106 protein-coding genes and 2 pseudogenes (1 of these 108 running past the window's edge) are annotated in these 111,989 nt (G+C 71.3%); 44 read left to right on the top strand and 64 right to left on the bottom strand.

The window, feature by feature from the left end; all coding sequences use genetic code 11:
* From AB0K05_RS38070 to AB0K05_RS38060, 3 genes are all read right to left on the bottom strand, one after another.
* On the bottom strand, positions 1–8 hold the start of the coding sequence (locus tag AB0K05_RS38070) for a VOC family protein (RefSeq protein ID WP_364235881.1). 418 nt of this gene lie to the left of the window's left edge; 8 of the gene's 426 nt are visible here — the first part of the coding sequence; its start codon is at positions 6–8; its stop codon lies off the left edge, out of view.
* 623 nt (positions 9–631) lie between these two features.
* A complete protein-coding gene (locus AB0K05_RS38065) occupies positions 632–1,015 on the bottom strand; it encodes a GntR family transcriptional regulator (RefSeq protein ID WP_271280422.1) in 384 nt (127 codons plus the stop codon).
* Positions 1,012–1,905 (bottom strand): hypothetical protein, encoded by an 894-nt coding sequence (locus AB0K05_RS38060; protein ID WP_271280421.1) that lies wholly within the window; start codon positions 1,903–1,905, stop codon positions 1,012–1,014. The genes AB0K05_RS38065 and AB0K05_RS38060 overlap by 4 nt, the downstream gene beginning before the upstream one ends.
* 245 nt (positions 1,906–2,150) lie before the next feature.
* Between AB0K05_RS38060 and AB0K05_RS38055 the strand changes: the two genes are divergently transcribed.
* On the top strand, positions 2,151–3,158 hold the full coding sequence (locus AB0K05_RS38055) for an RNA polymerase subunit sigma-70 (protein WP_271280420.1): 1,008 nt from the start codon (positions 2,151–2,153) through the stop codon (positions 3,156–3,158).
* 58 nt (positions 3,159–3,216) lie between these two features.
* Here AB0K05_RS38055 and AB0K05_RS38050 read toward each other — a convergent pair whose 3' ends face one another.
* From AB0K05_RS38050 to AB0K05_RS37990, 13 genes and pseudogenes are all read right to left on the bottom strand, one after another.
* The gene (locus AB0K05_RS38050; RefSeq protein WP_345483282.1) at positions 3,217–3,780 is read right to left on the bottom strand and encodes a dihydrofolate reductase family protein; all 564 of its coding nucleotides are present in this window, start codon (positions 3,778–3,780) and stop codon (positions 3,217–3,219) included.
* 737 nt (positions 3,781–4,517) lie between these two features.
* Positions 4,518–5,000 carry a nuclear transport factor 2 family protein gene (locus AB0K05_RS38045; RefSeq protein ID WP_271280392.1) on the bottom strand — a complete coding sequence of 161 codons (483 nt, stop codon included), beginning with the start codon at positions 4,998–5,000 and terminating at the stop codon, positions 4,518–4,520.
* Positions 5,001–5,373: 373 nt separating this feature from the next.
* Complete coding sequence (locus tag AB0K05_RS38040; RefSeq protein ID WP_271280393.1) at positions 5,374–5,739, bottom strand: DoxX family protein; 366 nt, start codon at positions 5,737–5,739, stop codon at positions 5,374–5,376.
* 79 nt (positions 5,740–5,818) lie between these two features.
* Entirely contained in the window at positions 5,819–6,973 is a 1,155-nt protein-coding gene (locus AB0K05_RS38035; protein ID WP_271280394.1) for a sigma-70 family RNA polymerase sigma factor, read from the bottom strand.
* A 2-nt stretch (positions 6,974–6,975) separates the two neighbouring features.
* Positions 6,976–7,314, bottom strand: a complete 339-nt coding sequence (locus AB0K05_RS38030) for a YciI family protein (RefSeq protein ID WP_271280395.1) — start codon at positions 7,312–7,314, stop codon at positions 6,976–6,978.
* A gap of 247 nt (positions 7,315–7,561) precedes the next feature.
* A complete protein-coding gene (locus AB0K05_RS38025; protein WP_271280396.1) occupies positions 7,562–8,734 on the bottom strand; it encodes an MFS transporter in 1,173 nt (390 codons plus the stop codon).
* Positions 8,735–9,555: 821 nt separating this feature from the next.
* The gene (locus tag AB0K05_RS38020; RefSeq protein WP_271278750.1) at positions 9,556–9,870 is read right to left on the bottom strand and encodes a GNAT family N-acetyltransferase; all 315 of its coding nucleotides are present in this window, start codon (positions 9,868–9,870) and stop codon (positions 9,556–9,558) included.
* Positions 9,871–10,079: 209 nt separating this feature from the next.
* Positions 10,080–10,254, bottom strand: a pseudogene (locus tag AB0K05_RS38015) (helix-turn-helix transcriptional regulator); the annotation flags it as partial.
* 97 nt (positions 10,255–10,351) lie between these two features.
* Positions 10,352–11,932 carry a long-chain fatty acid--CoA ligase gene (locus tag AB0K05_RS38010; RefSeq protein WP_364235875.1) on the bottom strand — a complete coding sequence of 527 codons (1,581 nt, stop codon included), beginning with the start codon at positions 11,930–11,932 and terminating at the stop codon, positions 10,352–10,354.
* A 12-nt stretch (positions 11,933–11,944) separates the two neighbouring features.
* Positions 11,945–13,285: an MFS transporter gene (locus tag AB0K05_RS38005; protein WP_148031708.1), complete on the bottom strand. Its 1,341-nt coding sequence runs from the start codon at positions 13,283–13,285 to the stop codon at positions 11,945–11,947.
* 156 nt (positions 13,286–13,441) lie between these two features.
* Positions 13,442–13,900: a MaoC family dehydratase gene (locus tag AB0K05_RS38000; RefSeq protein ID WP_271278748.1), complete on the bottom strand. Its 459-nt coding sequence runs from the start codon at positions 13,898–13,900 to the stop codon at positions 13,442–13,444.
* A complete protein-coding gene (locus AB0K05_RS37995; protein ID WP_333485736.1) occupies positions 13,897–14,790 on the bottom strand; it encodes an amidohydrolase family protein in 894 nt (297 codons plus the stop codon). The genes AB0K05_RS38000 and AB0K05_RS37995 overlap by 4 nt, the downstream gene beginning before the upstream one ends.
* A gap of 1 nt (position 14,791) precedes the next feature.
* On the bottom strand, positions 14,792–15,718 hold the full coding sequence (locus AB0K05_RS37990) for an SDR family oxidoreductase (protein WP_271278747.1): 927 nt from the start codon (positions 15,716–15,718) through the stop codon (positions 14,792–14,794).
* 104 nt (positions 15,719–15,822) lie between these two features.
* On the opposite strand from AB0K05_RS37990, the gene AB0K05_RS37985 reads away from it, so the two are divergent.
* Positions 15,823–16,656 (top strand): PaaX family transcriptional regulator C-terminal domain-containing protein, encoded by an 834-nt coding sequence (locus AB0K05_RS37985; protein ID WP_364235870.1) that lies wholly within the window; start codon positions 15,823–15,825, stop codon positions 16,654–16,656.
* Positions 16,657–16,678: 22 nt separating this feature from the next.
* On the opposite strand, the gene AB0K05_RS37980 is transcribed toward AB0K05_RS37985, so the two are convergent.
* The gene (locus tag AB0K05_RS37980) at positions 16,679–17,224 is read right to left on the bottom strand and encodes a YciI family protein (RefSeq protein WP_364235867.1); all 546 of its coding nucleotides are present in this window, start codon (positions 17,222–17,224) and stop codon (positions 16,679–16,681) included.
* Between the two features lie 170 nt (positions 17,225–17,394).
* Here AB0K05_RS37980 and AB0K05_RS37975 point away from each other — a divergent pair, with 170 nt between their 5' ends.
* The 3 genes from AB0K05_RS37975 to AB0K05_RS37965 are packed head-to-tail and all read left to right on the top strand — an operon-like array spanning position 17,395 to position 18,554.
* The gene (locus AB0K05_RS37975; protein WP_364235864.1) at positions 17,395–17,829 is read left to right on the top strand and encodes an SRPBCC domain-containing protein; all 435 of its coding nucleotides are present in this window, start codon (positions 17,395–17,397) and stop codon (positions 17,827–17,829) included.
* Entirely contained in the window at positions 17,816–18,184 is a 369-nt protein-coding gene (locus AB0K05_RS37970; protein ID WP_364235861.1) for a metalloregulator ArsR/SmtB family transcription factor, read from the top strand. Before AB0K05_RS37975 ends, AB0K05_RS37970 begins: the two co-directional genes overlap by 14 nt.
* Positions 18,171–18,554 (top strand): VOC family protein, encoded by a 384-nt coding sequence (locus tag AB0K05_RS37965; RefSeq protein ID WP_148031714.1) that lies wholly within the window; start codon positions 18,171–18,173, stop codon positions 18,552–18,554. Before AB0K05_RS37970 ends, AB0K05_RS37965 begins: the two co-directional genes overlap by 14 nt.
* 16 nt (positions 18,555–18,570) lie before the next feature.
* Here AB0K05_RS37965 and AB0K05_RS37960 read toward each other — a convergent pair whose 3' ends face one another.
* The 3 genes from AB0K05_RS37960 to AB0K05_RS37950 all read right to left on the bottom strand — a co-directional run bounded on the left by AB0K05_RS37960 (position 18,571) and on the right by AB0K05_RS37950 (position 21,826).
* Positions 18,571–19,137: a TetR family transcriptional regulator gene (locus AB0K05_RS37960; protein WP_148031715.1), complete on the bottom strand. Its 567-nt coding sequence runs from the start codon at positions 19,135–19,137 to the stop codon at positions 18,571–18,573.
* Positions 19,138–19,179: 42 nt separating this feature from the next.
* Complete coding sequence (locus AB0K05_RS37955; protein WP_364235857.1) at positions 19,180–20,706, bottom strand: MFS transporter; 1,527 nt, start codon at positions 20,704–20,706, stop codon at positions 19,180–19,182.
* 106 nt (positions 20,707–20,812) lie between these two features.
* Entirely contained in the window at positions 20,813–21,826 is a 1,014-nt protein-coding gene (locus AB0K05_RS37950; protein ID WP_271278739.1) for a hypothetical protein, read from the bottom strand.
* On the opposite strand from AB0K05_RS37950, the gene AB0K05_RS37945 reads away from it, so the two are divergent.
* On the top strand, positions 21,789–22,325 hold the full coding sequence (locus AB0K05_RS37945; RefSeq protein ID WP_271278738.1) for a TetR/AcrR family transcriptional regulator: 537 nt from the start codon (positions 21,789–21,791) through the stop codon (positions 22,323–22,325). The two genes, AB0K05_RS37950 and AB0K05_RS37945, sit on opposite strands and share 38 nt — an antisense overlap.
* A 12-nt stretch (positions 22,326–22,337) precedes the next feature.
* Here the strand turns inward: AB0K05_RS37945 and AB0K05_RS37940 are convergent, their stop codons facing one another.
* Entirely contained in the window at positions 22,338–23,234 is an 897-nt protein-coding gene (locus AB0K05_RS37940) for an aminoglycoside phosphotransferase family protein (protein ID WP_271278737.1), read from the bottom strand.
* 178 nt (positions 23,235–23,412) lie between these two features.
* Between AB0K05_RS37940 and AB0K05_RS37935 the strand changes: the two genes are divergently transcribed.
* On the top strand, positions 23,413–24,486 hold the full coding sequence (locus AB0K05_RS37935) for a cyclase family protein (protein ID WP_364235853.1): 1,074 nt from the start codon (positions 23,413–23,415) through the stop codon (positions 24,484–24,486).
* Here AB0K05_RS37935 and AB0K05_RS37930 read toward each other — a convergent pair.
* The 3 genes and pseudogenes from AB0K05_RS37930 to AB0K05_RS37920 all read right to left on the bottom strand — a co-directional run.
* Positions 24,417–25,541 (bottom strand): annotated as a pseudogene (locus AB0K05_RS37930) (FAD-dependent oxidoreductase); the annotation flags it as partial. The gene AB0K05_RS37935 and the pseudogene AB0K05_RS37930 overlap by 70 nt on opposite strands.
* A gap of 1 nt (position 25,542) precedes the next feature.
* A complete protein-coding gene (locus AB0K05_RS37925) occupies positions 25,543–26,097 on the bottom strand; it encodes a TetR/AcrR family transcriptional regulator (RefSeq protein WP_271278735.1) in 555 nt (184 codons plus the stop codon).
* A gap of 104 nt (positions 26,098–26,201) precedes the next feature.
* Positions 26,202–27,644, bottom strand: a complete 1,443-nt coding sequence (locus AB0K05_RS37920; RefSeq protein ID WP_271278734.1) for an FAD/NAD(P)-binding protein — start codon at positions 27,642–27,644, stop codon at positions 26,202–26,204.
* 185 nt (positions 27,645–27,829) lie between these two features.
* Between AB0K05_RS37920 and AB0K05_RS37915 the strand changes: the two genes are divergently transcribed.
* Positions 27,830–28,909 carry a helix-turn-helix transcriptional regulator gene (locus tag AB0K05_RS37915; RefSeq protein ID WP_364235849.1) on the top strand — a complete coding sequence of 360 codons (1,080 nt, stop codon included), beginning with the start codon at positions 27,830–27,832 and terminating at the stop codon, positions 28,907–28,909.
* Positions 28,910–28,981: 72 nt separating this feature from the next.
* Here AB0K05_RS37915 and AB0K05_RS37910 read toward each other — a convergent pair whose 3' ends face one another.
* Both AB0K05_RS37910 and AB0K05_RS37905 read right to left on the bottom strand, forming a co-directional pair.
* Positions 28,982–29,632, bottom strand: a complete 651-nt coding sequence (locus AB0K05_RS37910; protein ID WP_271278732.1) for an NAD(P)-binding domain-containing protein — start codon at positions 29,630–29,632, stop codon at positions 28,982–28,984.
* A gap of 45 nt (positions 29,633–29,677) precedes the next feature.
* The gene (locus AB0K05_RS37905; RefSeq protein WP_364235845.1) at positions 29,678–30,427 is read right to left on the bottom strand and encodes an SDR family oxidoreductase; all 750 of its coding nucleotides are present in this window, start codon (positions 30,425–30,427) and stop codon (positions 29,678–29,680) included.
* Positions 30,428–30,521: 94 nt separating this feature from the next.
* On the opposite strand from AB0K05_RS37905, the gene AB0K05_RS37900 reads away from it, so the two are divergent.
* The gene (locus AB0K05_RS37900; RefSeq protein ID WP_271278730.1) at positions 30,522–31,130 is read left to right on the top strand and encodes a TetR/AcrR family transcriptional regulator; all 609 of its coding nucleotides are present in this window, start codon (positions 30,522–30,524) and stop codon (positions 31,128–31,130) included.
* 227 nt (positions 31,131–31,357) lie between these two features.
* On the opposite strand, the gene AB0K05_RS37895 is transcribed toward AB0K05_RS37900, so the two are convergent.
* The 8 genes from AB0K05_RS37895 to AB0K05_RS37860 form a co-directional block, all read right to left on the bottom strand.
* On the bottom strand, positions 31,358–31,870 hold the full coding sequence (locus AB0K05_RS37895) for an N-acetyltransferase (RefSeq protein WP_364235842.1): 513 nt from the start codon (positions 31,868–31,870) through the stop codon (positions 31,358–31,360).
* A gap of 124 nt (positions 31,871–31,994) precedes the next feature.
* Positions 31,995–32,759, bottom strand: a complete 765-nt coding sequence (locus AB0K05_RS37890; protein WP_271278728.1) for an IclR family transcriptional regulator — start codon at positions 32,757–32,759, stop codon at positions 31,995–31,997.
* Positions 32,760–32,771: 12 nt separating this feature from the next.
* Entirely contained in the window at positions 32,772–33,461 is a 690-nt protein-coding gene (locus tag AB0K05_RS37885) for an ABC transporter ATP-binding protein (RefSeq protein ID WP_364235838.1), read from the bottom strand.
* Positions 33,454–34,248, bottom strand: coding sequence for an ATP-binding cassette domain-containing protein (locus AB0K05_RS37880; protein ID WP_271278751.1), 795 nt, complete (start codon positions 34,246–34,248; stop codon positions 33,454–33,456). The genes AB0K05_RS37885 and AB0K05_RS37880 overlap by 8 nt, the downstream gene beginning before the upstream one ends.
* Positions 34,248–35,252 (bottom strand): branched-chain amino acid ABC transporter permease, encoded by a 1,005-nt coding sequence (locus AB0K05_RS37875; protein WP_271278726.1) that lies wholly within the window; start codon positions 35,250–35,252, stop codon positions 34,248–34,250. Before AB0K05_RS37875 ends, AB0K05_RS37880 begins: the two co-directional genes overlap by 1 nt.
* Positions 35,245–36,117: a branched-chain amino acid ABC transporter permease gene (locus tag AB0K05_RS37870; protein WP_345483160.1), complete on the bottom strand. Its 873-nt coding sequence runs from the start codon at positions 36,115–36,117 to the stop codon at positions 35,245–35,247. Before AB0K05_RS37870 ends, AB0K05_RS37875 begins: the two co-directional genes overlap by 8 nt.
* Positions 36,118–36,189: 72 nt before the next feature.
* Positions 36,190–37,434 carry an ABC transporter substrate-binding protein gene (locus AB0K05_RS37865; RefSeq protein ID WP_364235835.1) on the bottom strand — a complete coding sequence of 415 codons (1,245 nt, stop codon included), beginning with the start codon at positions 37,432–37,434 and terminating at the stop codon, positions 36,190–36,192.
* A gap of 65 nt (positions 37,435–37,499) precedes the next feature.
* Positions 37,500–39,029, bottom strand: coding sequence for an amidase family protein (locus tag AB0K05_RS37860; RefSeq protein ID WP_345483158.1), 1,530 nt, complete (start codon positions 39,027–39,029; stop codon positions 37,500–37,502).
* Between the two features lie 319 nt (positions 39,030–39,348).
* On the opposite strand from AB0K05_RS37860, the gene AB0K05_RS37855 reads away from it, so the two are divergent.
* Genes AB0K05_RS37855 through AB0K05_RS37830 form a run of 6 tightly spaced genes read left to right on the top strand, consistent with a single transcriptional unit; the run spans position 39,349 to position 48,531 of the window.
* Positions 39,349–40,533: a CoA transferase gene (locus AB0K05_RS37855; RefSeq protein ID WP_271279851.1), complete on the top strand. Its 1,185-nt coding sequence runs from the start codon at positions 39,349–39,351 to the stop codon at positions 40,531–40,533.
* Entirely contained in the window at positions 40,530–41,540 is a 1,011-nt protein-coding gene (locus AB0K05_RS37850; RefSeq protein WP_271279852.1) for a D-glycerate dehydrogenase, read from the top strand. Before AB0K05_RS37855 ends, AB0K05_RS37850 begins: the two co-directional genes overlap by 4 nt.
* Positions 41,537–43,669 carry a hydantoinase/oxoprolinase family protein gene (locus AB0K05_RS37845; protein WP_364235830.1) on the top strand — a complete coding sequence of 711 codons (2,133 nt, stop codon included), beginning with the start codon at positions 41,537–41,539 and terminating at the stop codon, positions 43,667–43,669. The genes AB0K05_RS37850 and AB0K05_RS37845 overlap by 4 nt, the downstream gene beginning before the upstream one ends.
* Positions 43,666–45,261: a hydantoinase B/oxoprolinase family protein gene (locus AB0K05_RS37840; RefSeq protein ID WP_364235827.1), complete on the top strand. Its 1,596-nt coding sequence runs from the start codon at positions 43,666–43,668 to the stop codon at positions 45,259–45,261. Before AB0K05_RS37845 ends, AB0K05_RS37840 begins: the two co-directional genes overlap by 4 nt.
* Positions 45,251–46,138 (top strand): CoA ester lyase, encoded by an 888-nt coding sequence (locus tag AB0K05_RS37835; protein WP_364235824.1) that lies wholly within the window; start codon positions 45,251–45,253, stop codon positions 46,136–46,138. The genes AB0K05_RS37840 and AB0K05_RS37835 overlap by 11 nt, the downstream gene beginning before the upstream one ends.
* A gap of 47 nt (positions 46,139–46,185) precedes the next feature.
* Complete coding sequence (locus tag AB0K05_RS37830; protein ID WP_271279856.1) at positions 46,186–48,531, top strand: pyruvate dehydrogenase; 2,346 nt, start codon at positions 46,186–46,188, stop codon at positions 48,529–48,531.
* 38 nt (positions 48,532–48,569) lie between these two features.
* On the opposite strand, the gene AB0K05_RS37825 is transcribed toward AB0K05_RS37830, so the two are convergent.
* Together AB0K05_RS37825 and AB0K05_RS37820 are read right to left on the bottom strand one after the other, a co-directional pair.
* Positions 48,570–49,520, bottom strand: coding sequence for an alpha/beta hydrolase (locus AB0K05_RS37825; protein ID WP_364235820.1), 951 nt, complete (start codon positions 49,518–49,520; stop codon positions 48,570–48,572).
* A 190-nt stretch (positions 49,521–49,710) separates the two neighbouring features.
* The gene (locus tag AB0K05_RS37820; RefSeq protein WP_271276761.1) at positions 49,711–50,208 is read right to left on the bottom strand and encodes an SDR family NAD(P)-dependent oxidoreductase; all 498 of its coding nucleotides are present in this window, start codon (positions 50,206–50,208) and stop codon (positions 49,711–49,713) included.
* A gap of 96 nt (positions 50,209–50,304) precedes the next feature.
* On the opposite strand from AB0K05_RS37820, the gene AB0K05_RS37815 reads away from it, so the two are divergent.
* Positions 50,305–50,994: a TetR family transcriptional regulator gene (locus AB0K05_RS37815; RefSeq protein ID WP_364235818.1), complete on the top strand. Its 690-nt coding sequence runs from the start codon at positions 50,305–50,307 to the stop codon at positions 50,992–50,994.
* Positions 50,995–51,151: 157 nt separating this feature from the next.
* On the top strand, positions 51,152–51,751 hold the full coding sequence (locus AB0K05_RS37810) for a hypothetical protein (RefSeq protein WP_271276759.1): 600 nt from the start codon (positions 51,152–51,154) through the stop codon (positions 51,749–51,751).
* 124 nt (positions 51,752–51,875) lie between these two features.
* On the opposite strand, the gene AB0K05_RS37805 is transcribed toward AB0K05_RS37810, so the two are convergent.
* On the bottom strand, positions 51,876–52,415 hold the full coding sequence (locus AB0K05_RS37805) for a DUF305 domain-containing protein (protein WP_187281169.1): 540 nt from the start codon (positions 52,413–52,415) through the stop codon (positions 51,876–51,878).
* Between the two features lie 239 nt (positions 52,416–52,654).
* Positions 52,655–53,485, bottom strand: coding sequence for a class I SAM-dependent methyltransferase (locus AB0K05_RS37800; protein ID WP_364235815.1), 831 nt, complete (start codon positions 53,483–53,485; stop codon positions 52,655–52,657).
* Between the two features lie 107 nt (positions 53,486–53,592).
* Between AB0K05_RS37800 and AB0K05_RS37795 the strand changes: the two genes are divergently transcribed.
* Positions 53,593–54,072 carry a MarR family transcriptional regulator gene (locus AB0K05_RS37795; RefSeq protein WP_364235812.1) on the top strand — a complete coding sequence of 160 codons (480 nt, stop codon included), beginning with the start codon at positions 53,593–53,595 and terminating at the stop codon, positions 54,070–54,072.
* Positions 54,073–54,084: 12 nt separating this feature from the next.
* Here AB0K05_RS37795 and AB0K05_RS37790 read toward each other — a convergent pair whose 3' ends face one another.
* Complete coding sequence (locus tag AB0K05_RS37790) at positions 54,085–57,162, bottom strand: amino acid adenylation domain-containing protein (protein WP_364235809.1); 3,078 nt, start codon at positions 57,160–57,162, stop codon at positions 54,085–54,087.
* Entirely contained in the window at positions 57,153–63,395 is a 6,243-nt protein-coding gene (locus tag AB0K05_RS37785) for an amino acid adenylation domain-containing protein (protein WP_364235806.1), read from the bottom strand. The genes AB0K05_RS37790 and AB0K05_RS37785 overlap by 10 nt, the downstream gene beginning before the upstream one ends.
* A 408-nt stretch (positions 63,396–63,803) precedes the next feature.
* On the opposite strand from AB0K05_RS37785, the gene AB0K05_RS37780 reads away from it, so the two are divergent.
* The gene (locus AB0K05_RS37780; protein WP_364235803.1) at positions 63,804–64,712 is read left to right on the top strand and encodes a hypothetical protein; all 909 of its coding nucleotides are present in this window, start codon (positions 63,804–63,806) and stop codon (positions 64,710–64,712) included.
* A gap of 22 nt (positions 64,713–64,734) precedes the next feature.
* Here AB0K05_RS37780 and AB0K05_RS37775 read toward each other — a convergent pair whose 3' ends face one another.
* Positions 64,735–65,700: an S-4TM family putative pore-forming effector gene (locus AB0K05_RS37775; protein ID WP_364235801.1), complete on the bottom strand. Its 966-nt coding sequence runs from the start codon at positions 65,698–65,700 to the stop codon at positions 64,735–64,737.
* Between the two features lie 151 nt (positions 65,701–65,851).
* Positions 65,852–66,409, bottom strand: coding sequence for a TetR/AcrR family transcriptional regulator (locus AB0K05_RS37770; protein ID WP_222708951.1), 558 nt, complete (start codon positions 66,407–66,409; stop codon positions 65,852–65,854).
* A gap of 72 nt (positions 66,410–66,481) precedes the next feature.
* Here AB0K05_RS37770 and AB0K05_RS37765 point away from each other — a divergent pair, with 72 nt between their 5' ends.
* From AB0K05_RS37765 to AB0K05_RS37740, 6 genes are all read left to right on the top strand, one after another.
* The gene (locus tag AB0K05_RS37765) at positions 66,482–67,459 is read left to right on the top strand and encodes an alpha/beta hydrolase (protein WP_271276752.1); all 978 of its coding nucleotides are present in this window, start codon (positions 66,482–66,484) and stop codon (positions 67,457–67,459) included.
* Positions 67,456–67,758, top strand: a complete 303-nt coding sequence (locus tag AB0K05_RS37760) for a hypothetical protein (protein WP_271276751.1) — start codon at positions 67,456–67,458, stop codon at positions 67,756–67,758. Before AB0K05_RS37765 ends, AB0K05_RS37760 begins: the two co-directional genes overlap by 4 nt.
* A 101-nt stretch (positions 67,759–67,859) precedes the next feature.
* Positions 67,860–68,627, top strand: coding sequence for an ABC transporter ATP-binding protein (locus tag AB0K05_RS37755; protein WP_364235798.1), 768 nt, complete (start codon positions 67,860–67,862; stop codon positions 68,625–68,627).
* Entirely contained in the window at positions 68,612–70,432 is a 1,821-nt protein-coding gene (locus AB0K05_RS37750) for a hypothetical protein (protein ID WP_364235796.1), read from the top strand. Before AB0K05_RS37755 ends, AB0K05_RS37750 begins: the two co-directional genes overlap by 16 nt.
* Positions 70,433–70,468: 36 nt before the next feature.
* The gene (locus tag AB0K05_RS37745) at positions 70,469–71,677 is read left to right on the top strand and encodes a sensor histidine kinase (protein WP_364235794.1); all 1,209 of its coding nucleotides are present in this window, start codon (positions 70,469–70,471) and stop codon (positions 71,675–71,677) included.
* A complete protein-coding gene (locus tag AB0K05_RS37740; protein WP_148031737.1) occupies positions 71,674–72,294 on the top strand; it encodes a response regulator transcription factor in 621 nt (206 codons plus the stop codon). Before AB0K05_RS37745 ends, AB0K05_RS37740 begins: the two co-directional genes overlap by 4 nt.
* 8 nt (positions 72,295–72,302) lie before the next feature.
* On the opposite strand, the gene AB0K05_RS37735 is transcribed toward AB0K05_RS37740, so the two are convergent.
* The 4 genes from AB0K05_RS37735 to AB0K05_RS37720 form a co-directional block, all read right to left on the bottom strand.
* Complete coding sequence (locus AB0K05_RS37735; protein ID WP_364235791.1) at positions 72,303–73,013, bottom strand: GntR family transcriptional regulator; 711 nt, start codon at positions 73,011–73,013, stop codon at positions 72,303–72,305.
* 109 nt (positions 73,014–73,122) lie between these two features.
* Positions 73,123–74,817, bottom strand: a complete 1,695-nt coding sequence (locus AB0K05_RS37730) for a dihydroxy-acid dehydratase (protein ID WP_148031739.1) — start codon at positions 74,815–74,817, stop codon at positions 73,123–73,125.
* Between the two features lie 48 nt (positions 74,818–74,865).
* On the bottom strand, positions 74,866–75,840 hold the full coding sequence (locus AB0K05_RS37725; RefSeq protein ID WP_271276747.1) for a cyclase family protein: 975 nt from the start codon (positions 75,838–75,840) through the stop codon (positions 74,866–74,868).
* A 29-nt stretch (positions 75,841–75,869) separates the two neighbouring features.
* Positions 75,870–76,733, bottom strand: coding sequence for a carbon-nitrogen hydrolase family protein (locus AB0K05_RS37720; RefSeq protein ID WP_271276746.1), 864 nt, complete (start codon positions 76,731–76,733; stop codon positions 75,870–75,872).
* A gap of 143 nt (positions 76,734–76,876) precedes the next feature.
* Here AB0K05_RS37720 and AB0K05_RS37715 point away from each other — a divergent pair, with 143 nt between their 5' ends.
* The 5 genes from AB0K05_RS37715 to AB0K05_RS37695 all read left to right on the top strand — a co-directional run bounded on the left by AB0K05_RS37715 (position 76,877) and on the right by AB0K05_RS37695 (position 83,810).
* Positions 76,877–77,632, top strand: coding sequence for an SDR family oxidoreductase (locus tag AB0K05_RS37715; RefSeq protein WP_271276745.1), 756 nt, complete (start codon positions 76,877–76,879; stop codon positions 77,630–77,632).
* Between the two features lie 45 nt (positions 77,633–77,677).
* Positions 77,678–78,724 (top strand): ABC transporter permease, encoded by a 1,047-nt coding sequence (locus AB0K05_RS37710; protein WP_148031743.1) that lies wholly within the window; start codon positions 77,678–77,680, stop codon positions 78,722–78,724.
* A gap of 45 nt (positions 78,725–78,769) precedes the next feature.
* Positions 78,770–79,939: a substrate-binding domain-containing protein gene (locus AB0K05_RS37705; protein WP_271276744.1), complete on the top strand. Its 1,170-nt coding sequence runs from the start codon at positions 78,770–78,772 to the stop codon at positions 79,937–79,939.
* A gap of 69 nt (positions 79,940–80,008) precedes the next feature.
* The gene (locus AB0K05_RS37700; protein WP_271276743.1) at positions 80,009–82,501 is read left to right on the top strand and encodes an ATP-binding cassette domain-containing protein; all 2,493 of its coding nucleotides are present in this window, start codon (positions 80,009–80,011) and stop codon (positions 82,499–82,501) included.
* 79 nt (positions 82,502–82,580) lie between these two features.
* Positions 82,581–83,810, top strand: coding sequence for an aminotransferase class III-fold pyridoxal phosphate-dependent enzyme (locus tag AB0K05_RS37695; protein ID WP_271276742.1), 1,230 nt, complete (start codon positions 82,581–82,583; stop codon positions 83,808–83,810).
* 21 nt (positions 83,811–83,831) lie between these two features.
* On the opposite strand, the gene AB0K05_RS37690 is transcribed toward AB0K05_RS37695, so the two are convergent.
* The gene (locus AB0K05_RS37690) at positions 83,832–84,233 is read right to left on the bottom strand and encodes a DUF4267 domain-containing protein (RefSeq protein ID WP_148031747.1); all 402 of its coding nucleotides are present in this window, start codon (positions 84,231–84,233) and stop codon (positions 83,832–83,834) included.
* A 100-nt stretch (positions 84,234–84,333) separates the two neighbouring features.
* Between AB0K05_RS37690 and AB0K05_RS37685 the strand changes: the two genes are divergently transcribed.
* The 3 genes from AB0K05_RS37685 (at position 84,334) to AB0K05_RS37675 (ending at position 89,202) form a co-directional block, all read left to right on the top strand.
* Positions 84,334–87,726, top strand: a complete 3,393-nt coding sequence (locus AB0K05_RS37685; protein WP_271276741.1) for a BTAD domain-containing putative transcriptional regulator — start codon at positions 84,334–84,336, stop codon at positions 87,724–87,726.
* An 85-nt stretch (positions 87,727–87,811) separates the two neighbouring features.
* Positions 87,812–88,684: an aldo/keto reductase family oxidoreductase gene (locus tag AB0K05_RS37680; protein ID WP_271276740.1), complete on the top strand. Its 873-nt coding sequence runs from the start codon at positions 87,812–87,814 to the stop codon at positions 88,682–88,684.
* Between the two features lie 203 nt (positions 88,685–88,887).
* On the top strand, positions 88,888–89,202 hold the full coding sequence (locus AB0K05_RS37675; protein ID WP_271276739.1) for a transcriptional regulator: 315 nt from the start codon (positions 88,888–88,890) through the stop codon (positions 89,200–89,202).
* A 9-nt stretch (positions 89,203–89,211) separates the two neighbouring features.
* On the opposite strand, the gene AB0K05_RS37670 is transcribed toward AB0K05_RS37675, so the two are convergent.
* From AB0K05_RS37670 to AB0K05_RS37650, 5 genes are all read right to left on the bottom strand, one after another.
* A complete protein-coding gene (locus tag AB0K05_RS37670; protein WP_271276738.1) occupies positions 89,212–89,967 on the bottom strand; it encodes a GntR family transcriptional regulator in 756 nt (251 codons plus the stop codon).
* The gene (gene trpA / locus AB0K05_RS37665; protein WP_271276737.1) at positions 89,964–90,776 is read right to left on the bottom strand and encodes a tryptophan synthase subunit alpha; all 813 of its coding nucleotides are present in this window, start codon (positions 90,774–90,776) and stop codon (positions 89,964–89,966) included. The genes AB0K05_RS37670 and trpA overlap by 4 nt, the downstream gene beginning before the upstream one ends.
* Positions 90,773–91,978: a tryptophan synthase subunit beta gene (gene trpB, locus AB0K05_RS37660; protein WP_261808573.1), complete on the bottom strand. Its 1,206-nt coding sequence runs from the start codon at positions 91,976–91,978 to the stop codon at positions 90,773–90,775. Before trpB ends, trpA begins: the two co-directional genes overlap by 4 nt.
* A 102-nt stretch (positions 91,979–92,080) precedes the next feature.
* Positions 92,081–92,257 carry a hypothetical protein gene (locus AB0K05_RS37655; RefSeq protein WP_364235780.1) on the bottom strand — a complete coding sequence of 59 codons (177 nt, stop codon included), beginning with the start codon at positions 92,255–92,257 and terminating at the stop codon, positions 92,081–92,083.
* Positions 92,258–92,463: 206 nt separating this feature from the next.
* Positions 92,464–92,832: a DoxX family protein gene (locus AB0K05_RS37650; protein ID WP_271276735.1), complete on the bottom strand. Its 369-nt coding sequence runs from the start codon at positions 92,830–92,832 to the stop codon at positions 92,464–92,466.
* A 117-nt stretch (positions 92,833–92,949) separates the two neighbouring features.
* Between AB0K05_RS37650 and AB0K05_RS37645 the strand changes: the two genes are divergently transcribed.
* On the top strand, positions 92,950–93,918 hold the full coding sequence (locus AB0K05_RS37645; RefSeq protein ID WP_364235942.1) for a sigma-70 family RNA polymerase sigma factor: 969 nt from the start codon (positions 92,950–92,952) through the stop codon (positions 93,916–93,918).
* A gap of 124 nt (positions 93,919–94,042) precedes the next feature.
* Here the strand turns inward: AB0K05_RS37645 and AB0K05_RS37640 are convergent, their stop codons facing one another.
* The 3 genes from AB0K05_RS37640 to AB0K05_RS37630 are packed head-to-tail and all read right to left on the bottom strand — an operon-like array spanning position 94,043 to position 96,343.
* On the bottom strand, positions 94,043–94,477 hold the full coding sequence (locus tag AB0K05_RS37640) for a DUF6640 family protein (protein ID WP_364235777.1): 435 nt from the start codon (positions 94,475–94,477) through the stop codon (positions 94,043–94,045).
* On the bottom strand, positions 94,477–95,580 hold the full coding sequence (locus tag AB0K05_RS37635; RefSeq protein ID WP_364235775.1) for an FAD-dependent monooxygenase: 1,104 nt from the start codon (positions 95,578–95,580) through the stop codon (positions 94,477–94,479). Before AB0K05_RS37635 ends, AB0K05_RS37640 begins: the two co-directional genes overlap by 1 nt.
* A gap of 19 nt (positions 95,581–95,599) precedes the next feature.
* Entirely contained in the window at positions 95,600–96,343 is a 744-nt protein-coding gene (locus tag AB0K05_RS37630) for a siderophore-interacting protein (RefSeq protein WP_364235772.1), read from the bottom strand.
* A gap of 202 nt (positions 96,344–96,545) precedes the next feature.
* On the opposite strand from AB0K05_RS37630, the gene AB0K05_RS37625 reads away from it, so the two are divergent.
* On the top strand, positions 96,546–97,262 hold the full coding sequence (locus AB0K05_RS37625) for a TetR/AcrR family transcriptional regulator (protein WP_364235769.1): 717 nt from the start codon (positions 96,546–96,548) through the stop codon (positions 97,260–97,262).
* Between the two features lie 262 nt (positions 97,263–97,524).
* Here AB0K05_RS37625 and AB0K05_RS37620 read toward each other — a convergent pair whose 3' ends face one another.
* Complete coding sequence (locus AB0K05_RS37620) at positions 97,525–98,991, bottom strand: SulP family inorganic anion transporter (protein WP_271276729.1); 1,467 nt, start codon at positions 98,989–98,991, stop codon at positions 97,525–97,527.
* A 393-nt stretch (positions 98,992–99,384) separates the two neighbouring features.
* Between AB0K05_RS37620 and AB0K05_RS37615 the strand changes: the two genes are divergently transcribed.
* Positions 99,385–99,789 carry a MerR family transcriptional regulator gene (locus AB0K05_RS37615; RefSeq protein WP_271276728.1) on the top strand — a complete coding sequence of 135 codons (405 nt, stop codon included), beginning with the start codon at positions 99,385–99,387 and terminating at the stop codon, positions 99,787–99,789.
* Positions 99,790–99,857: 68 nt separating this feature from the next.
* Positions 99,858–100,526, top strand: a complete 669-nt coding sequence (locus AB0K05_RS37610) for a hypothetical protein (RefSeq protein ID WP_271276727.1) — start codon at positions 99,858–99,860, stop codon at positions 100,524–100,526.
* A 2-nt stretch (positions 100,527–100,528) separates the two neighbouring features.
* Here the strand turns inward: AB0K05_RS37610 and AB0K05_RS37605 are convergent, their stop codons facing one another.
* The 4 genes from AB0K05_RS37605 to AB0K05_RS37590 form a co-directional block, all read right to left on the bottom strand.
* Positions 100,529–101,731 (bottom strand): sigma-70 family RNA polymerase sigma factor, encoded by a 1,203-nt coding sequence (locus tag AB0K05_RS37605; protein ID WP_271276726.1) that lies wholly within the window; start codon positions 101,729–101,731, stop codon positions 100,529–100,531.
* Entirely contained in the window at positions 101,728–102,066 is a 339-nt protein-coding gene (locus AB0K05_RS37600) for a YciI family protein (RefSeq protein WP_187281172.1), read from the bottom strand. The genes AB0K05_RS37605 and AB0K05_RS37600 overlap by 4 nt, the downstream gene beginning before the upstream one ends.
* A gap of 12 nt (positions 102,067–102,078) precedes the next feature.
* A complete protein-coding gene (locus AB0K05_RS37595) occupies positions 102,079–102,477 on the bottom strand; it encodes a VOC family protein (RefSeq protein ID WP_271276725.1) in 399 nt (132 codons plus the stop codon).
* Positions 102,478–102,655: 178 nt separating this feature from the next.
* On the bottom strand, positions 102,656–103,144 hold the full coding sequence (locus AB0K05_RS37590) for a DinB family protein (RefSeq protein WP_271276724.1): 489 nt from the start codon (positions 103,142–103,144) through the stop codon (positions 102,656–102,658).
* A 96-nt stretch (positions 103,145–103,240) separates the two neighbouring features.
* On the opposite strand from AB0K05_RS37590, the gene AB0K05_RS37585 reads away from it, so the two are divergent.
* Entirely contained in the window at positions 103,241–103,819 is a 579-nt protein-coding gene (locus tag AB0K05_RS37585; RefSeq protein WP_271276723.1) for an XRE family transcriptional regulator, read from the top strand.
* 39 nt (positions 103,820–103,858) lie between these two features.
* Positions 103,859–104,515 carry an alpha/beta hydrolase gene (locus AB0K05_RS37580; RefSeq protein ID WP_364235763.1) on the top strand — a complete coding sequence of 219 codons (657 nt, stop codon included), beginning with the start codon at positions 103,859–103,861 and terminating at the stop codon, positions 104,513–104,515.
* Positions 104,516–104,530: 15 nt separating this feature from the next.
* Here AB0K05_RS37580 and AB0K05_RS37575 read toward each other — a convergent pair whose 3' ends face one another.
* Both AB0K05_RS37575 and AB0K05_RS37570 read right to left on the bottom strand, forming a co-directional pair.
* The gene (locus tag AB0K05_RS37575; RefSeq protein ID WP_271276721.1) at positions 104,531–105,676 is read right to left on the bottom strand and encodes a DUF6596 domain-containing protein; all 1,146 of its coding nucleotides are present in this window, start codon (positions 105,674–105,676) and stop codon (positions 104,531–104,533) included.
* Positions 105,677–105,682: 6 nt separating this feature from the next.
* On the bottom strand, positions 105,683–106,090 hold the full coding sequence (locus AB0K05_RS37570; RefSeq protein ID WP_271276720.1) for a YciI family protein: 408 nt from the start codon (positions 106,088–106,090) through the stop codon (positions 105,683–105,685).
* A gap of 175 nt (positions 106,091–106,265) precedes the next feature.
* On the opposite strand from AB0K05_RS37570, the gene AB0K05_RS37565 reads away from it, so the two are divergent.
* Both AB0K05_RS37565 and AB0K05_RS37560 read left to right on the top strand, forming a co-directional pair.
* Entirely contained in the window at positions 106,266–107,474 is a 1,209-nt protein-coding gene (locus AB0K05_RS37565; protein WP_271276719.1) for a sensor histidine kinase, read from the top strand.
* The gene (locus AB0K05_RS37560; RefSeq protein ID WP_271276718.1) at positions 107,456–108,133 is read left to right on the top strand and encodes a response regulator transcription factor; all 678 of its coding nucleotides are present in this window, start codon (positions 107,456–107,458) and stop codon (positions 108,131–108,133) included. Before AB0K05_RS37565 ends, AB0K05_RS37560 begins: the two co-directional genes overlap by 19 nt.
* Positions 108,134–108,145: 12 nt before the next feature.
* Here AB0K05_RS37560 and AB0K05_RS37555 read toward each other — a convergent pair whose 3' ends face one another.
* Positions 108,146–108,601, bottom strand: a complete 456-nt coding sequence (locus AB0K05_RS37555; protein ID WP_271276717.1) for a MarR family transcriptional regulator — start codon at positions 108,599–108,601, stop codon at positions 108,146–108,148.
* Between the two features lie 30 nt (positions 108,602–108,631).
* Between AB0K05_RS37555 and AB0K05_RS37550 the strand changes: the two genes are divergently transcribed.
* Positions 108,632–109,711, top strand: a complete 1,080-nt coding sequence (locus AB0K05_RS37550) for a bifunctional NAD(P)H-dependent oxidoreductase/GNAT family N-acetyltransferase (RefSeq protein WP_271276716.1) — start codon at positions 108,632–108,634, stop codon at positions 109,709–109,711.
* A gap of 16 nt (positions 109,712–109,727) precedes the next feature.
* On the opposite strand, the gene AB0K05_RS37545 is transcribed toward AB0K05_RS37550, so the two are convergent.
* Positions 109,728–110,321, bottom strand: a complete 594-nt coding sequence (locus tag AB0K05_RS37545; protein WP_271276715.1) for a dihydrofolate reductase family protein — start codon at positions 110,319–110,321, stop codon at positions 109,728–109,730.
* 149 nt (positions 110,322–110,470) lie between these two features.
* On the opposite strand from AB0K05_RS37545, the gene AB0K05_RS37540 reads away from it, so the two are divergent.
* Together AB0K05_RS37540 and AB0K05_RS37535 are read left to right on the top strand one after the other, a co-directional pair.
* Positions 110,471–110,854, top strand: a complete 384-nt coding sequence (locus AB0K05_RS37540) for a DoxX family protein (RefSeq protein WP_219547490.1) — start codon at positions 110,471–110,473, stop codon at positions 110,852–110,854.
* 19 nt (positions 110,855–110,873) lie between these two features.
* Positions 110,874–111,785, top strand: coding sequence for an RNA polymerase sigma-70 factor (locus tag AB0K05_RS37535; RefSeq protein WP_219547492.1), 912 nt, complete (start codon positions 110,874–110,876; stop codon positions 111,783–111,785).
* The last annotated feature ends 204 nt before the right edge of the window (positions 111,786–111,989 follow it).

Here is a 111,989-nt window from a genome sequence, read left to right as displayed (position 1 = left end):
TGCCTCACTGATGCTCCCACGGACCAATCCTCCCATGGGTTGCCATACGTCCCGCGATCACCCACTCAGAAGGTCGGAGGGACCCTGCGAGGGCCGGGTCTGATCAAGAGCGACTGTCCTTGATCGCGCTTGCGACGCCTCCCTTCAGGGCGCCGGGATTGGATCACCACGGCGTCTGGCGGGACGTGCTGATGGTCGAGCGCCGCAACGCCGTGACCGGAATCTGAGCCGCCGCCGCTCAGGCCCGCCGGCCGGGAACATCGGCGGCCGCCCCCACGTCCCTGCGTTCCCGCCCTCCCCCTATCCTCATGATTTTGATGCATGTCAATATAGAGAAGCATCGATATGGAGGGCGTGTGGAACCGCTGGAGCTTTTGGAGTGCAGCCCGCCGCTGACCCGCGAGCCGCTGAACGCCGCACAGGCGGCCGGGGTGGCGCGGGTGTTCAAAGCGCTGGGGGATCCGGTGCGGCTGCGCATCCTGTCGATCGTGGCCAGCCGCGCCGACGGCGAGGTGTGCGTGTGGGACATCCTCTCCCAAGCCGCACTGCAGGTGTCGGCCTTCGACATCGCCTTCTACCTTGGGAATGCCCGGCGACCACAACGTGGAGACAAGCCCGAATCAATGATCCTTCAGCGGCCCGTGACCGCATCCAGGGCCAACCTGGCCTGCTGCAACGCGCGGGCGGCGTCCACGCCAAGCTGCCGCGCCTGGACGGCGAACACCTGCGCCGCCTCCGCCAGGCGCTGCTCAGCGTCCACGCCGAGGGCGGAACCGGCAGTTTCGCGGACGTAGGTCCCGTGCCGCCCCCGGGTCTCGATGACGCCGTCACGCTCGAGCTCGCGGAAGGCTCGCGCGACCGTCGCCGTGGCCAGTCCCAGGTCCCGGGCGAGCTGCCGGATGCTAGGCAGGCGGGTCAGCGGCGGCAGCACGCCGGTGGCGGCCATAGTGGCGATCTGCGCCCGCAACTGCTCGTACGGAGGAAGCGGTGAGGCGGGGTCGAGATGGAGGATCATGTCGCCGTCCGGTCGGCTGTGTTGGAGGCCGCCTCGCCTGACGTGTGGCGCCTGACCGGCCACACGCGCGGATGCCCGACGCGCTGCCAGCTCAGAGGGGCGCCCACGAACACGCACGCCACCCCGGCCCACGGCAGGATGATCCGCAGGGCCTGGCCCTCGATGCCGCCCCCGATGGAGAAGAGCTCGTATCCGAGGAACAGGAACATCATGCCGAGACCGGCACCGGCCATCCGGTGGATCGCCGTGGAGCGCAGGGCATCGTCGAGCCTCATCTGTGACTCGGATCCCACGGGCTGGCGCCGGTGCACGATGAACCAGAGCGATGCCTCCATCAACACCAGCACGACCGCCGCCGTCACCGCCGGTACGGGTCCGAACCCGAACCCGGCGCGGAGATGGCCGGCGAGGAACCAGTGCCCGATCACGCCCACGGCGATGGTGGCCAGGCCCACGACACGGATGAGGACCAGCGCCGGGCGCCCGATGTAGTCGGCCACCCGCCTGGGCACGAGGGCGGCCGCCTTCTGGGTACGTGGACGGGTCCAGGTCACCTCGGCCAGGACCGCCCCGAGCAGGTACCCCACCAGCCAGGACGGCGAGCCCAGCAGGTCGAACGGGAAGGGCGGGGACGGCTGGGTGTAGACCAGCGCCCAGACGATGCTCGTCGTACCTCCCAAGAACAGGGGGATGACGAACCCGACAGTGCGCAGACACCGGCTGCGGTCGAGGTAACGGCTCGCCTGGTCCCAGTCGAGGCCGGTGGCGGGCAGGCCATGGCCGGCGGCCCACTCGACCACTTGGGCGCGGCGGTGGGGGCGGAAGGCCCGGTACAGCAGCAGCGCCACGATGGCCAGGAAGATCGCGATCCACAGACTCCAGCCGACCATGGCCACCCCAGATGTACTAATGATGCAGCACATTAGCACGCAACCCGGAAACCCAGGGTTGTCTGAACGGTGACTTCGGTGTTGCGTTGCAGACCCGGAGAATCGGCACCCGCCGTTCACACGGTCGGCGAAGATGAACCCGTGTCCTGGATCCAGGCCGGTGTAAGCGGCTTCACCGATCAGAAATCCCCCGCCACGTCGTCAGTTCTGTAAGCCCTCTCGTACCGGTGGAAGGATTGACGACCATGACCGACGCCACACTGCTAGGCGCCGACGAGGCCACATTCATCGCGGCGGCCCGCTCAGGCGACACGGCGCGGTTCGCACTCATCACGGAGCGCCACCGGCGTGAGTTGCAGGTGCACTGCTACCGGATGCTCGCGAACTACGAGGACGCCCAGGACATGACGCAGGAGACGTTCCTGCGAGCATGGAACAAGCGGGAGTCGTTCAAGGGCCACGCGGCCCTGCGGACCTGGCTGTACCGGATCGCGACGAACGCCTGCCTCGACTTCCTGGAGAAGCGCAACGACCGCACACCCGTACCGTCCGAGCTGCCGGACCCCGGCTCCGAGATGCTGTACCTGCAGCCGTACCCCGACCAGATGCTCCCCGAGGACCCACAGGAATCGGTGGTGGCGCGGGAGACGATCGAGCTGGCGTTCATCGTCGCCGTCCAGCACCTGCCGCCGCGGCAACGGGCGGTGTTCATCCTGCGCGACGTCCTCGGCTGGCCGGCGTCGAAAGCCGCCGACGCCCTCGAACTGACCGTCGCATCGGTGACCAGCGCACTGCAGCGGGCCCGTGTGACGATGCGCGAGCAACTGCCCGACCGCCGCCTCGACTGGCGAAGCCCCGCCACCCACGAGCTGTCGGATGACGAGCGCGGCGTGGTGAAGTCATATATGGACGCCCATGAACGCAACGACCTCGACAAACTGATGGCCCTGCTGCGCGACGACCTGCGCTTCACGATGCTGCCCGATCCGGGCACCCTGGTCGTCACAGCCAAGGACGCGGTGGACGGCTGGGTCTCCAGTGGACTCTTCCAGCGCGGCTACGACGACTGGCGCTGCACCGCCACCACGGTCAACCGCATGCCCGCCGCCGCACTGTACCTCCGCACCCCCGACGACCCGGAATACCGGCTGTTCAACATCGCGGTCCTGCACATCGTCGACGGGAAGATAGCCGAGCTCACCGGATTCGACGCCACCGACAAACCATGGCTGGACCTGCCCCCGACACTGTGATCAGACGAGTCCAGCGCACGGGCCGCCCCGCCGACGTTGCCGGCGGGGCGGCCCGTGCTCATCGCCTCGTCTCGTATCGGGTCAACACCAGGCCGCCGGAAAACGTCCGCGTCTCCACCAGGTTCAGGTTCACCCAACTGTCCAGGGCCGTGAAGAAAGGCGTGCCACCGCCCAGCAAGACCGGTGCGGTGACCAGCACATACTCGTCGATCAGCCCGGCCCGCATGGCCGCTGCGGCAAGTGTGGCGCCAACGATGTCCATCGGGCCGCCGTCCTCGGACTTGAGCCGGGTGATCTCGGTGACCGCGTCGCCGGTGACCAGACGGGTGTTCCAGTCGACCTTGTCGATCGTCGACGAGAACACCACCTTGGGCATGTCCCGCCAGCGGCGGGCGTACTCGATGTGCGCCGGTGTGGCGCCGGGCTGCTGGTCGGCGGTCGGCCAGTGGGAGCTCATCGCCTCCCACAGTTTGCGCCCGTACAGCGCCAGGCCGGTCGCCCCCACCCGGTCGGACCACCACTGGAACAGCTCGTCGCTCGGCACGCTCCAGCCGAGGTCCTCACCGGGCGCGGCGACGTAGCCGTCCAGGCTCAGGTTCATGCCGTAGGTCAGTTTCCGCATCATGTCAGCCTTCCGTGAGTCGATCTCACACGTACAGACGGGCACGACGCGGAAACCTAATCGGTGCGCGATCCGCGTCCGCAGGTAGCCCTGGCGTTCCGAACTCAGCACGGCGCACTCGGGCGCTACCGGCCAGATCTCGATTCCACCCTCACAAACGCCCGGTCACACAGCTGCAGCGCCGGCCCCTGTCACCGCGCTGGAGATTGCCAAGCAATTCCCGGCGGTGCCCGATGCCGCGAACCGCCGTATCGCCGGAAAACCGGGTCGGCGCGATGAGGAGCGAGCACCACTACTGTTGCCCGGCCCGGTAACAGTGGCGTTCTCATTGATCCGCGGCGAGCTCGCCATCTGGTGCGGTTTTGTTGTTGTGGTTGTCAGGTATGAGGGCAGGATTTTCACCAACCCAGGCCCTTTACAATGTAGATTCCAAAGCTAGCTCCGCCCCACAACCACATCGATGATCACGTGCTGTTGTCCTCGACGCCCAGTGCACGATCCGCGTAAGCCAGCACCTTGCATCACTCCCCTGTCCCCCGTCGTGCAGCAGCGATGACGGTCCCACTCCCCCACCCTGCACACGCCTGGCGTTGCGGCCCAACTTCGGCCGCCGCACCAGGCGCAGGCGGACGACCTCCCCGACCGCACCCACACCTGCGGCCGACCCCAGCGCGCTGCTCCCTGCAGATCCGCCCAGCACATACGGCGTTCGGATGGTCGCGCGGTTATCGGGCTTCTTACGCAGAGGAGGCGTTCACGGCCTCTGGGTCGGCGGAGTCCCAGGTCACGTGAGGCGAGCCCGTCAGCGCAGTTGTGTCGAGGTATTTAGGTTCGAGGACGCGCTCGGTGAACTTCCAGCCATCCGGGGTGCGCTGGTAACGGTCGTGGAACAGGCCGTACATGACGACCGACCTGCCGTCGCGCTGGCGACCGATCTCGAAGACGGATTCCCGGCCGGTCGCGGTGTCGCCATCGAGTTGTATCGTGCCCGGGTGCACGGTCTGCACCCAGAACTCCCACGCATCCTGCAGCCGTTCGATACCGGCGCGGATCTCCTTCCGCCCGGTGAACTCGACGTCGGCGGGAGGGATCCGCCACACGGCGTCCCTGGTGAACAGCGACGCGAAACGGTCGTAGTCGCCGTTCATCGCCGCGTCGACGTGTTCGCCCCGCAGCGCCTCGATCTCGACGCGGTCGGCGACAGTCTGCAGATCTTTCATCGGTTTCCTCTCTCCTGCGAACGTGATGGATGACGACATCGGGCTCTTGCCGGAGGGTGCGTCCGCACCAGCAGCGCTTCACTGAACGTCTAGGTCTGAGGGCTGTATCTGAAAACTTCTTGCCGCGGTGGCGGGTACGGATCATTGACGAATGAGTCCGGCGCCTCGGGACGGCCGGCCAACGTGATAGGGCTCACACTGCACTGGCGAATTGACGCGATTGACGCGACGGCGTGCCCTCTTTGCCACACCTGACCAACACCCACTCCGCGGCAGCTCCGCTCCGCAACCCTGATGAGCCAGATGGGGACGTTCTCCAACCCGTCCAAACTCGAGGCGTCGCGGACGAACTGATCTCGGTTGGGGCCGGAACTCAGTAGTAGGCCACGTTCACGACCAAGGCGGCCGCCACCAGTGCGAAGAACACGGACCAGGCGCCGAAGTGGTGGTCACGAGCCCGCAGATGAACGCAGAACGCGCCGAGGAAGTACAACACGAGGCCGGCGGCGGCGAGCAGGCCCAGCACCGGAACGGCGAACCCGGCCAGCAGTCCCAGCGAACCCGCCGCCAGCATCAAGCCCAGCGGGAGCGTCCAGGAACGCGGCACGCGAAGCTGGTCCGCCTGCTTCTTGGGGTAGTCATGGCCGATGAGGTTGGCGATGGCGGCCAGGCCGACGACGGCCGAGGCGAGAGAGGTGATCACGAGGTAGACGGCGAACACGCTGATCCCCTTGTCCATGTGAGTGACAGGCCGGTCGCGCACCACGCGGACGAGATGAGCTGCCGAGACCCACCCGACCTCGGAGGGACCGGCAGGCTCAGAGCTGTTCGAGGCGCCGGGTCAGAAACCGCCGCTCGGGGGTCGAGTCGGCCAGCTCAAGGGCGCGCCGGTAGGCCGTCCGGGCCTCGGCATCACGGCCCAGACGCCGCAGCAGCTCCCCGCGCGTCGAGTGGAAATACAGGTAGCCGTCCAGGTCGAGGCCATCGACGGCACGCAACGCCGCGGCGGGATCGCCTGCCTGGGCGACCGCCACGGCACGGTTGAGCTCGACCACCGCCGAGCCGGTCAGGTCGGCCAGCCGCCGGTACAGCTCGGCGACCTGCGGCCAGTCGATCCGCTCACGCGCCTGGAGCGAGGCGATGGCGGCCTGCACGACGTACGGGCCGCGCCCGCCCAGCGCCATCGCCCGATCCAGCGCCGCCCGGCCCGCCGCGATCTGTGGCAGGTCCCACAACGACCGATCCTGATCGTCGAGCAGTACGAGATCGTCACCGGAGAACCGGGCCCGCCGCCGCGCGTGGTGGATCATCATCAGCGCCAGCAGCCCGTGTGCCTCTGGCTCTCGCGGCATCAGCCCGGCCAGCACCTGCCCCAGCCGGATGGCCTCGGCGCCGAAATCGACCCGGCCGCTGTAGCCCTCGTTGTAGATCAGGTAGATGACCGCCAGCACCGCGTCGAGCCGTTCGGGCAGCAGATGCGCGCCCGGGACCGCGAACGGGATCCCGGTTGCCTTGATCTTGGCCTTCGCGCGGGTCAGGCGCCGCTTCATGGTCTCCTCCGAGACCACGAACGCTCGGGCGATCTCCGCGGTCTGGAGGCCGCCGAGCGCACGCAGCGTGAGCGCCACCTGCCCCTCCAGCGGCAGCGCCGGATGACAGCAGGTGAAGATCAGCTCAAGCCGCTCGTCCTTGATCAGCGTGTCGTCGAATTCGTCCATGATGGCCTCCGGCGCCGCCAGCAGGATCTTCTGGGCCAGGGTGCGCTCCCGGCGGATCCGGTCGATCGCCCGGTTCCTGGCCGTCGTCACCAGCCACGCGCCCGGAGCGGCCGGCACGCCTGAAGCCGGCCAGCGCTCCGCCGCGATGGCGAAGGCCTCCTGCGCCGCCTCCTCAGCCCGGTCGAAGTCACCGAGGAACCCGACCAGCGAGGCCAGCACCCGGCCCCACTGCTCGCGGAACACCTCCTCCAGCACGCTCAGAGCCGCACCACCGGCCTGACCTCCACGGTGCCGCCGAACCGCAGGGCCGGGACGCGCGCCGCCCATTCGAGCGCTTCGTCCAGGTCGGCGGCCTCTATCAGGCAGAAGCCACCCAGCACCTCTTTGGTGTCGGCGAACGGGCCGTCGGTCATCAGCGTCCGGCCGCCGGACAGCCGCACGCAGGTCGCCGTCTCCGCGGGCTGCAACTGCGCGGCACTGACGTAGCGGTCGTCGTCGGCCATCGCGAAATACTCCGCGTACGCCGCCTCACGCTCCTCATCCGACGACGTCTCCAGGTAGCCGGGCTCGGCATAGATCAGCAGGGCGTACTGCATCGCGACCTCCAAGGCAGTGGGCTCTCATCAGTACGACGAACGAGCGGCCGCGCAGGGGACACCACCCGTTTGTTGCCAAGGTAGCGATTTTCCGCCCGCCCCCTGACTCCGTGCGGCACCTTTCAGGCGTGCGCGGGGGCCGGCCGCGCGGGACCGGGGTGGGCGAGATCCATCTCCTTCATCAACGCCACCTCGCGCTGCCGCGGCACGAACAACCCGGAGATCACCGGCATCTTGAGCATCGTGATCAGGTGGACGGGGGCGAGGCCTTGACGGCCCTGTTCCAGGCCAGCAGTACCGGCACTCCCGCGATCAGTCCAGCGGCGCCGGCTATCGCCAGGCCGTACTCCGGTCCGGCCGCTTCGACGAGAAGGCCGCCGAGCAGGATGCCCAGCCCCTGGGCGGCGACCATGCCGGAGGAGGCCAGGCCGACCGCCTGTCCCCTGCTCTCCGGCGGAGCGATCCTCACGTACTCCGCGTTGGCCGCCACGTGGTAGCCGGTGAGCACCCCGCACCCCGTCCACAGGAGCAGCAAGGGCACGTAGCCGGGGTCCGCCGCGCTGGCCACCAGCGGCACGCCGGCCAGCACCGCCATGGGGGCCATCAGCGCCATCCGCCGCGATTCGGTGAGGAATCTGGACAGCACGAACACGCCGATGACGTTGCCCGCGGGCAGGGCGGCCATGAGGAGCCCCGCTTGCGTGGTGCCCAGGCCCAACGAGGCGGCGTACGGCACCGCGATCGCCTCGGGGATGACGTGGAAGCCCGACAACATGGCCAGGCCGAGCAGGCTGCGCAACGCGCGATGCCCGGCCACCAGCCGCAGCCCGCCGAGGAGGGAGACCGGCTGCTTTCCCGCGGCCGCCGGGCGCCGGCGCCCTGTGGCCAGGGTGAGTGACGCGGCGGCGGCGAACGTGGCCGCGTTGATCAGGATGGCCGTTTCCGCGCCGACCAGCGCCACCACGATGCCGCCGCCGGCGAAGCCGAGCAGCGTCACGACCTGGTCGCTGAGCTGGTGGACCGCCACTCCGGTCTGGTAGAGCTCGCGGGGCACCACTTCGGGCGTCAGCGAGACGCGTGCCGCCCTGCTCGGCGAGTCGAGCAGTTGGGAGGCGAAGACCAGGGCGCACAACGCGGGCAGCGGGAGGCCGGGCAGTGCGATGAATCCGATGAGGACGGTCCTGATCGCATCGCAGGCGATCACGACCTCGCGCCGCGGGTAGCGGTCGGCCAGCCAGCCCAGCGCGGGCCCTCCGATCAGCGCGGGCACGAACGTCATCGCGTAGACGAGCGTGGTGACGGCGGCCGAGCCGCTGCGCTCGTAGGTGAGGACGGCCAGCGCGACGCGCGCCAGCTGGCTGCCCGCTCGCGACAGTAACCCGCCCAGCCATAAACCGCGAAACTCGCCTATCGCGAGCACTTTGGCGTACGACGATTCCGTCCGGTCCTCCTCGGCTGTCCTCGACGAACCAGCACTGCGGCAGGTCCTGCCATGTTTCCGGCAACCCGCGCGGGCAGGCGCCGGCTCACCGCGGTGGGTGGTGACCCGCCTGTTTCGTCGCAGACATCACCACCCCACCGCGGGATCACCTCGTCAGGTCCAGACGGGGTCGCGTCGCATCGGCCGCACCTCCTTTCAGGACAGGACGCCGTCCGCCGGTTACGGAAGGCACAGATCCCGGCTCGTACGTCCGCGCGCGTTGGAGCGGTCACCCAAGTACCGGACGCCCATGCCTGCCGAGGGCGGTCACCCGGCGTAGGGGTCGAACCGGCCCCAGGCGACGAGCGCGGCGAGCGCGAAGAGGATGACGGTGACCAGCAGCCCGGACGGCTCCTTGCGGCGGATGTGCCCTGGGTGCCTCACCATCGGCTGTCGATCTGGAGACCGACGTCGATGCCGCGCGGAAGGCCGGACAAGTTGTCGCTCACATCCAGGCGACGAATAGGCGGCCTCCCGGGGGACACCTCGGACCCCAGAGAATTCAGAGCTGTTCGAGCCAGTGGGTCAGGAACCGCCGCCGCGGGGGGCGGGGAAGTAGAGGTAGCCGTCCACCCGCGGGCCTGCGACGACGCGATCGCGGCCTGGACGGCACCGTCGCCCGTGCGGCCGCGGCGGACGAACTCCCGGTCGTACTCACGACGAGACGGGGGTTGACGCCGGCACGATCGAGGAGCTTCGCTGCCGGCCGTCGAATCCCGGCGGCACGGTCACCGGGTCGAGGGTCAGGTCGGTCATGCCACCTAGTCGCCGGCCCTGGACGGTGCCGAGTTGTAGAGCAGGTCGCGGTACTCGGGGTGATTGCGCAGCCAACTGAGGATGAAGGGGCAGATCACCAGCGCTTTCAGTCCTCGTTCGCGGATGTCGTCGAGCGCGGCGCGAGCCAGGGCGCCGCCGATTCCTCGACCCTCGAAGGTCGGGTCGACCTCGGTGTGAGCCAGGACGATCATCTCGCTGGTCTCCTGGTAGTCGATGAATCCGGCGACCGTCGTCTCGCCGACGGAGGCTTCGTAGCGCCGCCGGTCCGGATTCCTGGTCACGTTGACGTCGATGGACATTGTTCGTTGAGCCTCCTGTTTCGGTGCTGTGACAGGTCGTCATCTCGGGTCCACCGTGGGTTGCCCGGGGCCAGACGAATCAGATCGGTAGCGCTCCCCGCTCGCCACGTGGAAGGTCGGATTCGCGCAGCCGACGCTACTTCGCGTCAGGGAGAAGTGCCTAACCCGGTCGACCCAACCCGGTGCCTGACCGTGGTCTGCCTGTCTGGTCAGGGAAGCGGCAGTTCTCTGAGCTGCCGGCGGGAGGTGATGTCCAGCTTCCGGAAGATGTCGCGGAGGTGGGCTTCAACCGTGCGTGGGCTGAGGAACAGTTGGCGCAACGACCTCCCGGGAGGTCGCTGCGGTGGCCACCAGCCGTGCGATGTGCGGCTCGTGGGCGGTCAGGGAGTCGGTCGGCTGGGCGGTCCGTTTGCGGGGATGCTCACCGGTGGCGCGCAACTCGCGGGCGGCGCGCTGCCCTCGGGCGGATAGCCGCCTCTGATCATCTGTGCTCCTGACGGTCGGGGGACGCGGAGGACGGCGATCGGGGCGGTGCCGCGCCGGGCGGCAGGAGCCGTGTTCGAAGCTCGGGTTTGAGGATCTTGCCTGAGCCGGTTCTCGGCAGTGTGTCCACGATGTCGAAATAGACGGGGATCTTGTACTTTGCGAGCCGGGAACGGAGGAAGTTCGCCAGCTCTGCCGCGGTGAGGGCGACGCCGTCACGGGGGACGACGAAGGCCCGGCCGACCTCGCCCCATTTCTCGTCGGGCACCCCCACCACGGCGGCCTCCGCCACGGCGGGATGCCCGAAGAGCACACCCTCCACCTCGGCCGGATAGACATTCTCCCCGCCGGAGATGTACATGTCCTTCAGCCGGTCGACGATGTGAAGGTGCCCCTCGTCGTCGAGGGTGGCGATGTCCCCGGAGCGGAACCAGCCTCCTTCGGTCAGCGCGGCGGCGGTCGCCTCCGGGTTCCGCCAGTAGCCGGGGGTGACGTTGGGCCCCTGGATGTGCACTTCGCCCGCCTCGCCGGCCTCGGCCTCACTGCCGTCGGGCCGGACCACGCGTATGTTGGCGAAGAACACCGGCACGCCGGCCGACCCCACCTTGCGCACGCTTTCACCCGCCTCAAGGAAGGTGGCGCCCGGCGAGGTCTCCGTCAGTCCGTAGCCCTGACAGAAGACCAAGCCCCGCTGCTGGTACGTGCGGATCAACGCGACCGGGATCGCCGCTCCCCCTGACATCAGGGTCCGCAGCGAGGACAGGTCGGCGTCGGCCCACCGCGGCGACCGCGCGAGGGCTGCGAACATCGCGGTGACCCCGAACATCCAGGTGACGCGGTGCTTCTCGATGAGGTCGTAGCAGGAGTCCACGTCCCAGAACGGCATGATCAGCGAGGTGCCGCCCTTGAGGAAGGTCGGCAGCAACGTCTGGTTCAGCGCCGCGACGTGGAAGAGCGGCGCACTGATCAGCGTCACCTCGGTGCTCGCCACGTCGACCCCGACCATGATGTTGAAGCAGTTCCACACCAGGTTGGCGTGACTGAGCATCGCCCCCTTGGGACGCCCGGTCGTGCCCGAGGTGTAGAGGATGAGAGCGATGTCGTCGAGCGCGACCGGGGTGTCGATCGGCGTGGCATCGCCTCCCGACAGAAAGGCCTCGTACTCCCGCTCCCCCGGTGCCGGCGACTCCAGCGCCACGGCCGTGCGCAGTCCCGGGAGTCCCGGAAGATCGCGTACGACCGTGGCGCACTCCGGCGCGTAGACGAGGACGGAGGCGCCGGAGTCCTCCACCATGTAGGCGATCTCCGATGCGGTCAGCCGGAAGTTCAGCGGGACGAAGATCCCTCCGAGCAGGTGCGTGGCGAACATGGTCTCGGCGAAGGCGACGTGGTTGGGGCCGAGGTAGGCGACCCGGTCCCCGGTCCGAACCCCGGCGCCGCGCAGACTCGATGCGAGCCTTGTCGTCCGCTCGTGCACCCAGGCGTAGGTGACCGCCCGGCCGTCGAAGACGATGGCGGTGCGGTTCGGGCTCATCCGCGCCCGGCGGGCCGGCCAGCCGCCCAGTCCGGCGTTACGCATCGGCGACTCCTGTCAGGTGGAGGACGGTTCGGCCGGGTCGGTCGCGCGCGCCGCCGGGGCGACGGCGGTCAGGTCGCGGCGGCTGGTCTCGCCCAGGGCCAGGAGGCAGACCACCGTCAGCAGGCAGGAGGCGGCGATGATCACCGAGATCATCATCGTCCCTCCCCCGCCGGTGGACGCGTCGAGCTGGGCGAACAGCAGCGGGGCCAGGCCGGCGCCGAGCCCGGCGAGCTGGTAGCCCATCGAGGCTCCGGTGTAGCGGCTCCTGGTGGCGAAGACTTCGGTGTACAGCGCCGCGAGCGGGCCGTACATCATCGGGTGGATGACCGCCTGGCCCAGCACGAGCGCGACGGTGAGGACGGCGACGCTGCCGGCGTCCACCATCGGGAAGAGGACGAAGCCGAACACGGCCATGAGGAGTGCGCCGGCCAGCACGACCGGACGGCGTCCCACCCTGTCCGACAGCGCCGACCACCCGATGATGCTCAGGACGGCCAGCGCCGAGGAGAGCGTGAGACCGTTCAGCACGTCCGGCCGGGGGAAGCCGGCCCGCACGCCGTAGGCGATGAGATAGGTGGTCAGCGTGCCCTGCGCCACGAAGGCGGACAGACCGACGCCCACACCGAGCAGGAGAGTCCTCGGGTGATGGCGGAGCACGTCCAGCAGCGGCGCTCGGGAGCCATGGTCCGCGGCGGCCTTGAACACCGGGGTCTCCTCGACCCTCAGCCGGACGAACAGGCCGACCGCCAGCAGGACGACGCTGATCAGGAACGGCACCCGCCAGCCCCAGCTGAGGAACTCCTCCTCGCCCAGGACGGCGGCCGTGCCGCCGAGCGCCGCGGTGGACAGCACCATGCCGAAGGGGGCTCCGGCGTTGGTGAAGCTCGCCCACAGTCCGCGACGGCTGGTCGCGTGCTCGGCGGACATCAGCACGGCTCCGCCCCATTCACCGCCGACCGCGACGCCCTGCAGGATCCGGAGTACGACGAGTGCGATGGGCGCGAGGACGCCGATCTGCGCGTAGGTGGGGAGCAGGCCGATGAGGAAGCTGGCGACGCCCATCAGGGTCATGCTCAGCACCAGCATGCGCTTGCGGCCCAGCCGGTCGCCGAAGTGGCCGAAGATCGCTCCGCCGAGCGGCCTGGCCAGGTAGCCCGTGGCGAAGGTGCCGAAGCTGGCGACCGTCGCCGTGAGCGGGTCGAGAGAGGAGAAGAAGACCTTGCTGAAGACCACGGCCGAGGCGGTGGCGTACAGCAAGAAGTCGTAGTACTCGATGACGCTGCCCAGGAAGCTTGAGGCGACCGCGCGTCGGAGTTGGATCCGGTTGGGGGATGTGACTGGCAGGTTCGGCATGACCGAGCTCCTCGTCCGGGAGCGAGCTAAGACTCTCGCTTGCTTGTCCGGAGGTTAGGCAGATCCATAACGGACGTCAATACTTTGCCCAATATGGGCGGGGGGTGGGGTGCGCCGCGCTCGCCGCGCCGGGCGCGGGCCGTACGTTTCGCCCGGTCAGGCGTAGTGACGGTAGATCACGCGCGCGACGCAGGCGGGCTTGGCGGAGCCGTCGATCTCTACGGTGAAGTCGAGGAGCATCTGGACGCCGTCACCGGGGACGTCGTCCACCGACGCCACGGCGGCGGCGAGGCGGATCTTGGCGCCGACCTTGACGGGACTGGGGAAGCGGGCCTTCTCCAGTCCGTAGTTGACGCTCATCGTCACGCCCCGGATGTCGAGCAACTCGGTGAAAAGCGGGATGACCAGGGACAGGGTCAGATAGCCGTGGGCGATCGGACCGCCGAACGGCCCCTCCTTCGCCCGCTCGGGATCGACGTGGATCCACTGGTGGTCGTCGGTGGCGTCGGCGAAGGTGTTCACCCGCTCCTGGGTGATCTCCAGCCATTCGCTGCGGCCGAGGTCCGCCCCGGCGAGCGCCTTGATCTCGCCGAGTCCGTGCACCGTCGTGGTCATGACCGTGTCGTCCCTTCCTGCGCACCCAGCCCGAGCAGGCGCGCGGCATTGTCCTTGAGGATGCGGGAGCGGACCTCCGGCTTGATCTCGAGCTTGCCGAAGTCGGCGAGCCAGCGGTCCGGGGTGATCACCGGATAGTCGGATCCGAAGAGCACCTTGTCCTTCAGCAGCGTGTTCGCGTACCGGACGAGCTGCGGCGGGAAGTACTTGGGCGACCATCCGGACAGGTCGATGTAGACCTGGGGCTTGTGCGTGGCGACGGCCAGCGCCTCGTCCTGCCAGGGGAACGACGGATGGGCCAGCACGATCTTCAGGTCGGGGAAGTCCACGGCGACGTCGTCCACCAGCATGGGGTTGGAGTACTTCAACCGGATCCCGCCCCCGCCCGGCACGCCCGCGCCGATACCCGTCTGGCCCGTGTGGAACAGGGCGATCGCGCCGGACTCCTGGATCACCTCGTAGAGGGGATAGGCCATGCGGTCGTCGGGCGCGAAGCCCTGGATGCTGGGGTGAAACTTGAAGCCGCGCACGCCGTGCTCCTCGACGAGCCGGCGGGCCTCGCGGACGCCCGCCCGGCCCTTCCACGGATCGACACTGGCGAACGGGATCAGCACATCGGCATGCTCGGCACAGCTCTCGGCGACCTCCTCGTTCGAGATGCGAGGGTGGCCGGTGGCGTGCTCCGCGTCGACGGTGAACACCACCGCGGCCATCTTGCGCTCTCGGTAGTAGGCGGCCATCTCGGGGATGGTCGGCCTGGGGTGCTCCTTGAAGTACTTCTCCGAGGCGCCGAACAGCTCCGCGCTCAGCGAGACGTGCCCGCCGGCGGAGACCTCGGCGTGCGTGTGCACGTCGATCGCGACCAGTTCGCCGACGTTCATCCGCGGCATCTCAGCTCTCCGCCGTCTTCTGTTCGGGGACCTTGGGCGCGGGCACGCCGTACGTCTCGGGATCGGCGCCGACGCCCGTCCGCCATGAGGCGGCGATCGCGTCGGCCGTCCAGCCACCGTCGGCGTAGGCCACCGCCTTCTCGCCGGGGTGGGACCAGAGCGCCAGCCGGTCGCCGCCGATGCCGATGGCCTGGCCCGTCACCTCCGCGGAGGCGTCGGACGCGAGGAAGACGACGAGCGGGGCGACGTCCCCGACCGTGCCCAGGCCCTCGCCCCTGCGCAGCCATTCCGGGAACGGCCGCCCGGTCCGCTCCGACTCCTCGATGACCGGGGCGAAGGCCGGGATCGTCTTGGTCATCTCCGTCGCCGCGACCGGGACGATCGCGTTCACCGTGATGTTCGCCCTGGCCAGCTCCATCGCCCAGGTCCGGGCCATGGCGACGATGCCCGCCTTGGCGGCGGCGTAGTTGGTCTGGCCGAAGTTCCCGCGCTGACCGGCGGGCGACGAGACGAGGATCAGCCGTCCGCCCGTCCCCTGCTCGCGCATCCGCACCGCCGCCGCCCGGGCGCAGGTGAACGTGCCCCGCAGGTGCACGTCGATCACCGCGTCGAAGTCCTCGTCGGACATCTTCCACAGGACCCGGTCCCGCAGAATGCCCGCGTTCGTGACCATCACGTCCAGCCGGCCGAACTCCTTGACGGCCGTGGCGACCAGCCGCTCGGCGGCCTCGGCGGAGCCGACCGGGGCGACGACGGCCGCGGCCCTGCCCCCCGCCGCGATGATCCCACCGGCGACTCCGGCCGCCGAGTCGCCGTCCAGGTCGTTCACGATGACCGCCGCCCCGGCCGCCGCCAGCGCCTCGGCGTAGGCCCGCCCGAGGCCACGACCCGCGCCCGTGACGACGGCCACCTTGCCCGACAGATCCATGCACCTCACCTTTCGCAGGGAAGCCTGACATCGCCGAATCTATGGCACTTATGTGACTGCCGTCAAAGATTTGCCTGACGTTGAGAACCGTCTACCCTTTGGCTGTGACCTTCGGTGGCGAAGACGACCTGACAGCGCAGTTCCGGCGCCCGCAGTCCCTGATGTTCAGCTTTCTCGGCATCTACGTGCTGGACCGCGGCGTGGCCGTCTACTCCGGCAGCGTCATAGACGTGTTCGCCCGCCTCAACGTCTCCGAGGAGGCCGTACGGTCGACGCTCGCGCGCATGGTCAAGCGCAACCTGCTGATCAGGCACCGACGGGGACGAAAGGTGTATTTCGGGCTCGCCCCGCACGCCGCGGACGTGCTGAAGGATGGGCGCAGACGGGTGTGGGAGACCGGCGCGGTGAACCGCGACTGGGACGGCACCTGGACGGTCGTCGGGTTCTCGCTGCCGGACAGCCGGCGCAGCACCCGGAACGACCTGCGTTCTCAGCTGATCTGGAACGGCTTCGGCCTGCTGCAGAACGGGCTGTGGATAGCGCCGGGCGAGAAGGACGTCACGGACATCATCGCCTCGCTTGAGCTGGGCGACCACGTCACCGTGCTGACCGCCCGCGCCTTCAAGCCGACCGAGGCCGCCGACCTCGTCAGGAAGGCCTTCGACATCGAGCGGATCGCCGGACGCTACCGGGCGTTTCTCGCCCAGTGGGACGTCCCTCGGCCGCTCCCCGGCGCGCCGGACGACCTCGCCCGCCAGTTGCTGCTGCACACCGACTGGCTGCAACTCGTCCGCCAGGATCCCCACCTGCCGGCCGAGCACCTGCCCTCGGACTGGCCGGCCATCCGGGCCGAACAGCTCTTCCAGGTGCTCGCGCGGGAGTACGAAAGACGCGCTGCCGAGCAGGCCGCCGCCATCCTGGACGAGCTTGCCGTGTGACGGCAGGCGCCACCGCCGTTGATCATCGTCGTCCGCCGAACTCCCAGTGGTGGACCTCGACATCGGCATAGCGGTCCGGGGTCAGGACGGTGCGGGCCGTGTCCCTATCCCCCGCCCGGATCAAGGCTGCCGTGCCCAGCCAGGTGGCGCCGTCGTCGGACAGCAGTGACCCGTAGGCGATCAGGTCGTCCTGCCGGTCGGGCGGTGGAAGGAGGTCGGCGGCCTGGCCCGTGCCGAGGCCGAGAACGAGATAGCGGCTGCCGCCTTCGCGGCCACCGGGGAAGTCCCACATGGTGCGGCCCAGGACGTTGCGCCAGCGGCGCAGCAGCACGTCACGGTACACGCCGGCCTGGTAGTTGGGCTCGTCGAAGGCGAACGCCCGCGCGGCGGCGGGGTCCGGCAGGTCGACGATGTGCACGCTGCCGGTGGCCGTGTCGCCGTCGAGGGTGGGGCCGCGGGCGATCAGCCGCGCGTCGAAGCGGTCCATGTAGGACCAGTGCTCCTCGGTGAGCTTCTCGCGCAGCGCCGCGGAGCCGGGCCGGTCACGGTGGTAACAGAAGAATTCCATGTCGAGCCTGTTTATCACGGGTTGCGGCAGAACCCGGTGCCGATTTCGCGGACCGTCCGGGCCGCCGTGGCCGAGCAGGTCCTGACAGCGCTCGATGGCGGCTTGTGGGTGACGATCGCAACCTGTAGGTTGCCATTGATGGCAACCTACAGGTTGCGAAAGAGGGTGACATGGGTTCGGACGCGATCGAACGGGTGGTGGTGCTGCGGCACCCCGTCGAGCGGGTGTGGGCCGCGCTGACCACCGCGGAAGGGCTCTCGCGGTGGTTCGGCTCGGTGGCGGAGATAGATCTGCGGCCCGGTGGGCGCGCGTTCTTCCGCTGGGACGACCTCGGCGACCAATCCGTCGCCACCATCGTGGTGGTCGACCCACCACGCCGTTTCGCGTTCAGGTGGGCGATCGAGGGTCTGCCGGAGGACGACGCACCCCGGACGCTTGTGGACTTCACCCTGGAACCGATACCGGACGGCACCCGGCTGCGCCTGGTGGAGAGCGGGTTCGCCCAGGCCGCCGCCGACGTGGCCCGCTCCGCCCACCAGGCCAACAGTCAGGGATGGGACGCCGAGCTCGCCGACCTGGAGACCTACCTCGATGCGGCAGCCTGATCCAGAACGGCAGGCCGTCGCGGTGTTCGCGGCGCTCACCGATCCGACGCGGCGCGCACTGCTGGAGGAGCTCGCCCGCGCCGGGCCCGCCACCGTCACCGACCTGGCACGACGGCTGCCGATCAGCCGCCAGGCGATCGCCAAGCACCTCGGCCAGCTCGCCGAAGCGGGCCTGATCAGCCCAGGAGAACCGGCCGGCCGTCGCCATCCCTACCGGCTGGAATCAGCCCCCGTTCGCACGGCGCAGATTTGGCTGGCCATGCTCGCCAACCGGTGGGACGACCGGCTGACCGCGCTGGAGCTCGCACTGGACGCCACCGACACGAAGGAGTCGAGCGACAATGAACAAGCCTGAATTCACCGCCGGCCTGAACATCGCCATGAAGATCCCCAAGGCCCAGTACGAAGCCACCGTGGCCTTCTACCGCGACACCCTGGGCTTCGAGGTCAAAGAGGATGATGTCTCGTACGCTCCGACCGTCTCGAGAACTCATTCGGTACGGTTCGGACCCAATACGCTGTGGCTCGACTGCGTGGACAACTACAGTCGGCCCGACCTGTGGCTGCAGCTGCACACCGATGACCTGGACGCGGCAGCGGCCAGACTGGCCGGCAGTGGCATCCACCCGTGTGACGAGGTCGAGCCCCTGGAGGGCCTCGACTCCAGAACCCACTGGATCAAGAACCCGGCCGGTGTCGTGCACCTGCTCGCGGAGTCCCGCTGATCCCGCGGCCGTACGGTCACCGGACGGCTCGTCGCAGGACGGCCTGGATGTGATCAGGGTCGGCGGGGGCGTTGTCGAGGAGGATCGCGGTGCACAGTCCGTCGGAAGCCGCGACGAGGGCGGCGATGGCCGCAGGGTCGTCGGTCAGCGTGGTGGCGAGCTCGGCGATGTTCTCCCGCCAGCGTCGTGCCACGGGGCGTAGTGCGGGGCGGCGGGCGGCCAGGGTCGCCAGCTCGCGTTCGGCCAGGGCGCGTTCACGTCCGGGACCGCCGGACTCGGCGATGAGGTGGGCCAGGCCGGTGAGTTTGTCGCCGGGGCTGTCGATGATGTCGCGGATGCGGGCGGTGTAGGCGTCGGCGACACTCGTGAGAGCGGCGACGAGCAGATCGTCGAGGGTCGCGAAGTAGTAGGTGCTCAGGGACGTCGTGGTGCCGGCCTGCTTGGCGACCGTGCGGTGGGTGACGCCTGCCGCGCCGTCGCGCGTGACCACGGCGAGGGTGGCCTCGATGATCTCCGCGCGTCGTCTCTCGCCACGCGCGCGGCGGCCGTCGATGTGCTCGCTGTCGTCGGTGGTGTCGCCCATGCCGCTCCTCGGTCCGACCCAAAAGGATAGTCGGACCATCGTTCAAACGTCGGTGTCGCGGCTCCGCGCCTCCCCGAGTGTGGGCACGTGACGCAGCATCCCGAGGCACAGCACCGCGGCAACGGCGATGGCGATCCCCGCGACCAGGGAAGCGACGTTGAGTCCGCTGGTGAAGGCCTGCTGGGCCGCCTCGACGGTCCCGGGCGGAAGGCTGTCGCTGATCGCCAGGATCGCGTTCAGGCTGTCGGTGAGGGCGCCGGAGGTCTCGGACGTCAGATCTCCGGGCACCGTCACCCGAGTGCGGTAGACGGCGGTGGTGAGACTGCCGAGCAGGGCGACGCCGACGGCGATGCCGAGCTCCTGGACCGTCTCGGAGATCGACGCCGCCGACCCGGATCGCGCCGCCGGCACCGCGCCCACCACCATGTCGGTGCCCAGGGCGGCGAGGGCGCCCAGCCCGAGATAGACGAACGTGAAGCCGGCCGCCACGGGGACCTCGTCGTCGAGTCCCGCAGTGGCGAGCAGCGCGTAGCCGGCGAGGGACGCCCCGAGTGCGGCGCCCATGACCGAGCCGGGGCGGAAACGCCGGGCGACCAGAGGAGCGCCGATGGCGGCGGCGAACATCGCCAGCGCCGGTGGTCCCATCCAGAGCCCCGCGTCGAAGGGCGTGAGCCCTTGGACGAGCTGGAGGTACTGCGTGACCAGGTACATCGAACCCCCGACTCCGACCAGGCCGATGAGCAGCACGCTCAAGGCCACGGTGAAGGCCCGGTCGCCGAACAGCGACACGTCCAGCAGCGGGTCGGGGAGGCGACGTTGACGGCGTACGAACACGATCCCGGCCAGAACGCCCGCCAGGGCGTAGACGAGGGTCGGGCCGCCGGGGCCGTCGGAGGCGATGCGCTTGACGGCGTAGACGACCGGAAGGATCGCCGCCAGGGACAGACCCACGCTGATCAGGTCCAGCCGGCCGGTGGACGGGGCCGCGTACTCCGGAAGCAGTGCGCGTGCCCCGGCCAGGACGGCGAGGGCGATGGGCACCGCCGTCAGGAACGGCGCTCCCCACCAGAAGGAGTCCACCATGGCTCCGCCCACGATCGGCCCGGCGGCCATCCCGAGCGCGAACATCGTGGCCCAGACCCCGATGGCGACCGCGCGCTGACGCGCGTCGGGGAACATGTTCGAGATCAGCGACAGCGTGGAGGGCATGAGCGTCGCCCCGGCCACCCCCAGCAGGGCTCGCGCGAGGATCAACAGCTCGGCCGTGGGGGCGAACGCGGCGAACACCGAGGCCGCCGCGAAGGCGACCACCCCGATCTCCAGCAACCTGCGCCGCCCGATCCGGTCGCCCAGCGTGCCCATGGTCACGAGGAACCCGGCGACGAGGAACCCGTACGCGTCCATGATCCACAGCAGTTGGGCAGCCGACGGGGACAGGTCGGCCGCCATGCTCGGCGCCACCAGGTACAGGACGGTCACGTCCAGTCCCAGCAGCACCGTCGGCATGGCCAGCAGGCCCAGGCCCGCCCACTGGCGCGCCCCCGCCCGCGTGAACTGTTGGCGCGTCATCACGTCCTTTTCGCTCTCATCATGTTTGAACGATAGTACAAATAGTACGATCGTTCAAGGTGATGGGATCGGGCGTGAAGCCGGCCGCGATTCTCGATCGCCGGAGTCAGCGATCGCCGGTGAAGGTGGCGCCGATCTCCGCCATCCGCCCGGCCGCGTAGCCGGGGTCGATCAACGCCTCGGGGGTATGGAGGCCGGGCGGCACGGGGGCGCCGCGCAGGCCGAGCAGTCGCTCGACGCCGAGGGCGACACCGAGCGCCGTCAGCGGGCGCTGCCCCTCCGGGTGGAAGAGGTAGCGGCTCGTCCTGAGTGGCGCGCCCGCGCGGTCCACGCCTTCGAGGTCGATCCTGACCTCCGCGGACGGGGGCCCGCCGCGCCGTCTGCCCGCCGATTCGCCGATCGCGAACGCGAAGCGGACGTTGGGCGCGCCCGTCGCGAGGGCGAGGCTCGGCACGTCGAGGATGGGGACGATCCGGCCGGGCAGCACGGCGCCGTCGACGCCGGTGACCTCCACCTCCGCATCGGGGCCGCCGACCCAGTGGAAGACGCCGTCGCGGCGGACCTGCCCCGCCGAGGTGGCGGCCAGCAGGCGTTCCATGTCCGCCACGGCCGCGGGCCCGCCGCTGTCCTGTTCGTCCAGCACGCCGCCGACCTCGATGGTGTCGAGCCGGTCGAACTCCCCGGCGAGGCCGAGCACCGCGAGGACGACGAGTCCCGCGTACCAGTGGCCGGCCAGCAGGACCGGCGTCGCGCCGGCTCGCAGGCCGGCGGCGACCACCTCGGGTCCGATGTCGACCAGGCCGCTGGAGATGCTGACGTACGGCAGGCCGCGGTCCTGTGCGAAACGCAGTCCGTTCAGGTGGCTGTCCCACACCGTTGCCACGACCGCCGAGTAGCCGTCGGTCCCCTGGAGGCCGAGGTCGCCCCGCCGCAGATCGATGGTCGCGGCTGTCGCGCCGCCGAGTTCGTCGGCGACCCGCCGGGCGCGGCCGAGATCGCGGCCCGCGATCGTCAGCGGCAGCTCCGGGTACCACCGGCGCAGGAGGGTCGCGGTCCCCGCCCCCGCCTGGCCGGATCCGCCCATGATCAGTACGGAGTGCTCCACTACCGACAGCCTCACGCTGGTCAGCCTGGCGGAGGCCGCCGGAGTGAGCAGGCCAGTCGTCTACGACCACTTCGGCACCCGTCCCGGCCTGCTGATCGCGCTCTACCGGCGGCTCGACGAGCGGCACCGGGCCGCCGCGGAGGCGGCCCTGCGTGACGCCCCGGCCGTCCCCCGCGAGATCGCCCGCGTCCTGAGCGCCGCCTACTTCGCCTGCGCCACCGACATGCCGGAGTGGACCGCCATCTCGGCCGCCCTCAAGGGGAACCAGGAGATGGAGGCGATCGAGCGCGAGCTGCTCGACGGCTACACGGACCTGATGGCCCGCGCCCTGCGGCCGTACACCGAGCTCACGCAGGAAGCCCTCCGGCTCCGCTGCGTCGGCGTGCTGGGCGCGGCCGAGGCTATCGCCGCGGAGCTGAACCGGGGGCGTGCCACCGCCGCCGCGGCCATCGCGGCGCTGACGGACCTGACCGTCGACGGCATCGCCGCCGGTTCCCTTGGTGATCAGAATTGAGAACCGGGACGATTAAGAGCCCTTCAGAACGCGATCAAGTGCTGCCCGGCCCGCAGGTCCCCAGTTCGGCTTGCCGCCGGGAAGGCCCCGGTCTCCGTTCTGGCCCATGAGCATCAGGAAGAGGCTCTTCATGGCGGCCAGCCCGCGGGCGCGCCGGATCGTCGCCTCGTCCGCATGCCCGTACGTGTCGAAGAACCGTGCGGCGGTGCCCGTGGGGAGCAGCAACCACGCGGCGGCGAGGTCCCACGCGGGATCGCCGGCGAACAAGGCACCGAAATCGATGACGCCTGAGAGCGTCCCGTCCGTGACGACGACATTCGCGGGATGGAGGTCGCCGTGCACCCACACCGGCGGGCCCTCCCACTCGGGAGCCGCGACGGCGTCGTCCCAGACGGCCCGGACGGCGCGGACATCGCCGACGGCGTCGACGGCCTGCAAGAACTGCTCGAAGCCGCCCGTGCACCCCTTGGGGTGAGCGCCGAGGTCCGAACTGGCCGGGGCCTCGGCGGGCGCCTCCACGTGCAGCGCCCTGAGGAAGCCCGCCAGCGTGTCGGCCGCGTGGGCGCCGCGGCTGATCGAGCCGTGGTCCAGCGGCTCGCCGGGAACCCACGTCATCACGGTCCAGTGCTTGGGGAAGCGCTCGGACGGTTCGCCGGACCGCACCGGGGTCGGCACCGGAAGCGGCAGGCGCGGGGCCAGCACAGGGAGCCACCGCCGCTCCTTGAGCTGGAGCTCCGGGGTGGGGTCCATGCGCTGCATGCGCACGGCCAGCTCGTCCCCGAGGCGCCACATCTGGTTGCCCCAGCCGCCCGCCACCTCGCGGACCGCCAGCCCCGCAAGGTCCGGATGTTGCTCCTGCAGCAGGTCGCGTACCAGGTCTGCGGTGATCTCGATCTCGGTGTCGGTCATGCGAAGTCACGGTAGTGAGGCGTGGGGCGGAGCGGCTCTCCACCCCGGCCTGAAGGCCGGAGCACTGCGGCCGACCCAGGTAGCACACCGGCTAAGCGGACCTTGGCATGTCGAAGGAGAGGGCGCGATACCTTGCCTTCGGTGCCTCGACCGCGTGACCGGAGGAGTCGATGCCGGGATGACGGCAGGGCGACCGGTGCCCACGCAGGACGACGTGCTCGGATACTTCGACACGCTGTCGAACTGGGGACGGTGGGGCGACGACGACGAGCTCGGCACGCTGAACCACATCACCGACGACGTCCGGCTGGCGGCGGCGCGGGCCGTGCGCCACGGCAGGAGCGTGTCGTGCGCATGGGAGGTCGCCGTACCGGAGGACATGGAGCGGTCGACGACGGCGTGCCCGTGCGCCGCGGACATGCCGGGTGCGGAGAACATGCCGGCGCCCGGATTCCGTCATGACCGGCACTGGGGCTTCTCGTCCGAGCGGATCGGCGTCACGTTCCACGGCAACACCCTCACCCACGTCGACTCGCCGTGCCACATCTTCTGGGACGGCGCGATGTACAACGGGCGGTCGCACGCGCTGGTCGACGCCGCGACGGGCTCGGCGTGGGCGGCCGTCACGGCGGCGGCGAACGGGATCGTCACGCGGGGTGTCCTGCTGGACGTCGCGAGCGCGCGGGATGTGCCGTGGCTGGAACCGGGGCAGGGGGTGTTCCCCGACGATCTGGAGGAGGCCGAGTGTCGCCAGGGTGTGCGGGTGCGATCCGGCGATGCGGTGCTCCTGCGGACCGGTTACGGCCGCGTCCGGCACGAGACCGGTGCGGTCAGCGGTTTCACCCAGGCCGGGTGGCACGCGTCCTGCCTGCCGTGGCTGCACGAACGGGAGGTCGCGCTGATCGGCGCCGACACCCCGCAGGACGTTCTGCCATCGGGTTACGAAGGCGTGCTGATGCCGGTCCACGCCGTGAGCCTCGTCGCGATGGGTCTGTGGATGCTCGACAACTGCGACCTGGAGGCGTGCGCGACGACGGCTGCCGAACTCGGCCAGTGGGACTTCCCCCCTGCCGGGCGGTGGTGTCCCGCACGGCGCCGGAAGAGGATGGTCGGTCATGCGGCCATGTGCTCTGGGCGGACGCCCATGCCGATGAAACGACCCAGGAGGTGGCGCAGCGGCGGCAGCGTACGGAACGCTGTGAAGATCGGGGGCACGTGCCGCGTCGTGTCGTCGCCCAGGTCCTTGGGATAGAGGTCGCGCAGGATGCCGAGCTGGAAGGCCTGGGTGATCCTCGCGGCGCGGTCTCTGCGTGACTGCACCCGGCCCAGGTCGGCGTCTTGTGGTGTGCCGCCTCTGGCGAGAAGCGGGCCCAACAGGTTGGCGGTGGCCACTGCGTCCTGCACGGCCAGGTTGATGCCCACGCCGCCCGCGGGCGACATGGCGTGGGCGGCGTCACCGATGCACAGCAGTCCTGACCGGTGCCAGCGTGGCAGCCGGTCCACCCGGACGCTCAGATGGTGCACCGCCTCCCAGTCGTGGATCTCCTCCACGCGGTCGCGCAGCGCGGGCGCCAGGTGCGCCACCCGGTCCCGGAACGCCGGCAGCCCGGCGGTCTTGAGCTCCTCGAAAGCGGCCGCCGGGATGGTGTAGGCGATCTGCCAGAAGTCCCCGCGGTCGATGGAGATCAGTGCCCCCTTGCCGCCCTGGAAGAAGGGCACCTGGTCCTGCGGGCGGCGGGGCAGGCGGAACCACAGCACGTCCATGGGGGGCGAGGTGCTCACCGGGGCGAGGCCGGCGCGGGCCCGTACGGTGGAGTGGCGGCCGTCGGCGCCGATCACCAGGTCGGCCCGCACCTCCACGGGGCCGTCGGCGGTGTCGGCCAGGACGCCGGTCACCCGTCCCTGATCCGTGAGCAGTTGCGTGACCTGGGCGCGACGCAGGAGGCGGAAGGAGGGGTAGGCCGCGGCCTTGCCGGCCAGGAAGTCCAGCACGTCCCATTGCGGCATGAACGCGATGTAGGGGCAACGCACGTTCAACCGGCTGAAGTCGGCGAAGGTGACGTCCCGGCCGCCCATGTTGACCGTCACCTGCGGCATCTTGGTGTGCGGAAGATCCAGGAACTCTTCGATCCAGCCTAGTTCGGCGATCAGTTGCAGGGTGGAGGGGTGGACGGTGTCGCCGCGGAAGTCGCGCAGGAAGTCCGCGTGTTTCTCCAGCACGATCACCTCCACGCCCTGACGGGCCAGGAGCAGCCCGGCCATCATGCCCGCGGGGCCGCCCCCGACGACACAGCACTGTGCGCGCATCTCATCCTTCTTCCGGAAACAGCAGCCCGACCAGGGCTGCGATGTCAATCGGGGTGCCCAGCCGCCGGTTGACGGCGACAGTAGCGAACAGGGTCCTCGCGGCCGTGACCGTGTCGTGCGGGCGCAGCTCGCCGGCATCGATGCGTTCGAGCAGGAAGCCGCCGATGAGTCGCTGGCCCTCACCCGCCAGGGTCGCCAGCGGCACGCGGGCCTGGGCGGCGCTGAAGAACACGGCCATCAGTTCGGCGTTGTCGGCCAACAGCCGGTCGAACGCCTCCAGCAACTCGGTCAGCACCACGGCAGCCGGCCGGGTGTCGTGGTGCTGTGTCCGTAGCTCCCGCAGGCGGGGAAGGAAGCCCCGCTCCGACAGGAGCGTCTCCACCATCGCCTCCTTGCTTTCGAAGTAGCGATACAGCAGGCCGGGGGTCACCTCGGCGGCCTGAGCCACGTCCTTGACCGTGGCCCCGTCCACGCCCTTGTCGGCGAACACGCGCAAGGCCGCGTCCAGCAGTTGCTCCCGGCGCCATGCCGCCTGCGCACTTCGCGTCCTGGACATACCCACCTCGTTGAGTAAATGTTTATTCAACATAGCACGCACATGGTCCAGGTTGCACGGTGCTGAACGAGGTCACCATCTCGGGCGCGGCCCCCCGCGACTGATCAGCCCGTAAGCGTGGCCAGCAGTCCGCGGGCGGAACGGGCGGCCGCCGCGGCGACCCCGGGGATGCCCGAGGTGATGAACGAACCGCCGCCGGCCAGGTCGCCCACCACGTGCAGGCGCGGATCGGCGGGGACCAGCCCGCCCGACGGGTGCAGCACGGCCAGCCCGTCGGTGAGCAGGGACGTGACCAGCGGCTCGGCGGCGCGGGGCACCGCCTGGGGCGGCGGGTTCACGGCGTTGACGACGACGTCGGCGTTCAGGTCGCCGCCGTCGCCCCGGACCCGGAACCCTCCCTCCGCCGCCTCGATCTTGCGTACGCCTGCCACCATGGTGAGCTGCCCGGCCTCGAACAGCCGCAGCAGCGCGGCGGCGTTCACCGGCACCATGGGCGAAGCCAGACCGGTGGCCAGGCGGTAGTGCCCGCGCAGCCGTTCGCGGTCGGGCTCGGGCAGCAGCCGCCAGGCGTACGGGCCGACGGTGTGGGCGGTCTCCTGCAGCACCCGCCGCCCGATCCGCGGGTCGGCGACGGCGGCCAGTTGCCGCCGCAGCCGCCGTACGGGCTCCTCCGACCCCGCCGCCAGCACCTCGGCCGCGAAATGCGCGAAGTCCTCCCCCGCCGTGCCCAGTTCGGCGCGGAGCAGCCCGGTGAGATCATCCAGGGTGACGCCGCCGTGCTCACGGCACAGCGCCTCCACCCGCTCGACGGTCACGTGCACGGGCCGATGGCCGAGAGGACGTTGCCAGACGTGGGGCAGCATGCCGCTCCGCGACACCAGCGCGATCCGCCCGGCGTGGCCGCGCGCGGTGAGCGACACCACCACGTCCACGGCGCTCAGCCCGCTGCCGATCACCGCGACGTCGGCCTCGGCCGGGACCTGGCCGAGCGTGTACGCCAGCGGATACGGATCGGCCACGAACCCAGCGGCGCCACCCAGGCCGTAGTGGTCCTGCGGCGTCCCCCCGCCCACGCACAACACCACCTGGTCGGCCGGATGCTCGTGCCCGTCCTCGGTGCGCACCCTCAGCCCGGCGCCGCCACCGGAGCGGGCCGCCGCGACGACCCGGGCGGCGGCGACGCGCGTCCGCCACCCTCGCCCGCGCAGCGCGGCCAGAGCGGCCTCGGCGGTGTCGGCCAGGTACGAGCCGTAGAGCGCGCGCGGCACCAGCGGCTGTCCCAGCAGCTCGTCCAGGTGGGTGGCGGCTCGCTCCGGCCCCAGCCAGGAGGCGTAGTGCCCGGCGTCCAGATAGCGGATCGACATGATGACGGGCGGGACGTTGACCAGGACACTGTCGAGATCAGGCCCGTACGGGCGTCCCCGCCACAGGTGCGGGGACGGCTCGAACACCGTGACCTCCCCCGCCGCCGATCCGGCCTCACCCACGGCCAGCGCGTCCACCAGGCCGACCGCGGCGGCGCCGCCTCCGATGATCGCGATACGCACAACGTTCTCCCTTGTTAGCCCGAAAGGTCCCTCCGAGGCTCGTACGGGCCGTGACCGCGCTCCATTACCCGCTTGCGGGGGATCGGCGAGGAATGACCCCCTCAAATGAGGGGTTGGCGGAGGCAGGGAGAACAGACAGGCTGACCCTCGTCCGGCCCCCGCCCGCAGCCCTTGAAGGAAGCTCGATGACGCATGCGCCCCGCCACGCCGAGATCCTGTCGGCCGCCGAGCGGGCTCCCGACGCGCGCGAGCTCTTCAGGCGCGCCTCGGCCAGGCTGCGGCGCCACCTGCCGTTCGACGCCGCGGTGTGGACGGCCACCGATCCGGAAACGGGCCTGGTCACCGCGCCCATGGTGGTGGAGAACCTCGGCGCCGGCGAAGGATGCGCCGCCTACTGGCAGAGCGAGCTCCTGGAGGAGAACGTCCTGCCGTTCCGTGACCTCGCCCGCGCGGCCGTCCCCGTGGCCGGTCTGCGCGCGGCCACCGGCGACCTGCCCGCGCGCAGCGCCCGCTTCCGCCGCCTGCTCGGCGACCAGGGCGTGGACGACGAGTTGCGGGCCGTGCTGAGGATCGGCGACCGGCCGTGGGGCGTGGTCAGCCTGTTCCGCATGCGGGGAGGCCCGGCGTTCGGCGCGCGCGAGATCGCGTTGCTGGCCGACCTGTCCGGACCGCTCGCCGACCGGCTGCGCAGGTTCGCCCATCCGTCCGGCCCGGACGGCGACCCCGGCGCCCGCGCACCCGGCCTGCTGCTGTTCGACGAGCACGGCGAGGCCACGTCGATCAACGAGGAGGCGCGGCGCTATCTCGCGCTGATGCCGGACGGGCCGTCCATGCCCACGGCGCTCGGGCTGAGGCTGCCCATCTGGCTGATCGGCACGACTCTGCAGGCGCGGGCCATAGCCCAGGGCCACGATCGGGGCAACGCCAGGATTCGCATCCGGACTCTCGACAGGCAGTGGCTGACCTGCCGCGCCTCATGCCTGAGCGGTCCCGGCGGACGGCCGGGTCCTACGGCGCTCGTGATCGAGCCCGCGTCCCCCGGCGACCTGGCGGTCATCGTCGCCCAGGCGTACGGGCTGACGCCCCGGGAGTTCGAGGTCGCCCAGTTCGTGGCACGGGGCCTGTCCACCGCCGAGATCGCCACGGCCCTGTTCATCTCTCCCCACACCGTTCGCGGTCACCTCAAGGCTGTCTTCGGCAAGGCGGGGATCTCCAGCCGCGGTGAGCTCGTCGCGCACCTGTTCGCCGGACCCTACCGGCCGTAGGCGCCACCATCAGTGGCCGGTCGTGCACCCTGCCCGGGTTCGCACGCCGCGGCGTCGCCGCCAGGGACGGACTCACCTCAAGACGATCCGTCGCGCCCTGGCGAGGTTGGCGATCAGTTCGGCACGGGTCTGGTGCTCGTGCGCGACCCACGCGGGTTGACCGGGACCGCTGCGCCACGACTCGCTGAGCGGGCTGTTGTCCACGGTGTCGAACCCGAACTGGTCGTACAGTCGCGTCACGAGTTCCACGGCTTCGGGAAAGTCGCTCGAGGCCGACAGCGCCAGACGGCCAGGAGTGCCCGCCGCCGTGCCCGCGGTGGTGATGCGGGGGGCCTGGATGTGGGTGAAGGCCTTGACGACCTTGGATCGCGGAAGGTGCTCCTGGCGCAGCTCGTGAACGGTCTTCTCACCCGAGTCGACGACCGGGATATGGCCGTCGCGCCAGACCATGTAATTGTTCGTGTCGAGCACGATCTTGCCTGCCAGTTCCTCTTCGGGCATGTCGTTGACCACCTTGAGAGGGACCGCCACGACCGCGAAGTCACCGGCGGCGGCGCCGGCGGCGGTCGCGGCACGCGCCGACGGGCCGAGTTCGTCGACGAGGTCCCGCAAGGTCTCGGGTCCTCGTGAGTTGGCGATGACGACGTCGTAGCCGTTCGCGATCGCCGCACGCGCGATCTGGCTGCCGACCTCGCCCGCGCCGATGATGCCGATTACTGTCATGGTCTTTGACCTCAACCTCTGGTGAGACTGTCGGGGGTTTCGCACTCAGATCTGGTTCAGGCCGCCGTCGACGTACAGGCTCGAACCGGTGATGAAGCTGCTCTGCCCGGAGGCGAGGAAGGCCACGGCGGCGGCGATCTCCTCCGGGCGCCCGAGCCGGCCCAGCGGCACGTGCGCTGCCAGTTGCCGCCTGAAGCCGGCGGCCTGCTCCTGGTCGGGAGCGAGCCCTGACAGACCGGGGGTGTCGGTCGGGCCGGGCGTGATGGTGTTGACCCGGATGCCGCGTCCCTTGAGTTCGTTGGCCCAGGTCCGCGCGAACGATCGGGTGGCGGCCTTGGTCGCCGCGTACACGCCGAACGCCCCATCGCCGGCGTCCGCGTTGGTGGAGCCGTTCAGGATCACCGAGGCGCCGTCGTTGAGCAGGGGCAGCGCCTTCTGCACGGTGAACAGCGTGCCCCGGACGTTGATGCCGAAGAGGGTGTCGAAGTGCTCCTCGGAGATCTGCTCAAGCGGCACGAACTCGGCGACGGAGGCGTTCGCGAACAGTACGTCCAGGCCCTGTCCCCTGCTGCGGATCGTCTCGTAGAGCCTGTCCAGGTCGGCCAGGTTCGAGATGTCGCCGATCACCGCGGTGGCCGCTGAACCGATCGTTCCGACGGCCGCGTCGAGTTCGGTCCTGCGCCGGCCGGTGATGAACACGTGCGCGCCCTCGGCCGCCAGTCGTACGGCACTGGCCAGGCCGATTCCGGTGCTGCCGCCGGTGACGAGAGCGGTCTTGCCTTCGAGTAGCCCCATGGGGACAACCTCCTCAGATTTCTGTATCGATCGATACGGAACTCGTACGGTAGCACTTCTGTATCGATCGATGCGAAAGAGGTAGGCTGCGGGCGTGCGGACCAAACAGAGCGGCCCCATCGGCCGGCCGCGAGGATTCGACCCCGACGAAGCTCTCGAGCGCGCCATGCTGGTCTTCTGGGAGCACGGCTACGAGGGGGCCAGCCTGGCCAGCCTGACCGATGCGATGGGCATCTCCACCACCAGCATGTACGCGGCGTTCGGCAACAAGGAGGAGCTGTTCCGCAAGGCCCTGGAGCGCTACACCGAAGGCCCGAGCGCATACCTGGCCCGGGCCCTGGAGGAGCCAACCGCCCTCGGCGTCGCCACCGCGATCCTGGCCGGCACCGTACGGACCACCACCCGCCCGGCCCACCCCCACGGGTGCCTGGGCGTCCAGGGCGCCCTGGCCGCCAGCGACTCCGGGCGTGGCGTCCGCGACCTTCTCGCCGCCTGGCGCAACGACGGCTGCTCCCGCGTACGAGAGCGATTCCAGCGAGCCGTCGACGACGGCGACCTGCCTCCGGACGCCGACCCGGGGCTACTGGCCCGCTACGTCACCACCTTGGCCTTCGGCATCACGGTGCAGGCCGCGAGCGGCGTCGGCCGCGACGAACTCCAGGAGATGGCCGACGCCGCCCTGCGCAACTGGCCGCTCCCCTGAGAACCGCGCTCATCCCTCGTCCACGCGACCCTGGGGCTTCCGTCCCCTCGGAACTCGTCGAAGAGACCCGCCGCAGGGATCCGCGCGGACGGCCGGCCTGATCACCTGGTCGTCCGCGCCCCACGGCCGCAAGGTTGCCGAGGGGGACCGCGACGGCCGGGTCACGCCCGAGTAAGGCACGGATCTGGTGATGCGCGCCCGCCCGCTGCCGGCGGGGCCGAAGCAGGTCAGACGCCGAACGCCGCCGGGTAGCGGATGACGCCGCTGGGGACCGGCCGTCCAGGGTCGAGGGCGAGCGCCATCATGTACTTGTCCTCGACGTCGAAGGGCGGGCGGATGCCGTACCCGGAGGCCGGGGTGAAGCCGAAGCGCGGGTAGTACTCGGCGTGGCCGAGCACGACCACCAGGTTCTCGCCCTGCTCGCGGGCGGCTCGCAGGGCGGCGCGGATCGCGGCGGAACCGGCGCCCCGCCGCTGGTGTCCGGGCTTGACGGCGCACGGGCCCAGGGCGAGTGCGGGTGAGTCGCCGACGTGACAGCGGGTGAGCAGCGCGTATCCGATGAGCTCGCCGCCGGGGGCCTCGGTCAGCCAGGACAGGCCGGGCAGCCACGCCTGCGCGTCGGCCCGCAGCGCCTCGACGAGGTCGGCCTCGTGCGGAGTGGGGAAGGCGGCAAGGTTGACGTCGCGGATGGCGGCGACGTCGCCGGCGCTCTCGGGACGGATGGTCCAGGAAGGGGTCATGGTCGGGTGCGTCTCCTCGTCCTCTCGCGGGCCGGTGAACCATCCTGCCGGAAGCCGAGGGACGACGGCCTCGAAGAGCGTTCATGAACGGCCCGGCGATCGGCCGCCGCCCGCGTTGCGAGGGTCAGGAGTAGAGAGGCTGCGAGAGGGAGGATCCCTGCTGCTGAAGGTATTCGCGCATGGTCGTGCTCAGGCGGCGGCCCCGTTGCTCCAGCTCGGAGGCGGGCACGACGACGCTGGAAAGGCTCACGGCGTAGTAGTCGCCGTTGAACGCGAATGCCGTGCCGGTGCACACGTAGCCGGGTTGCCACTCCTCCTGCTCGATGCTGAAGCCGCGCTCCGCGCACCGGGCGATGTCGGCGGCCAGCCATTCCATGTCGATGATGGTGTCGCGGGTGAACCGGGCGAGGGGCGGCTTGACCCCGGCCTCGGCGAGACGGTCGGGCCAGAACAGCGACAGGACCGCCTTGCCCATCCCGCTGCAGTGGAGAGGCATCCGGGTGCCCAGCAGCGAATAGCGGACGAATCCGTCGGGCGAGTCGATTTTGTCGATGACCGTGATCATCCCGTCCCGGAGCAGCCCGATGTGCGCGGTCACCCTGAACTCCTCGGTGAGGCCGCGCACCAGTGGACGGATGAGGGACACGATGTCGATCCGCCCGAGCGCCAGAGTGCCGAGTTCGGCGAGCCGGAGGCCGAGGAGATAGTGCTTGCCGTCAGCGGAGCGCCGGACGAATCCGTTGCGCTCCATCACCCTCATCGTCCGCAGGCAGGTCGTCGTATTGATGTCACACTTGTCGCACACCTCCGTCAGAGTCGCCTGCTCGACCGTCGCGAGGTATCCCAGGATTTCGAGGGCCCGTTCCAAGCTGCGTAGCTCGTATGCCATGTGCTCAGCCCCTTATCCACCGGTTGCGGCATCGACGATTATGTCAAAGTTGACCTCAGAGCCGCTGTAATCCTGGACCAGACGACCCGCGCGCAGGACCACGACCCGGTCCGCGATCTCGCAGGCCAGCCGCAGCTCCTGCTCCACGAGCAGGACCGTCGTCTCGGCGGCGGCCGACATCCGCGCGATGGTGGCGTAGAGCTGGGCCACGATCGACGGCGCGAGGCCCAGCGACGGTTCGTCGATCACCAGCAGCCTCACGGGGCGGAGCATGGTGCGGCCCAGCGCCACCATCTGCTGCTCGCCGCCCGACAGGTTGGTGACCGGCTGGTTCCGTCGCTCGGCCAGGACCGGGAACGCGTCGAAGACCTCGTCGAGCCGGCGCAGCGCCGCGGAGTCGACGCCGAGGGTGAGGTTGTCGAGCACGCTCAGACCGGTGATCAGACCACGTCCTTCGTGCACGACGGCGATGCCCCCGTCGCGCACCCGCCGGTGGCAGGGCAGCGCGTCGATGCGCCGGCCCTCCCAGCGGATCTCGCCGCGGGACTTCACCAGGCCCAGCACCGAACGCAGCAGCGTCGTCTTGCCGGCGCCGTTGGTGCCCGCGATCGCGAGCTTCTGGCCCGCCGGAACGGTGAGGTCGATGTCGAACAGGACCTGTGTGGAGCCGTACCAGGCCCCCACCGATTGAAGATCAAGCATCGTTACGTCCGAAGTAGGCGCGGAGAACGGCAGGGTCGGCGAGGACCTCGGCCGGCGTGCCGCGGGCGAGGACCTCTCCGTTGCTGAGGACGACGGACTCGCCACACGCCCTCCTGACCAGGTCCACGTCGTGCTCGACGAGCATGACGGTGGCTCCGGTGGTGCGTTGCGCCTGTTTGATCGCGTCGAGCAGCAACCGGCGGCTGGTGACGTCCAGCCCGGCCGCGGGCTCGTCGAGCAGGAGCAGGTCGGGCTCGGCGGCGAACGCGCGGCCGACGTCGACCAGCCGCCGCACCCCGAAGGGCAGGTCCTGGACGTCCCGGTGCAGCAGATCGGACAGCCCGAGGACCGCCGCCACCTGCTCGGCCGCCGCCAGGTCGCGACGTGCCTGGCGGCGGCCGGTGCGGCTGCCGCCGATCTGGCGCAGCAGCCCGACGGTGCGGAAGCGCTCCCGGCCGAGCAGCAGGTTGTCGAGCACGGTCAGGTCTTCGAGCAGGCGCACCTGCTGGAAGCTGCGCAGGATGCCCGCCCGTACCCGGGCCACGGTTCCCATGCCGGTCAGCTCCTTGCCGCGGAAGCGCACCGAGCCGTGCTGGGGTGTGATCACCGCGGAGATGACGTTCATGATCGTCGTCTTGCCGGCTCCGTTGGGCCCGATCAGGCCGAACAGCGAGCCTTCGGGCACGTCGAACGACACGCCGCCCAGGGCCCGAACGCCGTTCACCGTGACTCGCACGTCACGTACTTCCAGCACGGCCGGGGGCGGGCCGGCCTGGTCGGTGGCCATCACGACGAGCTCCGTTCAGCGACCGGGGTGAGGGGAGGTGGAGGTGCGGCGCCGCGGCGTCCCATCCGGTCGCGGATCCCGTCCAGCACGCTGGCGATGCCACCGGGGAGCACGACCAGCAGCAGCATCAGCACCGCCCCGTTGACGATCGGGTAGGCGTTGGGCATGCCCAGGCGGGCGAACAGCTCGGGCATGAGCACGACGTACGCGGCTCCCAGCCACGCGCCGTGCGCCCGGCCCGTGCCGCCCAGGATGAGCGCGACGAGCAGATTGAGTGAGGAGAACACCGTGAAGCCGGCGGGCGTGACGCTCCCGGCCACGTGCGCGAGCACCACGCCGGCGAGCCCGCCCAGCATCCCGCTGAGCATGAAGGCGATCAGCTTGGTGCGGACGGTCGACACACCGGCCGACTCCGCGAGCAGGTTGGAGTTCTTCACCGCCGCCATCGCGCGGCCGATGGGGTTGCGCTGCAGGCGGATCACGAGCCAGGTCGCCAGCAGCGCGATCACGGCCGCGAGCCCGTAGCCGACCAGCGGGTCGGCGGTGGTGATCGCCCCGAACCCGCCGGGGTTCACCAGGAGCCCCTGGGTCCCGCCGGTGACCGAGGCGAAGGTGGTCAGGCCCCACTGGAAGAGCTCGACGAACGCGAAGGTCAGGATCGCCAGGCGCAGCCCGGACACGCGCAGCGCCGGGAGCCCCACCAGGATGGCGGCGAAGCCGGCGATCACCGCGGCGGCGATCAGTTCGACGCCGATCGACACCGAGGTCGTGCGCGACATCCAGGCCGCGGTGTACGCGCCGATGCCGATGAAGACCGCCTGGGCGACCGACAGCACGCCCGCGCGCCCGAACACGATGTCCAATCCGATGATCGCGGTCACGTAGACCAGGATCATCGTCGCCTGGTACAGGCTGAAGGAGTCGAGCAGCAGCGGGAGCGCCGCCAGCAGCGCGAGCAGGAGGACCGGGCGCAGCGCGCGGACGGGTGATCGTCGGTCAGGCACGGGCTTCCCGCCCTTCGGAGAGGTAGCTCCGCGGCGCGAAGGCGAGCACCACGATGATCAGCGTGAACACGGCGGGGGTCACGGCCTGCGCCCCGAGCAGATAGACGACGAACGCCTCGTAGACACCGAGCCCGAAGGCGAACGCCAGCGGGAGACCGAACCGGTTGAGCCCGCCGAGAATCCCCGCGATGAACGCCTTCATCGCGAAGGGCGTCATGTAGTACGCGTCGACGCTGGTCCGGCTGGCGACCAGGATGCCCGCGACCGAGGCGAGGATCGCGGCGAGCGCCCAGGTGGCCACCCGCACGCGGGCGGACGGGATGCCCAGCGACTCCGCCACGGCCCGGTTCTCGGCGACGGCGTTCAGCATCGCGCCGACCCGGGTGCGCCGGCGCACGAGCGACAGGCCCAGCACCGACAGCAGGGCCACGACGATCGTCACCAGGTCGCTCAGGTTCAGGGCGAGCCCGCCGAGGTCGAAGACCGTCCGGCTGCCGAGGGTGAGGTAGGACTGGGTCCGTCCGCCGAGCACGTTCTCGGCGATGGCCGTGGCCAGCAGGAGCAGGCCGAGCGTCGCCACCAGGTCGGAGCCGACCTGCCGGTCCGACGCCCGCTGCAGGACGAGCGCGTCGAACAGGACGGCGACGACCACCGCCGTGAGGACCGCCAGCACGATGGCGACCAGGGGGTTCACGCCCAGCTGCTGGTAGAGGTACCAGCTGAAGAAGGCCGCGATCATGCCGAACTGGCCGTGCCCGAAGTTGACGGCCTTGCTGACCTGGTAGATCAGCAGGATGCCGGCGAGGAGGAGCGCGTAGACCCCTCCGGTGGCGGCCCCGCCGATCAGCAACGACAGTTCGGACATCAGCGGCCGACCGTCCGGGAAGCCGGCCTGACCGGGCGGACCGCCCGGTCAGGCCGATCGGTGACGCGCATGTCAGCGCCCGATCGCCGTGAACGGCTGCTCGGTCACCGTGCCGTTGTCCTTGATCGCCTCGATCCCGGCGGCGCGGACGCCCTGCCGTTCCTGGGGACCGAAGGTGATCGCCGGGATGACGCCGGTCTCGAAGTCCTTCATCTTCTGCAGCGACGCCTCGAAGCACGACCGGGTGAGGGCCTCGGCCTGCTTCAGGGCCTCGGTCGTCACCAGCGCCTGGACGTACCCGACCGTGTTCCAGCTGGTCGGCGCCTTGCCGCCGTGGGCGGATGTCCAGTCGGTGACGAACTGCTTCACCTTCGGGTCGTCGGACTTCTCCAGGTTCGCCAGCTTGCTGGGGGCCAGGAGTCCCTGAGCGACCGGCCCGAACGCCTCGATCCATCCGGTGTCGAGCATGTCAGACTGCGCGCCGATGCCGGGCTTGTAGCCGATCTTCTGCATGGCCGTGATCGCGTTGCCGACGTCGGGCGGGGTCGCGAGGAACAGCACGTATTCGGCGCCGGCCTGCTTGAGCTGCTCGGCGATCGGACGGTAGTCGGTGGTGTTCGGCTCACTGCGGACCACCGTCTTGAACTCGAGTCCCTCGGCGTCGAGCACCTTCTTCGCGCCGGCCAGGGCGTCGTCACCGACGTCGCCGTTCATCGCCATGATCGAGAAGCTCTTCACGTTCCGCTCGCCGACCAGGAACCGGGTCAGCGCCTCGAACTCGTCGGAGAAGTTCGTCCAGAGCATGTAGACGTACGGGTTCTGCATGGTGCCGATCTGGTTGGACGGCGCGTACGGCGCGACGGCGGGGATCTTCGCCTGGTTGATGTAGGGCAGCCCTCCGACGAAGTTCTGGGTCCCGACGCCGCCGGAGATGGCGAACACCTTCTCCTGGTCGACCAGCCGCCGCACGTTCTGCAGGGCCACGTTGGGCTGGTACTGGTCGTCAAGGACGGTCAGCTTGATCTTGCGGCCCTGGATCCCGCCGTCAGCGTTGATCTTGTCGAAGTACCACTGCTGGCCCTCCAGCGCCGGCTTGGCGGCGGAGGCGCTCGGCCCGCTCAGGCCGGAGGTGATCCCGAGGTTGATCTCGGATTCGGTCACCCCTGGGCTCTTCTCACTGGTGTCGCAGGTGCTCGGCGCCGCGCTGGCGGCCTCACCGCCCGCGCTCTCACGCTCCACGCCGCAGCCGGTCACCATCAGCAACAGCGACGTCGCGGTGACCGTCAACCCGGTCAGGCGTCGGTCTCGTCGGGGCACGATTCCTCCTCGAATCTGGTTGTACTCGGCCGGGTTGGCGTGGCCTGCGGCCTCCGAAACGGCCGTCACAGGGTGATCTCGCTCCCGTGGACGGGTGCGGGCTGGGGGAGCCATCCGAAACGCCGCTCGTAGGTCTCGGCGATCGCGATCAGCCGGTGGTCGCTGAAGTGCGGGCCTACCAGCATCACGCCGACGGGCAGTCCGTCGGCCTCGGCCGCGGGAATGGACAACGCCGGATGGCCGGTGGCGTTGTGCAGCGGGGTGTTGTCCAGCATCGTCCAGCCGCGCAACGCCTTGGCGAAGTCGTCGGCGCCGGGATCGACGCGATGCGCGTAGTGGCTCGCCGTCGGCATGGCGAGCACGTCGACCTGGGCCAGGGCGTGGTCGTAGGCGGTCCGCAGAGCGGGGATGCTGCTCTGCGCGGTCGCGTAGATCGCCCCGAAGTAGCGATCGCGCAGATACTCGCCTATCGCCGCGACGGCTTTGAAGGATCCGGGCATCTCGTCGCCGTAGGCCGCCACGCCCTTGCCGAACGCCTCGCGCTGCTCGGGCGCGTAGCGGCCGGAGAAGTGGTATCCCTCCCCGTTGCCGTAGACGGTGGCCGCGACGCCTTCCAGCAGGGCGGCGAACATGATCGACCCGGCCACCTCGTGCTCGGGAACGGAGATCTCGATGAGTTCGGCCCCGAGTTCGGCGAACCGTTCCCACACCTGCTCCATCGCCGCGAGGGTCTCGGCCCTGCCCTCGTGACCGTCGTCGGGAAACCGCGTCCCCTCCGTCAGGATGCCGATCCGCAGGCCGCGAAGGTCGTCGCCGGCCGTCCTGACCGCCTCGGCGAACGGCAGCTCCGGCACCGGTCCGGCCTGCCGGGGGTCGGACGGGTGCGCGCCCGACACGGCGGCCATGGCGATCGCCATGTCCGACGCCGTCCGGGTGAGCGGGCCGACGTGGTCGAACGTACGGTCCAGCGAGGCGAGCCCGGTGTAGGGGACCAGCGAGAAGGTCGGCTTGAGACCGAGCACGCCGCACCAGGACGCCGGCAGCCGGATCGATCCGCCCTGGTCGGTGCCGAACGCGATGTCGACGTGCGGGTGGAAGAGCACCGAGGCCGAGCCGCCCGAGGATCCCGAGGCCGTCCGGCCCAGGTCGAAGGGGTTGCGGATCGGGCCGAAGGAGCTGGTCTCGCCGCCGCCGGAGAACGCCAGCGCCTCCAGGTTGGTCATCGCCACGATGCGTCCGCCGGAACGCAGCACGCGCTCGGTGAGCACGGCGTCCGACTGGGGCGTGCTGTTCTGCATCACGCGTGAGCCCACCGTCATGGGCACTCCCGCGACGGCGATGAGGTCCTTGAGCGCGATGCGCTTCCCGGCGAGCAGGTCGCTGGTGCGCTCGGCCTCGTCCGCGCGGACGTCGACCCAGCGCAGCACCGCGTTGCAGGGGTCTTCCCCCGGTAGAGGAGGGCGGCCGGTGTTCCTCGGTCCGGCGACCACGCTGGGCGGCGGCACCAGGGGGCCGACCAGTTGCTGGAACCGTTCCACGCGCGAGAGGACGTCGCGGGCCAGTGCGTGGAACCCGTCCAGTTCTTCCTCGCCCACGGTGAAACCGACACGTTCGGCATACCGGTTGATCTCTTCGCGCCGAATGTCTCGAATCATCGCCTCGGCCTTCACATTGTGAAACTCGCATTCGATTGATGGCATTGAAGAGGCGCCGGTCTCCCACTGTCAAGAGGAAGACCGGGAAAACCTTTCCTTGCAGGTCCCGACGCTGACCTGCGAAGTCGGCGGTCAAGAAGACCACGTTCGGGCATCGGGCGATTGCTGTCGGCTACACCCTTGACGTGCTCTGAGCCGGTCCCTCATTCTTTACTCACTCATTTTGAATCGACATTTCACATAGCGAAAGTAGGGCGAGATGAGCGTCGATACCCCGGCCGACGAAGGGGGCCGGCCGAGCAGCGGCAGCCTTGAGGGGTTGCGGGTCGTGGAGGTCGCCACGATGCTGGCGGCGCCGTTCTCCGGGATGCTGCTCGCCGATCACGGCGCCGACGTGGTGAAGGTGGAGATGCCGGAGGTCGGCGACGGCATCCGGCAGTGGGGGCACAGGAAGGGCGACGTCGCCCTCTACTGGAAGGTCCTGGCGCGGAACAAGCGCACGGTTACCCTCGACCTGCACGAAGAAGCCGGCCGTGAGCGGCTCAGGCACCTCCTCGCCGACGCCGACGTCCTCATCGAGAACTTCAGGCCGGGCACGCTGGAGCGCTGGGGCCTGTCGCCCGACGGACTGCGGGCCGCCAACGAACGACTGGTGGTGCTGCGGGTCTCAGGATGGGGCCAGGACGGGCCGTACGCCGACCGTCCCGGGTTCGGCACCCTCGTCGAGGCGTTCAGCGGATTCGCCCACATCAACGGCTGGCCGGACCGGCCCCCCACCCTGCCGCCGTTCGGCCTCGCCGACTCCATGGCCGGCATGATCGGCGCGTTCGGCATCCTGTGCGCCCTGCGGGAACGGGACCGGAGCGGCCGCGGGCAGGTGATCGATCTCGCCCTCTACGAGCCCATGCTCGCCGCCCTCGGCTCACTGGTCATCGACTACGACCAGCAGGGCATCGTCCAGGACCGGATGGGCAACCGCACGCCCTTCAGCGCCCCGCGCAACGCCTACCAGGGCAAGGACGGCGGCTGGTTCGCGATCTCGGCGAGCAACCAGAACACCGCCACCCGGCTGCTCACCACCATCGGCCGCCCCGAACTGCTCGACGATCCCCGCTTCGCCACCAACACCGTACGGACGGCGCACCAGGACGAACTCGACCAGGTGATCTCGGCGTGGGCCGCGCTCCGTACCCGCGACGAGGCCATCGCGGACCTCAACGCGGGCGGGGTGCCGGTCGCGCCGGTGAACTCGGTCGCGGACATCGTCGGCAACGAGCACGTCGTGGCGCGGGGATCGCTGATCCGGGTCTCCGACGACGAACTCGGCGAGGCACTGGTGCAGGCGCCCGTGCCCCGGCTGAGCGACACGCCCGGCCAGGTACGGTTCCTCGGCCGCCCACTGGGCTCCGACGACGACCAGTGGACCGGCGGCCTGTGGAGATGACACGCCGGATCTTCGTCACCCGCCCCCTCCCCGACCACCTCGCCGACTCTCTGCGCGCCCGGGGCGTGACCGTGGAGACCTACGACGGGGAACTGCCCGTGCCCCGGACGGACCTGGTACGAGCGGTCCGCACCTCCGACGCGGTGATCGTCACGATCTCCGAGCGGGTCGACGCCGACCTCATCGCCCAGGCGCCGGCGGACGGGCCGCTGCGCGTGCTCGGCACCATCTCGACCGGCACCGACCACATCGACCTCGGCGCCGCGTCCCGCCAGGGCCTGCAGGTACGGCGTGTGCCCCCGGCGATCACCGCGGTCGCCACCGCGGAGCTCACCCTGGCCCTGACGCTGGTCACCGCCCGCCGGTTGATCGAGGCGTGGCACGACCTGCGCGCCGGGTCCTGGAACTCGTGGATGCCCTACCAGTGGACGGGCGGTCTGCTCGCCGGCCGGTCGCTCGGCGTCCTCGGACTGGGCGCCATCGGCGGGCTGGTCGCCGGCTACGGCCATGCCCTCGGCATGCGGGTCAGGTTCACCGCCCGCTCCCCGCGCGAGGATCTCCCGCCCTGGCTGGAGCAGGTCCCCCTCGACACGTTGCTCGCCACGTCCGACGTGCTGAGCGTGCACGTTCCGCTGACGGACGAGACGGCCGGCCTCGTCGGCAAGCGTGAGCTCGGCCTGATGCCGCGGGGCGCGCTGCTGATCAACACCTCGCGTGGCGGTGTCGTCGACGAGGACGCGCTCCTCGCCGCCCTCGACGGCGGGCGGCTGGCCGGGGCGGGCCTGGACGTCTTCGGACGCGAACCCGTGGACCCGCGGCATCCGCTGGTACGGCACCCCCGGGTCGTCGCCCTCCCGCACGTCGGCAGCGCGACGACCTCGACGCGCGACGACATGATGCGCAGCGCCGTCGAAAGCGGCCTGCGTGTGCTCGACGGGCTCTCGCCGGCGGACGAGACAGTGCCGCCAGGCTTCGATCGAACGGTGGACAGGAGGCCCGCCAAGTGACGAACAGCACCGATCCCACGACCGAGCACGAGATCGTCGTAGCCGCGGACATCGGCGGCACGTTCACCGACATCGTCGCGGTCCGCGGGGAGCGCATGCTCGTCGGCAAGTTCCCCACCGACTACGACGATCTCAGCAGGCCGGTCCGCGACGGCGTGGACCTGGCCCGCCGCTCACTCGGCGGCCCGGACGCCAGGGTCGGCACGGTCATCCACGCGACCACGGTGGCCACCAACGCGGTGCTCGAACGCCGCGGCGCCAAGGTCGGCATGCTGATCACGAAGGGCTTCGCCGATCTGCTCCAGATCGGCAGGCTCCGGCGCGCGGACCCCTACACCCTCGACCATCGCAAGCCGGCGCTGCTGGTGGACGTCGATCTCGTCGCCGAGATCGACGAGCGGATCGACGCGGCGGGCAAGGTGGTGACACCGCTGGACGAGGCGCAGGTGGAGGAGGCGGCCCGCCGCATGGCGGACGCCGGGGCCGAGGCGGTGGTGGTCGGCTTCCTGCACTCCTATCTCGATCCCGCCCACGAGCGCCGCGCCGCCGCGGCCGTCGCCAGGATCGCCCCCGGCCTTCCGGTGGTGACCTCGGCGGAGATCATCCCCGAGGCCCGCGAGTACGAGCGGATCAGCACGGCGGTGATCGCCGCCTACCTCGGGCCGGTGGTGCGGCACTACCTGCGCCGGCTGGCGGACCGCCTGCGCGACGAACCTCCCGTCGACCAGTTGTGGGTCATGAAGTCCAGCGGCGGGCTGGCCACCGCCGACCACGCCATCACCCACCCGGAGGAACTGGTGGAGTCCGGTCCCGCGGCCGGAGTCATCGCCGCGGCGTGGGCGGCGCGCCGCGCCGGCGTGCGGACCGCCGTCGGGTTCGACATGGGCGGAACGACGACGAAGGCCGCCCTGATCATGGACGGCACCCCCCGGATCAACCATGACTACGAGATCGGCGGGGCGGCGCACTCGGGCGACTTCCTGCGCAAGGGCACCGGGCATCCGCTGCGCTCCCCGGTCATCGACCTCGCCGAGATCGGGACCGGCGGCGGCAGCATCGCGTGGCTCGACGCGACCGGCGCCCTGCGGGTCGGGCCGCGCAGCGCGTCGTCCACACCGGGACCCGCCTGCTACGGACGCGGCGGCGACCTGCCCACCGTCACCGACGCCGACCTCGTGCTCGGCTACCTCGACTCGGCCCCTGCCGAGGAGGCTGGCGGTCTCGGCGTGCTCCGGCGTGACCTCGCGGAGGCGGCGCTGAGCACGCTCGTCACCGCCGGCGCCGCCCGATCGGTGGTCCACGCCGCCTCCGGCGTGTTCGAGCTGGCGGTCGCGCAGATGGCCGGGGCCGTCCGGCTCGTCTCGCTCGCCAAGGGGGTCGATCCGCGCGAGCTGACCCTGATCCCCAGCGGCGGTGCGGGCCCGGTGCACGCGTGGGCGATCGCCCGCGAGCTGGGGACGAGCACGCTGCTGTTCCCCGCCTTCCCCGGGGTCGCGTCGGCTCTCGGGCTGCTCCAGTCGGAGGTACGCGTCGACCTGGCCGTCGGGGTCCGCGCGCGGCCGGCGGACGAGGCGGACCGCGACCTGCTCGCGGCCCACCTGGCCCGCCTGACGTCCGAGGCGGCTGGACAGGCGCGCGAACAGGCGCCGGGCCGTGCGCTGAGCTCGCTCACGGCGCAGCTCGACATGCGCTACGCCGGGCAGACCTACACGATCCCCGTCGACCTCGACGGCACCGTGCTGCCGGCCACCGACGACCTTCTCGCGCGCTTCGGCGCCGCCCACCGGGCCGCCTACCACCACGAGACCCCGTCGCGGGAAGTCGAGGTCACGACCGTCCGCGTCACCGCCACCGCGCCGTCGGGCACCGTCGAGACCACCCCGCGGTGGGCGGCCGTGCCGGCCGCGGCGGAACGTACGGTGATCTTCGACGGAGTGGCCCACCGCGTGCCCGTGGTCCAGCGCGCCGACGTCGACGCGGCCGGACTGACGGGTCCGGCGCTCGTGATCCAGGTGGACACCACCATCGTCGTCCCGCCGGGGGCACGCGTCCGGGCCGTCGGCGACGGTTCGCTGCTGGAGATGAGGCTGCCGTCCGCCGACGGCCCGGACAAGGAGGAGACCAGATGACCGGCTCGGCGAAGTCCGCCGTCACCCTTCAGGTTTTCGGCAACGCGCTGCACGGCCTGGCCAACGAGCTCCAGGTGTCCATGATCAGGGCCGCCTACTCCCCCATCATCAAGGAGATGTTCGACTGCTCGGCCGGGCTGATCTCCCCCGACGGCGAATACCTCGCCCTCGCCGACGGGATCCCGCTGCAGCTCGGAGTGCTGTCGACCGTGGCCCGCGAGCTGGCGCCCTTCGCCGGCGACCTCGGGCCCGGCGACGTCCTCGTCACCAACGACCCGGCCACCGGCTCGCCCCATCTCAACGACTACCTCACCGTGGCCCCCGTCCTCGTGGACGGATACCTGGCCGGCTACGTCTCCACCCTCATGCACCACGCCGACGTCGGCGGCAAGACGCCGGGCAGCATGCCCGCCGACGCGACCGAGATGTTCGCCGAGGGCATGCGCTGTCCTCCCGTACGACTCGTACGGGCGGGCCAGGTCAACGAGGAGCTCATGAGCGTCCTGCTGGCCAACAGCCGGCTCCCCGGCAGCATGCGCGGCGACCTCGACGCGCAGATCGCGGGCACCCTCGTCGGCGTCGAGCGGATGACCCAGCTGGTCCGCCGCTACGGCACCGCGGTCTTCGACCGGCTGCGGCGGGAGTATCTGGACTACTCCGAGGCCCTGGTGCGCGCCGAGCTGAAGGAGTTCCGCCCCGGGACCTACGCCGCCGCGCGCACCCTTGAGCTGCACCACGACCCGGGCAGCGCACCCGAGCTCGTACGCGTGCACGCCGAGGTCGACGTCGCCGGCGACGGCACACTCGCGATCGACCTGTCCGGCTCCGACCCGCAGATCGCCCTGCCGTTCAACGTCGTGCTGTCCAACAGCCGATCGGCCGCGCTGGTCGCCCTGCGCTGCTTCCTGTCCGACGAGCTGCCCATGAACGCCGGGATAGAGCGGTGCGTGCGCGTCACCTGCCTGCCGGGACGGGTCACCAACCCCGAACTGCCGGCGCCGGTCGGCGCGCGCGCGGCCCTCGCCGCCCTGGTGAACGAGGCCATGCTCGACGCGATGGGGCAGGCCCACAGCAGCATCCGGGCGGCCGGCAGCAGCGGCGGCACGACGATGCCGTACGTGTGGGCCCATGCGAACGGCATCCTCATCGACAACTCGACGACCGGCGGGATGGGCGCGACCTCCCGGCGGGATGGCGCGAGCGTGGTGGACAACTGTGTGACCAACGCGATGAGCTACCCCAACGAGGTGCTCGAACAGGACCACCCCGTCCTGATCGAGGAAGTCCGCCTGCGCCGCGGTTCCGGTGGCGCGGGCCACCACGACGGCGGCGACGGGCTCGTCCGCCGGGTGCGGTTCCTCGCCGACGGCGTGCTTTCACTGCGGGGCTACCGCACGCTCAGCGGTCCGCCCGGCGCCGACGGCGGCGCCGACGGGACGGTCTCCCGATGGACCCTCATCCGGGACGGCCACGAACGGCCGCTCGCCCCCCAGCAGACCGGGATCACGACCCTGCCCGGCGACGTGCTGCTGATCGAGACGCCCGGCGGCGGAGGCTTCGGCCCGGCGGAGAGGACCTCCGATGGAGCCTGACCACGATCGGCTGTGCCGGGCGCAGTCGCTGCTCTTCGTGCCCGGGGACCGTCCGGACCGGTTCGGCAAGGCCCTGGCCGCCGGAGCCGACGCCGTCATCGTCGATCTCGAGGACGCGGTGCGGCCCGCCGACCGCCCGCGGGCCCGAGGCCACCTCGCCGACCTGCTCCAACGGCCCCAGGCCGCGCCGGTCCCCGTCCTGGTCCGGGTGAACGACGTCGGCACCGGCGAGCTGGCCGCCGACGTCGACAGCGTCGTCCGCGCCGGGCTCGGCGGCCTCGTCGTGCCCAAGCTCGACCCCGAATCGGCGGCGGACACCGACCGGCTGATCAGCGAGGCCGAGCAGGCCCGAGGTCTGGCACCGGGCTCGATCCCGGTGCTCGGCATCGTCGAGACGGCGGCGGGACTGCTGCGGCTCGCCACCCTGCCGCGGCTGCCCGCGCGGGTCGTGCGGCTCGCTTTCGGGGCAGGCGACTTCTCCGCCGACACCGGCGCTGCCTGGCTCCCCGGCTCCCCGTCGCTGCTCGCGGCGAAGTCGATGATCGTGTGGATCTCCACGGCGCTGGGCCTCGCCCCGCCCGTCGACACCGCGTTCCCCTGGGTGAGCGACCTCGACGGGCTGCGTGCCGAGTCCGACCAGGCCGCGGCCGTCGGCTACCTCGGGAAGTTCTGCATCCACCCGGCGCAGATCGAGACCGTGCACGCCGCGTTGCGGCCGTCGGACGACCAGGTGCGACGGGCCGAGGCGGTCGTCGAGGCGCTGTCCGCCTCCGGCGCGGCCGGGGCGCAGCTGCTGGACGGTCAGCTCATCGACGAAGCCGTGGTGAAGTGGGCACGACGTGTGCTTGCGATCGACGGCCGGCCGCCCCACGCTTGACAGAGATCACCACTACCCCCGGCCCCGTCGGGCCACAGGAGAGAACCGTGTCGGCCATTCCCGAATACAGCGCCTCGTCCATGGATGAGGACCCGGCCCCGGACGAAGTGCTCCTCGACCAGGTCGCGCAGAAGGTGCTCTGGCTCGCCACCTCCATGGTGCACCACGCGAACCGGGTCAGGGCGAACCCGAGCGGCATCAAGGTCGGCGGCCACCAGGCGTCGTCGGCGTCCATGGTGAGCCTGATGACCGCCCTGTGGTTCGACGGGCTCACGGCGGAGGACCGGGTCTCGGTGAAACCCCATGCGTCACCCGTCCTGCACGCGATCAACTACCTGCTGGGACGCCTGGACATCAGCTACCTGACCCGTCTGCGCGAGTACGGCGGACTCCAGCCGTACCCGTCCCGCACCAAGGACCCGGACCACCCTGACTACTCCACCGGCAGCGTCGGCATCGGCGCCACCGCACCCGTCTGGGGCGCGATCGCCAGGCGCTACCTCGCGGCACGCCTCGGCACCGAGGCCGGTGGCCGCCAGATCTCGCTGCTCGGCGACGCCGAGCTGGACGAGGGCGCGATCTGGGAATGTGTGGCCGACCCCATGGTCTCTCACCTGGGAGAGGTCCTCTGGGTCGTGGACCTCAACCGCCAGTCGCTCGACCGGGTCGTGCCGGACATCGCCATCGGACGGTGGTCCGGCATGTTCGCCGCCGCCGGCTGGGACGTCGTCGAGGTGAAGTACGGCCGTCAGCTGCACCGCATGTTCACCCGGGCCGGCGGACAGGCCCTGCGCCGTCGCATCGACGAGATGAGCAACGAGGAGTACCAGTGGCTCCTGCGCACGCCGGCCCCGGACCTGCGCGAACGGCTCGTCGGCGGCGGCCCCGACGCCCGCGCGCTGCGCCGGGTGCTGCGCGACAGCGATGACGCCGAGCTCGCGGCGCTGATCCGCGACCTCGGCGGGCACGACATGGTGGAGCTGTCGCGGGCCTTCGCCACGGCGGATCCCTCCCGCCCCACGGTCGTGTTCGCCTACACGATCAAGGGCTGGAACCTGCCGATCGAGGGCCACCCGGGCAACCACTCGGCGCTGCTGTCCGACGCCCAGTACCGGCAGCTCGCCGAGCGGGTCGGCGCCGATCCGCAGGATCCGTGGCGCCCCTTCGAGGCGGGCTCCGCCGCCGAGCGGCTCTGCGCCCAGGTCGCCGACCGCCTGCGGCGCGGAGAGTCCCCTCTCAACGAGCCGCCCGCGGTGCCCACCGAGCTCGGCCGGCGCTATCGAGGACGTCAGTCGACGCAGGCGACCCTGGGACGCGTCCTCGGCGACCTCGCGCGGGACGCGCCGGACGTCGCGGCGCGGGTGGTGACCGTCTCCCCCGACGTCGCGAGCTCCACCAACGCCGGCGGCTGGATCAACCGCGTCGGCGTGTGGTCGCCCCGCGAACGCCACGACTGGTTCGCGGAGGACGGCGACCGCCTCATCCGGTGGCGTGAGTCGCCGCGGAGCCAGCACATCGAGCTGGGCATCGCCGAGGTCAACCTGATGGGCCTGCTCGGCGAACTCGGCGCGACCTGGCTGACCGTGGGCGAGCCGCTCCTCCCGATCGGCACGATCTACGACCCGTTCGTGGGGCGGGCGCTGGAGCCGTGGTCGTTCGGCACGTACGCCGGCGGACGGTCCATCCTGGTCGGCACCCCGTCGGGGGTCACGCTCGCCGCGGAGGGCGGCGCGCACCAGAGTGTCGTCACCCCCACGGTCGGCCTGCAGCAGCCCGGTGTCACCACCTACGAACCGGCCTTCGCCGTGGAGGCCGAGTGGTGCCTGCTGCACGCACTGTCCCGGCTCGGCCGGGCCGACGGCGAGTCGGCCTACCTGCGCCTCACCACGCGGCCGATCGACCAGGAACTGGCCGCCGTGCCTGACGACGCCTTCGGCCGGGAGCGGCGACGGCGTGCCGTGCTGAACGGCGGATACCGCCTGCGGGCCATGCCCGGGGTCCCCGACGTCACCCTCGCCGCCGCCGGCGCTCTGGTGCCGGAGGCGATCGAGGCGGCCGAGCGGCTGGAGGAGGCCGGCGTCGCCTGCGACGTGGTCGTCATCACCTCCTACGACCTGTTGTGGCGGGCCATGACAGCGGGACCGTCCGGCGACGGGACGTGGATCCTGGAGGAGATCTTCCCGGCCGCCCGCCGCTCGCCGTTGGTGACCGTGCTGGACGGACACCCGCACACCCTCGCCTTTCTCGGCGCGTTCACCGGGAGCCCGGTGTCCTGCCTGGGTGTGTCGAGCTTCGGACAGGGCGGCTCACTGGAGGACGTCTACCGCAGCCACCGGATCGACGCGCCGTCCATCGAGGAGGCCGCGCTGGGACTGCTCCGCCGCACCTCCTGAGGGACGGCCGGCTCGTCCGGGCCTGGTCGGGCACGGTGTCAGAGGCTGCCGAGGAATTCCAGGAGGAGGCGGTTGACGTCGTCGGGGCGTTCCTGCTGGATCCAGTGACCGCAGTCCAGAAGGTGGCTGCCGGTCAGGCCGGGGAGGGTGTGGGGGTAGGCGTCGACGGCGTCGGACAGCCACATGGTGGAGGCGTCGCGCCTGCCGCCGATGAACAGGGACGGCTGCTTGATCGGGGCCCCGGCGTAGGGGGCCAGGTCTTCCCAGTCGCGGTCCATGTTGCGGTAGCGGTTGAGCGCTCCGGTCAGGCCGGTCCGCTCGAACTCCGCGGCGTAGAAGCCGAGCTCCTCCTCCGTCAGCCAGGACGGCAGTGCCCCGGCGGGGAACCGCTCGCGCAGGGTGCCGCCGTCGCGGGTGACGAAGTGCGGGTCGGGTCCGGCCATGGTGTCGCCGGACAGAGCGCGGTAGAACCCGGCGAGCCAGCCGCGCACGTCGGGCTCGATCTCGGACTCGGCCCGTCCGGGCTCCTGGAAGTAGGACACGTAGAACTCCTCCTCCCCGCCCATCTGCGCGAACATCTCGCTCGGCCGGGGTCCGCCCGGCGGCGTGTAGGGCACGCTCAAGATGCCGACCGCGCGGAACACCTCGGGCGCGACCAGCGCGGAGTGCGCGGCGATCGTCGCCCCCCAGTCGTGGCCGACGATCGCCGCCGAGGTCTCGCCGAGCGCCCGCACGACCGCGACGTTGTCCTGGACCAGGTCGAGCATCCGGTAGGCGGCCGGGTCCCGCGGCTTGGACGAGCGGCCATATCCCCGCACGTCAAGCGCGACGGCCCGGTAGCCCGCCTGTGCCAGGACGGGCATCTGCCGCCGCCACGAATACCAGGACTCGGGGAACCCGTGCACCAGCAGCACCAGCGGCCCGCTGCCCTGCTCCACCGTGTGGATGCGTACCGCGCCCGCTTCCAGGATCCTGTGCTGGACCGTCATCGCGCCCTCCCCCGACCTGCGACCTCGTGATCGCGTCGACCATAGGTCGGCGGCTTCCGGCGGGCCAAGATTCGTTGCCGTGTCGGCAACTCGCCGACGCCGAGACGATCACCTCGCTCGCCGGGGCCTCTTCGTCGGCCGGCTCAGCAGCAGGTCCGCCAGCTTCGACCGGCCATACGCACCGGCCGGGTCATAACCGCGCCGCCAGTTCAGGCCGTCGAAGTCGATCGTGCCGCGGGCGGCCATGCCGCTGCTCATGATCACCACACGCGCGGCGGGCGCCTGCAGCGGCAGCGGCAGCAGCCGCACGGTCAGCGCGAACGGGCCGAGGAAGTTGCTGCCCAGCTGCAGCTCGAACCCGTTCGACGGTCTCGTGCCGCACCGGCGGGAACATCACCCCGGCGTTGTTGAGCAGCATGTCGAGCGGCCGCCCGCCGGCGATGAGTGCGTCGGCGAACTCCTGGACCGAGGTCAGGTCGGCCAGGTCGATCCGTCGTACCTCCATCTGCGCCGCCGGATGGGCCCTGAGGATCTCCGCCCGCGCCTGCTCGCCCTTGGCGACGGTGCGCACCGCCAGGATCACCCGTGCGCCGGAGGCGGCGAGCTTGGTCGCGGCAGCCTGGCCGGTGCCGCTGTTCACGCCGGTCACCACGGCGAGCTTGCCGCTCTGGTCGGGTACTTGGTACATGACGGATCTCCCTAAAAACTGCTGGTCCGCAACCCCTTCAACCGTAATAGACCGATGGGCTCTTAATAAGAGACCGACGGTATGTATCATGGGAACGTGAACTTCAAGCGCGCCCGCACCGAGGAGCAGCGGACCGAACGACGACGCCAGATCTTGCGGACCGCGGCCGCGATGCTCACCGAGATGCCGGTCGCCAAGCTCAGCCTCAACGAGCTGAGTCGCCGCATCGGCCTGGCCAAGTCCAACGTGCTGCGCTACTTCGACTCCCGCGAGGCCGTCCTGCTCGACCTGCTGGACACCGAGATCCAGGACTGGCTCGCCGGCCTGGAACACTCCCACCGGCCCGGTGAGGGCACACCCCGGCAGCGCGGCGACCGGCTGGCCGAGATCCTGGCCACCTCACTGACGCGGCGGCCGGTACTGTGCGACCTGCTCAGCGCCCAGACCGCCGTGCTGGAGCACAACATCTCCACCGAGGTCGCCGTCCGGCACAAGCACGCCGCCAAGCACTCCATGCAGACCCTGGTCCGGCTGGTGCTGCGGCATGTGCCCGAACTCGGCGATCAGGGCGCGTCCCGGGTGGTGGAGGTCACCCTGCTGATGGCCGCCGCGGCCTGGCCCTGCGACCGGCCCTCGGAGGCCATGCTGGCCGCCTACGCCTCCGACCCGGAGCTGGCCGCCATGCGCCTCGACTTCGCCGACGTGATACGCCGGACGGTGAAGGTGACCATCTCCGGGGTGCTGGCCCGCCAAGAAGAAGCGGCAAAGGCGAGCGCGGCCCCCTGAACCAGGACCGCGCCCGCCATGGCCCCCGACCCTGGCGGCCTGGGCGTGGGCCGATCAACCAGATCGCTTGTCGGGCGCCTCAGCACTGCAGCTGCCGTACACGCCGACTGGTGTGCCGCACCTCGAGTGATGCAGCGACAAGTGAGAGGGAAGTGCCATGGAACTGGATTACGTCCTTGCCGGCTATCGGGTGGCTACACGCACTGATCGGCAAGATTGGCAGGAGGCCGGCCTGCCTGGCCCTAGTCTGCTGTCGCTGAGCGACTGCGTGGTGGACTTGGTGCCGGTGGATCCCAGTGGTTGGGATCACTGGTTCGCCAGTCCCCAGGAGGCTGAGATCGCCCGAAATCAGGCCGGAAACTCGGGGTTGCACGTGCTCGGAGTCGGATTCGCTGCCGCCGATGTTCGGGGGCTGCAGGCCGATATGGCCGACGATGGCTGCGACGGCAGCCTCCAGGAGCGACTGATCCGGCATGAGCAGTTCCCCGGCCCCGGCGAGCGGCGGCTGGGTTTCGAACTGGTCGGCTTCGACATCGGAAACTGGCATACCTGGACCTGCATGGGGGACCTCGTCACCGACGTTCACCAAGCCACCGGCATCCAGCCGGACCTCAATGGGCTGATCCAGGACGAGCAAGACGCGCGTCGGGCCGCTCAATGGCTCACCGACTCAGGCCTCGGCGATCCCAAGGTATTTCTCTGGGCGGCCGCGCTGCTCACGGAGCCACCGCGAGCGACCCTCCGAACCGAGGAATAGCGCACGAACGGAACAGCACCCCTCCCCCACTGATCGGCCGCTTCGAGAAGCTTGCCCGCCAAGCGGTCTGGGCGGCCTCGGGGCTGTACAGCTCGATCGCGCCGATGTTCTTCATCCGGGGCAGCTATGAGGGCTCGGCCGTCGGCTGGCCAGGTGCTCCCGGATGCCGCCCTGGTGGCATACCGGGCATGCCGGGCGCTTCCGGGAAGCAGGGCGTGCCCTGCTGCCCGAACCACTGGACCAGGTATCGCCGCATCAGGCGCACCTCGGCCCACTGGTCGTCGCGTACCGTTCGGGCGAAGCCGGCTACCTCGGCATGCTCCGCCTCACCGTGCATGAGCACCTGCTGCGACATCATGATCGCCATCATGTGGTGCGGAATCATGTACTGCAGGAACGTCCTGTCGAGCTGATCTCCCGAAAGCCCCGACAGGTCGGGCATCGTGGTCACGCTGGGGCTCGGCGCCGGACTCCGCGGGTACCACTGCTCCAGCCACCCTCTCATCCTGCCGATCTCGGCAGTCTGCGTCGTGACGATCGACTGCCCGAGCCGCCGCATGTCGGGCCGCTCGGACCGCTGCAGTTGCCGCGCGGCGGTGACGGCCTCCTCGTGGTGGGGCACCATCTGCGCCAGGTAGTCGTATTCGCTGGTGATGGGGTACATCGGCCCCAGACCCGGGCACGTCGGCCGCGGATCCGCAGGAGAAGGACTCGGGGACGCTGTCGGTACGGCCGCAGCGGCGGTCCCGAAACCCGTGGTGACGGCGGCCAGGAGTGCCCCGGCGGCGGCAGCGGTCCTCACAGCGCGTCGCTTCATGCGTCCCCCAACGCCGATTCGACACCTCCACCCACTGTAACGTCACCGCCCTGACCATGGCGCTCCGCCGGTGTTCAGGGCCGGGGTCAGGCCGGCGTCTCCCGGAAGCGGAAGCGGACGATGCGGGTGGACCGTTTCATGCCCGGCACCAGGTTCATCACGCGGTACAGACGGCGGATGCGCGCGGGCGCCTTGGCCCTCAGGATCGGCGCGTCGTACATCGGCGCCTCGTCGACGTACTCCAGTCGTGGGTGCCACGCGGCCAGCTCGGCGGGGACGTCGAAGCCGCAGTGGAACCGAGCGTCGTACTTGCGCAGCGTCGGGTCCCACTTCGAGGTGCGCCAGGCCCAGACCGGCACCGTGTCGATCTGGATCTGCCCTGTGGGGAAGGCGTCGACGACGCCCGTCAGCAGCCGGTGGACGTCCTTCTCGGTCAGGTACGGCACCAGCCCCTCGGCGATCATCAGCGCCGGCCGGCCGCGAGGGACGCGGTCCAGCCAGGTCAGGTCGGTGACGTCGGCGCCGACGAGCGTGCAGTGGTCGCGCGGCGGCAGGAATCGCCGCCGCAGCTCGATGACGGCGGGGTAGTCCACGTCGTACCAGTCGACGGTGGCGGGCGGGTCGATCCGGTGGACCCGGGCGTCGAGGCCGCAGCCCAGGTGCAGGACCACCGTGTCGGGATGATCGGAGAGGAAGCTCCGGGCCCAGTCGTCGTGGGCGAGGGAGCGGACCACGGCGGCCAGGCCCATCTGGCTCCTGCCGAATCCGCGCCGGTCGTAGCCGGGGTCGAGGCGGCGCATCACCCGCTCGGCGTAGGCGTCGCCGAGGATCGGGGCCGGCAGCAGGTTGTCCAGTGCCTTGGCCTTGAGAACAGGAGTGAGGGTCTTCTGCACTCCGAGGAGTCCGGTGTCCGTCACGACGACAACGCTACTCTTGTTCCACAAAATTCGTGAAGTTTCTGAAATGTACTAAAATATGACGACACGACGACGGTAACGTCACGACGGAGGAAGGAGCTGCCGCGGTGACGCGAGCAGGCGAGGGCGCCATCGCGGACTTCCGGGAACGGTTCGCGCAGATCCTGGTCGAGTCCGGCATGCCGCGGATGGCCGCACGCGTGTACGCCGCGCTGCTGGTCACCGACTCCGGCAGGCTGTCGGCGGCCGAGCTGGCCGAGCAGCTGGGTGTCGGCGCCTCGGCGATCTCTGGGGCGGTCAAGTACCTGGTGCGGGTGCGGCTGGTCGAGCGTGGGCGCGAGCCCGGCAGCCGGCACGACTTCTGCCGCGTCCACGAGCACACCTGGAGCCACTTCATCAGCCAGTCCGTCCCGATGCTGGTCCAGGTGCAGACCGGCGCCGAGCAGGGCGCCACGCTCCTGGGCCTCGACTCCACGGCCGGGCAGCGGCTGGACGAGACCCGCCGGTTCTTCGCGTTCATGCGCGAGGAGATCGAGCGGTCGATGGCCAAGTGGCGGCGGCAGACGGGCGAGCCCGAGGACGGCTGAACGGCCCCGGCGTCAGGTCTCCATCAGGGCCGCGGCCTCCTCGTCCGACAACGCGTCGATCTCGGCCGCCAGCCGCTCCTCCACCGCCGCCGCCAGCCCGCGGACGGTACGGGTCAGGAAGAGGATGTTGAGCGGCAGCTCGATCTCCACCTCCGAGCAGATCCTGGCGACGACCCGGGTGCCGAGCATGGAGTGCCCGCCCAGGTCGAAGAAGTCCTCCTCCACGCCGAACCCGTCCCGGTGCAGCACCTCGCTCCAGATCTCGTACACCAGCTCCTCCGCGGCCGTCCGCGGCAGGAGGGCTTCGGCGGCGGGCGCGGGGACGGGGGCGGGCAGGGCGGAGCGGTCGAGCTTGCCGTTGGGCAGCCTGGGGAAGGAGCCGACGGCCAGGTAGAGACTGGGGACCATGGTGGAGGGCAGCCGGTCCTGCAGGTAGGCGCGCAGCTCGGCCACGGGCGCGTGCTCGTCCACGTACGCCACCAGGGCACGGCCGCCCGGCGCGTCGTCGCGGACGGCGGCGACGGCGCGGGTGACCCCAGGATGCGCGGTCAGGGCGGCCTCGACCTCGCCGAGCTCCAGGCGCACGCCGCGCACCTTCACCTGGTCGTCCACCCGGCCGACGAACTCCACGGCGCCGTCGGCCAGGCGCCGCACCAGGTCGCCGGTCCGGTAGAGGCGGGCGCCGGGCGGGCCGAAGGGGTCGGGGACGAACCGTTCGGCGGTCAGGGACGGCCGCCGGTGGTAGCCGCGGGCCAGCCCGTCGCCACCGAGCCAGAGCTCTCCCACCACGCCGGGCGGCACCGGCTCCAGGACCTCGCTCAGCACGTGGGCGGTGGTGTTGGCGACCGGGCGGCCGATGGGGACGGTCTGCTCCCCCGGCCGCGTCAGGTGGGTGAGCGACCAGATGGTGGTCTCCGTCGGGCCGTACATGTTGTGCACCTCGCCGGCCACCTCCCGCAGCCGCCGGGCGAACGCGGGGCCGAGCGGTTCGCCGCCGCTCAGCACCCGGGGCAGGCCGACCGGCAGCTCCTCGGCGATCTCCTCCAGCACGGACGGCGGCGCCTGCACGGTGCGCACGTCCGCCTCGGCCAGGACCGCGCCCAGCTTGCTGTCGGGCGGCGCCACCACCACGGCGCCGCCCGAGAGCAGCGGTCCGAAGAGTTCGAGCGCGGCGATGTCGAAGGACATCGGGGTGAGCAGGAGCATGCGTTCGGCCGCGGTGAAGGCCAGGCTCGTGACCAGGTTGACCACGCCCCGGTGCGGCACCATGACACCTTTGGGCACCCCGGTGGAGCCGGAGGTGTAGATCACGTACGCCAGATGGCCGGGCGAGACCCGGGGCAGCGGCCGGTCGTCCGGCGGGCGCTGGGCCAGGTCGGTGAGCGCGGGCACGCCGGGCAGCCGTCCGGCCAGCTCCGGCGTGGTCAGGGCGAGCGCGGCCCCCGAGTCCGCCAGCATGAAGCGCAGCCGTTCGGCGGGGTAGCGCGGGTCGAGCGGCACGTAGCAGGCGCCCGCCTTGAGCACCGCGAGCAGCGCGACCACCAGGTCGCCACCGGGCGGAAGGCAGACCGCCACCGGCGACTCCACCCGGACGCCGCGCGAGACGAGCACCCGGGCCAGCGCCGCGGCCCGCTCGTCGAGCTCGCCGTAGGTGAGCGTGCGGCCCTCGTGCGGGACGACGACGGCGGGCGCGCCCGGCGTGGCGGCCGCGTGCCCGGCCACGAGCTCGTGCAACGGCATGGAGGGGTACGGCAGCCGCGGCCCGTGCCAGGAGGTCACCGTCTCCTCCCGCCTCCCCGCGGGCATCAGCGGCAGCCGCGACAGCGGGAGGGCGGGGTCGCCGGTGGCGGCGTCGAGCAGGGCGAGGAACCCCTCGGCCAGCCGCGCGATCGTGGCGGGGTCGTACAGGTCGGTGGCGTACTCCAGCCAGCCGCTCAGATCGCCCTCGGCGTTCTGGATCTCCAAGGTCAGGTCGGTCTTGGTGGTGCCGGTGCCGATCTGGCCGCGCACGTCGTACGGCAGCTGGTTGAAGGCGACCTGGTAGAGCGGGGTGCGGGAGGGGTCGCGCGGCGGGTTCAGTTCGCTGACGATGCGGGCGAAGGGGACGTCCTGGTGGTCGAGGGCGTCCACGACGGTGGTCCGCACCCGTTCCAGCGCCTCGGCGAAGGACGGGTCGCCGCTCAGGTCGGTGCGGAGCGGGAGGGTGTTGACGAACATGCCGATGAGCGGGCCGAGCTCGGGCTGGTCACGTCCGGCGACGGGCGAGCCGATCACCACGTCGGTCTGCCCGCTCCAGCGGGCGAGCAGGGCGGCGAACGCGGTGAGCAGCACCATGAAGGAGGTGCTGCCGGTGCTCCTGGCCAGGGCGGTCACCCGCTCGGTCAGCGCGGCGGGGACGGTGAAGGGGTGGTTGGCGCCCGCGTAGCCGAGCTCGGCCGGCCGCGGCCGGTCGGTGGGCAGTTCCAGCGGCGCCGATCCGGCCAGACGCTCGCGCCAGTAGGCAAGGGACGCCTCGAAGCCCTGCTCGCGCTGCCAGACGGCGTAGTCGGCGTACTGCACGGCCAGTTCGGCGTACCGGGGCGCCCGGTTCTCGCGCAGCGCGTGGTACGCCTCGGCGAGGTCCTCGGTGAAGATCCGCATCGACCAGGCGTCGAAGACGGCGTGGTGGGCGACGAGCACGAGCCGCCACTGCCCGCCGCCGAGCCGCACCAGCCGGGCCCGCCACAGGGGCGCGTCGTCGAGGGCGAACAGCTCGGCGGCGTCGGCCGCCGCCAGGGCGGCGAGGTCACCGGGACGGTCCCGCTCGGGGCGGCCGGACAGGTCGGTGCAGGCCAGCCGCACCGTCGCCTCGGGGGCGATCAGCTGCACGACCTCCTCGCCGCGCGGCTCCAGGCGGGTCCGCAGCGGCTCGTGCCGTTCGGCCAGCATCCGCAGCGCCCGCTCGACCAGGCCGGGCTCGACCTCGCCGAGCCGTTCCAGCCGGGAGACGCCGGCGATGTTGTAGAGCGGCACGTCAGGCAGCAGGCTGGTGAGGAACCAGACGCGTTCCTGCGCGTACGAGGCGGCGAAGGCGTCTTCGGTCACAGGCATGCGCGTATCTCCCGGGTGATCGGCTCCAGCGCGCTGACCTCGCCGATCGTGGCCAGCCAGTGCCACTGGTCAAGGGCGTGGTAGAGCCGGTAGAACGCCAGCCGCTCGGCCCAGTCGGCGGGCAGGTCGCCGTACCCCTCGTAGAGGGCGCGGCGGCGGAGCGGGTCGTCGCGGACGGCGAAGTAGTCGGTGCGGGCCAGGTCCATGAGCGGGTCGCCGCCGAGCGCGTTCTCGACGTCGATGAGGCCGGTCAGCTCCCACCGGCCGGCGCGTTCTGCGACCATGACGTTGCGTTCGTGGAAGTCGTGGTGCAGCAGCACCGGCGTGGTGCGGCGGGCCAGCAGGTGGCGGTCGGCGCGCAGGCGGGCGAGCAGCGCCGCGTGCAGGCCGGGGTCGCCGCCGAACTCGGCGAAGTGGGCGGCCTTGAGCTCGAACTGGCCGCCTACGTAGGCGTCGTTGGTGGGTTCCTGTACGCCGTCGAGCGGGCCGAAGGCGGGCACCGTGACGCCGTGCACGGTGCGCAGCAGGCGGCCCATGTCGCGGTAGAGCCGCTCGACGGTCGTCCGGTCCATTCCGGCGGAGACCTGGGAGAGCGGCCGGCCCGCCACCTTGGTCATGACCAGGTACGCCTGGGGCAGGTCGCGCCTGGAGTCGTCGGCCCGGACCACGGTGGGCGCGGCCGCGCCGGTTCGGCTGAGCAGTTCGTAGACGTGCAGCTCCTTGCGCATGCGTTCGGTGAACAACCCCGGGTAGAGCTTGAAGATCAGCTCGCGGTCGCGGGTCCTGACCTCGTACACGGCGCTGATCTCGCCGCCGGTGCGCAGCAGCACCTTCTCGACCGGCTCCCCGAGCAGCTCAGCCGCCTTGGCCGCGCTGAGCGGCATGGTGAGCGCCTTGGCGAAGGCGGGAGCACTCCAGGCGAGGCTGACGACGTTGCCCGCCCGGTCCCGCAGCGCCCGCGCGCCGACCAGGTCGTCCGGGTCCGCTTCCGGCACCGCCTCGTCGAACCCGGCCAGCACCGGGATCCGCATGGCCACCAGCGCCAGGACGGCGATGCCCAGGCCCAGCAGGACGTACATGAACGCGATGCCGCGCCCCTGGCCCACGCCGATCACCACGCCGACGGTGTCGGCCAGCGCGCCGCCGGGCAGGAGCAGCGGCTCCAGCAGGCGTTCCCCGAGCGGGGCGACCACGGCCATGCCGACCGGCAGCGTCGACCAGGAGATCATCTGGTTGAACGCCATCACCCGGCCGTGGAACCGCTGCGGCACCTTCACGTGGATGATCGTCATGAAGACGCCGTTGACCACGGACAGGCTGCACCACAGCCCGAACGCGCCCAGGCCCACGGTCAGCGGCGAGGCGTACACCCCGGTGACGACGGCGAACAGGCTGAGCAGCAGGGTGCCGAGCAGCACGGCGCGCATCCGGCGGCGGCGCGGCCCGCCCCACAGCGCGACGATCACGCCGCCGAACGTGGCGCCCAGGCCCCCGACGAACGAGATGCGGCCGGCGGTGTCCAGGTCGGCGAACGACAGCACCAGCGGCGAGATCGACATCAGCACCGCGGCCAGCATGACGTTCAGCACCGCGAAGTAGAGCAGCGCGGCCCGCAGGTGGCGGTTGCCCAGCGACATGCGGAACCCGCCGGCCAGTTCGGCGGCCAGCGTCTCGCGCCGCTCCAGCGCCATCGTGGCGGGGAAGCGGATGAGCGCCAGCGCGGCCAGCACGACGGCGAAGCTGACCACGTCGATCACCAGGATGCCGCCGAGGCCGATCCCGGCCAGCAGCGCGACGGCCAGCAGCGGGGCGACGAACTGGGAGGTGCCGGCGAGCAGTTGCACCACGCCGGCGGCGTGCCCCAGATACCGCTTCGGCACCAGTTGCGGCAGCGCCGCGGTGTAGGCGAGCCGCTGGAAGACCAGCGTGATCGAGAGCAGGGTGACCAGCGGATAGATGTGCCAGGTGGCCAGGTCGCCGGTCCACAGCAGCACGCCGAACACCAGCTGCACGCCGCCTGCCAGGCAGTTGCCCAGCGCCATCATGGCTCTCTTGCCGTGCCGGTCGACGAGCGCGCCGATCAGCGGGGCGGCCAGCACGCCCGGCATGATCGCGAGCGCGACCAGCAGGGCGAAGTTCAGCAGGGAGCCGGTGGTGGTGTAGACCCAGATCGGGATGGCGAAGTCGGTCACCGCGGTGCCGACCATGGACAGGAGCTGGAACGCCGAGACGGCGAGGAACCGGCGCATGCCGGGCTCGGGCGCCCGCTTCCTGGCCTGCGGAGCCTCCTGACCGTCCGGGGCCGACGTCTCCTCGACCCACCATCCGGCGGCGGGGCCGCGGGCCTGGCGGCTCAGCTCGGCGGCCGAGCCGTACTCCATGGCGATGTGCGTGTTGGTGAGGACCTGGGCCAGGTCGTCGGCGCGGTACTTCAGGTAGTAGTGGCCGGCCTCGTCGAGGACGACCAGCGCCGTGGTCTCGGACAGGAAGTGCCACTCCCGGTAGCGCTCGCGGTAGTAGTCGGTGGCCGGATCCTGCTCCCCCACGACCGCGATGACCGGGGCGCGCAAGGGCTCGGCCCGCTCCGCCAGCATGCGGGTGAAGGCCTCCTCCGCGATCAGCGTGTCCCGCCGCTGGTTGCGGACCATGAACTTGACCTGCTCCTCGTCCAGGCCGGAGATGTCGTTGCCCATGGCCTTCATGCGGTTCTCGTACGAGCGGTCGCCCCGCAGGCGGTCGGTGCGCAGCAGCCTGCCCAGCGGCCCGGCGATCCGCCCTTCCGGACGGGCGAACGGGAAGATCGCGCCGATGTAGACCGCGGCCGGTTCGCGGCCCCGGGCCTCCAGCCGGCGGGCGACCTCTGCGGTGACGGCGCCGCCGATGCCGCAGTGACCGTACAGGGCGATGGGGCCGTCGATGCCGTCGAGGATCTCGCGTACGGCCTGCTCGATGACCTCCTCCAGCGGCATCACCGGCTCGTCGGGGCGGCCGGGGTCGTGGCCGGGGAAGGCCATCGAGTACAGCGCGCACTCCTCGGGCAGGGCGTCGGCGAGCGGCTGGTAGACCAGGGCGTTGCCGCCGCCGTACGGGAAGCAGACGAGGGTGAGCGCGGGGGTGACGCGTGAGCGGGTGAGGCGGTGCAGCAGCGCGCGCGGCCTGTCCTCGGCCGGGGCCGGCCCTTCGATGAGCTGGGCCAGGCCGCGCACCGTGGGGTGCTGGAACAGGTCCATGACGCCCACCGAGCGGCCTTCTGCCGGGGCCAGCAGCTTGCGGATCCGGGCCACCACCTGGATGGCGACCAGCGAGTGCCCGCCGAGGTCGAAGAAGTCGTCGTCGGCCCGGATGCCGGGCACGCCCAGCAGCTCGCTCCAGATCCCGGCGACGGCGATCTCGGCGGGGGTGGCCGGCAAGGCCCCGTCGCCGCTCGACCGGGTGGGGGCGGGCAGCGCGGACCGGTCCACCTTGCCGTTGGGGCTGAGGGGCATGGCGTCCAGCCGCACGTAGGCGGTGGGCACCATGTGGTCGGGCAGCAGCTCCTTGAGCCGGGCACGCAACCCGGTCGCCTCGGCATCGGTGACGACGTAGGCCACCAGGCCGTCCGCGTCGGCCACGACCAGCGCCTCGCGCACGCCCGGTTGCTCGCGGAGCACGGCCTCGACCTCGCCCGGCTCGACCCGCTGGCCGCGGATCTTGATCTGGTCGTCGGCCCGGCCGAGGAACTCCACGGCGCCGTCGCGGTGCGTCCGGGCCAGGTCGCCGGTGCGGTAAAGACGTGACCCCGCGGGCCCGTACGGGTCGGCCAGGAAGCGTTCGGCGGTCAGGCCGGGCCGGTCGTGATAGCCCAGGGCGACCTGGACGCCGCCGATGTACAGCTCGCCGGTCACGCCGGGCGGCACCGGCCGCAGCCGCGCGTCGAGGACGTGGACGCGGGTGTTCTGCACCGGATGGCCGATCGGGATCCGGCTCGCGCCCGGCACGCAGCGCCAGGCCGTCACGTCGACGGCGGCCTCGGTCGGCCCGTAGAGGTTGTGCAGCTCCACCTCCGGCAGCCGTTCGAAGAACCGGGCGGCGACGGCGACCGGCAGCTCCTCCCCGCTGCAGACCACCCTCTTCAGCGACACGCAGCGCTCGACGTCCTCTTCTTCCAGGAAGGCGGCGAGCATCGACGGCACGAAGTGCATGGTCGTCACGCCGGAGGAGACGATCAGGTCGCGCAGGTAGGCGGTGTCGCGGTGGCCGCCGGGCGCGGCGACGACCAGGCGGGCGCCGGTGATGATCGGCCAGAAGAACTCCCAGACCGACACGTCGAACCCGGCGGGCGTCTTCTGCATCACCGCGTCGGCGCCGGTCAGGCCGAAGCGCCGCTGCATCCAGTCCAGGCGGTTGACGATGGCGGCATGGGAGTTCGGCACGCCCTTCGGGCGTCCGGTCGAGCCGGAGGTGTAGATCATGTACGCGGGACAGGCGGGGGTCAGCGGCGTGTCCGGCACGTCCTCGCGCTGGAGTACGGTCTCCTCGGGCAGCAGGATCGCGGCTCGCGCGTCCCGCAGCATGAAGTCCAGGCGTTCGCGCGGATAGTCGGGGTCGAGCGGCACGTACGCGGCGCCGGACCGGACCACCGCCAGCAGACTCACGACCAGGTCGAGGGAGCGCTCCATGGCGACCGCGACCCTGACGCCCGGCCGCGCGCCCAGGTCGCGTAATCGCCGGGCCAGCTCGCCGGAGCGCCGCTCCAGCTCGGCGTAGGTGAGCCGCCGCCCGCCGAACTCCAGGGCGACGGCGCCGGGCGTGCGGGCGGCCTGCTCCTCGAACAGCTCTCCCAGCGTCCGCTCCGCCGGGTACGGCACGCTCGGCCCGGCCGAGAGGGCCAGCACGCGCTCGCGCTCCGGCCCGGTCAGCAGCTCCAGGTCCGACACCCGCCGGTCCGGCCCGGCGAGCGCGGCGCGCAGGAGCGTCCCGAACCGGGCGCCGAGCTCCTCGACCGTGGCCTTGGCCAGCAGGTTCCGGTTGTAGACGAACAGCCCGTCGAGCCCGCCGCCGCGCTCGGTCAGGAACAGCTCCAGCTCGAAGGGGGCGGCCCCGGCCGTCAGCGGGTACGGCTCCGCCGTGAGGCCCGGCCAGGCGGCGGTGTCCTCCCCGTAGCTGCGCAGCGCCAGCGCCACCTGGAACACCGCGGTACGCGAGACGTCCCGGGCCAGGCCGAGTTCGCCGACGAGCTGCTCGAAGGGCAGCCGCTGGTGCGCGAAGGCGTCCAGCGTGCTCCGCCTGACCCGGGCGAGCAGCTCGGCGAAGGTGGGGTCGCCCTCCAGGTCGGCGCGCATGGCCAGCATGTTGACGAACATGCCGATGAGCGGTTCGAGCTCGCTGCGCGGGCGCCCGCCCACCGGCGTGCCGATCGCGAAGTCGGACCGGCCGCTGTGGCGGGCGAGCAGCACCTGGTAGACGGCGAGGACGACCATGAAGAGCGTCGCGTCGTGCTCGCGGGCCAGCCTGGTGGCCGCGGCCAGCACGTCGGGGCCGAGCCTGAAGGTGTGGGAGTCGCCCTCGAAGGTGGCCACCGCGCCGCGCCTGCCGTCCAGGGGCAGCTCGATGGGCGGCACTCCGGCCAGCCGCTCGCGCCAGTAGGCCAGGTCCGCCTCGTCCGCCGGTCGGCCGCGCTGCCACACGGCGAAGTCGCCGTACTGCAGGGCGAGCGCGGGCGGCTCCTCCCCCGCGTACAGAGCACGGAGCTCCCCCGCCAGGATCTCCAGCGACCAGCCGTCACCGGCGATGTGGTGCAGGGCCACCAGCAGGACGTGGTCGTCGCCGGCCAGCCGCACGAGCAGGGCGCGCACGGGCGGTTCTGCGGCGAGATCGAAGGGCCTGGCCAGCTCGGCGCTCAGGAGCTCACGGGCCGCCGCCTCGTCCGGGGCGCTCACGCGGCGCAGCTCCACCTGCCCGGTGCCGGCCACCTCGACGCGAGGGCGGCCGTCGGGGTCGGCGCAGAATCGGGTACGCAGGATCTCGTGCCGGTCCACGACCGCTTCGAGTGCTCGGCGCAGCCGTGCGGCGTCGAGGTCCCCGCGCAGGCGCACCACGAGGGGGATGGTGTAGGCGGCCGTGCCGGGGGCGAACTGCTCCATGAACCACAGGCCCTCCTGGGCGTGGGTCAGGGGGATGTCCGCGCCGGCGGGGCGGCGTGGGATCGCGGTCGGCTTGCCGTTCGACCTGCGGCGCAGGCGTTGCTCCAGCAAAGCTCGTTTGGTGTCTGAGAGGTGGGCTCCGCCTGAGGCCGGCTCCGTCGAGGTCGCCAACGACCGCCTCACTTTCAGTGGTGAACGTCACATTAACGGGATTTGCTCACACCGCGCCGGTGAGGTCAAGCGGGTGACGCCATGAGCTGTACGACGCCAGAAAGGTCGCCGCCGCGTCGTCCGGTTGGCAGAATCCCGGCCATGGGTGCTGCCGGGAGCCGCATGGCCGTGCGAGCCTTTCTCCGAGACGTCGATGAGGCCGTGTCCGATCCGCCCCGCCCAGGGCCATGCGGGGAGCGGTTGCTCGCGGCGGCTCAGCGTCAGCTGAAGGCTCTCGGCACGTCGAGGTGGGCGCCTGTCGGCTCGGCCAGTTGCGCGACCAGCGTCGCGGGCTTCAGCGACGTCGACATGCTCGCCGTCTTCGCTGATCCGATCCGTCACGGCGCGGCCGACACGGTCCTGCCGTACTCGATCGAACAGCTCCTGGAGGCCATGGCGGCGGACCGGCCGCCGCCAGGGCCCATCAGGCCGCGGAAAGCCTACGACCTGTTCGCCGACCGCCTGGAGGCCATGGGCCCGATGTCCGGCTTCGGCCCGCTGAGACGCGCCTTCCCCGCGGTCCACTTCCCTTCGCTCACCGCTGAGCCGTCCATGGAACTGGTCCCTGGTTGCGAGGCCGACTTCCTGTGGGACTCTCCGGTGACCGCGCCCAGCTCCGGCCTGGTCGAGGTGGCGTTCCCGGCCACGGAGGATCGCTGGCTGGGCACCTCACCGGCACTGCACGAGCGCACACTCGACGCCAGTCCCGGCGGCGTCGACTACACCTGCAGGGAGGCCATCCGCATCATCAAGCTGATCAAGTACCGGCGGTCGATCCCCGTCCTGTCCTACTTCCTTGAGCTGTTCGCGCTGAGGTGGCTGGAAGGATCGCACGCGTTCGACGCCGAGAGCATCAGCCAGATCGTCGAGCAGGCCGACCTCGGCTGGCACACCAGACTTCCGGTGGGCCACCTGATCGACGACATCCCGGCGCTGCTGTCCGCGCTCGCCGGCCAGTTGGGCCGTGCGGCCGCGCAGGGTCGTCAGCTGCGGATGATCGACCTGACCACCCCGGAGCGGGAAGGGACCGTCGAAGCCTGCGACGCGACCCACGCGGTGGGCGCGGCGGAATCGTTCGAGGCCGCCGCCACGCTGGCGCACCGGGCGCGTGCCGCGGCAGACCGTGGCGACCAGGCGGCCGCGCTGTCCGCATGGAGAGAACTGCTCCGGCAGGGTGGCGTCTCCGCTTCCGGGGACGAGCCCGGTCGTTCCGGGTGAGCGTCACGCCGATGATCCCCCGCTAAGGGCTCGCCGGTTCGGCCAGGCGGCGCCGATGTCCTTCGGCCGTATCCGCGAAGTCCCGTTCGTCGTTGCCGCGGTAGTGCCGGTAGAACCACTCGGGGACGCGGCTGATGTCCTGCCGGGTGCGCAGGATCCCGTCCTGGATGTCGCGGGCCAGTTCACGCAGCCTCCGCCATTCGGCCTCGTCGATCTTCCCGGGACGTGCTTTCCGCAGCTCCGCGGTGACGAGCTTGAGCAGCCGCTCGCGCTCGGTGGCCAGGCGTTCCTGGCTGTACCAGGTTTCCAGGGCCAGTTGGTAAGCGGCCAGGGAGGGGACGAAATAGCTGACGACCACGTCCGTCATCGTGACCCCGGCGACGATCCCGGCCAGGACGCCGATGACGCACCACACGATCGCCGCCGCGAGCACGAGGCGGCCGTAGCGGCGGCGCAGCCGCGCGTCCCAGGCGAGGTTCTGCTCCTGGGCGATCAACACGTCATACGGATGGTGCACGCGATCCGTGGGGTCGTACCAGCCATCGGTGACCCGCCGATCCTTCGTGCTGCCCGGTTTGAGCTTGCGGGCCAGGCGCGAGACGTCGGGATCCGCGATCGGCTCGCCGGCGACCGCGCCGCGCCAGGGCAGGTGGAACAGGGCGGTGTCGAACATCTCCTGCAGCAACGCCCCCTGGTTGGCAAGCGAGGCCACCACCAGCCGCAGCGGGATGACGGAAATGAGAAACCACAGGAATCCGACGATCGCCACAGGGGTACGGCCGATCCCCGTCAGCGTGGTGACCACCCCTCCGGCCGCCATGGCGGCCGCCATCACCGCGCGCAGCGCCTCAGCCAACTGCCCGCGCTGGTGGCTGGCCGCGGCCGCGCGCTGTAGGCGCAACATGTCCTGGTCGAGCTGGCGCTGGTCGATCGCCCGCGCAGGCACGCCCCGCGGCGGGTTCTGGGGGCTGGCGGAAGAGCGCGTCATTCGACCGTCCGATCGCCGGATCCGCCGCGGTGTGGAGCAGGCATGCGCCCATTGTCGGCAACCGGCGAGACGCTTCCAAGTGACGAGGGCATGGCCGCTCTCACCGGTGCGCAGCCGCTCCGGCCGCCCGTGGCGTCGCCCCGTCCATCGCTCAGGGAGGCGATCCGGTGAAGTGCGGCAGGACCAGCTCGGTCAGTGTGGTGACGTCGTCGTCGGCCATCGGCTCGCCGGTCATGCCCATCCTGTGGAGCAGGGTTCCGACGACGACGTCGATGAAGAACAGGACCCGGTTCTCCGGCTCGCCGAGCGCCTCTTGGAGGGCGATCCGGTAGGGGTCCTGCAGTCGTGTGGACAGGATTGCGCGCAGGGCCGGATCGCTGACGGCGTCGCTGAACACGCCGGCGAACGCGTCGCCCACCCCGGGTTCGGCGATCTTCGCCGCGATCCAGCGGATGGCCGAGGACATGAGCTCGGCGCGACCGGCGCCTTCGAGCGGAATCGGGCCGAACGCGTCAAGGAGGCAGTCCACGATCAGCGCGCCCTTGGTCGGCCAGCGACGGTAGATCGTCGTCTTGGCGATGCCGGCCGCGGCGGCGATGCGGTCGACGGTGGCCCGCGCGTAGCCGAGTTCGTGGACGGTGCTCAGCGTGGCGGCGAAGACCACGGCGTGGACGCCGGAGCGTGGGCGACCGGGCGGTCTGGCGGTCATGGCTCCCAGGATAGCCATTTGCGCTACCATTAGTATCGATACTTCAGGTAGCGAAACACCAAGGAGCTGACATTGAGCGAGATCACCGATACGGAGCGGCCGCCGCTGGGCATCCGGTTGCTGCGTGCGCTGGGGAGGGAGCCGGACTGGCCGGCCATCACGGACGAGGAACTGGTCGCCTACCGCGAGGCGGAGAACCGCAAGCGGGCATCCCGCCTGGCACGGGTGATCACCGGCTTTCCCGACCGTGGTGCCGGCATCCGGTGGCAGGAGGTGGCGCTGCCCGGCCGTGACGTCCCGGTCCGGATCTACCGGCCGGTGGGCGCCGACCGGGCCGACCTGCCCCTGGTGCTCCACGTGCACGGAGGCGGGTTCGTGGGCACGGCGGCGCAGTGCGACTGGGTGAACAGTCACCTTGCCGCGCGCCTGCCCGCGATCGTCGTCTCGGTCGAGCATCGCCTCCTCGACCCGCGGACACCGCTGGCGGCAGCCGTCGACGACGGCTGGGACGTGCTCCGGCACGTGGTGGAGCACGCCGCCCGATGGGGGGTCGACCCGGCGCGGACCGTCGTCTTCGGGGAGAGCACCGGCGCGATGGTCGCCGCCCTGGCCGCGATCCGGGCCCGGGAGTCCGGGCTGGTCCTGAGGGCGCAAGTGCTGGTCAACCCCGCTGTCGACCTGACCTCGACCATGTTCGACCACGCCTCGATCACCCGGCATGCCCACAGCCCGACCCTCAGCCTGCCGCAACTGCGGTTGCTCCACCGGTTCGCCGTTCCGCCGGGAACCGATCCTCGTGCGCTGTCGCCGCTGTACGCCGATGATCTGGGCGGACTGGCCCCAGCGCTCGTGGTGGTGCCGACCCTTGACCCACTGGCCGATCACGGCCGCGCTTACGCCGAAAGACTGCGAGCCGCTGGGACACCCGTGCGGCTCACCGAACATCCCGGGGCGACACACGCGTTCCTCAGCATGCCGGGCGTGGTGCCGCAGGCCAAGGCCGCACGGGCGGAGATCGCCGGGTTCCTCCGGGACTCCCTCGTCCGATGACCGGCACTTGGCAGAGGACGGCCACGCTGGAGCCGGGCCGGCTGGCCTTCACCGGCGACGTCGGAACCACCGAACCGCACGCGCACGCCGCCCTCCAACTCGCCCTCAACGAGGGCCACCGCTTCCACCACCTCAAAGAGGCCGGTGTCGGCGACGTCAACTTGGGGCTGTTCACCCTGGTCTGGGAGCACCTGCTCGGCACCTTCTCCTACGACCCCGCCCGCCGTTTCACCTCCGGCGCGTGCCACACCGAACCGTCACCGCCGGAGCCCGTCGACCAGGAGCGGACGGCGACGTAGGACGGGGTCCCGGCATCAACCGATCGGTTGATGCCGGAATCCACCATCTCGCTTCCCGCCCGGACGATCCGTCGCCCCGGCCGCCGCGCGATTCTCAATGCATGCCAACACACCAGGAGCCCGCACTCCGCACCGCCGGACTCCGCAAAGTCTTCGGCGACCACGTGGCGGTCGACGACATCGACCTCACCGTCCCGGCCGGCTCCTTCTACGGCCTGGTCGGCCCCAACGGCGCGGGCAAGACCACCACCCTGGCCATGGCCGTCGGCCTGCTCCGTCCCGACGCCGGCAGCGCCGAGATCTTCGGCGTGAACGTCTGGCGTGACACCGTCCAGGCCAAGGCGCTGATCGGCGTGCTGCCCGACGGGAACGCCATGCCGGAACGGCTCACCGGCCGCGAAGCCCTCACCTACCTCGGCCTGCTGCGCGGCCTGCCCCCCGCCGTGGTCGCCGAGCGCACCGACGAACTCCTCCAGGTCCTCGAACTGGACTCCGCCGAGCGGACGCTGATCATCGAGTACTCGACCGGCATGCGCAAGAAGATCGGCCTGGCCGTGGCCCTCCTGCACGCCCCCCGCCTGCTCGTCCTGGACGAGCCCTTCGAGGCCGTCGACCCCATCTCCGCGGCCACGATCAGGACCATTCTGCGCAGGTTCGCGGGCAACGGCGGCTCAGTGATCATCTCCAGCCACGTGATGGCTCTCGTCGAGCAGATCTGCGACCACGTGGGCGTCATCTCCGACGGCCGGGTCGTCGCCGCCGGGCCGCTGGCCGACGTGCGCGGCGCCGCGACCCTGGAAGACGCCTTCGTCGGCCTCGTCGGCGCCCGCACCGGAGGAACGGAGGGGCTGGCATGGCTCACCTCCTGACCCCCGGCCCGGCCGCCATGGCGCAGCACATGATCCGCATGCGGCTGGCACTCATGCGCAACTCCCTGCGCGGCGACGACGCCACCAACCTGTACGCCGGCGTCTCGTTCGGGCTGCTCCTGGCCCTCGGAACGATCGCCGTCGCCGTGCTGTGGCCCGCCTACCTGCCCCTCACCCTGGCCGTGTGGCTCTCCGGCTGGATCTTCGGCCCCATCTTCATCGGGGGCGGCAACGAGGCCCTGCGCCCCGAATACTTCTCCATGCTCCCGGCCAAGCCGGGCCGGATCGCCGCCGCCCTGCTCGCCGGCGCTTTCGCGGGCCCCGCGCCCGCGGTCAATCTCATCGCCCTGCTGTCGCTGCCCGTGTACGGGTGGCGCTTCGGCCCGGCCGGAGTGCTCATCGGCCTGGTGGCGGCCGTCACCACGCTCGTCACGATGGTGATGATCTCCCGCGTCATCGTGGCGCTCATCGGCCTGTTCGTCAGATCCCGTGCCACCGCGGCCGCCGTCGGCATCGTGACCGGCACCGCCATCGCCCTGTGCAGCAACGGCTGGGCACCCGTCGTAGCCATGGGCGTCACCGACACCGACGCCTGGTCCGAGGTGTTCGTCCGCGTCCTGCCCTCCGGATGGGGCGTGGCCGCCATCGAGGCCCCCTGGCCCCTCGCCATCGCCATCCTGGTCGCCAACGCGGGCGTGATCGCCCTCCTCCTGGCCGCCTGGGCGGGCCTGCTGTCGCGGCGCGTCGTCTCGGCCGCACGCGGCGGTGTGCCGCCCCGCCGCGGCACGCCCCGCCCCTTCCCGGCCACCGGCGGCGCCCGCGCCGTCGCCGCCAAGGAGCTGCGCGCCTGGTGGCGCGACCTCGTCCGCATCCAGCTCCTCGCCACCGCCTTCTCCTACGCCATCGTCACCCCTCTCCTGCTCATCACCATCGACGTCTGGGTCATGGTCCCCTTCGCGGGGCTCATCGCGATCGTGATGGCGGCCGCGTCCTCGGCCAACCTCTACGGCGCCGACGGGACGGCCCTGTGGCTCACCCTCATGACCCCCGGCGCGGAACGCGCCGACGTACGCGGCCGCCAGCTGGCCTGGCTGCTCATCGTCGGCCCGGCCGCCGTCGCCCTCTCCCTGGCCGGAACCCTCGTCAGCGGCGAGACGTGGGCCTGGCCGTGGGTGCTCGGCCTGCTTCCCGCCCTCCTCGGCGGCGGCGCCGGGATCATCGTCCTGCTCGCCGTCACCTCGCTCGTCCCCGGCACCGACCCGCACAAGCGCGGCGGCAACCCGCTCAGCACCGGCGCCGACGAAACCGCCGAGACCAGCCTGGCCTGGCTCGTGCTCTGCGCGGTCCCCGCGACCGCCCTTCCCGCGGCCGGCGCCATCCTCCTCAACCCCTGGGCCGGCGTCGCCACCGGTGTGCTGACCGGAGCCCTCGGCGCCTGGGGACTCGGCAGGATCGCCTACCGCAGACTTGAGAACCACGGGATCGACCTGCTCAACCTCATGAAGCACGGCCCGGCGCCCCAGGCCGACAAACCCACCACCGCGGACCTCCCCATCCAGCACCGCATCGGTGTCATGATCTGCTACACCTTCGGCTGGCTCCCCCTGTTCCCCCAGGGACTCGTGCCCATGGTCATGAAGATCTTCGGCATCGACAACCCCGTATGGTTCCTGGCCCTGCACCTCCCGCCGATCTGGCAATGGCCCGTGATCATCTTCATGATCGCCCTGGGGCTGCTCATGTACGGCTACGCCATCCTCATCCCCATGCGCCTAAGCTCGTCCTCGTCGGTCACCAGCAGCTGAGCCGCACCCGTGCCCGAGAGGAGGGCATCGCCCCGGATGAACGACCCCTTCCCGCCCTCCACCTGGGAGCGGCGCTTCGAGCGCGCCGTCGAGGTCATCCCCTACGTCACCCTCGGTGTTTCCCTCGTCATCAGCCTGGCCTCACCCGACCAGCCCGAAGGCGGGATCCCCCGCACCTTCGCGCTCACCGCCCTGGCCCTCGCCTGGATTCTCGGCGTCCGCACCCTCCTTCCCGCCGCCGTGCGCGGACGGAGGGTGGCCGTCACCGTTCACTTCGCCGGCGTCCTGTCCACGGCCGCGCTGCTGGCCTTCCACGACCCCATCTTCGTCATCTACTGCATCTCCGGCTTCTTCCTGGCGGCCAACTTCGCCCCCTCCAAGTGGACCTTCGCCGCCGTCGCCGCCACCTCCGTCGTCCTGTACGGTTCGACGCTCGACTGGACCCAGGCCACCGTCCAGCTCATCGCCTTCCACGTGGCGATCATCGCCGTGCAGACCGTCGCCATCGGCGGCGGCCACATCCTCGGCATCAGGATCGAGGACCGGCAGCGCAAATACCGCAAAGCAGTCAGCGACCTTCAGACCGCCCTGGAGGAGAACGCCGACCTGCACGCCCAGCTCCTCACCCAGGCCCACCAGGCCGGCATCCTCGACGAACGCCAGCGCATGGCACGCGAGATCCACGACACCCTCGCCCAAGGACTGACCGGCATCATCACCCAGCTGCGCGCCGCCCAGCGCGTCAAGGACTCCGACACCCACCTCGAACTCGCGCTCGACCTCGCCCAGGACAGCCTCACCGAGGCCCGCCGCTCCGTCGCCGCCCTCCAGCCCCGCCAGCTCGAGGAAGCCCACCTCCCCGAGGCCATGACGACCCTGGCCCGCAACTGGACCCAGACCACCGGCGTCGACCTGCACGTCGAGGTGACCGGCGACCGCGTCCCCCTCAGCCCCGCCATCGAGGTCACCCTCTTCCGCGTCGCCCAGGAAGCCCTCGCCAACGTGGCCAAACACGCGGGCGCCACCCGCGCCGGCCTCACCCTCTCCTACACCGGCCCGGTCGTCCTGCTCGACATCCGCGATGACGGCACCGGCATCCACGACCCCGGCAGCAGAGGATTCGGTCTCAGCAGCATGCGTCAGCGCCTGCGCGGCGTCGGCGGCTCCCTCGAGATCGAGAGCACGCCCGGCGAGGGCACCGCCGTCAGCGCCACCGTCCCCGCGCTCCAAGGAAACGTGCTGTGATCCGCCTTCTCATCGTCGACGACCACCCCATCGTCCGCGACGGCCTGCGCGCCGCCTTCGAAGCCGAGCCCGACATCGAGGTCGCCGGCGAGGCCGCCAACGGCCGCGAAGGCATCGACCGCGCCGCCGCGCTCGGGGTCGACATCGTCCTCATGGACCTGCGCATGCCCGAGATGGACGGCGTCACCGCCATCACCGCCCTGCGCCGTTCCCACCCGCACATCAAGACCCTGGTCCTGACGACCTTCGACGGCGACTCCGACGTCCTGCCCGCCATCGAAGCCGGCGCCACCGGCTATCTCCTCAAGGACGCCCCCACCGACGAGCTTCTGCGCGCGGTCCGCGCCACGGCCGCCGGCGAGCCGGTCCTGTCGCCCTCCGTCGCGGGCCGTCTGATGGGCCAGGTGCGCAGACCGGTCAAGGCCGCCCTTTCCGACCGCGAACTTCAGGTCCTCGCCCTCGTCGCCGACGGCGCCTCCAATCGCCAGGCGGCCGCCAAGCTCTTCATCAGCGAGGCGAGCATCAAGACCCACCTGCTGCACATCTACGACAAACTCGGCGTCCGCGACCGCGCCGCCGCCGTCGGCGAGGGTTACCGGCGAGGTCTGCTCAGTTAGCGGCGGGCTCAGTCGTCGGTGAAGACGGGAAGCACGGGCGGGGCGTAGCGGGCGCCGGCCTCCGGGTCGCCGGTCGACTGGGTCAGCAGCAGCCGCGTCGTCCCCAGGAGGTGATCACGCATGGCCTGGGCCGCCCCCTGCTCGTCCCGGGCCTGGATAGCCTCGAGAATGCGCTCGTGAACCCGCCAGATGTCCCACAGAGTCCGCGTCTTGGTCGTGGACAGGCCGCGCGCGGCCATCTGCGCCCGCATCGTCGCGACGGACTGGGTCACCCGCGTGTTGCCCGCGGCCTCCAGGATCATCTCGTGGAAGGCCACGTCCTCTTCCTGGAACAGCCGCTCGTCCCCGCTCTCGCAGGCCAGCCGCATCCGCTCGAGCGCCTTGGAGAAGGACGCCATCTGGTCGTCGGTCATCATGGTCGCGGCGCGGTAGGCCGAGGGGACTTCGAGCAGGTAGCGCAGCGTGTAGATCTCTTCGATGTCGCGCGTGTCTATCTGGAGGATCCGCACCCCCCGGCTCCGCTCGAACCGGACCACGCCGTGCGTGGCGAGCTGCAGCAGGGCCTCACGGACGGGCGTCCGCGAGACCCCCAGCTGGGCGGCGATCTCCACGACGGAGTGCAGCGTGCCAGGTGCCAGCTCACCCGTGACGATGGCCCGGCGGACCGCTTCGAAGGTCTGGGCCGCCAGCGACGTCTGGTCCGTCGAGATCTGCTCCATATGGACATGGCTCCCGGTCAGTCGGTCCGCGCAGCGCCAGAACGCCGTGGTCGGCCGAGACGATATCACTCAGGACGAAGATGTGGCATGCGGCATGCAACGCCGCCGGTCAGAGGAACGACAGGTCCGCTCCCTCGCTGGCCGGCAGGACCGTCTGCGCGTACAGCCTGCGCCACCCCCGTGCGGGCAGCTCGGGCGGGACGAAGTCCGCGCGCCGGCGCTCCAGCTCGTCCTCGTCCACGAGGAGGTCGAGCCGCCGCGCCGCGACGTCCAGCCTGATGAGGTCGCCGTCGCGGACGAGCGCGATCGGTCCTCCGGCGGCGCTCTCCGGGTCGCAGTGCAGCACCACGGTGCCGTAGGAGGTGCCGCTCATCCGCGCGTCGGAGACCCGCACCATGTCCCTGATCCCGGCCTGGGCCAGCTTGGCGGGGATGGGCAGGGCGCCCGCCTCGGGCATGCCCGCCGCGATCGGCCCCGCGTTGCGCAGCACCAGGACGTGGTCCGGGGTGACGTCCAGGTCCGGGTCGTCCAGGATCCGCTGGGCGTCCTGCGCCGAGTCGATGACCAGGGCCGGCCCGGTGTGGTTCATCAGGTGCGGGCTCGCGGCCGCCGACTTGATGACCGCTCCCCTCGGCGCGAGCGTGCCCTGGAGCACCGCCAGGCTGCCCGCCGCGCCGAGCGGGTCCTCCAGCGGGCGGATCGTCGTCTGCCAGTCCTCGCGCGCCGGGCTCTCGTCGATCAGCGAGCCGAGCGGCTTGCCGGAGACGCCGACGGTCTCCCGTTCGAGCAGCGGTTCGAGGACCTTGAGCAGGGCCGGCAGGCCGCCCGACCGGTGGAAGTCCTCCAGGTATCCCGATCCGGCGGGCTTGCAGTCGACCAGGAACGGCACGTCGGCGCCGATCACGTCGAAGTCCTTGAGCGTGAGGTCCACTCCGGCCCGCCGCGCGACGGCGATCAGGTGGACCAGCGCGTTCGTCGATCCGCTCATCGCCGAGAGCACCCGGACGGCGTTGCGGAAGGCGGCCGGGGTGAGGATCTCGCGCGGGACGGGGCCTCCCGACCGGGCCAGTTCGACGGCCCGGCGGCCGGTCTCGGCGCCGTGCCGCAGGCGGGCGCCGGTGGCGGCCGGAGGGGTGGCGCCGCCGGGCAGCATCATGCCGAGGGTCTCGGTGAGGCAGGCCATGGTGGACGCGGTGCCCATGACCGCGCACGTGCCCGCGGTCGACACGAGTTCGTTGCGGACGCCGGTGATCTCGGACTCGTCGAGCTCGCCGCCCCGGTGCCTGCCCCAGAAGCGGCGGCAGTCGGTGCAGGCTCCGAGCCGCTCGCCCTGCCAGCTGCCGGTCATCATCGGCCCGACCACTTCGAGCAGGACCGGCTTGTCGGAGGAGGCGGCGGCCATGAGCTGGGCCGGCACCGTCTTGTCGCACCCGCCGAGGAGGACCGCGGCGTCCATCGGCAGGGCGCGGATCATCTCCTCGGTGTCCATCGCGAGCAGGTTGCGGAACAGCATCGTCGTCGGGGAGGTGAGGATCTCCCCGAGAGAGATGGTCGGGAAGTCCATGGGCAGGCCGCCGGCCTCCAGGACGCCGCGTCTGACGGCCTCCAGCAGGGCCGGCATGTCGCGATGGCAGGTGTTGTAGTCGGACTTGGTCACCGCGATGCCGATGATCGGCCGGTCGAGCGCCTCGTCGTCGTACCCGCTGGAGGCCAGGAAAGCACGCCGTAGGTAGGTGCTGAAACCGTCGTCGCCGTAGGACGTACGGCTCCGGTCGATGGCCGACTCAGTCGGTCGGGCGGGCATGGGGACCTCCGGGGGTCTGGCTGGTTCGGGAGAAGGGGGCCGGCAGGGTCACGGGCGCAGCGGCATCGCGAGCGGGCGCATCGGGGCGCCGGTCGCGCCGCGCAGCTTCATGGCGGCGGCGACGAAGGCGAACTCGTAGAGCCGTTCGGCCGAGATCTGCTCGCAGTCGACGACCTCCATGATGGGGACGCCCGCCTCCCCCAGGAGATAGGTGTGGACGACCTGCCAGTTCTCCTCGTCCGCGCCGGGCATCTGCTCCAGGGCGAGGGTGTCGCCGCCGATGACGGAGGCGCCCATCCGGGCGAGGAACTCGGCCCCTTCCAGGTTCAGCCCTGGGCTGTTGTCGATGTAGGCGTCGATCGCGGGCCAGGCGCGCATCCGGCCGGTGCGGATCAGCGCCACGTCGCCCGGCCGGAACTCGACGTTCTGCCGGCGCATGGCCTCGCGCAGGTCGTCCGCGCCGATCCCGTGGTTGTCGGGCAGGATGTCGGTGTCGTACAGGGCGGCGATGTCGAACAGCACCCCGCGGGCGATGATCGGGGGGATCTTCTCCGCGCCGCACTTGGTCCAGTGCCGGGAGCTGATGTGCTCCTCGGCGGAGAACCCGTTCCAGATCCTGCCGTTGTAGCCGAAGTGGTTCAGGGTGTCGATGTGCGTCCCGCAGTGGGTGTACATCGAGATGGCGTCGCCCGAGTAGGAGACCAGCTCGTTCTGCTCGCGGCCCACTCCGGTGATGTCGTCGAGGACCGTGCCGGCGGGGGTGTGCGTCATCCACTGCTGGAAGTTCGGGTCGCCGGCCTTCGTCCACGAGGGCATGCCGACGAAGTAGTCCACCGACAGGTCGATGACGCTGCCGCCGTCCGCCCGGCTCAGCACCTCACGCGACGCCTCGGGGGTGATCAGGTTGAGCATGCCGATCTCGTCGTCGGGACCGAAGGGGCTGCGGGTGACCTCGCGGAACTCCGCACAGTAAGCCGCGATCTTGTTCCTGGTCGCTTCGCTGATGAGCGCTGGTCCACACATGGTGATGTCGGCCTTCCTGTTCGATCCGGTTACTGGCCCGAGGCCATCGGGCGGGTGAGCTCGCCGTACATCTCGGGGCGGCGCCCGGCGAACACCGGCAGCTCGAACTCGCCCGGCTTCTTGATCAGCCGTTTCGTACGGGCGGCCCGGACGTCGATCGACGCCCCGAACAGCCCTTCGTCCTGGCCCGCGTCGGCCAGCACCTCTCCGGAGGGGGCGATGATCTGGCTTCTGCCCATGAAGCGGGTGCCGGCCTCGGCGTCGGCGCGGTCGGCGACCGCGAGATAGACGAGGTTCTCCAGCGCGCGCACCCGCGTCATGTGGTCGGCGAGCATGTCCGACCCCATGGGCCAGTTGGTGGGCATCGCGATGAGGTCGGCGCCCTGGAGCGCGAGCTCGCGGGCCGATTCGGGGAAGCGCAGGTCGAAGCAGATCATCACGCCGACCCGGCCGAAGGGGGTGTCGGCCACCCGGGGCGCGGCGTCGGCGCCCGGGTCGACGAACCGGTCCGCGCCGAGGTAGGGCAGGTGCTGCTTGCGGTAGCGGCCGATGATCCCGGAGGGTCCGAGCACCAGGGCCGAGTTGTAGACCCGCCCGTCCGCCTCCTCCAGCAGGCCCACCACCGCGTGCACGGAGGTCTCCGCGCAGGCGCGCACGATGCGGCCGATCCTGGGGTCGGCGGCGCCGATCGCGGCGGCGCGCGTCTCGGCGCGGGAGTCGAACAGGTAGCCGGTCAGCACGCACTCGGGGAAGACCACGAGCTGGTGCCCGCCCGCCGCGCCGGCCCGCAGGGTCTCGATGACCCGCTCGACGTTGGCGGCCACGTCTGTCCGGTCGACGCTGATCTGAGCGACCCCGACCTGGACGCCGCTTGCGGTAGGTGAGCCGGTCAACGTGCCATCCCTCGGGTCCGGTGGTGAGTGAATACCCGGCAGAGTGGCATGCAGCATGCAGCACGTCAAGTCGTTGACATGCTGCACGCTGCATGCAATGGTGACCCGACGAATCGGACATTCCGTGGGAGAGGGGCTGAGTTGTGCCAGAAGTAGTGATCGTCAGCGGTGCCGGAGGCGGCATCGGCGCCGCCACAGCGCGCGAGTGCGCGGCGGCCGGCGCGTCCGTTCTCCTGACGGATCAACGCGTCGAACCCGTGGAACGGCTCGCCGCCGAACTCCGTTCCAGCGGACACGACGCGCTGGCACACGGGCTGGACGTCACCGACGAGGACGCCGTCGCCGAAGCCTTCAAGATCGCCACCGACCGGTGGGGACGCCTCGACGGCCTGGTCAACTGCGCCGCCACGATCGTGGCCAAACCCCTGGTCGAGACCACCCTCGACGAGTGGAACCGGGTCATGACGGTCAACGCGACCGGCACCTTCCTGCTGTCCAAGCACGCGGTGGCCGCGATGCTCGCCCAGGGGACCCCCGGGTCGATCGTCAACCTCTCCTCGATCTCCGGCACGGTCGGCCTGCCCGGCCAGGCCGCCTACTGCGCCTCCAAGGGAGCGGTGCTGCAGCTGTCGCGCCAGATCGCCGTCGACTACGCCGCCGCCGGGATCCGCTGCAACGTCGTCAGCCCCGGATCGGTCGCCACCGAGCAGCTGGCCACCTACCTCGGCTCCCAGCCCGATCCCGACTCCGCACGGCAGCGGCTCATCGCCGGCCACCCGATCGCCCGCCTGGCGGACCCCCACGAGGTGGCCAAGGTGGTCACCTTCCTGCTGAGCTCCGCCGCCAGCTTCGTGACCGGCGCGGACGTGGCCGTAGACGGCGGCTACACCGCCATCTGAGCACGGACCCGCGGTCCCTGCAGATTTCCAGAGAGGTACTCGTAAATGTCTCGGCGTACGACCTCGCCGCCGGCCAAGCGCGCCGGACCTGGTGGACTGATCGATCTGCGTCGCCTCAGGGCCGGTCGCTTCTCCTCCATCTGGCTGATCACGCTGCTGCTCTTCGCCGCCAGCCCGCTCATCTCGCCCGGCAGCCTGTCCGGATCCGCGGTGCTGTCCATGCTGCCGTTCGCGGCGGTGATGGCGATCGCCGCGCTCGGTCAGACCCTCGTCGTCGCCCACGGCGGCATCGACCTGTCGGTGCCCGGCGGGATGGCGCTGGCCGCGGTGCTCGCCACCAAACTCCCCGCCGCGTCCGGAGTCCCCGTCTGGGCGGCCGTCGGGCTCGCCCTGGTCGCGGGCGCGCTGGGCGGGCTGATCATCGGTTTCGCCGTGGTCCGGCTGTCCATCGCGGCGTTCGTGGCGTCCCTGGCGGTCAACTCCATCCTCATCGGCGTGGTCCTGCAGGTCTCCAGCGGCTTCCCCGCCTCCGCCAGCGCCGCCCTCAGCGCGTTCGCCGTCGGATCGGTCGCCGGCATCCCGAACCTGCTGCTGGTCGCGGTCGTCGTGGTCGGGCTCGCGCACTGGATCATCCGCCACACGGTGCTCGGCCGGCGCTTCATCGCCGTCGGCGCCGGACGGCCCGCGGCCCGGCTGCTCGGCCTGCCCACCGGCTCCTACGAGATGGGCGCGTACGTGGCGGCGGGCATCTGCTACTCGCTGGCCGGAGTCCTGCTCGCCGGCTACCTGCGCACGCCGGACATCCTGCTCGGCAACACCTACCTGCTCCCCACCATCGCGGCCGTCGTCCTCGGCGGAAGCCTGCTGTCCGGCGGCATCACCAACCTGGCCGCCACCGCCGTCGCCGCGCTCTTCCTCACCCAGCTGGACCAGGTGGTGCTCGCCGCCGGCGCCTCCACCGCCACCCAGCTCCTCGTCCAGGCCGCCGTACTCGCGCTGAGCGTGGTGGCCCGCGGCGTGCCGTGGAGCGCCGTCCGCGCGCGGCTGACCACCCGCGCCCCCGACCCCGCCTCCACGCTGCCATCGCGCTAGCCGACCAGGCACCCCTCACCAGTGTCCCCCAGACAGGAGAACCCCATGACCTCCACCAGAGCCCGCTTCCGGGCCCGCGGCTCGGCCGCCGTCCTGGCCCTCGCCCTCGGCGTGTCGGCCTGCGCCGGCGGGCCGGGCGCCGCGGACAACGCCACCGAGGGCGGCGTCGAGGCCGTCTACGACAACGCGGCCAAGATCGGCGACGTCTCCCAGCTCCGCCCCATGTCCGACTTCTGCGGCACCAAGCCGGTCAAGGTCGCGCTCGCGGACGGCACCGGCGACAACGCCTTCCGCAAGACGGCCCGCGCCGAGTTCGAGGACGAGGCCGCCAAGTGCCCCAACATCACCGTTCTGCCCTACGCCGACGGCCAGAACAACCCGCAGAAGGCGATCAGCGACATCAAGGCCCTGGTCGCCCAGGGCGTCGAAGCCCTCGTGGTCTTCCCCGACGCCGGCGAGGCGCTGCTGCCGACCCTGCGTGAGGCGTACAAGGCCGGCGTGCAAGTGGTGCCCTGGACGGCGAACCCCGGCGGCAAGCCGGGCGTGGACTACACCACGTTCGTCGGCCACAACACGGTCAACGACGGCGTCACCTGGACCCGCTGGATGTGCGACGCCCTCGGCGAGAAGGGCGGCAACGTCGTCTTCCTCGGCGGCACCCCGGGCAACACGCAGAGCATCACCGAGATGATCGGCATCGAGAAGGAGCTCAAGGAGAACTCCGCCTGCGGGAACGTCAAGCTGCTGAACGAGCCGGGCAAGCCGGTCGACACCAACTGGAACCCCGCCCAGATGCAGAAGGTCGTCGCCGGGCTGCTCACCAAGTACCCGACCATCGACGGCGTGATCACCGACTCGGGCGACGCCTCCCTGGGCGGCATCCGCGCCTTCCTCCAGGCCGGCCGGCCGCTGCCGAAGTGGACCGCCAACGACAACAACGGCTTCGCCTGCGCCTGGGAGGAGAACGCCGACAAGCACCCGACCTTCCAGACCGTGACCGTGTCGGCGCGTACCTGGATCATCCGTCTCGCGCTGCGCAAGGCCGTCGCCGCGCACCAGGGGATCGAGAACGACGAGCCGGAGATCATCAACATCCCGATCTTCGAGGACACGCTCGACGAGACGAAGCCCCCGAAGTGTGACCCCGACCTTCCCGCCAGCGCTGTCCTGTCCTCCGAGCTCACGCCGGAGCAGCTCAAGCAGGCCTACAGCTGATCACTTGTCGCCTTCCGCCGGGCACCCGCCCGGCGGAAGCGATGAGCCGAGTGAGGAGTGATCCTTCACATGGTCGATTCGACAGCCGGACTGGTCCTCCGCGGGGTGACCAAACGCTTCCCCGGCGTCGTCGCACTCGACGCGGTCGACTTCGAGGTGCGCCCCGGCGAGATACACGCCCTGGTGGGAGGTAACGGCGCCGGGAAGTCCACCCTCATGGCGGTGGCGTCCGGAGCGCTGGCACCCGACGCGGGCACCATCGAGATCGCGGGCGAGCCGATGCGGCACCTGTCCCCGATCGCCGCCCGGGAGCAGGGCCTGGCCATCGCCTTCCAGCACCCGGCGCTTCTCCCCGACCTCACCGTCACCGAGAACCTCCTGCTGAGCGTGCCCAAGCGGCTGCGGCCGTCGTTCGGCGACGCTCAGGACTGGGCCAGGGAACGGCTGCTCCCCATGGGCATGGACATCGACCCGGCCGCCGTGGCCGGCCGGTTGACCCTGGCCGAGAAGCAGGCGCTGGAGATCTGCGGGGCCCTGGCCTGCGAGCCCAGCGTCCTGATCCTCGACGAGCCCACCGAGCCGTTCATGGTGGCCGAGATCGACAGGCTGTTCGAGCAGGTACGCAAGGCCGCCGCCGGCGGCATGGCCGTCGTCTACATCAGCCACCGGCTGCCCGACGTGATGGCCCTGTCCGACCGTCTCACCGTGCTGCGCGACGGCCAGATCCGCGGCACCTTCCTCGCCTCGGAGGTGACCGAGGAGGAGATCATCACCCGCATCGCGGGCCGGGAGATCGACGCGCTGTTCCCGCCGCGGCCCTCCTCCGTCGGCGACGTCGTCATGGAAGTACGCGATCTGCGCTCGGACCGGCTCCGCGGGATCACCACCACCCTCGCCCGCAACGAGGTCCTCGGCCTGGCCGGCGTGGAAGGCAACGGCCAGCGCGAGTTCATCCGCGCGCTCGGCGGAGCCGACCCCGTCACCGGCGGCCGCGTCACCGTCGCCGGCCGGCCCGTGGAACTCGGCAGCCCCCGCCGCGCCCGCCGGGCCGGCGTGGTCCTCATGCCCCAGGAACGGCACGTCGAAGGCGTCGCGACCGTCCTGTCGGTCAAGGAGAACCTCGGCGTCGCCGCCACGAACCAGACCGCCTCAGCCGGGGTCGTCAAGGGATCGGCCGAGAACGCCCTGGTGGCCGAGGAGATCCGCCAGCTCGGCATCAAGGTGGCCTCGCCCGACTCCGCCGTGGAGCACCTGTCGGGCGGGAACCAGCAGAAGGTGGTGCTCGGCCGCTCCCTGCTGTCGGACCCCAAAGTGCTGCTGTGCGACGAACCCACCCAGGGGATCGACGTCGGCGTACGGTCCGACATCTACCACCGGCTCCGGTCCACCGCCGAGTCGGGGACACCGGTGGTCGTGCTCAGCTCCGACAACGTCGAACTCGCCGGGCTGTGCGACCGCGTGCTCGTGTTCTCCCGAGGGCGGGTCGTCCGCGAACTGACCGGCGACGAGATCTCCGAGCACGCCATCACCGAGGCGTCCCTCACGGCGGCGACCTCGGCCCAGAGCGAGGAGGCCGCCGGACCGGCCCGGCGCAAGGGCCCGCTCGACAGGTTCCGCCGCCTGCTCTCCAGCGAGCAGGCGCCCAGCCTGTTCCTGGCGGCCGCGATCGTCCTGCTGGCCCTGGTGAGCGCCACCAGGAGCGAGCGCTTCCTGTCCGAGTTCAACATCGCCAGCATGCTCGGCCTGGCGGCGCCCGTGCTCTTCCTCGCCGCCGGACAGCTCATCGTCATGCTCACCGGAGGAATCGACCTGTCGGTCGGCCCCCTGAGCGGGACCCTCGTGGTCATCGCCTCGTTCTACGTCCTCGACGGGTACGGAGCCGGGTGGTGGATCCTCGGATTCGTGCTGATGTTCCTCGCGGCGGCCGCCGTGGGACTGGGCAACGGGATGATGGTCAGATACGCGAGGGTGACACCGGTGGTCGCCACCTTGGTCACCTACACCGCGCTCCAGGGATTCTCCCTGGTCATGCGCGACTCGCCCGGCGGATCGATCTCCAGCACCGTCACCGAGGCGCTCGGGGCGCGCATCGGCCCGATCCCCTACGCGGTCATCGTCGGCGCGGCCGTCCTCATCGCGCTGGAAGTGATGTCCCGGCGTTCGATGATGGGCCTGCGCCTGCGGGGCGCCGGCTCGTCGGAGCACGCCGCGCGCAACCGGGGAATCCCGGTGACCCGCGTCCACCTCGTCGTCTACGTCGCCAGCGCGCTGCTCACCATGCTCGGCGCCCTGCTGCTGATGGCGCAGATCGGCGTGGGCGACCCCACCGCCGGCGTCAGCTACACGATGGCCAGCATCACCGCCGTCGTCCTCGGCGGAGCCTCCATCTTCGGCGGCCGGGGCAGCTTCATCGGCGTCCTGTTCGGCGTCGTACTCCTGCAGGTCATCCAGAACACCACCGTGTTCCTCGGCCTGTCGCAGGCATGGCAGTACTGGATGCTCGGCCTCATGGCGCTGGCCGCCACGGCCATCTACTCCCAGGTCCGAGCCGCCCGAGCGTAAGGAGGATCGTCCCGTTCTCCCCCTTCAGGGGGCTTGCTGACCTGCTTCTCGTGTGACCTCTGAAAGGACGAGTGTGATCATGGCTGGGACTTCGGACGCCGCGCTCCGCGAACGGGCGCGCCGGGTCATTCCAGGCGGGATGTACGGACATCAGCGGGCGGGCCTGTTCCCGGAGAACTTCCCGCAGTACCTCTCCCACGGCGAAGGGGCCCTGATCCGCGACGTCGACGGCCGTGAGTTCGTCGACCTGCTCTGCGGATACGGGCCCATCGTCCTGGGCTACCAGCACGCCGGGGTCGAAGCCGCCGCCGCGGCCCAGCGGCGGCGGGCCGACTGCCAGAACGCCCCCTCGGCCAGAATGGTGGAACTGGCCGAACTGCTGGTGGACGTCGTCGACCACGCCGACTGGGCCTACCTGGCCAAGAACGGCACCGACGCGACGACCACCTGCCTGACCATCGCCCGGGCCGCCACCGGCAGATCCGTCATCCTGGTCGCCCGGGGCAGCTACCACGGAGCCGCCCCCTGGTGCACCCCCGGACTGGCCGGGGTGCTCCCGTCGGACCGCGCCGCCCTGCGGTACTTCGAGTACAACGACCACGCGAGCCTGCGGGCCGCCGTGGACGAGGCGGGCGACGACCTGGCCGGCATCATCGTCACCCCCTTCAAGCACAACGACGGCGAAGACCAGGAACTGGCCGACCCGGCGTTCGCCCGCGAACTCCGCCAGGTGTGCGACTCCAGGAACGCGGTGCTCATCCTGGACGACGTCCGCTGCGGATTCCGGCTGAACTTCGGCGGCAGCTGGGAGTCCCTGGGGATCCAGCCTGACCTCAGCGCCTGGGGAAAGGCGGTCAGCAACGGCTACACCGTCTCGGCGGTCCTCGGCGTCGAAACCCTCCGGGACGCCGCCACCAGCATCTTCAGCACGGGCACCTACTGGTTCGCGGCGGTGCCCATGGCCGCCGCCATCGCCACGATCAACGCCATCCGCGACGAGGACGGCATCGCCAGGATGGAACGCGCGGGCGAACTGCTCAGAAGCGGCATCGTGGAGCAGGCCAAGGCCCACGACCTCGCCATCTCCTACACCGGGCCCGCGCAGATGCCCTACTTCCGGTTCCTGGCCGATCAGGACTTCGAACGGATGATGCACTTCTCCCGCGTCGCCCTCGACAACGGCGTCTACATCCACCCGAGGCACAACTGGTTCGTCAGCGTGTCGCACACCGACGAGATGGTGGCCCGGGCGCTCTCCGGCACCGAGGCCGCCTTCCGCGCGGTCCGCGACCGGTTCGGCGACGGGTGAGCCCTCCGGGGCTCGCGGGCGTCAGGCGGGCCGGCCCGCCTTGCCCGTCTCGCGGAGCATCAGCAGGCCGGTGACGGCCACCAGCGCCGAGGTCAGGCCGTGGATGCCGAACGCGGCGGCCACCGAGCCGTGGTGGGCCAGCACGTTGGCCATGTCGCCGAACGGGATGACGGCCATCGTCAGCAGGACCCAGCCCAGGGCCCGGCGCTGGCCCGTCACCAGCAGGACGCCCAGGACCAGGCCCGACCCGATGTCGCGGATGCCCTTCAGGATCAGGAAGCCGCCGCCGTCGCCCGAAGGCCAGTCCGGCAGGCCGAAGGTCGGGGCGGACGTCTCGGGGGTCAGGACGTAGGACACCCCGATGTAGAGGATGAACAGGGCACCGGCGGCGGCCAGGACGGTGTTGACGTTCTTCAGCGACATGGTTCTTCTCCTTTGACGTGCCGACGCGTCCAGGCTGCTCCCGGGTGTTTGGAGGGTGCTTGGAGCCGGTTTGGAAGCCTCCTCGTACGATGTACGGATCATGGTGTTCATTCGGGTGCTGGGCGAGTTCGCCGCCGAGGTGAACGGTGAGCCCGTCCACCCCGGCGGGCCGCGGCAGCGGGGCGTGCTGGCGCTGCTGGTGGCGGCGCGCGGGCAGGTCGTGCCGGTCGACCGGATGATCGAGGACCTGTGGCGCGGGGAGCCGCCCGCGCGGGCGCTGATGTCCTTGCAGGCGTACGTGTCCAACCTGCGCCGGCTGCTGGAGCCGGGGCGCCCGCCGCGCGCGCCGGCCCGGCTGCTGGTGAGCGCGCCGCCCGGCTACGCGCTGCGGCTGCCGCCGGACTCGGTGGACGCGTGGCGGTTCGAGGACCTGCTCGACCAGGCCCGTACGGTCACCGACCCGCGCGCCGCCCGGGCACGGCTCGCCGAGGCGCTGGAGCTGTGGCGGGGACCGGCGTTCGCCGAGGTCGCCGACGAGCCGTGGGCCGCCGCCGAGACGGCCAGGCTGGACGAGCTGCGCCTGGTCGCCGCCGAACTGCACGTCGCGGCGGGCCTGCGGACCGGCGACCCCGCGACGGTGGTGCCCGAGGCCGAGCGGCTCACCCGCGGCGAGCCCCTGCGCGAGGAGGGCTGGCGGCTGCACGCCCTGGCGCTGTGGAGCAGCGGCCGCCAGGCCGACGCCCTGGCCACCCTCCGCCGCGCCCGCCGCCTGTTCGCCGAGGAGCTCGGACTCGACCCCGGCCCGGACCTGACGGCACTGGAGGAGGCCATCCTCACCGGACGCACCGACGTCCTCCGCGCGACCGTACCCCTGCCACCGCAGTCGCCATCGCCACCGGAGATGTCTTCGTCACCGCAGATGCTTCCGCCACCCCAGTCGCCTTCGTCGCCGCCTATGCTTCCGCCACTGTTGACTGCCCGGCCACTGTTGACCGCCCCGCTTCCGCCGACGGTTACCCTCCCCGGGACGGTCCCGGTCGCCGAGGCGTCGTTCGTCGGGCGTGAGGCGGAGCTGTCAGCGCTGGTCACGGCCGCCGAACAGGCCGCCGCCGACGGAGCCCGCGTCGCCCTTGTCACCGGCGAGGCCGGGCTCGGCAAGTCGACGCTCCTGGAACACCTCGGCAGGCGGCTGGAACGTACCGGATGGCTGGTCGCCGCCGGTCACTGCCCCGAGGCCGCCGGCGCGCCGCCCGCGTGGGCGTGGACCGAGGCGCTGGGAGCCGTCGCCGCGGCCACGTCACCGGGCGAGCACGCGGACGACCTCGCGCCGCTGCTCACCGACACCGTGCCGGTGGACGCCGACGCCACCGCCGGCCGGTTCCGCCTGCGCCGGGCCGTGTGGCGATGGCTCGCGGCGGTCGCCGCGAAGCGCCCGGTCGCCGTCGTGCTGGACGACCTGCACTGGGCGGACGCCGCCACGCTGGAGCTGCTCGGCGGCGGCCTCGGCACGCGGGCCCCCATCCTGGTCGTCGCGGCCTACCGGGCGGAGGAGAGCGGCCATCTCACCGACACGCTGGCCGCCCTCGCCCGCGCCGCACCCCTGCGGCTCGACCTGCCCGGCCTGGACGACGTGGCCGTGGCCCAGCTCGTACGGAACGAGTGCGAGGCCGACGACGAGACCGTCGCCGGCATCGCCGAGCGCACCGGTGGCAACCCGTTCTACGTGCGCGAGAGCGCGCGGCTGCTGAACGGAGAAGGCGCGCTGGTCGCCCTCTCGGAGGTCCCGCAAGGCGTACGGGACGTGCTGCGGCGCCGCCTGGCACGGCTGCCCGGGCAAGGCGTGGCCGTGCTGCGGCTGGCCGCGGTCGCGGGCCGGGAAAGCTCGGTGGACATGCTGGTCGACGCCGCCGACAGCGACGCCGACAGCGTGCTGGACGCGCTGGACGCGGGCGTGATCGCCGGACTGCTGAGCGAGCCCGCGCCCGGACGGGTCCGGTTCGTCCACGCCCTCGTCCGCGACACCCTCCTGGCCGACGTCAGCCGCCTGCGGGCGGCCCGCATGCACGCCCGCGTCGCCGCCGCCCTGGAACCCACCGGCGACATCACGGCGCTCGCGCACCACTACGCCCGTGCCGGATCCCCCAAGGCCGTCGGCTACTGCGTCCGGGCCGCCGAGCTGGCCGAGGCCCGCTACGCCCACGACGTCGCGGCCGATCTCCTCGCCGACGCCGTCGCCAACTCGACCAGTCCGGAGGAACGCGTGGCCCTGCACGGCAGGCTGCTCCGCGCGCAGATCCGGGCCGGCGCCGTGGCCGCCGCCCGGACGACCCGCCGGCAGGCCGTCGAGTACGCGGAGTCCCTGGGACGCGACGACCTGATGATCGCCGCCTTCACCGCCTGGACCGAGCCGACGCCCTGGCAGTCCCGCCCGTACGGCACGGTGGACCGGCCCGTCGTGGACCGGCTGAGCCGCCTGCTCGAACGCACCGACCTCACTGCGGAGGTACGCGGCCGCCTCCTCGTCTCCTACGCCGAGGAACTGGCCGGCGAGGACGACCCCACCGTCACGGCGGCGGCCCGCGAGGCGCTCGGCCTGGCCACCGGGCCCCGCCTGCGGGCGGCGGCGCTCCGGATCCTGACCCGCGGCCACACCGGATCGGCCGGCAGCGACGAGCTCTGCCGCGAGCTGGTCGCGCTCGGCACCGAGCACGACCTGCCCGTCTACCGCGTCACCGGGCTGCTCAACCACGCCGCCGTCGCCGCCGGGGCCGGCGACCCGGCCACCATGCGCCGGGTGACCGCCGAGGCCCTCGACCTCGCGCGTACCTACCGGATGCCCGAGGCGATCGGCGTCGCCGAGGTGACGCTGGCGACCCTGGCCCTCATCGAGGGCCGGTTCGCCGACGCGGAACGGCTCTACACCGAGGCCGCCGGCGGCATGCGGCGCGCCGGATCGCTGCACGCCCCCGGCTTCCTCGGCCTCGCGCTGGCCGCGACCTGGGTGAACGACGGCACCCTCGGCGAGCACCTGGACGAGGCGCGCGCCCTCCACGAGGCGACCGGCCCGATCGCCGCCGACCTGCTGGCCCTCGCCCTGCACGCCAACGGCCTGACCGCCGAGGCCCGCCGGGTGCGCGCATCGGACCCGATCCGGCCCGACTACTTCTTCACCTTCCTCACCACCGCCCGCGCGATGGCCGTCATCGCCCTGGACGACCGCGCCGCCGCAGAGGAGATCTACGCGGCGCTGCTCCCTCACCGCGACGGCCCCCCGGCGGGCGTCACGAGCCTGGCGGCGGCGCTGCGCCCGGTCGCCCACACCCTCGGCGAGCTGGCCGTCTTCCTCGGCCGCGATCAGGAGGCCGCCGACCACTTCGCCCGGGCCGCCGTCATCGCCGACCGGTGGAACGCGCCCCACTGGGCCGCCGAGGCCCGGTCACGCCGGGACATGGCCGCCACGAAAGCGAACCCGCGGGTGTCCTACGCACCTTGAAGTGCCTGCTTCCCCATGGGGAGTTACCTGACCAGACTGGAGCAAGTTTCCGAGAGACTCTTGCTCACCCTTGAAAGGCAGAGGCATGACGACGTTCCCCGCTTCGCTTCCCGGCGGCACCTGGGCCCTGGGTGACCTGACCGTCACCCGGTTCGGCTACGGTGCCATGCAGCTCGCCGGTCCCGGGGTGATGGGTCCGCCGGCCGACCGCGACAGCGCACTCGCCGTCCTCCGCGAGGTCGCCGACCTCGGGATCACCCATATCGACACCAGCGACGCCTACGGGCCGCGCGTCACCAACCAGCTGATCCGCGAGGCGCTGCACCCGTACCCCGAAGCGCTGCACATCGTGACCAAGGTCGGCGCGACCCGCGACGAGCAGGGCGGCTGGCCCCCGGCGCGGCGGCCGGAAGACGTGCGCCGCGCCGTCCACGACAACCTCGAAGCCCTCGGTCTCGAGGTGCTCGACCTGGTCAACCTCCGGCTCGGCGACGCCAGCGGACCTCGGCCCGGCTCACTCGCCGAACCGTACGAGGCTCTCGCCGGACTCCAGCGGCAGGGGCTGATCCGGCACCTCGGCGTGAGCAACGCGACGCCGGAACAGGTCGCCGAGGCGCGGACCATCGCGCCGATCGTGTGCGTGCAGAACATGTACAACCTCGCCCACCGGCACGACGACGAACTGATCGACGAGCTCGCCCGGGAGGGCATCGCCTACGTGCCCTTCTTCCCGCTCGGCGGCTTCAGCCCCTTGCAATCCTCGGCGCTCTCGGCGGTGGCCGCCCGGCTGGAGGCGACGCCGATGTCCGTCGCCCTGGCCTGGTTGCTGCGCCGGTCGCCGAACATCCTGCTCATTCCCGGCACCTCGTCGGTGGCGCACCTGCGCGAGAACGCCGCCGGCGCCGGCCTGCCGCTCTCCGGCGAGGACCTCGCCGAGCTGGACAAGATCGGCCGCTAGGCAGGCCCGCGATCGGTATGGATCAAGGGCTCGGCGGTCCTCCAGACCGTCGACCACGCCCTGCGTTTCCCGCCGGGAGGAGACCTCGCCCACCTGCTCCCGAGGGAGTTCGCGGACATGGCGTGGATGTCCGGGCTGATCGCCGGGACGGGCCTGACCGTGTGGCGCTACGCCGGCCTGCACGCCCTGCGAAGGACCCGTCCGTGACCCACCCCACCGGACGCCTGAGCGACGTCGTCCACCAGCGCCACCGCCTCGGCATCCTCGCCATCGCCGACGAGGCGGCCAAGGTGGAGTTCACCTACCTCCACCAGGTGCTCGAACTGACCCGGGGAAACCTCAACCGGCACCTCGCCGTCCTGGAAGAAGCCGGCCTGATCGTACTGGAGAAGGGGTACGACGGGCGGCGCCCGAAGACCCGGGTCGTCATCACCGGCGAAGGCCGGGCCGCCCTGTCGGCCGAACTCGCCGCATTCGAGGAGCTCGTCCGCCGCCACGGCGACCGTACGCACCGGTGACGGACCGGCTCAGCTGGTGGCCCCCCAAGTCAGAGAGAGGCCGGTGGCGGCGCGTTCGGTGCGGATCTCCATCATGCTGCCGAGGATCGTGGCATGGTCGGACACCACCGGCGTGGCGTCGAGCGCGTAGGTGATCCGGGAGCTGACGAGCACCGGGCTGCCCTGCGGCTCGTGCAGGTGACGGGCCGCGGCGGCGTCGAGCAGACCCGGCCGGACCACCTCCGCCGCCCGGGAGACCGTCACCCCCGCGTCGGCCAGAGCCGTGTAGAGGGAGACGGCGGTGAAGTCGCGGTCGCGGATCCGGTCGGCCACCGGCCGCCGGACCCAGGACACCTGATGCACGGCGGGACGCCCGGCGAACTCACGGACCCGCTCCAGCCGCAGGGCGGTGTCGCCGGGACGCAGCCGCAGCTCCGCGGCGATCCGGGCCGGGGCCCGGCGCACCGCCTGCCCGGCCACCGCGGTCCGCACGTCGTGGCCCTGTTCACGCAGGTCGTCGACCAGGCTGCGGAGCGAGTCGAGCTGGTACGCCAGGTGCGGCGGGGCGACGAACGTGCCCCTGCCGGGCCGCTGCACGATCAGCCTCTCGTCGCTCAGCTCCCGCAACGCCTGGCGCAACGTCATGAGCGTCACCCCGTAGGAGGCGCTCAGCTCACGCTGCGGCGGCAGCGCCTCACCCGGGGCGTAGCGCCCCGACCGGATCTTCGCGGCGAGGTCGGCGGCGATGGCGCGGTATCTCGCCTCGTGCCCGGCGTCGGAGGTCATCGTGGTCGGTCACACTCCTGGTCGAGGGCCAGGCGCAGGGTCGCCAGGAAGGCCCGCAGGTCGTCCGGCCCGGCCCCGTCGAGCACCCGCCGCATGACCGCGGCGCCGACCACCACGCCGTCGGCGTGCCGGCGGGCTTCGCGTGCCTGGTCCGGGGTGGAAATGCCAAATCCTAGCAAGACCGGCCGGTCGGTGACGCGCCTGATCCTCCCGGCGAGTTCCGCCGCCGAAGCGGCGAGGGCGGTCCGCTCGCCGGTGGTGCCCATCAGCGACACCGCGTACACGAATCCGCGGCTGCGGCCCGCGATCTCCGCCAGCCGCGGCTGCGGCGTCGCCGGCGAGGCCAGCAGGGCCGGCTCGATCCCGGCGGCTTCGGCCGCGTCCGTCAGTTCGTCCGCCTCGTGCACCGGCAGGTCGGGCACGATCAGGCCGCCGGCGCCGGCCCGGCGCAGCGCGGCGCAGAACGCCTCCGGGCCGTCGTTCAGCACCAGGTTGTAGTAGGTGCTGACGACCAGCGGCACGCCCAGGTCACCGACCTCGGCCAGGTCGGCGAGGATCCGGCGGGTGCTCGCCCCCCTGGCCAGCGCCGTGTCACTGGCCTGCTGGATGGTGACGCCGTCCAGCGTGGGATCGGAGAAGGGCAGGCCGACCTCGATCGCGTCCGCCCCGGCGGCGGCGAACGCCCGCAGATAGTCCGTCCAGCCGGGCGTGATCCCCCCGGTGACGTACGGCATGAGCAGGCCGCGGCCGGCGTCCCGGCGGGCACGCAGGTGGCGTTCGACCGCGCCGGCGGTCAGGGCGTTCGTCACAGCAGCTCCTTCAGGGTCGAGACGTCCTTGTCGCCCCGGCCGGACAACGTCATCAGCACCGTCGACCCCGCGGGCAGGTCGCCGTCGCCCGCCGCGCGGATCACCCAGGCCAGGGCGTGCGCCGACTCGAGCGCCGGGACGATCCCCTCGGTACGCGCCAGCCTCAGCGCCGCGCCGACCGCCTCGCCGTCGGTCACCGTGACGTACCGGGCCCGGCCCAGGTCACGCAGATGGGCGTGCTCCGGGCCGACGCCCGGGTAGTCGAGCCCGGCCGCGATGGAGTGCGCCTGGATGATCTGCCCGTCGTCGTCCTGCAGGAACAGCGAACGGCAGCCGTGCAGCACACCCAGCCGGCCGCGGGCCGCCCCCGCGCCGCCGTCCGCCTCCACACCGACCAGACGCGCCGGGGTGTCGGCGAACCCGGCGAACGTGCCGGCCGCGTTCGAGCCGCCGCCGACACACGCCACCACATGGTCCGGGACGCCCGTCCGCAGCTCGGCGGCGCACTGCCCGCGCGCCTCGTCGCCGATCACCCGCTGGAACTCCCTGACCATCCACGGGTACGGATCCGGCCCGACGACCGAGCCGACGCAGTAGTGGGAGTCGCCGGTCGCGCCCACCCAGTGCCGCATGGCCTCGCTGGTCGCGTCCTTGAGCGTACGGCTGCCCGTGGTCACCGGGACCACCTCGGCGCCCAGCATGCGCATCCGGAAGACGTTCAGCGCCTGCCGCTCGATGTCGCGCTCGCCCATGAACACCGTGGCCTCCAGCCCGAGCAGCGCGGCGGCGGTCGCGGTGGCCACCCCGTGCTGGCCCGCCCCCGTCTCGGCGATCAGCCTGCGCCGCCCCATCCGGATGGCCAGCAGAGCCTGGCCAAGCACATTGTTGATCTTGTGGGATCCGGTGTGGGTGAGATCCTCCCGCTTGAGATACAGCTCCACACCCAGCGCCTCCGACAGCCGGCGGGCCGGCGTGAGCGGCGTCGGCCGCCCGGCGTGCACGGCCAGCAGCCGCGCCAGCGCGCCGCGGAACCCCGGATCCGCCCACGCCTCCCGGAACGCCTCCTCCACCTCGCGGCACGCCTCCACCAGCGACTCCGGCGCGTACCGCCCGCCATACCCGCCGAACCGGCCCCGCGCCCGGGGCTCGCCCATCGTCCCGTCCGGCGCGACCGCCTCACGCCACGGCAGCACGTCTCGCATGCCACCCTCCCATCGTTCTATAACTCTTCTGAGAGTTCTATAACAGTGAGTGTGGCACAGGCGGCACGCACACGCCACCACCCCCGGGCACAGCCGACCGCATCAGTCGAGTGACAGCCCCGCGACCGGAGCCACCCGGTCGGCCCTACGCGCCGGGACGACAGCGGCCACGAGCCCGGCCAGAACCGCGACCCATGACGACCACGGGACCCGCAGGGCGGCGTCACCGAGAGCCCGCTCCACGAACATCTCGTAACCCCACCCAGGTGAACCCGACACCGATCACCGTGCCGAGGACAGCCGCCACCACCGAGTCGCCGGCGTCTCCGGCGTGACCACCCCCACCGGGCTCGTACCAACAGCGACCCGCAACCGGGCCCACCGATCACCGGCACGCACCGTGACCCAGTCACCGGCCCGCACTCCGAAAGCCCCCGTATCAGTCCTTATCCGCCCCTCTGGCCCGGGAGCCCCTTCCCGTGCGATCAAGCGAGCGACCGACCGAAGTACCCGCCGGCCGCCACTGCCAGGAGGAGGAAGGCCACCGGGAAGCCGAGGGTGTGAAACACGCGCGCACGGACATGGGCGAGGACGGCTCCGACGAAGAACAGCACGAGCCCCAAGGCAGCGGCCAGCCCGAAGAGAGGCCGGCCGAGCAGCCCGAGCACGAGCCCTACCACCCCGGAGCCCTCAACGACCGCGAGGTAGGGGATCCACCGCGGATCGAGGCCGACCTCGGCAGAGTTACGCACCACGAACCGAGCCGAGACCGCCTTCGCGACCACCTCGAAGGCGTTGGCCAGGATGCAGGCGAGAGTCGCGATGAACAGCCCGACGTCGAGTGCCGCGGTCAACGGGCATACCGCCCCAGCAGCGTCACTGGTCGCGGAGGTACCGGCGCGCCGGCCCACTCCGCGACCGCTTCCGGAGCCTGTTCGGATGTGGTGTTGAATCGGACAATCTGTACGCTCATGTGTGTCTCCTCAAGGAGGTGCGCTCGTCAGGTAGCTGGTCTCACCCCTCCTGACGTTGAGCACACTCGAAAGGTGACCTCACCCATGAAACTCGTCGAACACTTCGAGGCGTCCCGTCCCCGGCTGATGTCGCTGGCCCACCGGATCGTGGGCTCGTATCACGACGCGGAGGACGCGGTCCAGACCGCCTGGACGCGGGTCCAGACGGCCGGGGCGGCCGACATCGCCAACCTGGACGGCTGGTTCACCACGGTGACCGCGCGTCTGTGCCTGGACCTGCTACGGGCACGTGAGCGACGTGGCGAACTCCCCTTGCGCTCCGACGACATCGCCGGCGCAAGGATCAGCGCCGACGAGACGTTCCTTCGCCGTGAAGAAGTGTCCAGAGCCCTGCTGGTGCTCCTCGACGAACTCTCGCCCAGGCAGCGGGTGGCGTACGTGATGCACGACCTCTTCGCCATCCCGTTCGATCAGATCGCCGCGACGCTCGGCACGAACGCGGTCTCGGCGAAGAAGCTGGCCAGCCGTGCGCGCGCACGGCTGCGCGACGTGCGACCTGTCATACGTCGCCACGACGCGGAAGAAAACGAGATCATCGAGGCGTTCCTGGCAGCCGCACGCGGCGGCGACATCGCACGACTCGTCACCCTGATGGCTCCCGACGTTGTCCGTACCGCTGACCCTTCCCTGCTCCCGGCAGGCTCCGCAACGGAAGTCCGTGGGGCAGCGGCGGTCGCGGAAGAGACGAGGATCTTCGCCGACCGCATCGCCGTCGCGGCTCCGGTCCTCATCGCAGGGCGGCCCGGCGCGGTCATCGCACCTGGCGGCCACGCGTACGCGCTCATCCGCTTCCGCATCGACGCCGGTCTCATCACGAAGATCGAGATCACTCCGTACGCGACCGGCACGATGTCGCTGCGCGACCAGCCACGAGATCCCGCCCTCATCCACCGGACCAGTAGGTGATCAAGGGGCCGTCCCCCAGGCGTGCTGCTGCCGCGCCAGGGCGGCGTACGCAGCAGGAGCAGGAACACCGCGATGTAGCAGCAAGCGGCGGTATAGCGCCTTGAACAAGCAAGGGCCGGGCTCATCACCGGGCGGTGGAGTCCACGGGCATGCGCAGTGTCGCCGCTGTCGCGACCAGCAGCGCCAGGAGCAGGACGATCGCCATGAAGACCTGCCCGTGCAGGCCGAGGACGAAGACAGTCCGATCGGCGAACGCCGGGTCGTAGGTGGCGGTGCCGGGGAACAGGAGCGCACCGATCATGCCGAGCCACGGGGTGGCCAGGATGGCGGCGGCGTGCAGCAGCGTGTTCCGCCCTGACCGTAGCGCGAGGGCCAGGCCGGTGAGGCCGAGGAGCACGGTCATCACCATGTACTGGGCGTCGTGGAACTTGGCGTGGGGTGGCCAGGCCGGGTTGAAGGAGTGCTGTGCCGCCAGGTCGGGGATGACGAGGTCGGCGAGCACGGCGCCGACCGTTGTGATCGCTGCGACGGCAATGATCAGGATTCGTGGGAGGGACATCAGATCGTCCAGGTATAGGCGGGGGTGAGTGAGCGGTCGAAGAGCACGTTCGGGAGGAGAGGAAGAACCGCGTCTCGCAGAGTGGTCATCGGCGTGGAGGTCCAGTGCGCGGCGGCTCCGGCCTGGCGGGAACGGCGGACGATCAGTTGGGTGCGCGGCCTGCGGGCGCGGTCATAGGCTTCCAGGCCCGCGCGTACGCCGAGGGTGTCCACCGCGTGCGCGAGCGTGACCGCGTCCTCGAGCGCCTGGCAGGCGCCCTGTCCCAGGTTGGGGGTCATGGCGTGGGCAGCGTCGCCGAGGACGGCGACGTTTCCGGAAACGTACGTGGGCAGCCTCGGCAGTTCGTACGTGTCGTGTTGCAGCACCGCCTCCTCTTGCGCGGAGTCGAGCAGCGCGGGGATGGGCCGGTGCCAGCGTGCGAAGCGTTCGCGCAGCTCATCCAGGCCGACGTGGGAGCCCGCCGGGGCGTTGGCCATGACGTAGCAGTAGATGCGGCCGTCGGGCATCGGCACGTGCCCGAACCGTTCGCCCCTGCCCCACGTTTCCGCGCTCCCCTCGACGGGCTGAGGGGGGACGATGAGGCGCCAGGTGGTATAGCCGACGTAGCGCGGCCCAGGGAGGCCAGGCCAGAGGGAGCGCCGGGTCACGCTGTGCACGCCGTCGGCGCCCACCACGAGATCCGCGGTGGAGGTGCCGCCGCCATGGCGGACCGTGCCGTCGGGCTGCACGTGCTGTACGTCGATGCCGGGCCGCAGAGCCCCGGGCGGCACGGCTGCTCTCAGCAGGTCGACCAGTGCGGCCCGGTGCACGGTCACCCACGGGCCGAAACGACGCTTGAGGCTGTCGACGTCGTTGCGGACCAGCCAGTCCCCCCGGCTGCTGCGGATGCCCGCGAGCGGGTCGGCCAGCCCGCCGACGCGCAGACGCTCGCCCAGGCCGAGGGCGTCCAGCGCGCGCAGACCGTTGGGCTGGATGGTCAGCCCGGCGCCCACCTCGGTGAACTCAGCAGCGCGTTCAAGGACCTCCACCTGCAGGCCACGCTGGTGGAAGGCGACGGCCGCGGCGAGTCCGCCGATGCCGCCTCCCACGATGATCACTTTCATGTCCGGATCTCCTTGACGGTCAGTGCAGGCCACGCTTGCCCGGGGCCCAGAACGGCTTGGTCTTGATCGAGGCCCGCGCCCAGTTGCGCTCACGCACCAGGAAGTCGCGCACCATCTGGCAGGTTCTGGCCTCGCCGGCCACATAAGCGGCTCCCGCGTTGCCCGGCAGATCGAGTTCGGCCACGGCCCCGAGCAGCACCCGGGAGGCGACGGCGGAGGTGCCGTGCCGGTGGACACGGCGCAGCGGCGGCGTCCCGGGCAGGGGCAGGTCGTGCTCGGGGGTCTCGCTCTCCAGGACGCCGAACACCTCGGCCGAGGCTCCCAACGCTCTGATCATCGGGCCGAACGCGGCGCTGGCGGTCTCCTCCCCGATGAACACGTGATAGGCCGCCTCGCGGGTGAAGAAGTCGCCCTGCGGCCACCAGAAGGTCACCCGTTCTCCGGGCCGGGCCGCCCGCGCCCACCTCAGGCCGATGCCGTCGCCCGCATACAGGTGGACGCGCAGTTCGATCGCCGTCCTGCCGGCGTCGAGGCCCCAGATCGTGTACGTGCGCAGCGTCTCGGACGGACGCAGGATGCCCGACACCGACAGCGGATCCTTCAACTCGATCCTGATGTGCTGGCCGGGGGTGTACGGGAAGGCGACGGGCTGGTCGGTTTCCAGCCGGATCCGGCGCATGGCCGGGTTGACCTGTTCGGCGACGGTGATGGTCGCCTCCATGGCGTACTTGCCGAACAAGCGGTCGCGCAGCGTCCGGGCCATGTCAGGACTCCTTGCGCCGCCGGACGTGGGCGGATCTGGACATCCGCCACCACACGGCCGCCACGAACACCAGCGCCGCGAGAAGGATCCACAGAAGCTCCACAGCTACTCCTTAGTGCTTCTAGATTTCTTAGAGGCACTAAGGAAACATACTTGCCCTAAGATGTCAACGCCGACCGAGGAAACGACGCGAGAGGTGACGATGTCCGCAAACACCAGCAGACGGCAGAGGTTGCGCCAGGCCACCCTGGAGGAGATCCACACGGCCGCGCGCAAGCTGCTGGTCGAGCAGGGATCGGCAGCGGTCACCATCAACGCGGTCGCCCGGCAGGTCGGCATGAGCGGCCCAGCCCTCTACCACTACTACGCCAGCCACGACGAACTGGTCGGCGCAGTGACCGCCGGCTTCTTCCGCGAACTGGCCGCCGCGATGGAACAGGCCCGCGACGGCCACGCCGACGCGTCGCTCGGCGAGCGGATACTGGCCGTCTGCCGCGCCATGCGCGCCTGGAGCACCGCCCACCCGGCCGAGTTCGGCTGGATATTCGCGAGCCCGATCACCCCGCAGAACCGGCGGCCGGACTCGGTGCGCCACCAGGCCGCCCTGCGGTTCGAGCAGGTCCTCCTCGACCTGATGGTCGAGCTGTGGCGGACACGACCGTTCCCGGTGCCCGACCTGGCCGACCTGCCCGCGTCCCTGCGCGAGCAACTGACCGCCTACTCCGCCACCCTCGAAGGACGGCTCCCGCCCGAGGCCGCCCACGTCTTCCTGTCGTGCTGGACCAGGCTGTACGGGCTTCTCTGCATGGAAGTCCTGCACCAACTGGACTTCGCCTACACCGACATGGAGCCCGTCTACGAACAGTGCCTGCGCGACCTGGCCGCCACCCTCGGCCTCGACAGCCACGCGCCGGCATGACGCCCGACACCGGCCGCATGATCTTGACGCAGGCCCCCTGAGCCCTTCCCCGCAGTGGGGTCAAGGGGCCAACGCCTTTACAATGTAGATTACGAGTTCGGTCGAGAGCAGAGCTGGGACCAGGGATGACAGGCGGACCTCACCCAGTCCGGCCTCTCGGTTGCGCGGACCACGATCGGTCCTCCCCTCTCCCGGATGCCGAGCCGCCCGAGTACGGGCCACTCCCCCACTTCAGGTCCGCACGCACGCCCGCAGGCCGCCGTCACCGGCTGCCGGACAGCTCCCCCGACAAGGTGGCGTGCATGCGGGCGCTGGGCTGGTTCAGCCCGATGATCCGTACGGTCTTGCCGCGGGCGGCGTACTTGGCCTCGACAGCGTCCAGAGCGGCGACGGATGAGGCGTCCCAGATGTGGGCGTCGGTCAGGTCGATGACCACGTCGTCAGGGTCGCCGGCATAGTCGAACCGGGAGACCAGGTCGTTGCTGGAGGCGAAGAACAGCTCGCCGGTCACGGCGTAGACCACCTGCCCGCCGTCGGGATCGACGACGGCGGAGACCTCGGCCAGGTGCGCCACCCGGCGCGCGAAGATGACCAGCCCGGTCAGCGAACCGACGACGACGCCGATGGCCAGGTTGTGCGTGACGACCACGACCGCGACCGTGATGACCATGACGCCGATCTCACCGGCGGGCATGCGCCTGAGGGTGGCCGGGGCGATGGAGTGCCAGTCGAAGGTGCCGACCGAAACCAGGATCATCACGGCGACCAGCGCGGCCATCGGAATCTGGGAGACCAGCGGGCCGAAGACGATGCACAGGACCATGAGCAGGACACCGGCGGTGAAGGTGGACAGCCGGGTGCGGGCGCCGTTCCTGACGTTGATCATGGTCTGGCCGATCATGGCGCAGCCGCCCATGCCGCCGAAGAAGCCGGTGACGATGTTGGCGACGCCCTGGCCGATGGACTCGCGCGTCTTGGAGGAGCGGGTGTCGGTGAGGTCGTCGACCAGCTTGGCGGTCATCAGCGACTCCATCAGCCCAACGAGGGCGAAGCCGACCGCGTACGGCGCGATGAGGGTGAGGGTGTCCAGCGTGAAAGCCACGTCGGGCAGACCGGGCACGGGCAGCGAGGACGGCAGCGTGCCACGATCGCCGACCGTGGGCACGGCCAGACCGGCGCCGATCGTGAGGGCGGTGAGCGCGGCGATGGAGATCAGCGGAGCCGGGACCACCTTGGTCAGGCGGGGCAGGAACACCATCAGCGCCAGCGCGCTGCCGACCAGCGGATAGACGACCCAGGGCACGTCCACGAGCTCGGGCACCTGCGCCATGAAGATCAAGATGGCCAGGGCGTTGACGAAGCCCACCATGACACTGCGAGGCACGAAGCGCATCAGCTTCGCCACGCCGAGCGCGCCGAGCGCGACCTGGATGAGCCCGCCGAGAATGACGGTCGCGACCAGGTAGCCGAGGCCGTGCTCGCGGGCCAGCGGGGCGACGACCAGAGCGATGGCTCCGGTCGCGGCGGAGATCATGGCGGGGCGGCCGCCGGCGATGGCGATGACCACGGCCATGGTGAAGGAGGCGAACAAACCGACGCTGGGATCGACCCCGGCGATGATGGAGAACGAGATCGCCTCAGGGATCAGGGCGAGCGCGACGACCAAGCCGGACAGGATCTCGGTACGGGCCACCGAGGGCTTCAGCCATTCGGGGCGGCCGGGCCGCATGCGAGCAGGCAGGGTCAGAGACGGGCGGGCAGGCACGGATGAGCTAGGCAACAGGAGTCCTTAAGGATGGAACAGCCCCGGAGGGCAGCGTCGCACCGGCCGGAGGCAGGGGCACGCTCGCGGGCGCGGAAAGGCGGCAGGCCGGACGGCGCTACCGCGGGCAGGTCACGGCGGGCAGCAGGCGGCGGTGATCAAAGGCATGCGCGCGTCGCTGTTCCTTACCTCGGGTGAGGGCGGCGCTCGGCGGCCCGGTGCGTGGGTGGCGGGATGTCCGGTCGGTACGGCGACGCCCCGACGCGGTCTGGCCAGCGGCAACTCTACCTTAACGTTAGGGTAGAGATCCGGCAGGGCTCGATGCGGCCGCCCTACCGGCTGACCAGTGAGGTTCTACAGATGCACATCGGGCAGGTGGCCGCGCGCACGGAGCTGTCACTGCGGACCATCCGGCACTACGACGAGGTCGGCCTGGTCCGGCCCTCGGCGCGCAGCCAGGGCGGCTTCCGCCTCTATACCGAGGCCGACGTGGCCCGTCTGATGGTGATCCGCAGGATGAAGCCGCTCGGCTTCACCCTGGCGGAGATGGGCGAACTGCTGGCCATCACCGACCGGCTCGACGACCCCGGTGCGGCGGCGGAGCTGGAGACGGCCGAGCGTGAGCAGTTCCTGGCCAAACTGAGCTGGTTCGAGCAGGCCACCCGCGAACGCTGCGAGGCGCTCCGCACCCAGCTGAGCCGAGCCGAGGAGTTCGCCACCGACCTGCGGCGGCACGCCGACCGACTGACCGCCGGCCCCACCTGACCAGTGGCACCGCCCCGATGCATCAGGCCCGTGGCGTGCGCGGGTGAAGGCGACGTCGAAGGAGCATCATGACGACCCCTCCCATGCCGCGCTCTTCGACAGAGATCCGCGCCTACCTCAAAGACCGGCTCAACCAGGCGCTTCGCCGGCCCGGCATGTTCGGCGGCGAGACGGCCCTGCGCCTCCTGTTCGACCATCTGGTCTACGCGGAACACCAGGAGCAAGAGTGGGCGCAAGCGATGCGGACCCTGGAATCGCGGGGCGCCTTCAACTCGCTCGGCGTGACGGGAGCGTTCAGAACCATCCTGCCTGCTGCCGGCGAGGACGGCGTCGCCTCGGTCTATGCCGAACTGGCCCACGACCGCGGATGGCTACAGGCCGACAGAACCCTGACCGCCGGAGAATACGGCTCCCTGCGCCGGGAGCTCATCGCTTGGACCGCTCACGACCGAACACTCACCGAAGTGCAGGAAGCGCTCGGCCCGCCTTCCGTTCTTCTCGGCGGCACCAACCCCTTCTACGGCAAGACCCTCGCCTACATGACCGCACAGGCGACGGAACCGATCATCTTCCTACACCTCTGGAACGGGACCTCCGGGTCGAGGGAAACGACCTGGCATCCCATCTACGACGAACCCGTTCTCTTGGCCATCCGATTCGGGAAGGGAGCGTTCGCGGACACCTTCACGTTCACACCGGAAGGAAGCAGACGCCGCCCAGGGGGAACAGCCGCATGAGGTCACGTCCACCTCAACCGATCGGCCAGCAGGGCCTGCTGGGCCGGGTTGGCGGTCAGCTCCAGCGCCCGCTCGTCGGCCCGCCGCGCCTGCCCACGGCGGTCCAGGTCACGCAGCAGCTCAGCCCGGGTGGCGTGGAAGAGCGGGTAACGCTCCAGCACCCGGCCGAGTGGCTCCAGCTCGGCCAGCGCCGCCTCGGGGCCTTTGACGTGGCGCAGGGCGACGGCCCGGTGCAGCCGGGTGACGGGCGAGGGCGCCAGGTGCAGCAACATGTCGTACAAGACCAGGATCTGCGCCCAGTCCGTGTCGGCGAAGGTCTCGGCCTCCGCGTGACAGGCCACGATCGCCGCCTGGACCTGGTACGGCCCCGGCCGGCGGTGGGCGTGAGCGGTCCGCGTCAGCAGCGCCGTGGCCCGCTCGATGGCCTGCCGGTCCCAGAGGCCGCGGTCCTGGTCGGCGAGCAGCACCAGCCGCCCGGCCGGGTCGAAGCGGGCCGCGCCCCGGGCCCGGTGCAGCCGGATCAGCGCCAGCAGCCCGGCCGCCTCCGGCTCCTTCGGCATCAGGTTCACCAGCAGCGCGGCCAGCCACTCGGCCTCCTCCACCAGGTCACGCGCCTGCGCCCGCTCGGCCGTGCTCGACAGGTAGCCCTCGTTGAACAGCAGATAGACGACCGCCAGCACCTCGCCTACGCGCCGCGGCAGCTCCTCCTCGGCGGGGATGCGGTACGGGATGCCGGCCTCGCCGATCTTCCGTTTGGCGCGGGTGATCCGCTGCGCCACAGTGGCCTCCGGCACGACGAACGCCGCGGCGATCTGCGCCACCGACAGCCCGCACACCGCCCGCAACGTGAGCGCGATCTGCGCGGCGCGTGACAGCGCCGGATGGCAGCAGGTGAACACCAGCCGCAGCCGGTCGTCGCGCGGGGCGGGGTCCGGCCTGGTGAGCCCGGCGAGCTTGGCCCGGTAGTTCGACTCCCGGCGCAGCACGTCCAGGCCGCGCCGCCGGGCCACGGTGAACAACCACGCGTCGGGCCGCTCCGGCACCCCCTCGACCGGCCAGCGCCGCAGCGCGGTCTCGACCGCGTCCTGCACCAGGTCCTCGGCGGCGGAGAAGTCGCCCAGCAACGACACCAGGGACGCGGCCAGCCGGCCCGCGTGCTCGCGCACCACCCCGGCCAGCACCTCCTCGTGCACCGGCCCGCTCATGAAAGGGGGCGGATCTCCACGATCGGGCAGGCCGGCCACGAGCGGGCGACCTTCAACGCCTCGTCCAGGTCGGCCACCTCGAGCTCGGCGAACCCGCTGACCACCTCCTTGCCCTCCACGAACGGCCCGTCGGTGACGACCGGCTCGCCCTGGTCCAGGCGCACCGTGGTGGCGGTGTGCACCGGCGCCAGATGCGCATGGTGAGTGATCTTGTCAGCGTGGTCGGCGAACCACTGCCCCACCGCCGCGTAGGCGGCTTCGCGCTCCAGCTCCCCCATCGCCTCCAGCTGGTGGGCGAACTCCTCGGTCTCGATGAACATCAGCACGTACTTCATGACGACTCCCCTTCAGCTCGCCGGGAGGGCGGCGTACAGGTCGACACCGTTCCCGTCCGGGTCGGCCACCGTGGCGTAGCGCATCCCCCAGATCGCGTCGAACGGCTCGGCGATCCCCCGGTGGCCCGCCTCGACGAGCTCGGCGTACCTGGCGTCCACCCCGGCCGGGGTCTCGAACTCGAAACACAGCAGAGTACGCGGCCCGCCGGTCGGCGCGCTCCAGCCGGGCAGGAACGGCGTGCGGAAACCCTCGGTGTCCAGCATCACATGCAGCCCGTTCGGCAGGTCGCAGCCGGCGTGTCCTGGCGAGTGCTCGTCCACCTTGAACTCCAGCCCGAGCCGGGCATAGAAGGCGATCGAGGCGTCCAGGTCGGACACCACGATGTCGATCGTGTTCAGCGTGGGATTCATGATGCGCTCCTTCGAGCTCGTTCGGCGAGGTTCCCCGGCTGTCCGCGCGATGCCCCACGCTCGCGTCACGTGTCCGCGAGCCGACATCCCCGCTGACAGCCTGGCTCTTATCTCACAGACGATCGGCTGAAACCCCGATACGACAGATGCTGCTGATTACTTCACTGATCGGACGCCTTTACACTGTAGATTTTTGACCGAGGCACCGAGCCGCGAGGATCTGTTCCCGGAGGATGTCGGCATGGCCGAGGTGCTGGGCGAGTTCGCGCAGCATGTGCAGGTGGATCTGCCACAGGAAGCGCTCGCCGCGTCCCGTGACGACGGCGTCGAGGTCCAGGGAGGCCGTGTTCCTGCGGGACGTCTCGCAGATGTCCCGGTAGGCGGCCCGGACGGACGCGATCGTGTCGTCCCGCTCCAGGACGAAGGAGCGATCGGGCGTGGAGGCGATCCCGATCTCCTCGTACGAACGGCCGGTGATCGCCTGGTCGAACCAGACGCCTTCGACGTAGGTGACATGCTTGACGAGCCCCAGCGGGGTCGTCCTCGACGGTACGAGACGCCTTCGAGCCTCGTCCTCGGTGAGCCCTTCGAGGCTGTCGTGCAACCGGGAGCGGTACTCGTCCAGGAAGGCGTCCAGTTGGGCGCGCAGGGCGCTGGCGGACATCATCTGTTCTCCTCAGTCTGGAAAGGTCCAGGAGCAAGCAAGGATCCGCGCGGCCATGCGGGATTTGCAAAGGACGTTGCGGATCCGCAAAATCGGGGCATGGCCGAACCTCGGAGCGACGTGCCGGCCGGTGTCGGGCCGCGGCTGAAGGCGCTGCGCCGGGCGCGCGGGGCGACCCTGGCCGAGCTCGCGGAGCTGACCGGCCTGACGCCCAGCACGCTCTCGCGCCTGGAGAACGGGCGGCTCCGCCCGACCCTGGAGCAGTTGCTCCCGCTGGCCCGGACGCACGGCGTGACCCTCGACGAACTGGTCGACGCGCCGCCCACCGGCGACCCGCGCGTCCACATGCCGCCCGTCCACCGGTACGGGCTGACGTTCATACCGCTGACCCGGCGCGCCGGCGGCATCCAGGCGTTCAAGGTGATCCATCCACCCGCCGTCGCCGACCTCACGCCGAGCCCGCGCGGGCACGAAGGCTACGAGTGGTTCTACGTCATGTCCGGGCACGTCCGGCTCGTCGTCGGCGACCGCGACCTGCGGCTCGGCCCCGGCGAGGCGGCCGAGTTCGACACCAGGCTGCCGCACTGGATCGGCAACACCGCCGACAAGCCCGCGGAGCTGCTCATGCTCTTCGGCGCCCAGGGAGAACGCGCCCACCTCTCGGTCTCCACGCCATGACCCCGATGAGTTTCCGCGCCGCCGGCGGTCATCACCGTCATGACGACCTTCGCGCTCATCCACGGCGGCGGCGGGAGCGCCTTCGACTGGCACCTGCTCGAAGCCGAGCTGCGCGGCCGCGGGCATGACACGGTCGCGGTGGACCTGCCCATGTCCGATCCGCGGGCGGGGCTGTGGGACTACGCCGACGCCGTCGTCCGGGCGATCGGCGAGCGCCGCGACCTCGTCGTGGTCGCGCATTCGTGGGGCGGCTTCGTAGGCCCGCTCGTCTGCGCGCGGGTGGAGGCCGCCGCGCTCGTGCTGGTCACCGCCATGATCCCGAGCCCCGGCGAGACGCCGGACGACTGGTGGAAACGGAGCGGCCGGCCCCCGTCCGGCATCGACGACGAGTACGAGCTCTACCTGCAGGACGTGCCCCGTGAGCTGGCCGAGCGGGTGCTGGCCCACGACGCCGCGCTCGCCGGGGACGTGAGCATGGACCGGGCCGGTCGCGAGCCCTGGCCGCTGGCCGCCTGGCCGGACGTGCCCACGAGATACCTGCTCTGCCGCGACGACCGCTGCTTCACCCCCGGATTCGTGCGCCGCCACGTGAAGGAGCGGCTCGGCATCGTCCCCGACGAGATGCCCGGCGGCCACATGGTGATGCTGTCGCGGCCGGGCGAGCTGGCCGGCTACCTGGTGGGGCTCCTGCCGTGACGGCCCCGGGCCGGGTCAGGCGCGCAGCTTCGCGTTGAGCCGTGCGGCCTGCCGCGTGAGGTGGTCGCGTTCGGGGAGGCTGGACGCCGACCGGGCGGCCTCGGCGTAGAGCCGCGCCGCGGTGACCAGGTCACCGTCACGCTCGCGCAGGTACGCCGCGACGGCGGTGTGGCGGGGCAGGCCGGGGTCGAGCTCCGCCAGGGCGGCCAGGCCGGCCCGCGGGCCGTCGGCCTCGCCGACGGCGACCGCCCGGTTGAGCCGGGCCACCGGGCTGCCGGTGAGGCGCACCAGCTCGTCGTACCACTCGACGATCTGCACCCAGTCGGTCTCCTCGGCCGTCCGCGCGTCGGCGTGGAGCGCGGCGACGGCGGCCTGGGCCTGGAACTCGCCCAGGCGGTCGCGGGCGAGTGCCGCCTGCAGCACGTCGACGCCCTCGGCGATCAGGCGGGTGTCCCACAGGCCGCGGTCCTGCTCGGCGAGCGGCACGAGCCTGCCGTCCGAGCCGGTCCGCGCCGGGCGCCGGGCGTGGTGCAGCAGCATGAGCGCGAGCAGGCCCGCGACCTCCTCGTGGTCGACCCTGGCCGCCAGCTGGCGGGTGAGCCTGATCGCCTCGGCGGCGAGGTCGACGTCACCGGAGTAGCCCTCGTTGAAGACCAGGTAGAGCACGCGCAGCACGGTGGCGACGTCACCGGGCTGGTTGAACCGGACCCCCGCGACGGTCCGCTTGGCCCTGCTGATCCGCTGCGCCATGGTCGCCTCCGGCACGAGGTACGCCTGCGCGATCTGACGCGTGGTCAGTCCGCCGACCGCGCGCAGCGTGAGCGCTACGGCCGACGCCGGTGTCAGGGACGGGTGCGCGCACAGGAAGTACAGCTGGAGCGTGTCGTCCACCTCCTCCCCCGCCCCAGGCACGGGCTCACCCTCGGCGCGCTCCTCGCGGTGCCGCCGGGAGGCGTCGGCGCGGGCGGCGTCGAGGAACTTGCGCCACGCCACGGTGACCAGCCAGCCCTTCGGGTCCCGTGGCGGGTCGTCCGGCCACACGCGTACGGCCTCGACCAAGGCGTCCTGCACGGCGTCCTCTGCCGCCGCGAAGTCCGCTCCGCGGCGGACGAGAACGCCGATCACGGTGGGGGTGAGGGTCCGCAGGAGGGACTCTTCCACCGTTCGTCACTCCGTGATGGTCGGGTGCGCGGTCAGGAACGGGCGCAGTTCGAGCCACTCGTGGATCGGCTCCCCGCCCGCGCCCGGAGCCGCGGACAGCTCGGCGGCCAGTTCGAGCGCCCGCTCGTAGCTGTCGACGTCGATCACCATCCAGCCGGCGATCAGGTCCTTCGTCTCCGCGAACGGGCCGTCGGTGACCGGCGGCCGCCCTTCGCCGTCGTAGCGGACGAACGTGCCCTCCGGGGAGAGCGCCTGACCGTCGACGAACTCGCCGGTGTCTTCGAGCCGGGCGGCGAAGTCGTCCATGTACTTCACGTGGGCCGTGACCTCCTCCGGCGTCCACTTGTCCATCGGCACGTCGTTGACCGCTGCCGGGGCGCCCCGGTAGTGCTTGAGCAGCAGGTACTTGGCCATGATGTCCTCCTTGGTGCGGTACGGCCATGGTGGCCGTGCTCGACTCTGGGACGGAGCCGCGCACGCGTTCTCGACATCCCACCGCGACATTTTTCCTGAAGCCTCCGCCGTGCGTGAGGCAGAGGTAGACCCAGCACTACCGTGCCCGCGCACCCGGATCGGTTAGCGTCGTGGAGTGCTCGCCCCCACCGCCCTGGCCGCCGTGACCCGCCGGCCGTCGGCGTTCCTCCGCTCCTCGTGGCCCTGGCGGTCGCTGGCCTACCTGCTGGGCAGCGCGATCCACGCGGTGGCGGCGTGCGTGGCGATCTACGCGGCCTACGCGTACGGCGTCGGGGTCGCGGCGGGGGGCGTGCTGCTCGCGCTGGCCGTGCTCTCCCTGCCGGCGGCGGCGTTCGAGCGGTGGCGGCTCCGGCTGGTGGACCGCGCGCCCGTCGACGACCCGCACGTCAGGCCGCCGCGGCCCGGTCCGCGCGCCTGGCTCGCCACCCGCTTGCGCGAGCAGGCGACCTGGCGGGAGCTGGGGTTCACCGTCATCGCGGTGTCCGTGATGTGGTGGATGGACCTGGGATTCGTCTCGTCGGCGATCTGGCTGCCGCTGATGCTGCTGTCGGCGCCGTTCCAGCCGAGCCTGCACCTGGTGGAGAGCCTGCCGCTGATCGCCGCCGGGCTGCTGCTGTCGCCGCTCTTCGCGTACATGATGACCGCGTGGGCCGGCACCCGCGCGTTGCTCGTGCGGGCCGTCCTCGCGCCGCGCGACGCGGAGATCATCCGTTCCCGCGCCCGGCTGGTCGACGCGTTCGAGGTCGAACGCCGCCGGATCGAGCGTGACCTGCACGACGGCGCCCAGCAGCGGCTGGTGGCCCTCAGCATGAAGCTCGGGCTGGCCCGGCTCGACCTGCCTCCGGGTTCGCCCGCCGAGGCGCAGCTCGCCGAGGCGCACGAGGAGGCCGGGCGCGCCCTGGCCGAGCTGCGCGAGCTGATCAGGGGCGTCCATCCCCAGGTGCTCACCGACCGGGGGCTCGGCGCGGCCGTGCGCGACGTGGCGGGCCGCTCCCCCGTTCCCGTCGACGTCGACGTCTCGCTGCCCGGCCGGTTGCCGCCGTCGATCGAGGTGACCGCCTACTACGTCGTGTCGGAGGCGATGGCCAACCTCGCCAAGCACAGCGGGGCACGGCGCGGTTTCGTGCGCGCCCGGCTCCACGACGGCGCGCTGGTGCTGGAGGTGGGCGACGACGGGGTGGGGGGCGCCGACCCGGCGGCCGGGTCCGGGCTGGCCGGGCTCGCGGACCGCGTGGCCGTCACCGACGGCCTGATGACCCTGTCCAGCCCGCCGGGCGGGCCGACGTCGCTGCGTGTGGAGATCCCATGCCCCGTCTCCGGGTAGCCCTCGCCGAGGACGGTGTGCTGCTCCGTGAGGGGCTCGCCGGGCTCCTCGACCGGTTCGGCCACGAGGTCGTCGCCTCGGTCGGCGACGGCGCGGCGCTGATCGCCGCCGTGGCCGAGCACGAACCCGACATCGTCGTCGCCGACGTCCGCATGCCGCCCGGCTTCACCGACGAGGGGCTCCGCGCCGCGCTCACGCTGCGCGCCTCCCACCCGGGGCTCGCCGTGCTGGTGCTCAGCCAGTACGTCGAGCAGACGTACGCGGCCGAACTCCTCGACTCGGACGGCGGCTCCGGCATCGGCTACCTGCTGAAGGACCGGATCGGCGACGTGCGGGAGTTCGTGGACGTGGTGGAGCGGGTCGCCGCGGGGCGCACGGTCGTGGACCCGGAGGTGGTGCGGCAGTTGCTGAGCCGCCGCCGCGCGCCGCTGTCCCGGCTGACCCCGCGGGAGCGTGAGGTGCTCGGACTGGTCGCGGAGGGCCGCTCCAACGCCGCCGTCGCCCGCGCGCTGGTGGTCTCCGAGGCGGCGGTATCCAAGCACATCGCCGGCATCCTGGCCAAGCTCGACCTGCCCCCGGCGGGGGACGACCACCGCCGCGTCCTCGCCGTCCTCGCCTACCTCCGGGGCCGGCCGGGCGGGCCGGAGGAGCGGCGCTGATCCGGCCGTACCTCAGCCGTCGAGCTTGCGGGCGATGGTCTCCAGGGCGGAGAGGTCCGCGGGTGAGAGCCGGTCGATGACGTGGCGGCGGACCGACTCCAGGTGGGCGGGGGCGGCGTCCTCCAGCGTCTCCAGGCCGCGTTCGGTGAGGACGAGATAGCAGCCCCGGCCGTCGGCCGGATCGGGCTCGCGCCGCAGGAGTCCCCGGGCCTCCATGCGGGTGGCGTGCCGGGACAGGCGGCTGCGTGACCAGCCCATCTTGGCCGCCTGCTCGTGCAGCGTGCTGGTGCGGCCCGGACGCTCGGAGAGCGTGCTCAGCACTTCGTAGTCGGGATCGGACAGGCCGATCGCGGCCAGGTCGTGCGCGGTGCGCGACTGGACGGCGATCATCATGCGGCGCAGGGCGCGCCAGGCCCGTTCCTCGTCCGGGTCGAGCCAGCGGACCGTCCCCGGCGGTTTCTTTGACATGTAAACAAGTTACCAGCTACGTTCGTTTCCATGTCAACGAAAACTGTGCGGGTCCTCGTCCTGATGTGCAGCTCCCGTCCCGGCGCCCGGGGCCCGGCGGTGGCGGAGTGGCTGGCCGAGACGGTCGCGCCCCGCGCCGCGGAGCTCGGCGTGGAGCTCGTGCCGGTGGCCCTGCGCGACCTCGGCCTGCCGTTCCTGGACGAGGAGGACGAGCCCGCGTCCGGCGTCTACCGGCGCGAGCACACCAAGCGGTGGAGCGCGACGGTGGACGCGGCCGACGGCTTCATCGCGGTAACCCCCGAGTACAACTACGGCATGCCCGCCATCCTCAAGAACGCCCTCGACTACCTCGGCCGCGAGTGGGCGTGGAAGCCCATGGGGTTCGTCAGCTACGGCAACACCTCGGCCGGCACCCGGTCGGTCCAGCACGCCAAGCAGGTGGTGACCACGCTGCGGCTGGTGCCCCTGGGCGCCACGCTCGCCCTGCGCATCGGCGACACCATGGAGAACGGGCGGGTCCGCCCCGACGCCGGCCGCGCCGCGATCGCCGTGGGGGTCCTGGACGAGCTGGTCCGGGTCGCCCACGCCCTCCGGCCGCTGCGCGAGCAGGCCCGGTCGCAGCCGGGGCCGCTGCCGGGCTCGTACGTGAGAGAGCTGACCCCCGGCGACGCCGGGGAGGTCCTGGTGCTGCAGCGCTGCTGCTGGATGGAGGAGGCGCTGGCCAACGACACGCTGGCCGTCCCCGCCCTCGGCGAGTCGCTGGAGCGGGTGGGCGCATGGCTGGCCACCTGGCACACCACGGGCCTGTGGCAGGACGGCCGGCTCCTGGGCATGGTACGGGCGCGCCGCGTGGACGACGACTGGCACGTGGGCCGGCTCGGCGTCGTCCCCGACCTGCGCGGCCGGGGCGTGGGGCGCTGGCTGCTGGGCCGGGCCGAAGCTGCGGCCGAGGCCGGCTGCCGCCGCTTCGTGCTGCGCACCGGCGCCGAGAGCCGACGCAACCTCGCCCTCTACCACGCCCAGGGCTACCGGACGGAGTCGTCCGACGGCGCGACGGCCTTCCTCACCAAGCGGGTGCCCGCGCACGAGCCCGTCCCGGCGGCCGGATGAGGACACCGGCGGCGGGTCAGCCGCCCGTGGTGGCATAGGTCGCGATGATCGCGCCCGTGCTGGTCACCTGGCTGTCCGCCAGCCGCAGCGACCGGAGCGCGCCGTCGTCACGGAAGAGACGCTTGCCGCCGCCCACCACCAGCGGGTCGATCATGAGCCGGAGCTCGTCCAGCAGGCCCAGGGCCAGCAGGGTCTGGACGAGACCCGGGCTGCCGATCACATGCAGGTCGCCGCCTTCCTCCTTCTTCAGCGCTCGTACGGCCGCGCCGGCATCACCCCCCAGCAGCCTCGCGTTCCGCCAGCCGAGCGGCTCTGCGAGGGTGGTCGAGGCGACGTACTTCGGCAACGCGTTCAAGGGCTCGGCGAGCACCTGCTGGTCCTGCGGCGCGTCCGGCCAGTGGGCGGCGAAGATCTCGTACGTGCCGCGCCCCAGCAGGTAGCCGCCCGCGCCGCGGACGTTGTCGATCACCCACGTCATCGACAGGTCGTCGAAGTAGCGGGCGTGCCAGCCGCCGTGCGTGAAGCCGCCGGCCGCGTCCTCGTCGGCGTAGCTGGGTGACTGCACCACCCCGTCCAGCGTCATCCACTCGTTCGCGATCACTTTCCGCATTCCGGCCTCCTGGCAGTCGTGGAGCCTGTCACCCGCGAGGACGGAGCCGGGCGCCCGTTCTCGACATGGCGGGCTTAACCGGCATGTCACAGGCGGGAGCCGCTGTCTCGTCTACGGGGTAGAGGCAATCTTCGATTGAGGGATGGACGATGAATCTCGCGCTGTGGATCGCTGCCGGACTGCTGGCCGCGGTTGCCCTGCTCGGCGGCATCACCAAGACTTTCGTGCCGAGGGAGAAACTGGCCGCGGCCCACGGCGGAGGATGGACCGGTGACGTCAGCGCGGGCTTCGTCAAGACCCTGGGCGTTCTCGAACTCCTGGCCGCGCTGGGCCTGATCCTGCCCGCCGTGCTCGGCATCGCGCCGGTTCTGGTGCCGGTGACCGCCGTGTGCTGGGTCCTGCTGATGATCGGGGCGATGATCACGCACGGCCGCCGCGGCGAGTACTCTCTCTCGGCGCTGAACCTGGTATATCTCGCCATCGCCGCGTTCATCGCGTGGGGCCGCTTCGGCCCCGAGTCCTTCGTCGGCTGACCGGCGGGGAGGAGCCGTCATGAGCAGGACCGAGGAGTTCGAGGAGCTGCGGCCGCTGCTGTTCTCGATCGCGTACCGGATCCTGGGCAGCGTGAGCGAGGCCGAGGACGCGGTCCAGGAGACCTGGCTGCGCTTCCAGGCCTCCCCCGCCCGGCCCAGGTCGGTCAGGGCTTTCCTGTCGGCCACGGTCACCAGGATCGCGATCGACGTGCTGCGCTCGGCCCGCGTCCGGCGGGAGGAGTACGTCGGGCCGTGGCTTCCGGAGCCCCTGCTCGCCGACCCCTACGAGGATCCGGAGCGGTCGGCGGAGCTGGCCGACTCGGTGTCGACGGCGGCCCTGCTGCTGCTGGAGCGGCTCAGCCCGCTGGAGCGGGCGGTCTTCGTGCTGCGGGAGGTGTTCGGCTTCGGCTTCCCCGAGGTAGCGGCGGCCGTCGGCCGCTCGGAGGCGGCGTGCCGCCAGCTCGCCGTGCGGGCGCGGCGCCACATGACCGAGGGACGGCCCCGCTTCGAGGCCGATCGCAGGGAGCGGGAGGAACTGGCGTCGCGGTTCTTCGACGCCCTGCGCGAAGGCGACGTCGCCGGCCTCCAGGAGTTGCTCGCGGCCGACGTGTCGATGGTCGGCGACGGCGGCGGCAAGGCCCCGCAACTGGCCAGGGCCGTCGCCGGCGCCGGGAACGTGGCCAGGCTGCTCGCCTCCGTCTTCCCCCGGATGGCCCTGATCGACGTGGCGTTCGAGCCGCACGACGTCAACGGCGAGCCGGGCGCGATCTTCCGCGACCGGGACGGGAAGGTGCTCCACACCCTGGCGCTGGACGTCCTCGACGGGCGGATCCAGACGATCCGCGCGGTGATCAACCCCGACAAGCTCGGGCACGTGGGCCCGGTGGCGGACGCCTGGGCGATCGACCGCGAGGCACGGCGGGCGCGGTGACAACCCGGGTTGGTTCCCGGGGGTGAGGGGCGGTCCGGCGAGGACGAGTGCCTGATGGCGCTCGTCCTCGCCCGAGACGTGCCGTCCGGCTCCGAGCCCGGGTCAGACCTCTTCCACGCTGCTCGGCTCACGCCGGGACAGGTCGATGCCGAGCTCCTCCGCGGCGCGGAAGACGTCCTCGTCGGTGTCGCGCATCTCGATGGA

Source organism: Nonomuraea sp. NPDC049486 (assembly GCF_040676925.1).
GTDB lineage: Bacteria > Actinomycetota > Actinomycetes > Streptosporangiales > Streptosporangiaceae > Nonomuraea > Nonomuraea ferruginea.
This window is presented reverse-complemented; position numbering and strand designations above follow the sequence as displayed.

Excerpts from the sequence above, each read along its gene's own strand:
- AB0K05_RS38065 (WP_271280422.1), bottom strand. The coding sequence starts at position 1,015 with ATGATCCTCCATCTCGACCCCGCCTCACCGCTTCCTCCGTACGAGCAG.
- AB0K05_RS38060 (WP_271280421.1), bottom strand. The coding sequence starts at position 1,905 with ATGGTCGGCTGGAGTCTGTGGATCGCGATCTTCCTGGCCATCGTGGCG.
- AB0K05_RS38055 (WP_271280420.1), top strand. The coding sequence starts at position 2,151 with ATGACCGACGCCACACTGCTAGGCGCCGACGAGGCCACATTCATCGCG.
- AB0K05_RS38050 (WP_345483282.1), bottom strand. The coding sequence starts at position 3,780 with ATGCGGAAACTGACCTACGGCATGAACCTGAGCCTGGACGGCTACGTC.
- AB0K05_RS38045 (WP_271280392.1), bottom strand. The coding sequence starts at position 5,000 with ATGAAAGATCTGCAGACTGTCGCCGACCGCGTCGAGATCGAGGCGCTG.
- AB0K05_RS38040 (WP_271280393.1), bottom strand. The coding sequence starts at position 5,739 with ATGGACAAGGGGATCAGCGTGTTCGCCGTCTACCTCGTGATCACCTCT.
- AB0K05_RS38030 (WP_271280395.1), bottom strand. The coding sequence starts at position 7,314 with ATGCAGTACGCCCTGCTGATCTATGCCGAGCCCGGCTACCTGGAGACG.
- AB0K05_RS38020 (WP_271278750.1), bottom strand. The coding sequence starts at position 9,870 with ATGTCCATCGACGTCAACGTGACCAGGAATCCGGACCGGCGGCGCTAC.
- AB0K05_RS38010 (WP_364235875.1), bottom strand. The coding sequence starts at position 11,932 with ATGCGTAACGCCGGACTGGGCGGCTGGCCGGCCCGCCGGGCGCGGATG.
- AB0K05_RS38005 (WP_148031708.1), bottom strand. The coding sequence starts at position 13,285 with ATGCCGAACCTGCCAGTCACATCCCCCAACCGGATCCAACTCCGACGC.
- AB0K05_RS38000 (WP_271278748.1), bottom strand. The coding sequence starts at position 13,900 with ATGACCACGACGGTGCACGGACTCGGCGAGATCAAGGCGCTCGCCGGG.
- AB0K05_RS37995 (WP_333485736.1), bottom strand. The coding sequence starts at position 14,790 with ATGCCGCGGATGAACGTCGGCGAACTGGTCGCGATCGACGTGCACACG.
- AB0K05_RS37990 (WP_271278747.1), bottom strand. The coding sequence starts at position 15,718 with ATGGATCTGTCGGGCAAGGTGGCCGTCGTCACGGGCGCGGGTCGTGGC.
- AB0K05_RS37980 (WP_364235867.1), bottom strand. The coding sequence starts at position 17,224 with ATGGAATTCTTCTGTTACCACCGTGACCGGCCCGGCTCCGCGGCGCTG.
- AB0K05_RS37975 (WP_364235864.1), top strand. The coding sequence starts at position 17,395 with ATGGGTTCGGACGCGATCGAACGGGTGGTGGTGCTGCGGCACCCCGTC.
- AB0K05_RS37970 (WP_364235861.1), top strand. The coding sequence starts at position 17,816 with ATGCGGCAGCCTGATCCAGAACGGCAGGCCGTCGCGGTGTTCGCGGCG.
- AB0K05_RS37965 (WP_148031714.1), top strand. The coding sequence starts at position 18,171 with ATGAACAAGCCTGAATTCACCGCCGGCCTGAACATCGCCATGAAGATC.
- AB0K05_RS37960 (WP_148031715.1), bottom strand. The coding sequence starts at position 19,137 with ATGGGCGACACCACCGACGACAGCGAGCACATCGACGGCCGCCGCGCG.
- AB0K05_RS37955 (WP_364235857.1), bottom strand. The coding sequence starts at position 20,706 with ATGACGCGCCAACAGTTCACGCGGGCGGGGGCGCGCCAGTGGGCGGGC.
- AB0K05_RS37945 (WP_271278738.1), top strand. The coding sequence starts at position 21,789 with ATGATCAGTACGGAGTGCTCCACTACCGACAGCCTCACGCTGGTCAGC.
- AB0K05_RS37940 (WP_271278737.1), bottom strand. The coding sequence starts at position 23,234 with ATGACCGACACCGAGATCGAGATCACCGCAGACCTGGTACGCGACCTG.
- AB0K05_RS37935 (WP_364235853.1), top strand. The coding sequence starts at position 23,413 with ATGACGGCAGGGCGACCGGTGCCCACGCAGGACGACGTGCTCGGATAC.
- AB0K05_RS37925 (WP_271278735.1), bottom strand. The coding sequence starts at position 26,097 with ATGTCCAGGACGCGAAGTGCGCAGGCGGCATGGCGCCGGGAGCAACTG.
- AB0K05_RS37915 (WP_364235849.1), top strand. The coding sequence starts at position 27,830 with ATGACGCATGCGCCCCGCCACGCCGAGATCCTGTCGGCCGCCGAGCGG.
- AB0K05_RS37910 (WP_271278732.1), bottom strand. The coding sequence starts at position 29,632 with ATGACAGTAATCGGCATCATCGGCGCGGGCGAGGTCGGCAGCCAGATC.
- AB0K05_RS37905 (WP_364235845.1), bottom strand. The coding sequence starts at position 30,427 with ATGGGGCTACTCGAAGGCAAGACCGCTCTCGTCACCGGCGGCAGCACC.
- AB0K05_RS37895 (WP_364235842.1), bottom strand. The coding sequence starts at position 31,870 with ATGACCCCTTCCTGGACCATCCGTCCCGAGAGCGCCGGCGACGTCGCC.
- AB0K05_RS37890 (WP_271278728.1), bottom strand. The coding sequence starts at position 32,759 with ATGGCATACGAGCTACGCAGCTTGGAACGGGCCCTCGAAATCCTGGGA.
- AB0K05_RS37885 (WP_364235838.1), bottom strand. The coding sequence starts at position 33,461 with ATGCTTGATCTTCAATCGGTGGGGGCCTGGTACGGCTCCACACAGGTC.
- AB0K05_RS37880 (WP_271278751.1), bottom strand. The coding sequence starts at position 34,248 with ATGGCCACCGACCAGGCCGGCCCGCCCCCGGCCGTGCTGGAAGTACGT.
- AB0K05_RS37870 (WP_345483160.1), bottom strand. The coding sequence starts at position 36,117 with ATGTCCGAACTGTCGTTGCTGATCGGCGGGGCCGCCACCGGAGGGGTC.
- AB0K05_RS37855 (WP_271279851.1), top strand. The coding sequence starts at position 39,349 with ATGAGCGTCGATACCCCGGCCGACGAAGGGGGCCGGCCGAGCAGCGGC.
- AB0K05_RS37850 (WP_271279852.1), top strand. The coding sequence starts at position 40,530 with ATGACACGCCGGATCTTCGTCACCCGCCCCCTCCCCGACCACCTCGCC.
- AB0K05_RS37840 (WP_364235827.1), top strand. The coding sequence starts at position 43,666 with ATGACCGGCTCGGCGAAGTCCGCCGTCACCCTTCAGGTTTTCGGCAAC.
- AB0K05_RS37835 (WP_364235824.1), top strand. The coding sequence starts at position 45,251 with ATGGAGCCTGACCACGATCGGCTGTGCCGGGCGCAGTCGCTGCTCTTC.
- AB0K05_RS37825 (WP_364235820.1), bottom strand. The coding sequence starts at position 49,520 with ATGACGGTCCAGCACAGGATCCTGGAAGCGGGCGCGGTACGCATCCAC.
- AB0K05_RS37820 (WP_271276761.1), bottom strand. The coding sequence starts at position 50,208 with ATGTACCAAGTACCCGACCAGAGCGGCAAGCTCGCCGTGGTGACCGGC.
- AB0K05_RS37810 (WP_271276759.1), top strand. The coding sequence starts at position 51,152 with ATGGAACTGGATTACGTCCTTGCCGGCTATCGGGTGGCTACACGCACT.
- AB0K05_RS37805 (WP_187281169.1), bottom strand. The coding sequence starts at position 52,415 with ATGTACCCCATCACCAGCGAATACGACTACCTGGCGCAGATGGTGCCC.
- AB0K05_RS37790 (WP_364235809.1), bottom strand. The coding sequence starts at position 57,162 with ATGCCTGTGACCGAAGACGCCTTCGCCGCCTCGTACGCGCAGGAACGC.
- AB0K05_RS37780 (WP_364235803.1), top strand. The coding sequence starts at position 63,804 with ATGCTCGCCGTCTTCGCTGATCCGATCCGTCACGGCGCGGCCGACACG.
- AB0K05_RS37775 (WP_364235801.1), bottom strand. The coding sequence starts at position 65,700 with ATGACGCGCTCTTCCGCCAGCCCCCAGAACCCGCCGCGGGGCGTGCCT.
- AB0K05_RS37770 (WP_222708951.1), bottom strand. The coding sequence starts at position 66,409 with ATGACCGCCAGACCGCCCGGTCGCCCACGCTCCGGCGTCCACGCCGTG.
- AB0K05_RS37760 (WP_271276751.1), top strand. The coding sequence starts at position 67,456 with ATGACCGGCACTTGGCAGAGGACGGCCACGCTGGAGCCGGGCCGGCTG.
- AB0K05_RS37755 (WP_364235798.1), top strand. The coding sequence starts at position 67,860 with ATGCCAACACACCAGGAGCCCGCACTCCGCACCGCCGGACTCCGCAAA.
- AB0K05_RS37750 (WP_364235796.1), top strand. The coding sequence starts at position 68,612 with ATGGCTCACCTCCTGACCCCCGGCCCGGCCGCCATGGCGCAGCACATG.
- AB0K05_RS37745 (WP_364235794.1), top strand. The coding sequence starts at position 70,469 with ATGAACGACCCCTTCCCGCCCTCCACCTGGGAGCGGCGCTTCGAGCGC.
- AB0K05_RS37735 (WP_364235791.1), bottom strand. The coding sequence starts at position 73,013 with ATGGAGCAGATCTCGACGGACCAGACGTCGCTGGCGGCCCAGACCTTC.
- AB0K05_RS37730 (WP_148031739.1), bottom strand. The coding sequence starts at position 74,817 with ATGCCCGCCCGACCGACTGAGTCGGCCATCGACCGGAGCCGTACGTCC.
- AB0K05_RS37725 (WP_271276747.1), bottom strand. The coding sequence starts at position 75,840 with ATGTGTGGACCAGCGCTCATCAGCGAAGCGACCAGGAACAAGATCGCG.
- AB0K05_RS37710 (WP_148031743.1), top strand. The coding sequence starts at position 77,678 with ATGTCTCGGCGTACGACCTCGCCGCCGGCCAAGCGCGCCGGACCTGGT.
- AB0K05_RS37705 (WP_271276744.1), top strand. The coding sequence starts at position 78,770 with ATGACCTCCACCAGAGCCCGCTTCCGGGCCCGCGGCTCGGCCGCCGTC.
- AB0K05_RS37700 (WP_271276743.1), top strand. The coding sequence starts at position 80,009 with ATGGTCGATTCGACAGCCGGACTGGTCCTCCGCGGGGTGACCAAACGC.
- AB0K05_RS37695 (WP_271276742.1), top strand. The coding sequence starts at position 82,581 with ATGGCTGGGACTTCGGACGCCGCGCTCCGCGAACGGGCGCGCCGGGTC.
- AB0K05_RS37690 (WP_148031747.1), bottom strand. The coding sequence starts at position 84,233 with ATGTCGCTGAAGAACGTCAACACCGTCCTGGCCGCCGCCGGTGCCCTG.
- AB0K05_RS37685 (WP_271276741.1), top strand. The coding sequence starts at position 84,334 with ATGGTGTTCATTCGGGTGCTGGGCGAGTTCGCCGCCGAGGTGAACGGT.
- AB0K05_RS37680 (WP_271276740.1), top strand. The coding sequence starts at position 87,812 with ATGACGACGTTCCCCGCTTCGCTTCCCGGCGGCACCTGGGCCCTGGGT.
- AB0K05_RS37670 (WP_271276738.1), bottom strand. The coding sequence starts at position 89,967 with ATGACCTCCGACGCCGGGCACGAGGCGAGATACCGCGCCATCGCCGCC.
- trpB (WP_261808573.1), bottom strand. The coding sequence starts at position 91,978 with ATGCGAGACGTGCTGCCGTGGCGTGAGGCGGTCGCGCCGGACGGGACG.
- AB0K05_RS37645 (WP_364235942.1), top strand. The coding sequence starts at position 92,950 with ATGTGTGTCTCCTCAAGGAGGTGCGCTCGTCAGGTAGCTGGTCTCACC.
- AB0K05_RS37640 (WP_364235777.1), bottom strand. The coding sequence starts at position 94,477 with ATGTCCCTCCCACGAATCCTGATCATTGCCGTCGCAGCGATCACAACG.
- AB0K05_RS37635 (WP_364235775.1), bottom strand. The coding sequence starts at position 95,580 with ATGAAAGTGATCATCGTGGGAGGCGGCATCGGCGGACTCGCCGCGGCC.
- AB0K05_RS37630 (WP_364235772.1), bottom strand. The coding sequence starts at position 96,343 with ATGGCCCGGACGCTGCGCGACCGCTTGTTCGGCAAGTACGCCATGGAG.
- AB0K05_RS37625 (WP_364235769.1), top strand. The coding sequence starts at position 96,546 with ATGTCCGCAAACACCAGCAGACGGCAGAGGTTGCGCCAGGCCACCCTG.
- AB0K05_RS37620 (WP_271276729.1), bottom strand. The coding sequence starts at position 98,991 with ATGCGGCCCGGCCGCCCCGAATGGCTGAAGCCCTCGGTGGCCCGTACC.
- AB0K05_RS37615 (WP_271276728.1), top strand. The coding sequence starts at position 99,385 with ATGCACATCGGGCAGGTGGCCGCGCGCACGGAGCTGTCACTGCGGACC.
- AB0K05_RS37610 (WP_271276727.1), top strand. The coding sequence starts at position 99,858 with ATGACGACCCCTCCCATGCCGCGCTCTTCGACAGAGATCCGCGCCTAC.
- AB0K05_RS37605 (WP_271276726.1), bottom strand. The coding sequence starts at position 101,731 with ATGAGCGGGCCGGTGCACGAGGAGGTGCTGGCCGGGGTGGTGCGCGAG.
- AB0K05_RS37600 (WP_187281172.1), bottom strand. The coding sequence starts at position 102,066 with ATGAAGTACGTGCTGATGTTCATCGAGACCGAGGAGTTCGCCCACCAG.
- AB0K05_RS37595 (WP_271276725.1), bottom strand. The coding sequence starts at position 102,477 with ATGAATCCCACGCTGAACACGATCGACATCGTGGTGTCCGACCTGGAC.
- AB0K05_RS37590 (WP_271276724.1), bottom strand. The coding sequence starts at position 103,144 with ATGATGTCCGCCAGCGCCCTGCGCGCCCAACTGGACGCCTTCCTGGAC.
- AB0K05_RS37585 (WP_271276723.1), top strand. The coding sequence starts at position 103,241 with ATGGCCGAACCTCGGAGCGACGTGCCGGCCGGTGTCGGGCCGCGGCTG.
- AB0K05_RS37580 (WP_364235763.1), top strand. The coding sequence starts at position 103,859 with ATGACGACCTTCGCGCTCATCCACGGCGGCGGCGGGAGCGCCTTCGAC.
- AB0K05_RS37570 (WP_271276720.1), bottom strand. The coding sequence starts at position 106,090 with ATGGCCAAGTACCTGCTGCTCAAGCACTACCGGGGCGCCCCGGCAGCG.
- AB0K05_RS37560 (WP_271276718.1), top strand. The coding sequence starts at position 107,456 with ATGCCCCGTCTCCGGGTAGCCCTCGCCGAGGACGGTGTGCTGCTCCGT.
- AB0K05_RS37555 (WP_271276717.1), bottom strand. The coding sequence starts at position 108,601 with ATGTCAAAGAAACCGCCGGGGACGGTCCGCTGGCTCGACCCGGACGAG.
- AB0K05_RS37550 (WP_271276716.1), top strand. The coding sequence starts at position 108,632 with ATGTCAACGAAAACTGTGCGGGTCCTCGTCCTGATGTGCAGCTCCCGT.
- AB0K05_RS37545 (WP_271276715.1), bottom strand. The coding sequence starts at position 110,321 with ATGCGGAAAGTGATCGCGAACGAGTGGATGACGCTGGACGGGGTGGTG.
- AB0K05_RS37540 (WP_219547490.1), top strand. The coding sequence starts at position 110,471 with ATGAATCTCGCGCTGTGGATCGCTGCCGGACTGCTGGCCGCGGTTGCC.
- AB0K05_RS37535 (WP_219547492.1), top strand. The coding sequence starts at position 110,874 with ATGAGCAGGACCGAGGAGTTCGAGGAGCTGCGGCCGCTGCTGTTCTCG.